The sequence below is a fragment of the Thermophilibacter sp. ET337 genome, from assembly GCF_024733715.1.
In the GTDB taxonomy this organism is placed as follows: Bacteria; Actinomycetota; Coriobacteriia; order Coriobacteriales; family Atopobiaceae; genus Thermophilibacter.
Map to the genome: position 1 here is coordinate 395509 of NZ_JANRHO010000001.1, position 94508 is coordinate 490016.

The window sequence follows — 94508 nt, forward strand, 5'->3', positions numbered from 1 at the left end:
CACCGCGCCCGGGTGCTCGGCGCGCAGCTCCAGGATGCGGTCCGGGTCGCACTTGAGCGAGAGCAGGTGGCGCCCCGCGTAGGGTGGCTTGGCGTCGGGCGAGGCAGTGAACTCGCAGGCGAACTGCCTGCCGCCCACCCAGTAGACCATCCAGCCCCACTTCTCGTGGAGGGCCTTGGTGGCGCCGGGGAGCGAGATAAGGCGGGCGTCTATGCACGAGAAATCCATGGCGTGCCTCCTTTGGATGAGCTCGCGACTATTCTTACACACGGTACTCTCTCATTCGTGTGTGATACAATTGCAATACACATTGGAGGTGAGAAGATGGCCGCGCACTCCACAGTAGCAAGGGAGCCAAGAACCGCCGTCTCACTGCGACTCCCGCCGGAGCTCGTGAGTGCGGTCGAACAGTTTGCTTCTGAGCACCACTTGAGCAAAACCGATGCGTTTCTCCATTTTCTGAACAAAGGCATGGAGTCCGAGAACAGCGAACAAGAGAATGCCACCCTCGCCCGCATAGAGCAGAAGGTATCCGAGACGCTTCGGTTAATCCAGGGACGACAAGGCATCACTAACGACAAGCAGCTCGTTGTCGATAAGATACGAGAGGTGTGTTCGCGCTTCCCCGCCATCGAGCGCGCCTACCTCTTCGGCTCGTTCGCACGAGGCACATACTCCGATAAAAGCGACATTGACATCCGACTTGACATCGGTACATCTCGCTCGTTCAACCTTCGTGACCTCGAGCACTTCTCCAAGCAGATCGAGCAGCTCACGGGCCGATCCGCCGACGTGGTGACTGCCAGAACGATAAAGAACACCGCGCTGCGGGAGGCCATCGAGCGAGATAAGGAGCTGATCTATGAGCGCAAAGCCGAACGATCTCGGTAGGATACAGGCTTACAAGCTACATTACCTGCAATAATATGCTACGTATTTCCAAGATCCTCGGAGGGACTTACTTGGCCAAGACCCTGTACCTCATCGGCGGCCCTATGGGCGTGGGCAAGACCGTCGTCTGCCGCGAGCTCAACCGGATGCTGCCCGCCTCCGTCATGCTCGACGGGGACTGGTGCTGGTGCGCCGACCCGTTCCAGGTGACCCCGGAGACCAAGCGCATGGTGCTCGACAACATCTGCCACCTGCTCGGCAACTTCCTGCGCTGCAGCACATACGAGAACGTCATCCTCTGCTGGGTCATGCACGAGCGCGCGATCATTGACGAGTTGCTCGGGAGGCTGCCTATCGAGGAGTGCGGCGCCAAGGTCCGGGCCGTCTCCCTGGTTGCCCGCGAGGACGAGCTACGCCGCCGCATCGAGGGGGACGTTCGCGCGGGCTTGCGCGACGCAGAGGCGGTGGCACGCTCGCTCTCCTATCTCCCGCGCTATCGCAACCTCGACACAGAGCTCATAGACACCACCGGTCTCACGCCGCATGAGGTCGCCGCGCGCATCGTCGCATCCAACGGATAAACGCTCATCTGGCGTTGTGTACACTCTCCGGCGATGTGCGCACTTCTCGCCAGCTCGTCTACCTGCGGTTTTGCCGAGAAGGACCTTGGGGACAGTGTACACAACGCCGGAGAGTGCGCACAACGCCGAAACGCACTGCTGGGTTGATCACGCGCACGCGTGGATCGCGTCGCGCAGGAACTGCGCGGCACCCGGGGCCACCTTCTCGTAGTAGGAGCGGAACCGCTCGTCGGAGACGTAGCCGTCGGCCAGGCCCTTGTGCGCCTCGGAGGTGTAGAGCCCGTCCGGCCAGTACATGCGCAGCCAGTGGCCGTGCATCGCCACGAGTCTGCGGGCCTCCGGACCGGCCGGGTCGCCAGCCTCCATCGCGCGTCGCAGCTGCTCGTTGATGGCAAGCGCCAGCTCCTCTGCCTGCAGGTGCGCTGCCTCGCCCATCGCCGCGTACTTCTCGTTGGCGGCGTCTACCACCTCGCTGCCGTAAGCGGCCCGGACCTCCGCACCGTAGGCCTCCTCGTTCTCGGCGACCTCGCGCCAGCGCTTGAGGTGCGGCAGCAGCGTGGCCATGAGCGAGACCGCCTCGTCCAGCGAGACGCCGAGGGCCTTGGCCTCCATCGGCGCCGTGGCCTCGATGAACTCGTCCATCGTCATGCCCTTGGCGGTGAAGTCTCCGTGGTCGTAGCAGAACTTGCAGAAGTCCGCGCTCTTGGAGCCGTCGGCCTCGGTGCCGTGCATCTCCTCGTCGGGGATGGGCATGCTGCAGCACTGGCAGTAGTAGCTCATGGGCATGTCAAAGAAGCGCTCGAGCGGCACGCCAAAGGTGACGCAGATGAGCTTGACCATGTCGATCCCGGGGGTCGTCTCGCCCTGCTCCCAGCGAGACACTGCCTGCCTCGTCACGTAGAGCCTGCGCGCCATCTCCTCCTGCGTGATGCCCGCCTCCCTGCGGATGGCGGCGATGACGTCCTTGATGGCCATGGGTTCCCTCCTTGCTCGGGTTTCTCGGTAGGGTCATTGTCACCGGGCGGGCGACGCCGCACAAGAAACAGCCCGTTGCGCGGCCGCGCGGCAGCTCTACGGCGACGCGTGAGGGTATGTACAGCCGCCCTTGAGGGTATGTACACGTTCCGACTCGACCGTCCTTCTCGCCTGAGGCTCTGAGCTGCGGGGATGCGAGAAGAGGTGAGAGGCCGGGTGTACATACCCTTACGCGGCGGTGTACATACCCTCACGTGCGCACAACGCCGGGCCCCGCGCCTGTGCTACGATGCACCCGACCCATCGGGTCTCTGACGAGGGCAGCCGTACCAGAATCGCAAAGACGGCGCATCACTGCAGCGCATAATCTGGGAGGTTGCCATGGATTGGGTCATCTTGGTCGTGTCTGGCGCGATGGAGGCCGTGTGGGCCCAAGCCCTCGACCGCTCCGAGGGCTTTACGCAGCCCGTCCCCACGATCGTGTTCATCGCCGCCCTCGCGGCGAGCATGCTCGGGCTGAGCCACGCCGTACGCACGATTCCGCTGGGCACCGCCTACGCCGTCTGGGTGGGCATCGGCGCCGCGCTCACGGTGGCATGGGGCGTCGCCTCCGGCGCGGAGTCGTTCTCGTGGCCAAAGGCGCTGCTGATCGCGGGCCTCGTGGCGTGCGTCGTCGGCCTCAAGCTGGTGGGGGAGACGCACTAGAGCCGCACGAACATGCGACGGGAATCGCTCGCCAGGCGCTGGAACCCAAAGTGGGCGTAGAAGCCCTCCGCACGCTCGTCAGCCGGATCGACAACAAGCGCCCGCGATGCAACGATGCGCGCGTTCTTTGAGTCAGGCGTCGTTGTCGCTGTTGCCAGAGCAAAACCCGCTCACGTCGTCATTTTCGAGAAGCGGGCGGATGCGACGAAACGCTAGTCCTCCCATGAGAACTCGCGATCGAGCAGCTCATGGGTGGCTGCGGGGACGGCAGAGTCAAGGGCGCTCGCAAAGCGCGCGTAGTCATCTGCAGAGAGGTACGTCACGCTCTCGTCGCTCACCTTCCTGCGGACCTCAAATGGAAAGCCGCCGCACTCGTTGAACATGTGGACGAAGACCTTGATGGCGGCGGATGGCGTCAGGCCCAGGGCAGCGGTGTTCCTGACGAAGGCCTCCTTCTCCTCAGCGCTCAGCTTGGTGTTGAGCGACGTCATTGTCGTTGCCATGGGATCTCCCTCAGTCGCTCAGAATCTGCCGTTTGGTTCATTTTTTACTACGTTAGACCACATTGTAGTCCTGTGACAGCAGCACGCGGGAGCACTCGCGAACGCAGAGCAGGTAGTACAGGGCGAGAAGAACGAGCGTGCCCAAAACCGAGCAGCCCGCGATGGCGAGAAACACCTCGTCGGGCACGCCGCGCGCGAGCTGGCGCACCAGCGTGAGGCCAAAGCAGTCGTGCGCCACGGCGAGCGCCGCGGGCAGCGCGAAGGCGACGCCCACCTGAGCCCGCACGGCGCCGCGTGCCTCCCGCGCGTCCGCCCCGAGCGCGGCAAGCGTGGCGTAGGCGCGCCTGCCGTCCGCGGCCTGGCTCACCTGCTGGAGCGCGATCACCGCCGCGGCGGCGACGAGGAACGCCTCCCCGTAGAAGATTCCCACGTAGCCGATGGGCGCGAGCGACGCCTCCGAGAGCGCGCCCGGGTCCGCGAGCCCCGCCGCGCGCTGCCCGACCGAGAACAGGAGCCCCGCGCAAATCATGCAGACCGCGCATGCCACGAGCACGCAGGTGCACGAGAGCGCCTGGCACCCCGTGGACACGTGCCCCTCCACCTGTCTCAGCGTGAAGGCGCGCAGCCCCTCCCAATAGCGGGCACTCCGGCGCATGCCGCTGGGGATGCCCGTCGCCACCAGGCGAAAGACGAGCGACGTCGCCACATAGGCGGCCCATCCCATCGGCAGGATCGCGAGCACGAAGAGCCCGGGCTGGAGCGCGCACGAGCCCCACACCACGGCGAGAAGGACCACGGCGAGCACCGCCTGCGCCCGCGTCACGCCGCGGCGCCCGGCGAGGGCGAGCCGCTCCGGGGCGCGGTCCCGCCCGAGGAGCTCCACGAGCGGACGGCGCAGCACGTCCACCACGGAGAGCATGACGGCGAGGCCCTCGATCCCGGCGAACCACGCGCAGGCGTCGAGCGCCGCCGCGGGCGAGAAGGACCAAGCGAGCCGCCACGGCACGCCAAAGACGAACGCCGCCACCGCGCCGAAGGCCGGCGAGGCGGCAAGGCCGAGCGCGAGCCCCGCCGCCAGCGCGACGAGCCCCACGATCGCGCCCTCCGCCGCGAGTATTGCCGCGAGCGCGGGCGCGCGCATGCCGAGCAGCGCGTACGTCCCGAACTCCCGCGAGCGACGTCGCACGATGAAGCGGGTCGCGCAGGCCACGAGCACGGCGAAGACCAACACCACGAAGACGGAGAAGGCGCCCGTGACGTCGCGCGCCTTGTGGATGACCTCGAGCTGCGGGCTCGTGAGCGGCATCGCCAGGAGATAGTCTCCCGAGGCGTTGAACGAGTAGAGCAGGCACGCGGCAAAAGCGAGCGTGACCAGGTAGACCGAGTAGTCGCGCGCGCAGCGAGAGACGTTGCCGAGCGCGACGCGCAGGATGGCGGGCATGTGCGCTCCTTCCGGGCGGCGTATGGACGGTGCGGTGCCATCGTCCTTCTCGGCGGCCTGGCGCGCCATGGCGCGGGCTTATGGGGCTCTAACGGTTTCGCAAGGTTTGGAGCCGGGGCGCTGAGGGGCGCTCAATGGGCGGTTCAATGAGGGCCCCTGGTGACTACCATTCGGACAATGACGCGACCATTCGGGCGTGAGGCGTTGCGTCGTGTGCCGATTGCCTGCGAAATTATATTCGTAGATACATTTTTGACTGCGGGGGGGGGGTCGTCTCATTCCCCGCGCGCGTGGGGAGGTCTCATGGGACGGACTTCGCGGGGCTTTGGCTGGTTTCTCGCGTGCCTGCTGGCGTGCGTCGTCGCGCTCGGCGCGGCGCCGGGAGTGGCGCGGGCGGAGGAGATTGCTTCGGGCCGGGTTGACGAGGAGGGCAAGCTTACCTGGACGCTCGACAATGCCGGCGAGCTCGTCATCGAGGGCCCGGGCCCGATGCCGGACTTCGGGTCTTCGGGAAGTGCTCTAGTAATCTCAACTCCGTGGTCAGTCTATTCACACGAGGTTACGAGCGTGACCGTCGGCGGCGGCGTGATCTCGGTGGGGGAGTATGCGTTTAACGGGATGTACAACCTCGTCAGCGCCGACCTCGAGGAGGGAGTGACGTCGATAGGGGAGGATGCATTCGATGGTTGCCGGTCGCTCACGTCCGTGGAACTGCCCTCGACGCTCGAGTCCATAGGCGTAGGTGCGTTCTCCGGCTGCCGAGTGGTACCACGATGCAGTGGACTGGGCGGTCACGAGCGGCGCGATCCTGGGCTACGGCGACGGGACCTTCGGGCCGGGCAACACCCTGACCCGCGCCGAGATGGCGACCATCCTCTGCCGCCTTGCCGGCGAGCCCGAGGCGGACCTCGAGGGGCTCCCGTCCGACGTGCCTGCCGGCGAGTGGTACGCCAACGGCGTCGCCTGGGCGCTCGCCGAGGGCGTCTTCAGCGGCAACGGCGACGGGTCCTTCTCGCCCTCCGGCGCCATCACCCGAGAGCAGGCCGCGTGCGTGCTCTACAACCGCGCCGCGGCCGCGGGCGAGGACGTCTCCGCCCGTGCCGACCTCTCGTCCTTCTCCGACGTCGGCGACCTCTCCGCCTGGGCCCGCGACGCCATGAGCTGGGCCGTCGCCGAGGGCGTCTTCGGCGGCGGCGCCACAGGCCTCGAGCCCGGCGCGCCCTGACCCGCTCCGAGGGCGCGGCCATCCTCTGGAACTGGGAGACCCGCGGGTAGGGGAACGTCAGCCAGGCACGACCCCCGGGGGCGCCGGGCCGACAGCGGCCCGGCGCCCCTCCTCTTGCGCGGCCCGCGCCTCATGGCCGCGCGTCCTTCTCGCCCCTGTTTCGCTTTCTCTGGCCAGGGCACGATTCTTCTCCGGGGCGTCGCGCTTTCCGGGGCCGTGGCACGCCGCCCAGGGCCGCGCGCCGCCGCCGGGCGGGATGCGCGCGTCCGCGTCGCGCCACGACTCGCGATTCCGCAACGTTTCCGGTGTCTGCGGGCCCTTCGTGGCGCTCGCGACCCGTCTGCCGCTGCGCCCGCCTGCCCTGGCCGCATTATTCGCAACGCCGCCTCGCGCCGCCGTGCCCTGGCCCCAAAACTCGCAACGCGTCTGCGCCGCCACCCGCAACCGGCTCCCGTCCCCTTCGCCTGCGGCGCTTAATCGTCCTCGCCCATCGCACGGACGCTCTTCTCGGCGCTTAACGATTGCCGCGCATCGCAGCGGCTCGCGGTCGAAGGGGGCCCGCCTCGCGCGATAGGCGGGAATCGTTAAGCGCGACGGCGCTCCCGTGCGCGACGCCCGCCGATCCGTAAGCAACCGCGCCCCGCTCCGCGCGATGCGCGGCAAAGACTAAGTGCCCTACGGCACATCCGCGCGATACGCGGGGATCCGTAAGCGGCCTCACCCCATCGACGCGCCCTCGCCGCCCCGCGCGTGGCAACCGGCAAGCGCCTTAGGAAAGGTTTAGCAATCGGTTCATGCGCGGTTATGGGGCCCGACCCTAGGCTTGGTCAAAACCACGTCAGGGGAGGCCCCATGAGCACGATGCGCATCGCGCCGAGAAGATACGTCAGTCGCAGGAGGGCGCGCCGCGTGCCGCTTGTTCTTGGAGTCGCCGGGGTGTTGGTGGTCGCGCTCGCCGTCATCACCTGGTTTGCGACGACCTCTGTGACAAGCGGGCCAGGACAGGCGGGAAATACGACGCCAGCCCACTCCACACCGCGCGCGGACTGGCGCGCCGGCGAGACCCCCTTCCTCTATCAGACCGACCCGCAGTGGGCGGACCATCCCTATGCCGGCGGCACCATCGAGAAGAACGGGTGCGGCCCCACGTGCCTCTCGATGGTCTACGTGGTGCTCACCGGGCGAGGCGACCTCGACCCCGCTGCCATGGCGGACTTTGCCGAGCGTGGGGGCTACGCGGTCGACGGGATGACGGCATGGGCCCTCATGACCGAGGGCGCGGCGGGGCTGGGGCTCGCGTCGGAGGAGCTGCCCGCCTCGCCGGGCTCCGTGCGCGAGGCGCTTCTCGCCGGCAGTCCCGTCATCTGCAGCGTGGGCCCGGGAGACTTCACCACCACGGGGCACTTCATCGTGCTGGCAGGCCTGACCGAGGACGGCGAGGTCGTCGTGCACGACCCCAACAGCGCCGAGCGCAGCGGGCGTGCCTGGGATCTCGAGCGCGTGCTCGGTCAGTGCCTGAACCTCTGGGCGTTCTCAGCGTGAGGTCGGCAGCTCCACGGTGAAGGTCGTGCGACCGTTCTCGCTCGCGGCGGAGATGGTGCCGCCGTGCAGCCGCACGATCTCGCGGGCGATCGCAAGGCCGAGGCCGGCGCCGCCGGTGGCGCTCCCGCGGGACTCGTCCAGCCGGAAGAAGCGGTCGAAGATCGCCCGGAGCTTGTGGGAGGGGATGGTCGCGCCCGTGTCGGAGACGGTGACGATGACGCGGCCCTCCTCCGTTGTCGCCTTGATCTCCACGGGCGTGCCCTCGTCGCTGTAGGCGATGGCGTTGCGCAGCAGGTTGCCAAAGACGCGCGCGAGCCGCGCGGCGTCTGCGGTGATCTCGAGCGGCTCGCCGGGCTCCTCGACGGTCCGGGCCGTGCCCGCCACCGTCACCTGCGCCACGTTGCCGTGGGCCGAGAGCGCCGGGTAGAACTCGTCGGCGAGCTGGACGAGGAGCCCGGCGAGGTCCACGGGCGCGAGCTCCAGCTCGATGTTGCTGAGGCTGTAGCGCGTGATGTCAAAGAACTCGTTCACCAGGCGCTCGAGCCGGCACGCCTTGTCGAGCGCGACGCCCGTGTAGCGGACGCGCTGCGCCTCGGGCATGTCCGGCACCTCGTCAAGCAGCGAAAGGTAGCCGATCACCGAGGTCAGCGGCGTCTTGAGGTCGTGCGCGAGGTAGGTCACGAGGTCGCTTCTGCGCGCGGACTCGTCGGCGAGCCGGCGCTCGCGCTCGGCGGCGGAGCGCTTGGCGTCGGCGGCGACGAGCGCGAGCTCCTCCCAGCCGGGCGGGAACGCCTCGTGGGCCTCGAGGTCGTGGGCGAGAAAGACGCGCATCAGCTCGGCGGCGCGGGTGCGCTCCTCTTGGCGGGCGCGTCGGGCGGAGAGGACGGAAGCCACCGCACAGCCCACGGCGAGAAGCACAATGCCGCAGATGCCGAGCTGCATAAAGAAGTACTTGATGCCAGTGACGTCCAGCACCATCTCCGGCCAGATGCCAAATTCGTTCAGGTTGTTGAGGTTCAGGATCTGAGGGGCCAGCCAGTCCATGAACGAGCCGTTCCAGGCCTTGTCCACAAAGCCGAAGACTGTGCTGAACGCCGCCGACGCAACCAGAATCGCGCCCGCCACCATCGCGACGGTCAAGATTATTGGCCGCGCCCCGCCGCTCTCCTCGCTAGTGCTCAATCTTGTACCCCAATCCCCAGACGGTCTTGATGTAGCGCGGGTCCTCGAAGGAGTCGCCCATCTTCTCGCGCAGGTGACGCACGTGCACGGTGATGGAGCCCGAGCCGCGCTCGTAGTACTCGTCGCCAAAGATGCGCTGGTAGAGCTCGCGGGCGGAGACGACCGCGCCGTCCGCCTCGAGCAGGATCCGAAGCAGGGAGAACTCCGTCGGCGTGAGGGCGAGCGGGCGCTCGTTGAGGGTCGCCTCGTGGGCCGGCACGTCGAGCACAAGGCCGCGACACGTGATGATGCCGTCGCGCTGACGCCCCTCGGTCGCGGCGGCGTTGTAGGTGGTATAGCGCCTGAGCTGCGCCTTCACGCGCGCCACGAGCTCAAGCGGCAGGAAGGGCTTGGTCACGTAGTCGTCCGCGCCCAGGGTGAGGCCGGCGATCTTGTCCGCCTGCTCCCCGCGGGCCGTGAGCATGATCACCGGATAGCTGTGGTGCCCGCGGATGGCTCGGCAGACCTCGAGGCCGCTTGCGCCGGGCAACATGACGTCGAGCACCGCGAGGTCTATCCGCGGCGCGGCGTCGTCCGTCACCCGCTCGATCGCCGCGGCGCCGTCCCCGAGCGCCTCCACCTCGAGACCCTCCGCCTCGAGGTAGATGCGCACGAGCTCGCAGATCTCCGGCTCGTCGTCCACCACCAGCACCCGTGCGCCCATGCGCCCTCCTCTCATGTCCGCCACAAGGATACGCGAGAGGCGAGCGGCGGTTCCTAAGGTTTGCTTAAGGGCGCACGGGAGTCGTGCTAGATTGTGGGGAGTCCCCGACGAGAAGGAGGCCCGCATGCCCGTCGTTCACACCTATTGCTCCGAGCCCATCTCCGATGCTGCCCGCGAGGCGCTGAAGGTTGCCTACGGCAAGGCCATCGAGGCCGTTCCCGGCAAGTCCGAGGCCTGGCTCATGTGCGTCTTCAACGACGAGACGCCGATCTACTTCGCCGGTGATGACTCCGAGCCCTCCGCCTACGTCGAGGTCGGCGTGTTCGCGCGCTCCGAGGTGCCCGCCTCCGCGTGGAAGCGCTTCACCGAGGAGGTCACGCCCGTCATCTCGCGTGAACTGGGCGTGGACCCCTCGCGCCTCTACATCCGCTACGACTCGACGGCCAACTTTGGCTGGAACGGTGCGAACTTCTGATGGGGGAGCCCGCGCTCGACGACGCCGCGCGCCTGGCGGCGTTTGACGCCTTCGCCGAAGACGTGCGCGCTGAGCTCGCGTCGACCAAGGCCCGCATGGACGAGCTCGCCACGGACGGCAAGGTGAAGACGGCGACCTATCGCCAGCTCTTCGCCGCGCGCATCACGCTCAAGGAGATCGACGCGCGCCTCACGGAGCGTGGGCTGTAGCCCCTGGGCCGCGGATTCGTCTGCAAAAGTCCGCTTCAGTCCATATTGCGGGGCCGCTCGAAACAAAACGCGCCTTCGATCCATGACATTTTGGGGGTCGCGAGGCCAGCCGGACGACGTTTTCCCAGTTGGCGCAAAATTGGCTTGGGCAGAATCGGCTCAGAGGCGCCGTTTTGCATGGATCGAAGCGAGGTTTTGTCTCGAGCGCGCCCGCAATATGGACTGAAGCTCAGTTTTGCAGCGGCCCGAGGCAGCGCTCGAGGCCCGCGGAGGACAGGCGGGCGCCGAGCGTGGCGCGTCGGCGCAGCTCGTCGTCGCCGAGCGGCAAGGATAGGCGCCCGGGCGCCCGCGACCCTACTCCGCGGGCGCGAACTGCGCCTCGTAGATCCTGCGGTAGCGTCCGCCCGCGGCGAGCAGCTCGTCGTGGGTGCCGCGCTCGGCGATCTTTCCGTCGGCGACCACGCAGATGAGGTCGGCGTCGCGCACGGTGGAGAGGCGGTGCGCCACCACAAAGCTCGTGCGCCCCTCCATGAGGCTCTCGAAGGCGCGCTGCACCAGCAGCTCCGTGCGCGTGTCGATGTTGGACGTGGCCTCGTCGAGGATCAGCATCGCCGGCCGCGCGAGCATGACGCGCGCGATGCACAGCAGCTGGCGCTGGCCCGCCGAGAGCGAGGCCGAACCGTCGAGCACCGTGTCGTAGCCCTGGGGCAGACGCATGATGAAGTCGTCCGCGTACGCCTCACGGCAGGCGGCGCGCACCTCCTCGAGGGTGGCGTCGGGCCTCCCCAAAGAGACGTTCTCGCGTACCGTCGCGCGGCGCACCCAGGTGTCCTGCAGGACCATGCCCCAGCTCGCGCGCAGGCTCTCGCGCGTCCATTCGCGCACGTCGCGCTCGTCCACGGAGACGCTGCCGCCGTTGACGTCGTAGAAGCGCATCAGCAGGTTGATGAGGGTGGTCTTGCCGCAGCCCGTCTCGCCCACGAGGGCGATCCTCATGCCCGGGCGCACGGCGAGGTCGACGTCGCGCAGCACCAGGTGGTCGGGGTCATAGCCAAAGGCGACGTGGTCAAAGGCAACCTCGCCGCGCGGCGCGTCGAGCACGGCTGCCCCCTCGGCGTCCGGCTCCTCGGCGGGCACGTCGAGCAGGGAAAAGAGTCGCCGCGCGCACGCGACGGAGTTCTGGAGCTCGGTCGCCACGCCCGAGATGTCGTTGAACGGCTTGGCGTACTGATCGGCGTAGCCCAGGAAGGCCGAGAGCCCGCCCACCGTGATGCCGCCGCCCATGGCGACGAACGCGCCAAAGATGCCGATGGCGGCGTAGACCAGCGCGTTCGCAAAGCGCGTGGTGGGGTTGACCAGGGACGAGAAGAACACCGCCTTGAAGCTCTCCTGCCCGAGCGCGGCGTCGGTCTCGGCGAAGCGCGCATGTACGCTGCCCTGCATCTCGAAGGTCTCCACGGCAGAGATGCCGCCGACCATCTCCTCGACGTAGGCGGTGAGCTCGCCGCGCAGGCGGGTCTGGCCCGAGAAGTGCTTGGCACTGTGCGTGGCGATGAAGCGCGCCGTGAAGATCGAGACGGGCGTGAGCAGCGCGACCACCGCGGCGATCGCGGGGTTGAGCGCGAACATGAAGACGAGCGTCACCACGATGGTGAGGACGCCCACCGGAAGCTGCTGGAACGCCATGAGCAGGCCGTTGCCGAGCATGTCGGCGTCGGTGACGATGCGGCTCGCGAGGTCGCCGTGTCCGTGCGCGTCGAGGTATGAGAGGGGAAGCTCCTGCAGGTGGTCGAAGGCACGGCGGCGCAGCCCCATCGTGGCGCCAAAGACGAGCCGGTTGGTGAGCGCGGTGAGCGCCCACTGGCTCGCCGCCGTCGCGCCGAGGGCCACGGCAATCCAGGCGAGCGTCTCGCGCAGGCCGGCAAAGTCCACCTGCCCCGGCCCCACCACGCAGTCGACGGCGCGCCCGGAGAGCACGGGCAGCGAGAGCGTCCCCACGACCACGGCCACCGTGAGCAGGGCCGCGCCAAGAAGCCGCGGCGCCTCCCCCGAGAAGAGCCCGACCACGCGACGCACCGTGCCGTCCGGCGCCTTCCTCGCGTTCTTCTCGCTCATCGCGCCACCTCCTCTGCGGTGAGCTGGGACTCGCAGATCTCCCGGTAGACCGGGCAGTCGCGCAGTAGCTCCTCGTGGGTGCCCAGGCCCGCCTGGCGCCCGCCGTCGAGCACGATGATCTGGTCGGCCTGGCGGACGGTGGTCACGCGCTGGGAGATCATGATGACGGCGGCGTCCGCGCAGTCGCGTCGGATGGCGCGGCGCAGCGCGGCGTCGGTGGCAAAGTCGAGCGCCGAGGAAGCGTCGTCAAGCACGAGCACGCCCGGGCGACGCGCGAGGGTGCGCGCGACGGCGAGGCGCTGGCGCTGGCCGCCCGAGAAGTTGCGGCCGAACTGCTCGACCTCTGCCTCGAGGCCGCCCTCCTTGCCGTCGACGACGCCTGCGGCCTGCGCGGTCTCGAGCGCGGCGCGCAGGTCCTTCTCGCCCGCGTCCGGGCCGCCCCAGCGCAGGTTGGAGGCGATGGTGCCCGAGAAGAGCGTCGCCCCCTGCTCCACGAGCGAGACCACGCGCCGCAGGCTCCTCCGCGTGAGCTCGCGGACGTCGGCGCCGCCCACGCGCACGACGCCCTCGGTGACGTCGTAGAAGCGCATGAGCAGGCTCGCGAGGGTGGACTTGCCCGAGCCCGTGCCGCCGATCACGCCGAGCGTCTGCCCGGGCATCAGCGAGAAGGTCACGTGGCTGAGCGCGTGGCCCGCGCCGCCGGGGTAGGTGAAGCTCACGTCGTCGAAGGCGACGGCGGGCTCGCCGGGGACGAGCGAGGCCTCGCGGGCGCCGTCGGCCATGGACGGGGTAGTCTCGAAGACCTCGTTCACGCGACGGGCGCAGGCGGAGGCGCGCGAGAGCAGCATGATGAGGTTGGTGAGCTTGAGCAGCTCCACGAGTGCCTGGCTCACGTAGCTCACGAGGGCCACGAGCTGGCCCTGCGTGAGGTGCCCGACGCTCACCTGGCCGCCGCCGATCCACAGCAGGGCGATGAGCCCGCAGTTGATGGCCGCGTAGGTGAGCGGGTTCACGAGGGCGGAGAGGTCGCCGGTCGAGACCTGGCGGGCGCGCACGGCGCCGGCGGCCTCGGCAAAGTCGACGCGCTCGCCGTCCTCGCGGCGGAAGGCGCGCAGCACGCGGGCACCCTCAAGGTTCTCGGAGACGCGCAGCTGCACCTCGTCGAGGCCGCGCTGGATCTGGCGGTAGCGCTCGGTCGTCACGCGCATGAAGCCCATGACGATGGCGCCGGACACGAGCACGGCGACGAGCAGCGCCGCGCCCTCCAGGCCGTCCACGAGAAACGCCGCGATGACGGTGCCAAAGGTCACGAAGGGGGAGCGCAGGATGAGCCTGAAAAACATGTTGAGGCCGTCCTGCACCTGCTGAGAGTCGTTGGTGATGCGCGTCACGAGGCTCGCACGGCCGATGCGCTCGACGTCCTCGCGCGAGAGGCTGAGCACGTGGCGGAAGAGGTCGTCGCGCATCGCGGTGCCAAAGGCCGAGGCCAGCTTGGAGCAGAAGTACTGCGCGGTCACCGAGATGACCCACGCGAAGACGCCCACGCCCACGAGCAGCGCGCCGTGCCCGAGCACGTAGCCGGCGTCGTGGCTGGCGATGCCGATGTCGATCACCTGCGCCATGACGAGGGGGACGAGAAGCTGCAGCAGCGCCTCGAGCCCCTTGAACAGCGGGGCGAGCACGCACTCGACGTAGTGCCCCGCGAGGTATCTCCTGAGCTTGAACATGTGGCCTCCGGTCGGGTTCGCAACCCTTCCATTCTAGCGTGGGCGAGCCGCACGTCCTTCTCGGTGTGTGGGTCGGTTGAGGTGCGGGAGACGGCTTGGCGAGAAGAACGTGCGGGTTCCGGACGGTCTCACGAGGAAATCCGTCCGGAACCCGCTCGTGACGTCAGGCGCGCCAAGCGGCGGGCAAGAATAGCGCGGCTACTCCGCCGCCAGCACCTTGCTCGGGATGATGGGCAGGTCGCGCACGTAGCGGCCCGTGGCGTGCGCGACGGCGCTCATGACCGCGGGCGAGGGCGTGTTGATGACGACCTCGCCGATGGACTTGGCGCCGAAGGGGCCGGTGGGCTCGAAGCTCGGCATGAACTCCACGCGCGGCTCGGGCACGTCCATGCGCGTGGGCAGTTTGTAGGTCATGAACGACCCCGTGCGCAGGTTGCCGCGGTCGTCGCGGCTCACGTCCTCGGTGAGCGCCATGCCGATGCCCTGGGCGATGCCGCCCTCGGCCTGCACGCGAGCGAGCGCCGGGTTGATGACGGTGCCGCAGTCCACGACGGCGGCGTAGTCGGTGACCGTGACCTTGCCCGTGGCCTTGTCGACCTCGACCTCGGCGATGCCGGCCATGTAGGGCGGCGGCGAGGTGGGCTGGGCGTTGGTGCCGTGGCCCTCGAGCATGCCGGGGTGCAGGCCAAAGCCGATGAGCTTGTTGGCCAGCGCGGCGACGGTCATCTCCTGCGCCGCGCCGTCCGCGCCCGCGCAGCGCACGGACTCGCCGTCGAACTCCACGTCGTCGACCGCGACGCCGAAGACGCGGGCCGCCTGCTCGCGGATCTGCCGGATGAGGTCCTCGGCCGCGCGCACGACGGCGCCGCCGGTGGTGTAGGTGCCCGAGGAGGCGTAGGCGCCGGTGTCGAAGGGGGAGGTGTCGGTGTCCACGCCCTTGGTGACGATGCGGTCCACGTCGCAGCCGAGCGCCTCGGCTGCCATCTGGGCGAGGATGGTGTCCGCGCCGGTGCCCACGTCGGTGGCGCCGATGGAGAGGACGTAGAAGCCGTCGTCCTCCAGGCGGATGTCGACGTTGGCGATGTCGACCATCGCGATGCCCGATCCCTGCATCGTGAGCGCCACGCCCAGGCCGCGCACGCGGTCGCCCAGGTCCTCGGAGAGGGCCCGGCCCTTCCAGCCCGTCATCTCCATCGCGCGCTCGAGGCACTCGTCGAGGCGGCAGCTGTAGAGGTGCTCGTCGTTGAGCTGCCAGAGGGTCTCGCCGGGCTTCACGAGGTTCTTGAGGCGCAGCTCGCACGGGTCCATGCCCAGCTCGTCTGCCAGCTCGTTGACCGCGGACTCCACGGCGAAGCAGCCTTGCGTGGCGCCGTAGCCGCGGTAGGCGCCGCCCGGAGTGGTGTTGGTGTAGGCCACGTCGTAGGTGAAGCGGCTCGCCGCGGCGTGGTTGTAGATGGGCAGCGCCTTGCCGCCCACGAGGGTGACCGTGGTGGTGCCGTGGTAGCCGTAGGCGCCGGCGTTGGAGAGCGCGTAGAGGTCGATGGCCTCGATCGTGCCGTCGCGTCGCGCGCCCACGCGCACCTTGAGGACCATCTCGTGGCGCGTGTTGGAGCAGCACATGGTCTCCTCGCGCGTGTAGGTGCACACGCACGGGCGGCCGGTCGCCATCGCGGCGAACGCGGCGAAGGGCTCGTTGCAGCCGCTCTGCTTGGCGCCAAAGCCTCCGCCCACGCGCGGCTTGATGACGCGCACCTGGTGCTTGGGGATGCCGAGGGCGCCTGCCACCTGGCGGCGGATGTGGAAGGGCACCTGCGTGGAGCTCACCACGGTGAGGCGCCCGAAGGCGTCGGTGTAGGCGAAGGAGCGGAACGTCTCCATCATGGCCTGCTGCGTTGCCTGCGTGCGGTAGGTGCGCTCGATGACCACGTCGGAGGCCGCGAAGGCGGCGTCGAGGTCACCGTGGACGCGCTGGCCGTGCGCCACGAGGTTGCGGCTCGGGTCGCCGGACTTGTCGCCGCCGGGGGCCCAGTCGCCCTCGTCATGGATGACGGTGGCGTTGTCCAGCGCCCGCTCCACGTCGAGCACGGCGGGCAGCTGCTCGTAGGTCACCTTGACCGCGCGCACGCCCGCCTCGGCCGCGGCCTCGTCCTCGGCGACGACCATGGCCACCTCGTCGCCCACGTAGCGCACGTGGCGATCGAGAAGGACGGTGTCGTAGGGGCTCGGCTCGGGGAAGCTCTGCCCGGCAAGGGTGAAGCGGTGGTGGGGCACGTCGTCCGGCCCAAAGACCGCGACGACGCCCGGCACCGCGAGCGCGGCGCTCTTGTCCACTCCCGTGACGAGCGCGTGGGCGTGCTTGGAGCGCACGAGCTTGACCACGAGGGCGCCCTCGGGCGCGAGGTCCGCCGTGTAGACGGGCGCGCCGGCCAGAAGCGCGCCGGAGTCCTTCTTCGCCACGGGGCGCGCGATCTGCGCGTGGGCCTCGCCCGACTCGGTGACGGGGTCGGCCGGCACCTCGCGCGGCGGCAGCGCGCCGGCGTTTTCGTGGCGCGCCAGGAAGCGGCGGATCGCGCGCATCTGGCTCGCGTAACCCGAGCAGCGGCAGAGGTTGCCGGAGAGGTAGCGGCGCACCTCCTCGTCGGAGGCGCTCGCGTGGGCGGCGTCGAGCGCGAGCACGGCCATCTCGAGGCCCGGCGCGCAGAAGCCGCACTGCTCGGCGCCCTCCTCGGCGAGGCACTGGGCCAGGAGCTCGCGGCGGCCGTCGCGCATGCCCTCGAGGGTGGTCACCTCGTGGCCGTCGGCGCGCGCCATCATGACGGAGCACGAGAGCACGGGCTCGCCGTCCATGAGCACGGTGCACAGGCCGCAGTTGGAGGTCTCGCAGGCGCACTTGACGGACTTGAAGCCGTGCCCGCGGCAGAAGTCAAAGAGGGTCATGTCCGGGCGGACGTCCTCGGTGAGGGTCGCGCCGTTGAGGGTGAGGGTGATCTCCATGGGCTTTACGCCTCCTTCTCGGCGCAGGGCTTGGCGGCCGCGGCGGCGACGGCGCGGCGGATGAGCGCGGGCGCCACCTGGCGGCGCCACTCGGCCGTCCCGCGCAGGTCGGAGCCGTAGTCCAGTCCCTCAGCGAGCTCGCACACGGCGTCGAGCTCGGCGGGGGAGAAGTCGCGGCGCAGCGGGATGCGCTCGCCGCCGGTGAGCAGCGTCGCCTTCTTGGGGCGCGCGCCCACGGTGACGTGCCAGGAGCCCTGCCAGCAGGCCGCCGCGGCGTTGAGCGAAGAGAAGTCCGTGGCGGCGTTGCGCACGGAGGCAAAGGCCGCCTGGTAGCGGTGCTTGCGCACGATCACGTGCGTGAGGAGGTCGTTTCTCGCCCCGCGCTCCGTGAAGGGGATGATTGGCATGACGCCCGCGCCCTCGAGCTCGACCTCGGCGTCGAGCGCGAGAAACGCCGTCACCACGTCCGAGAAGCCCATGCGCGCCCAGACCGAGCCTCCCACCGTGGCGAGGTTTCGGAACTGCGTGCCCACAACGTCGCGGACCGCCTCGGTGAAGATGCCGCAGGTGGAGGCCGCAAAGCGCTCGTGGCGCTCGAGCTGGCCAAGCGTCACCATCGCGCCGATGCGCCAGGCGTCGTCGGTCTCCTCGATCGTGTCGAGCCCGCAGCGGGAGAGGTCGATCCCGAGCGGCACGGTGCGGTCGGCGAGCCGCAGCCACATCATGCCGCCGATCACCGTGGCGAGGCGGTTCTCCTGCAAAAGCTCGTAGGCCTCGCGCGGGGTCTCGGGGCGGACGTACTTCTCGAACCTGAGCACGTGTCCTCCTCATGGGTTGTTGTGGGAACCCCCTCATGATACCGCAGGTGGGCGGCGTCTTCTGGGCGTCCGTTATGCTTTCGTCGCTATAACGCTCGACGTCCCCGGCGGCGAGCCGTCCGCGATGCGGGTAGAATGGGTGGCCGTTGTGCATCCTCGGGAGGGGGCGAGATGGGCGAGAAGATCGTGGAGGCGCGCGGCGTCTGCCACGCGTACGTGCCGGGTCGGCAGGACCTGCGCGGCGTCTCGCTCGACGTGGCCCCGGGCGAGCTCGTCGCCATCGTCGGCGAGAACGGCTCCGGCAAGACCACGCTGGCCCGCCACCTCAACGCCCTCATCGCGCTGCAGGCAGGCGCGCTCTCGGTCGCGGGGCTCGACGCGGCGGACCCGGAGGCGCTCTGGGAGCTGCGCCGCGCCTGCGGCATGGTGTTCCAGAACCCCGAGAACCAGTTCGTCTCGTCCGTGGTGGGCGAGGACGTGGCCTTTGGGCCCCTCAACTTTGGCATGAGCGAGAAGGACGCGCGCGCCGCGGCGGCAGCTGCCCTGGGGGCCGTGGGCCTTCCAGGCTTCGAGCGACGCGACGTGCACGCGCTCTCCGGCGGGCAGCAGCAGCGCGTGGCGCTCGCGGGGGTGCTCGCGAGCGGCCCCGAGGTGATCGTGCTCGACGAGGCCACCTCGATGATCGACCCCCAGGGGCGCGACGAGCTCGTCCGCGCGGTGCTGCGCGCCCGCGCCGAGCGCGGCGCCACCGTCATCTGGATCACGCACGACATGGAGCTCGCCGCCCGCGCCGACCGCGTCGTCGTGATGCGGGCGGGCGAGGTCGCCGCCGCGGGCGCCCCCGAGGACGTCCTCGTGGACGAGGCCCTGCTCGCGAGCGCCGGGCTCGAGCCGCCGATGCCGGCGCGCGTCTGGGCCGAGCTCGTCCGGCTGGGGGCGGCCTCCGGCCCCGCCCCCGTGACGGTGGAGGGGCTGGTGAGCGCCCTGTGCGCGTGACGCTCGAGGACATCTGCCTGTGCTACGAGGACGCCGCGGGGGAGCGGGTCCGCGCGCTCGACGGCGTCTCGCTCGAGCTCTCCGGCGGGGTGTGCGGGCTCATGGGGCAGACCGGGTCCGGCAAGACGACGCTGCTCGAGGTCATGGCCGGGGTGAGCGCGCCGGACGCGGGACGCGTGCTCGTCGACGGCCTCGACGCCGCCCGCGGCGCGGGCGCGCGGGCGCTCGCGGCGTCGGTGGGGCTCGTCTTTCAGCTGCCCGAGCGGCAGTTCTTCGAGCCCACCGTTACCGAGGAGCTCACCTTTGGCCTGCTCGCCCGCGGCATGGGCGCCGAGGAGGCGCGGGAGCGGGCGGCCCGCGCGCTCGCTCTCATGGGCCTTTCGATGGACGAGCTCGGCCGCCGCTCGCCGTTTGCCCTCTCCGGGGGCCAGCAGCGGCGCGTCGCCATCGCGTCGGTCCTCGCCGCGCGGCCGTCGCTGCTGCTGCTCGACGAGCCCACGGCCGGGCTCGACCCCCGCGCCTGCGACGCGTGCCTCGCGGCCGTGCGTTCCGCGGCCGCCGAGGGGGCGACGGTCGTGATGGCGAGCCATGACGCCAACGCCCTCGCCGAGGTCGCCGACCGCGTGGTGTGCCTCGAGGGCGGCCGGGTGACGCTCGACGGGCCGGCGCGCGAGCTGCTCGCCGACGCCGACCTGATGCGCGCGCACGGCCTCGAGCCGGCCTGCGCGGCCCGCGCGACCGCGGCGCTGCGCCGGGCGGGCGTCCCCGTGGAGGGCGCCCCGCTCACCGCCGAGGAGCTCGCGCGCGCCATCGCGCGGGGGAGGGGGCTTACGTGAGAGGCGTCGCCGGATACGTGTGGGCCGACTCGCCGCTGCACCGGGCGAGCGCCGCGGCAAAGCTCGCGGGGCTGGTCGCGTGCGTCGCGCTCGTCGTGCTCGCGACGACGCCGCTCGAGCTTGCCGTCGCCGCCGGCGGCGTGGCGGCCCTCGTCGCGCTCTCGCGCGTGGGGTGGCGTGCGGCGGCGCGCGCGGCCTGGGGGCTTCGGTGGTTCCTGCTCATGGTGCTCGCGCTCAACGCGCTGCTCTTCAGCGACGTCGACCCGATCTTCTCGCTGGGGCCGGCGCACCTCACCTGCGAGGGCCTCGCCCAGGGCGTGCGCATCGTGGTGCGCACGCTGCTCGTGATCGTCCTGGGAACGCTGCTCACGGCGACGACGCGCCCGCAGGAGCTCGTCGAGGGCGTGCGCCGGCTGCTGCGCCCGCTCGGGCGGATCGGCCTTCCCACGGAGGCCGCCGCGCTCGCCGTCGGCGTGACCGTCCAGTTTGTGCCCACGCTCCTGCGAGAGAGCCGCCAGCTCATGCGCGCGCAGGAGATACGTTGCGGCAACGTCGCTACTCGTGGTATTATGAGACGTGCCGTCAGTTATATACGCCTGCTCGTCCCCATCTTCGTGTCCGCCGTCCGCCGTGCCGACGAGCTCTCCGTCGCCATGGAGGCGCGCGGGTACCGACTGTCCTCGCCCCGGGCCTCCGCGGGCGGGAAGGAAAGGAAGTTGCGCCCATGAGTCAGGTCAAGAGGATCGTCATCGCAGCCGTCTGCGCGGCGCTGTGCATCGTGCTGCCGATGGCCTTTCACTCCATCCCCAACGCGGGCGCCACGTGGCTGCCCATGCACATCCCCGTGATGATCTCCGGGCTCGTTGCCGGGCCCGTCGCCGGCGCCGTCACCGGCGTGCTGGGCCCCGTGCTCTCCAGCCTGCTCACCGGCATGCCCGCCGCCCCCATGGTGGCGCCCATGACCTGCGAGCTTCTCACCTACGGCCTCGTGGCGGGGCTGCTCGCCAAGTTCGTGCGCACCGGCAACGTGACCGTCGACCTCTACGTCTCGCTCGTCGGCGCGATGCTCGCGGGCCGCGTGGTCAACGGCGTGCTGCGCGCGCTGATCTTCTCGCCCGGCGCCTACTCGCTCGAGGCCTGGGTCGCCGCGTCGTTTGTCACGAGCCTCGTGGGCATCGTGCTGCAGCTCGCCGTTGTGGTGCCGATCGTGGTCTCGCTCGAGCGCGCCGGCCTCGTCCCGCCCCGCTATCCCGAGAAGGACGCGTAGCCGCGCTCTTCTCGGCATCTTGCACGATGCCCGCACTCGATGAGGGCACTTCTCAAGTGCGGGCCGGCAGTCACTCGATGCACGCACTCGCGTGCAAACGCCGGGAGACCGAGCGCACTCATTCGCCCAGAGCCCAAAATCTGCCCGCACTCGATGCCCGCACTCCTTGAGTGCGGGCATCTCTTTGGAACGAGGCGAGAAGTGCGCGGGCGCCCCGGTCCTCTGACGCTACGCCGCGGCGACGCGCTCGAAGAAGGCGAGGGCGTTCTCGGCGCAGAGCTTGCGGGCCACGGTCTCGCCAAAGCGGAAGTCGAGAAGGGCCTGGAAGCTCGGCATCGTCTGGGCGCCGTTCAGAAACGCCGGCACGTCGCAGCCGTCGAAGTCAGAGCCCAGCGCGACGACGTCCTCGCCGCCGAGGTCGAGCCAGTGCTCCACGTGGGCGGCGACGTCGTCGAAGGTCACGGTCTCGGGCGCGCCGTCGTCGGCGAGGAAGCGGCAGCAGTAGTTGAGGCCCACCACGCCGCCGCAATCGCGGATCTCGCGGAACTGGTCGTCGGTGAGGTTGCGCGGGTGGCCGCAGACGGCGCGGGCGTTGGAGTGGCTCGCCGCGAAGGGACGGCGCGCGAGGCGGCAGACGTCCGCGAAGCCCTCGTCGTTGAGGTGGGAGACGTCGAGCGCCATGCCCGCGCGCTCCATCTCGGCGAGCGCGGAGGCGCCGATCGGGGAGAGCCCGGCGTGAGAGTCGTGCCCGCTCGCGAGTGGGCCCGCCGCGTTCCAGGTGAGCGAGGCCATGAGGACGCCGCGGCCGGCGAGCGCCGTCACGAGCCCGAGGTCGGCGGCGAACATCCGCGCGTTCTCGATCGTGCGCACGGCGACGAAGCGGCCGGAGGCGAGCGCGGGGCGGACGTCGGCGGCACTCCGCGCGAGGGTCACGGCGTCCGCGTTCTTCTCGGCCTGCGCCTCCGCGTGGGCGAAGACGTGGTCGCAGAAGCGGGCGGCCTGCTCGGGGGAGAGCTCGTCGGGCACGTAGCATGCCAGGCACTGTGCCCAGGGCGTGGCGCCGACGGCCTCGAGCGAGAGGTGGCAGCGGTTGCGCGCGAGCTCGCGGCAGGCGCCCGGGTCGGCCTCGTCGCCGGGGCCGTAGAAGTCCCGGCCGCCCGCGGCGCGCAGGTCGGCGGGAAGCGTCTGCCAGGCCAGGCGGTCTGCGGTGTCGCAGTGCAGGTCAAAGACGGGATAAGCCATGTGGTCCCCCTCGGTCGCGGTGTGCCGCCCAGTCTAGCACGCGCCGTTGTGCGCACTCCCCGGCGATGTGTACACCGGCCTCAAGGTTCTTCTCGGCAGATGCGCAGGTAGACGGGCTGCCGAGAAGTGCGCAGCGTCGAGAAGTGCGCACAACGCCGCGGTGCGCACAACGCCACAAGAAAGCGCCCGCCCCCCGGTCGGGGACGGGCGCGAAGCGAAGCCCTTCTTGGCAGGCCCTAGCGCTCGGCCTGCTCCTTGACCTTGCCGGCGAGCACGAAGCACGCGATCGCGAAGACGATCGAGACCACGTACAGGACGGTGTCGGCGCCCGCACCGTCCAGCGCCACGCCGAGCAGCATGCCCACCACCGCGAAGATCACGGCGATCAGGCTCATGGCGCGGAACGGGCCGATCTTACGCGGCGTGTTGGCGCCGCGGATGCCCGCGCCGGCGAAGATGAGGTAGAAGACGCCGGAGACGATGCCCCAGATGCCGAAGATGACGGCCCAGGCCTGCAGGCCAAAGTCGATGCCGCCCACGGTCACGACGTCGGAGGCGTCGAGCAGGCCCATGCCGGCCAGCGTGATGCCGCCGAAGATCAGGCAGGCGATGGCGTCGAGGACGTACAGAAGGCAGATGATCTTGAGGAGCTTGCGCTCTTTGGACATGGTTCCTCCTTATGAAGACATGGTCTGGTCAACTATACCGCGCGGCCGGGCGCTCGCCATCCCTATAATGAGGCGCACGACAATTCCTGAAGAGAGGCTGAGCATGACCAGGGTTGCACTCATCTTTGGAGGCGTCTCCACCGAGCACGACATCTCGTGCAAGTCCGCGGACAACGTCATCGCGGCGCTGGGGGATCGCTTTGACCTTGCCCTCATTGGCATCACGCGCGAGGGGCGGTGGCTGCGCTACTCCGGTGACCCCGCCGAGGTGACCGGCGCGTGGGAGGCGCACGACTGCGTGCCCGTCTCGCTGGTCCCGGGCGAGGGGCTCTTCGAGTTCTGCGCCGACGGGGCCGCCCGGCCGCTTCCGGTGGACGTGGCGCTGCCGGTCCTGCACGGTCAGGGCGGCGAGGACGGCACGGTCCAGGGCGCGCTCGAGGTCGCCGGCGTTCCGTACGTGGGCTGCGGCGTCATGGCGAGCGCCGTCTGCATGGACAAGGACGCGTCGCACCGCCTGGCCGCCTCCGCCGGAGTGCGCTCGCCTCGCTGCGAGGTGCTCTGGCGCGGCTGTTCCGACGAGGCGCGCGCCGCGGCGGCCGAGGCCTGCGGCGGCTTCCCCGTCTTTGTGAAGCCCGCGCGCGGCGGCTCCTCGATCGGCGTCTCGCGCGCCGCGGACGCGGCCGCCTATGCCGAGGCGCTCGACGCCGCCTTCGCCCTTGACGAGAAGGTCGCGGTGGAGGAGGCCATCACCGGCGTCGAGGTGGGCTGCGCCATCGTGGGCGACGCCGTGCGCGGCACGCGGATGGGCGAGCCGGACGAGATCGTCGTCTCGGGAGACGGCTTCTTCCGCATCCACCTCGAGAAGGACCCGGGCGCCAACACCGAGCTGCGCTGCCCGGCCCAGCTGCCCGCCGACGTCATGGACCGCGTGCGCGCCGCCGGCACGGCCGTCTACGAGGCGCTCGGTTGCGAGGGTCTGGCGCGCGTGGACCTCTTCGTCACGCCCGAGGGCGAGGTCGTCTTCAACGAGGTCAACTCCATGCCCGGCCTCACGTACTACTCCCGCTTCCCGCAGATGATGCGCGTCGCCGGTCGCGAGCTCGGTGACGTCCTCGCCGGGCTCATCGAGGACCGCCTGGCGCGCCGCTAGCGCCGCTCGGCCCCGCGGGAGCTCAACGCCGCGTTGAGCGCTGGCCGGCAGGCGCGGCGTCCAGCACAATGGAGAGTCGCATGCTTCGCGCGGCGCGGCTTCCGACAGCGCCCGAGAGAGGAGACCCCATGAGCCGACGTTCCCTCGCCACCCGCCGTCAGGCCGTCGTGGCCGCCGCCTCCTGCCTGAGCCTCGCGCTGGCGGGCTGCGCGGGCGAGACGACGACCCCTGACCCCGTCGAGCCCCCCGAGGCGACCGACCGCACGGAGCCCGAGACGGACGACGCGCCCGCGGACGACGCACAGGACGCGCCCGCGGAGGCCGACGAGGCGCAGGCCCTTCTCGGCTCCATGACGCTCGAGCAGAAGGTGGCGCAGCTCTTTGTGGTGCGGCCCGAGGCGCTCACGGGAGTGGGCGTGCAGACGGCGGCCGGCGATGCCACGCGCGCCGCGCTCGAGGAGCTGCCCGTCGGCGGCTTCTGCTACTTTGCCGCCAACCTCGTGGACGCCGACCAGACGCGCGAGATGCTCGCCAACACCGCGCGCTACGCCGAGGAAGCCAGCGGGGTGCCCCCGTTTCTGTGCGTGGACGAGGAGGGAGGCACGGTCTCGCGCGTGGGCGGCAACCCCGGCTTTGGCGTGGACAACGTGGGCGACATGTGCGACGTGGGCGCCACCGGCGACACTGAGTACGCGCGCGAGGTGGCCACCCACATCGCCACCTATCTCGACTACCTCGGCTTCAACGTGGACTTTGCGCCGGATGCCGACATCGCCAGCAACCCGGCCGGCACGATGGGCCGGCGCTCCTTCGGCGCCACCGCCGACGTCGTGGCCCCGATGGTCGCCGCGCAGGTGGAGGGCTTCGCCTCGGGCGGGGTGCTCTGCGCGGCGAAGCACTTCCCGGGCATCGGCGGCGCCGCGGGAGACTCGCACGACGGCCGCATCTACTCCGAGAGGACCCTCGACGAGCTGCGGGCGGAGGAGCTGCGGCCGTTCGAGGCGGCGATCGCGGCGGACGTGCCGTTCGTGATGGTGGGCCACCTCTCGCTGCCGAGCATCACCGGCGACGACGACCCCGCCACGCTCTCCCACGAGGTCGTGACCGACCTGCTGCGCGACGAGCTCGGCTACGAGGGGATCATCATCACCGACTCGATGGCGATGGGCGCGGCCCTGGAGTCGGTGTCGCTCGACCGGCTCGGCGTGGAGCCGCTTTTGGCGGGCGTGGACATGGTGCTCATGCCGGAGGACCTGCACGCCGCCTACCAGGGCGTCCTCGACGCCGTGGCCGCAGGCGAGCTCACTGAGGAGCGTATCGACGCCTCCGTGCTCCGCGTCCTGCGCACCAAGCTCGAGCGCCTGTAGCGGGCCGCCCCTCTCTTGGCCGCCCCGACGCTCGCCCCGTTACAGAAATCCGAGATTTCCTCCGCGCTCACGAGGGAAAGCGCTGCGGGAAGTCTCGGATTTCTGCTAGCGCCGTCGGACGATCGGTCGCACGTTTCGAAGGGGCTGCCAGAGGGCGAGGCGCGCCGCCCAACGTGGGTCCGCAGGGCGGCGCGCCGCAGTCGCGCGCGGGCTACTGGTCCCTCTTGACCCGCATGCAGCGCATGGCGTTCAGAATCGCGATGATCGCCACGCCCACGTCACCAAAGACCGCGAGCCACATGTTGGCCACGCCCACCGCCGCGAGCGCGAGGATTATGACCTTCACGCCGATGGCAAAGACGATGTTTTGCCATACGATGCGCATGGTCCGTCGCGCGACGCGCATGGCGAGGGCGATCTTGGAGGGGTGGTCGTCCATGAGGACCACGTCGGCCGCCTCGATGGCCGCGTCGGAGCCCATCGCGCCCATCGCGATGCCCACGTCGGCGCGCATGAGCACGGGCGCGTCGTTGATGCCGTCGCCCACGAAGGCGAGCCGGTGCCCCTCGGCCTCGTTCGCGAGCAGGCGCTCGACCTCGACGACCTTGTCCTCGGGCAGGAGCTGAGCGTGGACCTCGTCGAGTCCGAGGCGCCTGCCCACGGCCTGCGCCACGTCGCGCCGGTCGCCGGTGAGCATGACGCACCTCTTGACGCCGGTGGCGTGCAGGCTGGCGATGGCCTGGGCGGCGTCGTCTTTCACCACGTCGGCGATCACGATGTGACCGGCGTAGGAGCCGTCCACGCTCACGTGCAGGATCGTTCCGGTGAGGTCGCACTCGTGCCAGCGCGCCCCGTGCTCGGCCATGAGCTTGTCGTTGCCCACCATGACCACGTGCTCGTCCACGCGGGCGGTCACGCCGTGGCCGGACTCCTCGCGCACGTCGGCGATGCGCGACTGGTCGATCCTCCCGGAGTAGGCGGCGCGCACCGAGACGGCGATCGGGTGGTCAGAGAAGGCCTCGGCGTGGGCGGCGTAGGAGAGGACGTAGTCCGGGTCCACGCCGGCCTCGGGGTGGACGGCCACCACGTTGAAGGTGCCGGAGGTGAGCGTCCCGGTCTTGTCAAAGACCACGGTGTCCACCTTGGCGAGCATCTCGAGGTAGTTCGAGCCCTTCACGAGCACGCCGATCCTGGACGCGCCGCCGATGCCGCCGAAGAAGCTGAGCGGCACCGAGATCACGAGCGCGCACGGGCAGGAGACCACGAGGAAGGTGAGGCCGCGCATGACCCAGTCGGTCCAGGGGCCCATGCCCAGGAGTGGCGGGATCACGGCCAGCGCGAGGGCGGCGAAGACCACGATGGGGGTGTAGACGCGGGCGAAGCGCGTGATGAAGTTCTCGGTCCGCGCCTTCTTCTCGCTGGCGTTCTCCACGAGCTCGAGGATGCGGGAGACCGTGGACTCGCCGAAGGGCTTGGTGGTCCTCACGTGGAGCATGCCGGTCATGTTGATGCAGCCGGAGATGACGCTGGCGCCTGCCTCCACGTGGCGCGGGACCGACTCGCCGGTGAGCGCGGCGGTGTCGAGCTGGCTCACGCCCTCGACGACCACGCCGTCAATGGGCACGCGCTCGCCGGGCTTGACCACGATGACGTCTCCCACGGCAACCTCGTCGGGGTCGACCTCCACGAGCTCGCCCTCGCGCTCCACGTTGGCGTAGTCGGGGGCGATGTCCATCATCGCGGAGATGGACTTGCGGCTCTTGCCCACGGCGTAGCTCTGGAAGAGCTCGCCCACCTGGTAGAAGAGCATGACCGCGGCGCCCTCGGCCATGTGGGGGTCAGTGTCGGGGAAGAAGACCATGGCAAAGGCGCCGAGGGAGGCGACGGACATGAGGAAGGCCTCGTCGAAGGGGTCGCCGCGTCGGATGTTTCGCGCGGCCTCAAGCAGGGTCTTGTAGCCGGCGATGAGGTAGGGGACGAGGAAGAGCGCAAAGCTCGCGTAGACGTCGCCCGGCGTGCCGAAGACGCTTGCGAGAAGGCCCGTCTCCTCCAGGGTCATCACGACCGCGAAGATGGCGAGCGCGACGATGATGCGGTTGCGCCAACGGCGCTGCTTCTTGTTCACAACGACTCCTCTGTTAATTGGGGGCTGTCCCCAATTCACATAAACTATTCTGGTAATTGGGGACAGTCCCCAACTGACAGGTCTAGCGGACGATCTCGCAGTCGGGCTCGACGCGCGCGGAAAGGGCGACGACGCGGTCGAGCACCTCGTCGAAGCGCTCGTCCGCGGCGGCGAGCGTGAGCTTCTGGGTCATGAAGTTGACCGAGACGGCGTCGACGCCGTCGAGCTTGGCGAGCGCGTCCTGCAGCTTGCGGGCGCAGTTGGCGCAGTCGATCTCGTCGAGCTTGAATGACTTACGCATGGGTCCTCCTCCTTGCAGATGCTATTCGCAGATGTGGGACATGCCCTGGTTGAGCATGGTGTAGACGTGATCGTCCGCGAGCGAGTAGACGACGTTTCGGCCGTCGCGCTGGAACTTCACGAGCCGCGCCTGCTTGAGCGTGCGCAGCTGGTGGCTGACCGCGCTCTGGGTCGAGCCGGTCTGCTCGGCGATGTCCGCGACGCAGAGCTCGCGGCCCATGAGGGCGAAGAGGATCTTGATGCGCGTGGTGTCGCTGAAGACCTTGAAGAGGTCGGCAAGGTCGTAGAGCAGCTCTTCGTCCGGCATCTCGTCGGGCGTCTCTCCCACGGTGAGCTTTTCCGCCATGGTACTCCTTCCGTATGAACATCTGAGCATGCGCTCATAAGTTATCTTGAGACTGATTATATGAGCATATGTTCATATGTCAAGGAAGATTAGGGGATGCGTGCAAAATGGCGCTTCAGTCCATATCGGGCAGGGCTTGAAAACAAAACTGCGCTTCGATCCATGGAAAAATGGCCCAGAAGCGGAAGTAGCGACGGGGACGATTAACCATAAGCTAATAAAAGTAACCTAACCAAGCGCACGCCGATGACGGAGCCTTAAATTTCCATGGATTGAAGGGCGAAACTGTTCCAGCCTCCAAGGAAAAATGGCTCGAAGACCAAAACTGCAGGCCGCCAAGCCTTGAGGTCTCGCTACGCGAACTCGATCTCGCCGGTCGCGGCGTCCATGGACTTCACGACGGCGAGCGACTCCACCTGGTAGCCGCGGGAGCGCAGCTCGGCGCCGCCCGGCTGGAAGCCCTTTTCGATGGCGATGCCGATGCCCTCGACGATGACGCCGGCCTCGTCGCAGATCTCGAGCAGGCCGTTCATGGCGCAACCCATGGCCATGAAGTCGTCGATGATCAGCACGTGCTCGCCGGCGTTGAGGAAGCGCTTGGCAACGATGACCTGGTACTCGCGGCCCTTGGTGTAGCTCGTGATGTTGGTGCGGTACTGGTCGCCGTCCATGTTCTTCGACTCGGTCTTGCGCGCAAAGACCACGGGCACGCCGCCAAAGTGAGTGGCCGCCACGCACGCGATGCCGATGCCCGATGCCTCGATCGTGAGGATCTTGTCGATCCGCTTGCCCGCGAACAGACGTGCCCACTCGGCGCCCATGTGGTCGTAGAGGGCGACGTCGCACTGATGGTTGAGGAAGTTGTCGACCTTGAGGACGTTGCCCTCGCGCACGATACCGTCCCTGCGGATGCGGTCCTCAAGCTCCTTCATCGTGCGTGCCCCTCTCGCGTCGCGGTTTTGGCTTCAACCATTATGCACGCTCGGAAAGCATTGTGCGACGCTCGACGAAAAACTCGCGGGGCGGCGGGGGGGGGTCAGCGCGCCTTGCGTCCAAAGAACGGAAGGCGAGGGAGCCTCCCTCGAAACGGGCTCACGAAGTCCTCCTCGCCGATCTGCTCTGCCTTCTCGACCTCGGGCGGGACGGTCTGGACCACGCCGTTGGGGACGTCGGCGACGGGCATGTCGGTGATGTCGGGGACGACCGTCGCGACGGGGCGCTCCTCGCCGGCCTCGCGCGCGGCGGCCTCGGCCTTCTCCCGGTAGCGGACCATCATGTCGCGCTGGATCTCCACGACGCTCGGCGGTGCCCAGATGAGCGCGTTGGCGCCGGCCTCCATGGTCGCGGCGGCGCTCGCGTCGCCTCGACCGCCGCTCGCGATGATCGGCAGCGCCGGGAAGGCGGCGCGCAGCTCGCGGATGACCTCGGCGGTCCCGCGGCCGGCTGCCACGTTGACGATACGCGCGCCCGCCTGGATCTTCTCCGCGGCCTCGTTGTCAAAGCGCGTGATCGTGGCGATGACCGGGATGTCCACCGTCGAGACCACCTGCGCGACGGTCTCCGGCGAGGCGGGGGAGTTGAGCACCACGCCCGCGGCGCCCTGCATCTCCGAGACGGCGGCGAGCTCGGCGGCGCGCCGGCCCGTGGTGGTGCCGCCGCCCACGCCCACGAACAGCGGCGCCTCGGCCACGGTGAGCAGCGCCTGCGTGATGGCGGGCTGGGCGGTGAAGGGGTAGACGGCGAAGATGGCGTCGGCGTTGGAGTTGCGGATCGCCGCGACGTCGGTCGAGTAGAGCAGCGTGCGGATGCGCCGGCCAAAGAGGGTGAAGCCGGTGCAGGCCTCGTAGTTCTCGGGCACGCGCAGCGGTGCCTTGCGCAGGCGCCCCTCGATCGGCGTGGGGCCGTCGGCGGCGGGGACGAGGTCGTGGGCCGCGTGCCCAGCCTCGAAGATGCCGTGGACGAGGCTCTGACCGGAGGCCTGGTTCCTCTCGACGTGCTCGTTGCTCATGGGGCCTCCCGGGTCTCGCTGAACTTCAGACACTTTTTTGTTCCCCGCACGGGCGTCGCCTATTCACCGGCGAGAAGAACGTGACAACCTCGTCACGAGGCGCCGCGCTACTCCTGGGTCTCGAACTCCGCGGCGACCTCGCGCAGGAGCTCGCGGATCGGCAGGTGCTGCGGGCAGGCGCGCTCGCACGCCCCGCAGCCGACGCACTCCGAGGCGAGACCGTGGCCGTGCCCGGTGTGGACCGCCTTGTAGTAGAAGCCCGCGGAGTCCTCCCCGTAGGCGCGCTTGGCGTTGAGGCAGGAGAAGACGTCGGGGATGTTGATCTTCTTGGGGCAGCCGTCCACGCAGTAGCGGCATGCGGTGCACTCGATTGCGTTCTGCCCGCGCAGAATCTGCGTGACGCGGGCGACGGCCGCGCGCTCGGCCTCAGAGAGCGGCGCGAGCGGGGAGAACGTGGCGACGTTCTCGGCGATCATCTCGGGCGTGCCCATCCCGGAGAGCACCATCTCGACGCCCGGCAGCCCGGCGGCGAAGCGCAGCGCAAAGCTCGCGGGGGAGCCGTCGCCGACGGCGGCGAGCGCGGCGCGCGCCTCCTCGGGCAGGTTGACCAGACGGCCGCCCTTCACGGGCTCCATGACGATGATGGGCTTGCCGTGGGCAGCGGCCACCTCGCAGCACTCGCGGCTCTGTATGACGCCGTTCTCCCAGTCGAGGTAGTTGACCTGCAGCTGGACGAACTCGACGTCGGGGTGGTCGGTGAGGATGCGGTCGAGGAAGGCCGCGTTGCTGTGGAACGAGAAGCCCACGTGGCGCACGAGGCCCGCGTCGCGCGCGGCGAAGGCCTCGTCGTAGGCGTGCTCGCGCTGGTACTTCTCGTAGTTGCCCATGCCCTGGGAGTGCATGAGGTAGAAGTCGAAGTAGTCCACGCCGCAGGCGCGCAGCTGGTCCTCGATCAGCGGGCGGATGTCCTCGCGGCGCTCGAAGCCGTTGGGGGAGAGCTTGTCCGCGAGCAGGAACTCGGAGCGGTCGTGGCGGGAGGTGAGCGCCTGCGCGATCGCGGGCTCCGAGCCGCCGGAGTGGTAAGGGCGCGCGGTGTCGAAGTAGTTGAGGCCTCCGTCGAGGAAGGCGTCGACCATCTGCGAGAACGTGGCGACGTCGACGGTGCCGTCCTCGAGCTTGGGCAGGCGCATGCAGCCAAAGCCGAGCTTGCCGCGGGCGTCCTCGAAGGGCGCGACGTGCGTGGTCGTGGTGGTGCTCATGGGGTCCCCTCTCCCTCGGTCTTTGCTGGGGGACATTCTACGCCGCCCCGCCCCCTTGGGGTCGCTAGTACAGGTCGAGCGCGCTCTCGAGCTCCTCCACGAGGTCCTGCTCGTCGACGACCCACGCGCCGTCCACGAGCGCGAGGTCAAAGCCCGTGCTGTTGGGAGACTGGACCTCGGCGGCCGCGACCACCTCGTCAAAGACCGCACAGAGGTATGAGCGCTGCTCCTCGGTGGGCGTCGTCGCCCCCTCCTCGCCGTAGGAGCCCCAGAGGTCGTTGTCGTAGCGGTAGTCGCTCGTTGCGTCGTGGAAGGCCCAGACGATCTCGTTGGCGTCCGGGGCGCCGATCTTGGCGTAGGACGAGGCCGTCCCGTCGCTGTAGGCGTAGGAGTACTCGGGCTCAAACGTGATGCCGCCGAGCGCCCACGTCGCAAAGGCGTCGGTGTCGACGCCGAGCTCGTCGGCGGAGTATCCCATGAGGTCGTAGAGCTTGTCGTCCAGGTAGGAGGCCGCGACGTCGTGGAGCTGGCCGGACTCCGGCGTCGAGACGAGCGCCTCGAGCCGCGCCACGAGCGCCGCCGTGGCGGCTTCGTCGTCGGCGTCCTGCTCGGGGACGTAGGCGTCCCAGTCGACGTTGCCGGAGTCGGAGTCGTCGCCAAAGAGCGCCTCGCCCAGGCCCTCCACGGCCTCGCCGGCGTCCTCGACGGCGGCGCTCACAAAGCCCGCCGCGCAGCTCAGAAGCGACGACCCAAAGCTCACGACGATGACGAGAAGAACGATGGCGCGCGTCACGACCCGCCGGTCCTTCTCGGTTCTCGCGCCGACCTCTCCGGCCGGGGCCGTCGGGGCCGTGCGCGGGCGGCGTGCGCGGGGCCTCCCGGCCTTGCGCGGCCCGTCGATCGAGGGGGCGTCGTAGTCGTGGCCGCGCGTTGTGGGCGCCTGGTAGTCGTCCTCGGGCTTGTGCGGCGTGCCGTCGGGCTCGCCGTGCGGCGCGTACTCGACCTGCGAGTCCAGGTCCTCGTCCTCATCGAGCAGGACGGGCTCGCCGCCCGGGAGCTCGGGCTCGCCGGCGTTGAAGGGGTCCACCTGGGACTCGTCTGAGCGCGAGAAGCGAAATCTTGTCACGGCTGTCCCCTCCGTACGGCGAAAATGTTGGACTCAGTATATTGAACGCCACCTTGGTTGGGTATCCTGAGAGGACTAACGGGCGTTCTAGGGAGTGCCAATGGAGCTTATCGGTCTCGTTCTCGTGGTCCTTCTGGTGTTTCTCATCGTGGGGCTCGTGACCGGCAACCTCTTCTACGTGGTCAAGCAGCAGCACGCCGTGATCATCGAGCGGCTGGGCAAGTTCCACAAGATCGTGGGCGCGGGCTTCCACGTGAAGATCCCGTTCGTGGACCGCAAGGCGGCCACCGTCAGCCTGCGCACGATGAAAAACGGCTTTAACATCGACGTCAAGACCGAGGACAACGTCACCATCGGGCTTGAGATCTCGGCGCAGTACCACGTGAGCTACGAGCGCGGCGAGCGCCCGCAGGACTCCGGCGTGTACAAGAGCTACTACATGCTTCAGCAGCCCGTGGCGCAGATGCGCGACTTCATCACCGACGCGCTGCGCTCGTCGATCCCCGTCTACACGCTCGACGAGGTCTTTGCCAAGAAGGACGACATCGCCAAGGACGTCAACGCCACCGTCTCGGAGCAGATGGCGGCCTACGGCTTCACGCTGGTCTCGACGCTCATCACCAAGATCGCGCTGCCGGCCGAGGTCGAGGACTCCATGAACCAGATCAACGCCGCCCAGCGCACCAAGGCCGCCGCCCAGGACCTCGCCGAGGCCGACCGCATCCGCCGCGTGACCGAGGCCGTGGCCGAGGCCGAGGCCATGGAGAAGGCCGGCGAGGGCATCGCCAACCAGCGCAAGGCCATCGCCGCCGGCATCAAGGAGTCGCTCGAGACCATCCAGGAGACCGGCGTGGGCAATGACGAGGCCAACCAGCTCTTCATGTTCACGCAGTGGACCGAGATGATGGCCGAGTTCGCCAAGACGGGCAAGGCCTCCACGGTGGTGCTTCCGAGCGACTTCACGCAGACCGCGAGCATGTTCGAGCAGATGATCGCAGCCGGCGCGGCGGGGGAGGGCGCCAAGGTGCCGCCCGTGCCCCCTGCGGAGCGGTAGCCCGCCAACAGCGCGCGGGCTGCGGACGGTCCGGCCGAGAAGGGCGCCCGCAGCCGGCACGTCTTTTGACTGCGCGCGGGCCGCGGACGCCTCGAGCTCTCGAGACGCCCGCGGTCCGCACCCTCGTGTCCGGCTCGGGCCTTCCGGGGCCCCGGCGTCGACGCGCGCTCCCTACGCGCCCAGTATTGCCGCGGGCAGCTCGAGCAGGCTTCCCAGCACCGCCTCGCAGCGCTCGAGCAGCTCGGGCGTGGGCGTCGCCCACTCGGGCACGAGGTAGGTCGCCATGCCGGCCCCGACGGCTGCAAGCGCGCCGTTCACCGAGTCCTCGACCGCCGCGCACGTCGTGGGGTCGAGGCCCAGGCGCCGTGCCGACTCGAGGTAGATGTCGGGCGCGGGCTTGGCGTGCTCGATCTGGTCGCCAAAGGTCATGGACGAGAAGAACGGGGCCATCCCAAAGCGCTCCATGAGGGGCAGGGCGTGCTCGCGGGCGGTCGAGGTCGCGAGGGCGACGGCGATGCCGGCCTCGCTCACGGCGCGCAGGGCCTCGAGCGCGCCCGCGCAGGGCTCGAGCTGCTCGTCCTCGATCTCGAAGAAGAGGTCGCGCTGGTGGGCGAAGAGGCGCTCGGTGAGCGCGGGGTCGCCGAACTCGTCGTCGATCATCGCGCGGGCGTCGGGGAGGCTGCAGCCCACGAAGGCGTTCCAGATGCGCTCGGGAACCTCGAGGCCAAAGTCCGCGGCGGCCCGCCTCCATGCCGTCTGGCTCACGCGCTCGGTGTCGACGAGCGTGCCGTCCATGTCGAAGATGACAGCCTCGGGCAGGCGGGGCGTCTGGGGTGCGGTCATGTGGGGTCCCTCCGGTCGCGTGTCGTGTCCCGAGGGGGCATTGTATCCGGATTCGCGCCGGCAGCACACCCACAAGAACGCCGAGTAAGAGCTTTTGACCAAAACATGACGTCAGCGGGGCCTGTTTTGGCACAAAGCTCTTACTCGGCGCGCGGCCGGTCAGAAGCTGTCAATCGGAACTGTCAATCGGGGCCAGGCCCCGATTGACAGAAACCCTAGAGTGCGTCGGCGCGCAGGGCCTCCACGAGGTTCATGGCGTGCGTCTTTCTCAGCGCGTAGAGGACGCTTGCCGCGAGCACCCCCACGACCAGGGCAAACGCGAGCGCGAGGTGACCCCACGGCACCACGAGCGCAACGCCGCTCACAGAAAGCGACATGGCCTGCCAGAGGAACCACTCGACGATCAGGGCCAGCGCGCCCCCCAGCACGAGCCCCTTGAGCGCGTAGTCCGCGCACTCCACGAAGATCATCTTCCGGAACGACCGCTCTCCCATGCCGGCCGAGCGCAGCACCGCGAACTCGCGCGTGCGCAGCATCATGCCGGAGGCGATGGTGTTGAAGACGTTGGCCACCGCGATGAGCGCCAGGATCGCCGCAAAGCAGAAGAGGAAGACCTGCACGGTGAAGGACATGGCGCGCGCGTCGCGCAGCGTCGCGGCGAGGTTGGTGGAGCCGAGCACGTCGATGCCGCCGATCTGCTCAGCGGCGCCCTCCATCTGGCGCAGCGCCTCGGCGTCGTCGGCGCCCTCCTCGAGGCGCGCGAGCACGCTCACCCACGGCGTGTAGAGGCTCTGGACCATGGGGTCGAGCGCGACCCCCGACTCCCGCACGGCGCGCGCGGGCATCACCAGGGTGGGGAACTGGCTGGAGAGCTGGTCCGGGCTCAGGGGGAAGTCCTCGCCGAGGTCGGGTCCCACGACCGTCGCCGGCACGCTCGTCACGACGCGCGCCGCCTCCCTCAGCGGGACCTCGAGGTCGGAGGAGCTGTCCTCGGGGGCGTAGTAGACGACCGTGCCGTCCTCCCCCCATGCCAGGAGGGGCTTCTCGTAGCCCGCGCGCTCGTCGATCGCGAGCAGGTCGACCTCGCCCGTCGTCTGGGCGGGGAGCAGCTCGCTCTGGACGTAGCGCGAGCCGTCGCTCGCGTAGACCGTGCCGACCAGAAGGGCGCTGAGCTGCGACGGGTCGGCGGCGTCGGCCCCCAGGACGCCCCGCTCTGCGAGCGAGCGCCACGTGGCGTCGTCGACGAGGAAGACGTCGGCCGAGGCGTAGCCCTGCCCGTCGACGTTGCCGACCTCGCTCGCCGGGAGGTCGCCGCCCGCGGTCGACGCGCCGCCGAGTAGGCCCCCCGAGAGCCGGATCGCGGCGGAGAGGCTTCCGTAGTAGGCGGCGCCCTCGACGCCGTCGAGCTGCCCTATGCGGGCGAGCAAGTCGTCGGCCGCGGCGAGAGAGACTGATCCGCCCCGGTCCGCCCCGTCGCCCTTCTCCGGCTCGTCCTGGCGGTCCGCCACGGTGAGCTCGAGGTCGAACGACGTCGCGGAGCCCAGCTGGGTCGCGTCCGTCGCGCCGGTGAGCATGTCGTTCACGACGCCCGCCGTCACGAGCAGCGTGACGGAGACGGCGAGCGAGAGCACCGCGACGCGCGCCTTGCTGGAGGACACCAGCAGGGTGCGGCGGGCGAGGAAGGCGGGGACGCCCCCGAGCCGCGCCGCGAGGCCGCGCGGCCGCGAGCCGTCGGGGGAGAGGTCGTCTGCGGGGCGGGTCCGCCGGGCAAAGACGCGGCGCAGCCTCCTGCTCGGGCGGACGTCGGCCGACTGCCGGATGGCGTCCACGGCCGAGACGCGACTGGCGCGCACGGCGGGGACCATCGCGCTCACCACCAGCGTGAGCGAGGCGAGAAGGACAGTGAGCGCCACGCTCCACGGGCTCACGACGAGCGTCACCGCAGAGTCGGTGCCGACCATGCGCGCCCAGCCCTCGCCCGTTACGGCGAAGGCGACCGCGGCGCCCGCGATCCCGATGGCAACGCCGAGCGGGATGCCGACGGCCCCGAGCACGCCCGCCTCGACAAAGACCGTGCGCCTGAGCTGTCGCCTCGAGGCGCCGAGCGAGGAGAGCAGGCCGAACTGGCGCGTGCGCTCGGAGACGGAGATGGTGAAGGCGTTCGAGATGAGCGAGACCGCCGCGACCACGATCACCACGGCGAGGGTTGCGGCGAACATGGCGAGGGTGTCGAAGATCAGCCGGTCGCCGCCGAGCCCCTGGTAGGTGAGCAGGCCCCCGTTGAGGACCGACGCGCGATCTCCCCCGGCGGGACGCAGCCGCTCGACGAGTTCGTCGAGCTCCTCTCGGCTCGAGCACGAGGTGGAGAAGTACGCGTTGGTGCGCGGCAGGGCCGCCCCTCCGGTCTGGTCGGGGCTCACGTAGCCGATGTAGCCCGGGATGGTCCAGTCGGGCTCGACGAAGCCGACCACGGTGTAGGTGCGCGGCGCGCTGACGCCCTCGAGGGTCTCGGAGATCTGGCCCTGCCCCACGTCCGCGGTGCCGTCCGCGTCCGTCCCGTAGACGACTCTCCGGTACATGACGCCGCTCTCGGCGCCCACCTCGTCGTCCGAGCCGTCCTCGTAGCGCTGGACGCGCCGGCCAAGCGAGAGCGTGAGCTGGGAGCCGAGCTCGAGCGGACCGTCGGCGACCACGCCGGCGTCGATTCCTGGGAGCTCGGAGGCGCCGGGCGTGAGCTCGATGCCGCGCAGGTTCGAGGTGAGCGCGATCTCGCCGTCCTTCTCGGGAAGTCGGCCCGACGTGACGGAGGGGGCGAGGAGGACCTCGTAGGCGTCGTCGCCCATGGCGCGAGCGGTGCCGCCCTGCTCCACCGGGAGGCCCAGCACCGAGAGGTAGGTGCCGTTGCGCTCGGCGTCGCTCGCGGAGAAGGCGGCCGAGCCCAGGTCCCGCTGGGTCGCGAGGCGGTCGAGGAGGTCTCCGGCGACGTCGCGGAGGCTCTGGAGCTCGGCGTCGTCGGTCGCGGGGAACTTGACCTGCCAGACGCCGTCCGTCTCGCGGCTCTGGTTGGCGAGCCCCGCCTGCAGGCTCGTGACGCTCGCGAGCACGGCCATGAGCAGGCCGGTCGCAAGGGCGATGCCCACCACGGTCACGGCGGTGCGAACGCGGTTGGCCGCGAGCGAGCGCAACGTGAAGCGGGCGAACACGGATGATGAAAAGGGACTGTCCCTTTTCATCAGAGCACCTCCGAGCGCAGGGCCTCGACCACGCCGGTGGCGCCGCAGCGGCGCAGGGCGTACGTCACGCTCACGGCGATCACGACGAGCACCGCCGCCACGGAGAGTCCGATCTGCGGCCAGGGCAGCGCAAATTCGTAGGTGGAGTAGGAGAGCGCCATGGCCTCGTACAGCCCCACGTTGGCGACGAGCGCCAGCGCAAAGCCGAGCGCAAGGCCGCGCAGGGCGTAGCTTGTGCACTCGTAGGCGATCATGCGGCGGAAGGCGCGCCCGTACATGCCGATGGACCTGAGCACGGCGAACTCGCGGCGGCGCAGGATGAGGGCGTTGGCGAGCGTGTTGAAGACGTTGGTCACGGCGATGAGGCCGGTGATGGCGGCGAAGCAGTAGATGAAGGTGTTCACGGCGGTGGCCATGAGGCGCGACTGCAGCTTGCCCTCGGCGACGTTGGTGTAGGTGACGTCGAGCGCGGGGTGGTCCGCCGCGATCTTCTCGATCTCGTCCTGGGCGTCCGAGGCGCGCACGGCGTCGCCGTCCGTGGAGAGCGAGCAGCTCGCGCGCAGGTAGCCCATGGTGTCGGCGAGCTCGATGGCCGAGGCGGGCAGGACGAGCTGGAGGCTGCCGCTCAGGCTCACGCCCACGGGGGCGTGGTCGGCGAGCGCACCCACCTCGATCTGTTGCTCGCGGGCGACGGCCTGGTCGAGGGGCAGCGCCTGCTCGTTGCCGGAGTCATCGTAGTAGTAGGCCTCGGGCCGTCCGTCCGCGCCGTCGCGCAGACCGTCGGCGAAGCGCCCGTCGAGGTCGGCGAACTCGAGCGACGTCAGCGCGCCGCCGGCGGAGAGCGGGGCGAGGCGCGCGTAGGTCTCGTCGCCGCGGACGGTGTAGGCGTTCACCGCCACGGCGCGCGGGTGCGCCGGGTCGCAGAACTCGTCGCGCGAGAGGCCCAGCTCGTCGACGTAGGACGCCCAGCTGGCGTCGTCCAGGAACGCCACGTTGGCCTGGCCGTACCACGAGCCGTCCGCAAGGCGCGTCGGGCTGCCCTCGAGCCCCTCGGCGTCGTCCGCGACCATGCCCGCGGGGAGAAGGACCTCGGCGACGTAGCTCGTGAGGTAGCCGTTGGGGTGCGCCCCGTCGACGTCCTTGACCTCGTCATAGAAGCTGGCGAGCTCCTTCTGCATGCCGGGCCCGTCCACGCGGCCGTCGGCGAGCGCGAGCGTCTGGTCCGCCCCGGCGCCGGTGGCGTCGACGTAGAGCACGAGATCCTGGCCCGCCATGGTGTCGACGGAGGTCTCGGTGGCGTAGCCCATGACGTCGGCGATCGAGCCGGAGGTGACGAGCAGGGCCACGGAGACGGCGAGCGCGGCCACGGTGACGCGCCCCTTCGAGGAGCTGCGGGAGAGGTTGCGGTGCGCCACGAAGCCGGGGACGCCGAAGAGCCGCCCCGCGAGGCCGAGCGAGCGAACGGCGCCCGCGCCCTCGTGCCGTCCGGCGGGGAGGGCCGGACGGCGGGTCCTTCTCGCCCGGCGCCCGAGGTGCACGTCCTGCGTCTGGCGGATGGCGTCGACGGCGGAGACCCGGCTCGCGCGGATCGCGGGGACCCAGGCGCTCGCGAGCAGCGTGACGAGGCCGAGAAGGGCGGCGACGAGCAGGCCTGCGGGGCTCACCACCACGGTGGCCGCCGCCCCGCCGCCGGCGAGCGCCGCGAGGCCCTCGCCCACGAGGCCAAAGACCACGTAGCAGCCGGCGAGGCCGAGCACGAGGCCCGCGGGGATGCCCGCGGCGCCGATCACGAGCGCCTCCACGAGCACGGTGCGGCGGAGCTGCCGGCGGCTCGCGCCGAGGGAGGAGAGCAGTCCGAACTGACGGGTGCGCTCGGCCACGGAGATGGCGAAGCTGTTGTAGACGAGCGAGATGCCGGCCACGACCACCACGGCGGCGAGGATGCCCGCGATCTGGTAGAGCGTGTTCCAGATGGCGGTGTCCGGCGTGGCGCCCATCCAGCGGATGAGGGAGGTGTGCACGGAGGTGCCGTACTCGGCCTCGTTGGCGTTGGCGAGCCCGTTCGCCACGTCCGCGGCCTTGGCCGGGTCGGCGGTGCGGAAGACCGCGGAGGCCCAGGTGGCCGCGGAGTCGTCCGAGAGCGCGCCGGCGAGGGCGCTGCCGTCGTCGTAGACGTAGGCGCTGTTGCCCTGGAGCGCCATGGTGCTCGAGAAGCCGTAGGAGCGGTAGAAGCCCACGACGGTGACCTCGATGCTTCCGAGGTCGGCGGAGAAGGACTCGCGCTGCGTGGTCTCGACCACGTAGCTGCCGTTGACGGAGGTGGCCGTGTAGGTGCTTCCGTCGTCGAGGTTCTCCACGGTGCGTGTGCCGAGGTCCAGCGTGACGGTGCTGCCCAGCGTGATGGCGCCGCCGTCCGCGGTGGAGAGCCCGCAGGGGGCGAGCTCGACGTTCTGCAGGTAGTGGGGGAGGACGACCTCGCCCGCGGCCTCGGGCGCGCGGCCGGCCACGAGCTCGGGCGCCTGGAGGAGCGGCTCGTCGGCGTCGCTGCCGGTGCCGGCGGCCGGCCAGGTCTTGGCGTAGAGGTAGGGCCCGAAGAGGCTGCTGTTGTCCTCGCCGAGCGAGACGGTGCCCAGGTCGGTGACGGCGGTCCAGTCCGTGACCTCCGGGTCTTCCTCAAGCTGCTCGAGGCCCTGCTCGGTGATGCCGGCCGCCTCCGCGTACCACCAGCCCTCGTCGGCCGCGGTGCGCTCGACGAGCATGTTGGAGAGCGAGGCCACGCTCGTGAGCACGGCGGCGATGAGGGCCACCGAGAGCGCCACGCCCATGACCGAGACCACGGTCCGCACCCGGTTGGCCGCGAGCGAGCGCAGCGTGAACCGCACGAACACGGACCGCGCGGGCCCTCCCGCGCGCCGCGGCGCCAGGTTCTTCTCGCCCGGGTCGTGCCTGTGGGCGGCCATGTTAGCTCACCCTCGTGTCGGAGGCGATGCGGCCGTCCTCGAGCGCGATCACGCGGTCGGCCGTGAGCGCGATGTCCTCGTCGTGCGTGATCACGATGAGCGTCTGGCCGAGCTCGCGGTTGGACTTGCGCAGCAGGGCCATGATGTCGGCGGAGTTCTTGGAGTCGAGGTTGCCCGTGGGCTCGTCGGCGAGCACCACGGCCGGCGCGTTCATGAGCGCGCGCCCGATGGCCACGCGCTGCTGCTGGCCGCCGGAGAGCTGGTTGGGGAGGTGGTGCTCGCGCCCCTCGAGGCCGAGCACGTGGAGCATGTTGGCGAGGCGCTTCTCGTTGACCGCCCGACCGTCCATGAGTACGGGCAGGCACATGTTCTCCACCACGTCGAGCACCGGCACGAGGTTGTAGAACTGATACACCAGGCCCACCTCGCGCCGACGGAAGACCGCGAGCTGCTCGTCGGTGCGTTGGAAGACGTCCTCGCCGTTCAGGCGCACGGTGCCGGAGGTTGGCCGGTCCACGCCGCCGATCATGTGCAGCAGGGTCGACTTGCCGGAGCCCGAGCTGCCGATGATGGCCACGAACTCGCCCGCTGCCACCGTGAAGCTCACGTCGTCGAGCGCACGCACGGCCGTGTCGCCGCTGCCGTAGGTCTTGGTGAGGCGCTCAATCTGAAGGATGTCCATGCTGCCTCCTCGTTCTTTTCGTCAATTCTATGATGGGGGAGGCGGCCTGCGCGGCCGTGACGCGCGGGTGACTGATTCGTCACGCTGGACGCGTCGCCGCCGCGAGCCGAGTCGCGAGGGTATGTACAGTGGCCCCTTAGGGTATGTACACCCGCCGGTTTTTGGTTGGTTGCAAACGCGCAGGTAGATGAGCTGCCGAGAAGAACCCGTGCCTCGAAGCGGTGTACATACCCTCGTGGGGTGGTGTACACACCCTCTCGGGCCTGGACCGGCGGCCGGAGTCGGGCGAACCCGGAAGCCGCCCTACACCACGGCCTTGAAGAACACGACGTCGAAGCACGCGCCGCCGGTCGGGATGTTGCCCGCGCGGATGGTGCCGCCCTGGGCGGTGACGAGGCTCTTGGCGAGCGCAAGGCCAATCCCCACGCCCGTGGGGTCGACCTCGGAGCCTGCGCCGGCGGGCCGCGCGTCCCTCTCGCCCCCGCGATAGAAGCGCTCGAAGACATGCGGCAGGTCCTCCGGGGCGATGCCGGGCCCGGTGTCCTCCACGCGGAGTCGGAACGCAAGCGCGTCCTCCGCGCAGCTCACGCGCACCTCTCCGCCTGCCGGCGTGTGCTCGAGGCAGTTCTTGAGCACGTTCTCGAGCGCCTCGGCCGTCCACGAGAGGTCTCCCTCGAAGCCGGCGCCCGGCGCGGCGTCCACCGCCAGGCGCACGTCGGCGAGGTCGAAGGCCACGGCCAGCGGCTCGGCCGCGCGCGCGACGAGCTCGGCGCCGTCCACGTGCGCCCGCGCGAAGCTCACCACGCCCGCGTCGATGCGGGCGAGCTTGAGCAGGGAGGAGACGAGCCATTCCACACGGTCCTCGAGGCGCTCCATCGTCCGGAGCCGCTCGACCTGCTCCGCATGCGCGCCGTCGGCAACGAGCTCGCGCCGGGCGAGCGAGGTCATGAGCGCAAGCGAGGTCAGCGGGGTCTTGAGCTGGTGCGATATGTCGGCCAGGGCGTCGGCCAGGGCGTTCTTCTCGTGCTCGAGGTCCTCGTTGGCAAGGGCCAGGCGGTTGCACATCTTGTCGAGCTCCGAGGCCAGGATTGCGATCTCGCCCTCGCGCATGCGCTCGAAGCTCACGTCACGTGCGCCGTGCAGGATGTCGTCCACCTGCGCCGCCATGCGCGCGAGCGCCCGGTGGCGCGCTCGCGTGGCCGAGAGCCATATGAGAAGCAGGGCCGCCGCCGTGCCCGCGACGCACGCCGCGGCGCCGGACCCCGCGAGCCGCCACGCAAGGAGCGCACCCGCCGCGCCCATGACGAGGGACGCGACGAGCGGTCGCCTGACCTCACGGTTGCGCAAGAGCACGGCCGCCCCCTAGCCCTCGTCGCCCGCGCGATAGCCCAGGCCGCGCACCGTGACGATGAGCGAGGGCTCCGCGGGGTCGTCCTCGAGCTTGTCGCGCAGGCGCTTGATGTAGACCGAGAGCGTGTTCTCCTCAACGTAGGCGCCCGCGTCGTCCCAGAGGGCCTCGCGCATCATGTCGCGCGTGACCAGGCGTCCCGCGTTCTTGGCGAACAGAAGGAGCAGGCGGTACTCGAGGGCGGAGAGCACGACCTCGCGGCCGTCCTTCTCGACGTGCGCGCGGTCCGGGTCGATGGTGACGCGGCCCAGCCGCAGGACGGCGCGCTCGGGCCGAGCGCGGCGGATCGCCGCCTGGATGCGCGCCACGAGCTCGCGCGGGCGGAAGGGCTTGGCCACGTAGTCGTCGGCCCCCATCGAGAGGCCGGTCACGGTGTTGAGCTCGTCGTCGGCCGCGGTGAGAAAGATCACGGGAACGCTCGGGGTGACGGACTTGATGGCGTTGCACACCGCAAACCCGTTGCCCTGCGCGAGCGTCAGGTCCACGAGTGCGAGCGCGTATTCGGTCCCGTGCGCCGTGGCCAGGGCGACGGCTCCCGTCTGGGTGGGGGAGGAGTCGACGACAAAGCCCTCGTTGGCCAGAAGCTCCGAGAGGCCCTCCACGATCAGCGGGTCGTCCTCGGCGAGCAGTATGCGGAGCTGATGCATGGTCCTCCCTTCGTCGTGCCTTGAGTATAGGGGCCGAGACGGGTGCGGTCCCGTGACGCTTTCGTCACGCGGGCGCCCTCATGCGACGCGACACGCCTCTCGGGCGGGGCGGCGCAGGATGGCGCGCGCGGCCGCCTCGTCGGGGTACGCGCGGGAGAGGAGCTCGTGGAACCGTGCGTCGTGGCTCGGCTCCAGGAGGTGCGTGAGCTCGTGGGCCACGACGTAGTCGAGGCAGGTCGGCGGGAAGGCGGCAAGCCGCACGTTGACGCGGATGCGCCCGGTGCGCGGCGTGCACGACCCCCAGCGCGTCTTCATGTCGCGAAGCTGCCAGCCGCTCGCCCGAACGTCGAGCGCCGCCTCCATGCGCGCCGCGACCTCGGGCAGCCGTGCCGCAAGCTCGGCGCGGTAGAGCTCGTCGGGGGAGGAGCCTGTGGGAAGCGCCGCGAGCTCGCCCCAGAGCGGGATCAGCCCGTCGCACGGCTTCGCGTCGCGCTCCGTCCGGCGCGCGACGTGCTCGCGCAGCCACGTCTCGTGCTCGTCGAGGAAGCGCTGCGCCTCCGCGAGCGGGCAGCGCCAGGGGACGCTCAGATGCGCCGACCCGTCCGCGCGCACCCGCAGGTTGAGTCGTCGCACGCGCTTGCGCTCCACCTCGACGGGGATGCTGCCCGCCTGAAGCGTGTATGTCCTCCCGGCATTCATGCGGGCATTGTAGCGCGCCCTCCGGAATCGGGCCCCGTCGGGCCCGACGATCGCGCCGCGCGAGGGGGTGGGGTGCACTTTTGACGTTCAGTCCATATTGGAGCGACCGGCTCGACAAAATCTCGCTTCGATCCATGGTTTTCTGGGCCCGATGGCCGGCCAATGATCAATAAAATGTATGAAATTAACGGCCCACATTATGGACCGGCCTCGAGTCGGCTTAAGGACGCCCAAATCGCATGGATCGAAGCGAGGTTTTGTCGGAGCGTCGCCGACAAAATGGATCGAACGCGGATTTTGCATGGCCTGCGCGCGCCGTGCGTCCTCGGCGAGGCAGTTTAGGCCGTTTGGGACTGCCCCGGGGCCCGTTTGGGTACCATGTGATGGTTTATGGCCGTCTGGAGGACCCATGCTCGAGCTCAAGGACATCTGCAAGCGCTACGTGACGGACTCGTTCACCCAGGTTGCGCTCGACCACGTCTCCGTCGCCTTCCGCGACAACGAGTTCGTGGCCGTGCTCGGCCCCTCGGGCTCCGGCAAGACCACGATGCTCAACATCGTGGGCGGCCTCGATCACTTTGACGACGGCGACCTCGTCATCGACGGCATCTCCACCCGCGAGTACCGCGACCGGGACTGGGACACCTACCGCAACAACCGCATCGGCTTCGTGTTCCAGAGCTACAACCTCATCCCGCACCAGACGATCCTCGCCAACGTGGAGCTCGCGCTCACGCTCTCGGGCGTGGGCCGCGCCGAGCGCCGTCGCCGGGCCCTGGACGCCCTCGCGCGCGTGGGCCTCGCCGACCATGTGAACAAGCGCCCGAGTCAGCTCTCCGGCGGCCAGATGCAGCGCGTCGCCATCGCGCGCGCCCTGATCAACGACCCGGAGATCCTGCTCGCCGACGAGCCCACGGGCGCCCTCGACTCCGCCACCTCGGTCCAGGTCATGGACCTCCTCAAAGAGGTCGCCCAGGACCGGCTCGTCGTCATGGTCACGCACAACCCCGAGCTCGCGCGCCAGTACGCCACCCGCATCGTAGAGCTGCGCGACGGCCGCATCACCGCGGACTCCGACCCGCTCGACCCCGACGCGGTCCCGCGCCGCGAGGCCAAGCGGGCGCGCCGCACCTCTATGAGCTTCCTCACGGCGCTCGGGCTCTCGTTCAACAACCTCATGACCAAGAAGGGCCGCACCATCATGACGGCCTTCGCGGGCTCGATCGGTATCATCGGCATCGCGGCGATCCTCGCCCTCGCAAACGGCGTGAACGGCTACATCGCCAAGGTCGAGGAGGACACCCTCTCGAGCTACCCGCTCTCCATCTCCAAGCAGAGCATGGACCTCTCCGGCATGCTCACCGCAGACGGCGGCTCGGACGCGGAGAGCGCCGGCGATGACGACCCCGACCAGATCCCCGAGTTCATGATGCTCACGGACATGTTCGCCTCCGTGGGCTCCAACGACCTCTCCGGGCTCAAGTCCTACCTCGAGGCCAACCCCGACGACCTGGACGGCTACGTCAACGCCATCCAGTACGACTACGGGCTCACGCCGCTCGTCTTCGAGGCGGACACCTCCGACGGGCCGGTCCAGCTCAACCCCAACGCGCTCGGGTCGACGATGACCGGCGGCGCCTCTGGCACGGCCATGGCCGGCATGTCGACCGGCGGCATGTCCGTCTTCAACGAGATGATCGACGACCAGGAGCTCCTCGAGTCCCAGTACGACGTCGTCGCCGGCCGCTGGGCAACGCAGGCCGACGAGTGCGTGCTCGTGCTCACGCAGAGCGGGCGCATCTCGGACTACACGCTCTACGGCATCGGCGTGCTCGACCCCGCCGAGCTCACCCAGATGGTGACGACGGCCATGAGCGGCACGGCGGGGGAGACCGACATCGAGCACGAGGAGGTCGACTTCACCTACGACGACGCCCTCGCCCTCTCCTTCAAGGTGATCAGCCCCGCCGACGAGTACCGCGCCAACGCCGAGACCGGCGGCTGGACGGACATGTCCTCGGACGAGCAGTTCATGGTCGAGGTGGTGCAAAACGGTCTGGACCTGCACGTGGTGGGCGTCGTGCGTCCCAACGAGTCCTCCGACGCCAAGGCGCTCTCCGCTGGCATCGCCTACACCCACGGCCTCACCGAGGCCCTCATGGAGCGCGCGGCGGGCTCCGAGATCGTCCGGCAGCAGCTCGCCAACCCCGAGACCGACGTCTTCACCGGCAAGAGCTTTTCCACGCTCCAGGAGGAGGCCCGCAAGGGCGTGGACCTAGAGAGCCTCTTTACGGTGGACGAGCAGCGCCTGCGTTCGGCCTTCTCCTTCGACACGAGCGGGCTCTCGGCAGCCTTCGACCCCTCCGGCATCGACCTCTCAGGCATCTCCGTCGACCTCTCGAGCGTGGCGAGCTCGGTCGACGTGGAGTCGCTCGTCGCCGGCGCCCCCTCGCCGGACTTCTCCTCGATCCTCGAGGAGGCCCTGACCGACCCGCCGGTCACCCTCGAGCAGCTCGAGGAGGCCGCGCGCCTGGGCGGGGAGCTCACGGGCGGCTTCGTCCGGTGGTGGGGCGAGAACGCGGGTGCCCTCGACCCGAACGACCCTGCCTTCGTCCAGAGTGTCGTCGACCTGCTTGGCCAGTATCTCGAGACCGAGGAGGCGCAGGCGCTCCTCGCCCAGATCGACGCGGTGGCGGGCCAGCCGGTTCGCGAGCGCGTGGAGAAGATCGTGTCCGACTACGTGTCGGGCGAGCTGGCGCCCTACCTCCAGTCCTTCCTCCAGAGCATGTCCTCGCAGATAGGATCTGCCATCTCCGCACAGCTCCAGAGCTCGATCTCCCAGGTCATGGCGAGCTACGCGAGCCAGGTGGCGGGTGGCCTCTCGAGCCTGAGGGACGCCTTCTCCGTGGACGCCGAGACGCTCGCGTCCTCCATCCACTTCAACATGGACGCCGAGGACCTGGCCTCGCTCATGGAGAGCTACGCCAACGCGAGCCAGCTCACCTACGACAACAACCTTCAGACGCTCGGCTACGCCACGGAGGGCGACCCGGCCGCGATCCAGATCTATCCCCGGGACTTCGAGGCCAAGGAGCGCGTGCTCGACGTCATCGAGGCCTACAACGACGAGCAGCGCGCCGCGGGCAACGACGACGCGGTGATCACCTACACCGACTACATGGGCGTCATCATGGGCAGCGTGACCGACATCGTGAACATGATCTCGCTCGTGCTCATCGCCTTCGTGAGCATCTCGCTCGTGGTGAGCTCGATCATGATCGGCATCATCACCTACATCTCGGTGCTCGAGCGCAAGAAGGAGATCGGCATCCTGCGCGCGATCGGCGCCTCGAAGGGCAACGTCGCGAGCGTGTTCAACGCCGAGACCTTCATCGAGGGGCTCATCTCGGGCGTCTTTGCCATCGTCATCGTGGTGGCGGTCTCCGTGCCCGTGAACGCGTGGGTGCTCGCGGACTTTGACGTCGAGAACATCATGAGCCTGCCGTGGACGTCGGCGGCCGTGCTGGTGGTCATCTCCGTCGCGCTGACGCTCGTGGCCGGCCTCATCCCGTCGAGCGCCGCCAGCCGTCGCGACCCCGTCGAGGCCCTGCGCAGCGAGTAGCGCGCTGCGGCGCCGTGACAATTGGGACAGGTTGGATTGTCACAGGCTTTCGGCGTGACAATCCAACCTGTCCCAATTGTCACGCCGCCGCAGGACTATGCTAGAGAGGTCGCGGACGAGAGGAGCGCACATGCTGCAGCGGGACTACATCCTGGAGATCGTGGGGCAGTTCGTTGAGGGGGTGTCCGACGCCTTTCGGCGGGCCGTCTCCGGCGACGTCACGGGCGCCGCGGACGTCGAGCGTCAGATCGGCGAGCTGCTCGACCTCGACGCCTCGACGGCGCTCGCCCTCGCGCCCGACTCGCTCGTGACGATGATGCTGCTCTCGGGCATGGGCGACTCCGTCGCGAGCTACGTGTGCTACGCCCTCGAGCGCCTGTCCGGGCTCTATGAGCGCGAGGGCGACGAGGACCTCGCCGGCCTGCGCCGCATCCAGGCCCGCGCCGTGGCGGAGTCGTTCAGCTGCGACCCCGCGGACGTCCCCGCCGAGCTCGCCGCCCTCGACGCCGAGCTCTTCTCGTAGCGCGGGCCGCCCCCATGGGCCGGTTCTTCTTTCTGAGCGACCGCGGCAACGCCGCCAACGAGGACTTCGCGCGCGCCACGGAGCGCTACGGCGTCGTCATCGACGGGGCGTCGGGCCTCGCCGGCGAGCCGCTCTTCCAGGACCGCTTTTCCACCAACGCGCAGTGGCTCGCCCATGCGGTGGGCGAGCGCGTCTGCGAGGCCCTGGACGCCGGCGCGGACGGTCGCGCGTCGCTCGAGGGCGCCGTCGCCGCGGCCCGCGCGGAGCTCGAGCGCGCGCTCGGAGGGCCCGTGGCGGGCATGGACCCGCTCGCCGTCCCCTCCGCGACGCTCGCCCTGGCCGTGGCCGGCCCCGGGACCGTCGAGCTCTACGGGCTCGGGGACTCGCCGCTTCTCGCCCTCACGCGCGACGGGCGCCTGCTCGTCTCGACCGACGAGGAGCTCGAGGCGCTCGACGCCCGGGCCGTGGCGCTCATGTCCGAGCGCGACCCGTGGGGCCGGCTCTCGGGCCCCGAGCGACGGCGGCTCGTCGACGACGTCATCCGCGCCAACCGGCTCCTGCGCAACGTCGAGGGCGGCTACTGGTGTCTCGACCCCACGGGCGACGGCCTCGCGCACCTGCGCCGCCTCTCGCTCCCGCGCGACGAGCTGTCCGCGGTGGCGGGCCTCACCGACGGGCTCTGGCGCGCCTTCGACCTCTTCGGCGTCGCCGACGCGGCCGCCGAGCTCGGCTCGCTCACGCCGCGGCGCGCCCGCGCGGTGCTCGCGCGCCTTCGCGAGCTCGAGGCAGACGACCCTGACTACCGGCGCTTCCCCCGCCTCAAGCGCTCCGACGACGCGAGCATGTTCTGGCTCGGGCTCTGAGCGCGGCGCGGGCCCGGAGCCCGCGCGCGGGGCGCTCGGCTACAATCAAGGGTCCAGCGAAGACAACTTCGGGCGAGAAGTTCGGGCGAGAAGAACGGCGAGAAGGACGGGGGCTGCCATGCGCTACGCGAGCATCGCGCTCGACATACCCACGCGCGCGCTCGACGGGACCTTCTCCTATGCCGTGCCCGAGGCGCTCGCGCAGGACGTGGCCGTCGGGGCCACGGTGCTCGTGTCCTTCTCGCATCGCCTGGCCGTCGGCTACGTGATGGGGGTGTCGGAGGAGGCGCCCGAGGGCGTCGACCCCGGCAGGCTGCTCCCCGTCGAGCAGGTCCTCGCGCCGCCGGCCTTCGACGAGGCGTCGGCGCGCCTCGCGTCCTGGATGGCGGGGGAGTACGCCTGCCCGCTCTGCGAGGCGGTGCGCCCGTTTCTGGCGCCCGGTCAGAAGGTGCGCGTCACCCGCCCCTCCGAGGACGCCCCCTGGGAGCTCGTCTGCGAGCGCGCCGGCGCGGTCGACGCCCGCTGGGCGGCGCTGACGCCCTCCGCCAACGACTACGTCCCGCCCCGCACGGCGTCGCGCCAGCGCGCCGTGATCGAGGCGCTCCGGCAGGGGCCGCAGCGCGTCTCGGAGCTCTCGGCCACCATCCCGGGCGCCTCGAGCGCCGTCTCCGCCCTCGCGCGGCGCGGCGTCGTCGCCGTCGAGACCCGGCGCGTCCTGCGCGGCGGCGAGGGCACCACGCTCTCCTCGGCGCAGGCCCCCCGACCCGATCGCCTTACCGCGGGGCAGCTCGCCGCCCTCTCCGCCATCGACGAGGCCCGCGAGGCGGCCCGCGGCGACGTGGTGCTCGTGGACGGCGTCACCGGCTCGGGCAAGACCGAGGTCTACCTCGCCGCCATCGAGCGCGCCCTCGCCGCCGGCCGCGGAGCGCTGGTCTTGGTGCCGGAGATCTCGCTCACGGCGCAGACCGTGGGACGCTTCCGCAGCCGCTTCGGTGACGACGTGGCGGTGCTCCACTCGCGCCTCTCGGCCGGCGAGCGCTTCGACCAGTGGGACCTCGTGCGCGCCGGGCGCGCCCGCGTGGTCGTGGGCGCGCGCTCGGCGCTCTTCGCCCCGCTCGCCGACCCCGGCCTCATCATCATCGACGAGGAGCACGAGGGCTCCTACAAGCAGGACAAGTCCCCGCGCTACCACGCCCGCGAGGTCGCGGCGCGCATGGCAGCCGAGCGCGGCTGCGCGCTCGTGCTGGGGTCGGCCACCCCCTCGCTCGAGAGCCTGCGGCGCTGCCGGGAGGGGGTCTTTCGCGACGCGCGCTGGAGGCGCGTCGAGATGCCCGAGCGACCCGCCGGGGCGGCGCTTCCCAGGGTCACGGTCGTCGACATGGCCGAGCAGTTCCGCGGGGGCGGGCGGTCGATCTTCTCGGCCCCGCTCGCCGAGGCCCTCAGGGGCGTGGCGCGGCGCCGCGAGAAGGCGGTGCTCATGCTCAACCGCCGCGGCTTCGCGAACTTCCTCATGTGTCGCGAGTGCGGCTGCGTGCCCGAGTGCCCGCACTGCTCCACGGCGCTCACCTATCACGAGCGAACCCACGCCCTCGTCTGCCACACCTGCGGGCGCGCCTGGCCCGTCCGCGCCTTCCCCGACCCCTCCACGAGCTGCCCCAGCTGTGGCAGCCGCTATCTCGCCGCCTTTGGCGTGGGCACCCAGCGCGTCGAGGACGAGCTCGCGATGCTTCTGCCCGAGGGCGTCGAGATCATCCGCATGGACGCGGACACCACGCGAGAGAAGGGCGCCCACCAGCGGCTGCTCGAGCGCTTCGACGCCGCAGAGTGCGCCGTGCTCGTGGGCACGCAGATGATCGCCAAGGGGCTCGACTTCCCCGAGGTCACGCTCGTGGGCGTCGTCAACGCCGACACCATGCTCAAGCTGCCGGACTTCCGCGCCGCCGAGCGCACCTACGACCTGCTCGAGCAGGTGGCGGGGCGCGCTGGGCGCGGGGGGCGCCCGGGCGAGGTCATCGTGCAGACCTACTGGGCGACGCACCCCGCCATGCGGGCGGTGGCCGCCCACGACCGCGCCGTCTTCCTCGACGCCGAGCTCGCCGAGCGCGCCGAGGCCTCCTACCCGCCCTTCTCGCGCCTCTCCAACGTCGTGGTCTGGGGCCGCTCCGAGCGCGGCGTCCGCGCCGCGACCGACGAGCTCGCCCGCGCCGTGCGCGAGCGGCTGGGGGAGGCGCCCGGCTGGGAGGTCCTGGGCCCCGCGGACTGCGTGAAGGCCCGGGTGAAGGACCAGACGCGGCGCCACCTCATGGTCAAGGCGCCCGTCGACGCGGACCCCGGCGCGCTTCTCGGCGCGTGCGTGGGCTCGCTCGGGCGGCTTCGGGGTATTAACATTGCAGTGGACATCGACGCCTACGACATGCTGTAGGTAGACCCGGCCTGTGCCGGGAAGGAGGAACCATGAACGAGCTCAAGCAGATCGTGCTCTCGCCGGACCCGCGCCTGTCCCAGGAGTGCGCCCCGGTCGAGAAGATCGACGACGAGGTGCGCGCGCTCGCCAAGCGCATGCTCAAGATCATGTACGCCGCCGAGGGCTGCGGCCTGGCGGGTCCGCAGATCGGCGAGATGCGCCAGATCGTGGTCATCGACGTCGACTACGCCGGGCGCGGCAGCAAGAAGAACCCCTACGTGCTCATCAACCCCCGCGTCATCACGGCCGACGGCCCTGAGAAGGAGGGCTCCGAGGGGTGCCTGTCCTTCCCAGGCGTGAGCGTCAAGGTGAGCCGCCCGAGCCACGTGGTGGTGCAGGCGCTCGACCTCGACGGCGACCTCATGCAGTACGAGGCCGAGGGCGACCTCATGGCCGTGTGCCTGCAGCACGAGATCGACCACGTCCACGGCGTGACGATGTTCGACCACCTCACCCCGATGCGCCGCGCCGAGGCCGAGCGCGAGTACCAGGAGGCCCTCGCCTCCGGCGCCAAGCCGGGCGAGACCGAGGTCGCGGAGTAGGGGGCGCCCATGACGGACGAGAAGAGCGGGCGGGTCGCCGACGATCGCCGGCTGCGCGTGGTCTTCATGGGCACGCCCGACTTCGCGGTGCCCTCCCTCGAGGCGCTCGCCGCGGCGCACGACGTGACGCTCGCGCTCACGCGCCCCGACGCCGTGCGTGGCCGCGGCCGCGCGCTCGTGCCGTCGCCGGTGAAGGAGCGCGCCCTCGAGCTGGGGCTGCCCGTGCTTGAGACGTCGCGCGTGACGCCCGAGGTCATGGAGGCCCTGCGCGCCGCCGCTCCCGACGTGATCTGCGTGGCCGCCTACGGCTGCATCCTGCCCGACGAGGTACTCGGCCTCGCGCCCGCGGGCTGCGTGAACGTGCACGCGTCGCTGCTGCCGCGCTGGCGCGGGGCGGCGCCGATCCAGCGCTCGATCCTCGCCGGGGACGCCGAGACCGGCGTCTCCATCATGCGGATCGGCCACGGCGTGGACACGGGCGCCTTTTGCGCGCAGGCCTCCACTCCGGTGGGCGAGAAGAGCGCCGAGGAGCTCACTTCCGAGCTCGCGTGCATGGGCGCAGAGCTGCTCGTCGAGACGCTGCCCGCGGTGATGGACGGGACGGCGGAATGGGTCGAGCAGGACGAGGCGCTCGTGACGCACGCCGCCAAGATCGAGAAGTCCGAGCTCGCCCTCGACCCCGCGGACGCCGCGCGGGACAACGCCCTGCGCGTACAGGCGTCGGGAGACACCGCGCCGGCGCGCTGCGTCGTGGCTGGCCGCGGCGTGCGCGTCTGCGCCGCCCGCGCGACCGCGCCCGGCCCTGCCGCGGGCGAGGTCTCCGTCGCGCGCGGCCGCGTGCTGCTCGGCTGCGCCGACGGGGCGCTCGAGCTCGCTCGCGTCAAGCCTGACGGCAAGCGTGAGATGGACGCCTCCGCCTGGGCGGCTGGGCTTCGCGGCGACGGCATCCGCTGGGAGCGCGTCTAGATGGCGCGCGCCACGGCGGCAAGGAGCCTCGCGCTCTTCCTGCTGGGGGAGCGGAGGCGCCGCGACGCGCGCGCACGCGACCTGCTGCGCGGCTCGTCGGAGCTCGACGCGCTGGCGGAGCGCGACCGCGGCCTCGTGACGCGCCTCGTGCTCGGGGCCACCGCCGCCAGCGGCGCGCTCGACGCCGCGATCGACGCACACCTTCGCCGCGGCGCCCGTCTGGAGCCGCGCGTGCGCGACGCCCTGAGGCTCGCCGCCTTCGAGCTCCTGTACCTCGACGGCCGCGCCGACGTCTGCGTGAGCCAGGGCGTCGAGCTCGTGCGCGGCGTCGCGCCGCGCGCCGCCGGGCTCGCAAACGCCGTGCTGAGGCGGGTGGCGGAGGAGGACGCGCCTGCGCTGGGGGCCGCGCGCAGGCGCGTCTCAGAGGGGACCTTCGACGCCTCTGACCTCGCGCTCGTCGGTGCCCTGCCCGAGTGGCTCTGTTCGGCCGCGCTCGTCTCCCTCGGCCGCGACGGGGCCGCCGCCTGGGCGGCGGGCGCGCTCGAGCCCGTCGGCTCCTGGGTGGCCTCCAATCGCGCCCGTGCGGAAGCGGGGCAGTCCCCTCTTCGCGCGCTGCGGGAGGCGGGCTGCGACCCCGAGCCGGGGCCGCTGCCGGGATCGTTTCTGCTGGGCTCGCCGTCGCGCCTCGCGTCCTCCGGCCTCGTCGAGCGCGTGCGCGTCATCCCGTGCGACCTCGCCGCCCAGGAGGTCGCGCTCGCCGCGGCGCCCGCGCCCGGGAGCCGCGTCCTCGAGGTCGGGCAGGGGCGCGGCACCAAGACGTTGCTGCTCGAGGGCGCCGCCTGCGCCGCGGGCGGTCCGTGCGAGATCGTCGCCGTCGAGGTCGGCCCGCGCAAGTCGGAGCTCGCGGCGCGCCGCATGGAGGCGGCGGGCGTCGCCGGCCACGTGCGCTGCGTCTGCGCCGACGGCCGCGCGCTCGGAGACGAGCTGGGCCTCTTTGACCTCGTCTTTCTCGACGCGCCCTGCACCGGCACGGGCACGCTCGCGCGCCATCCCGAGATCGCGTGGTCGCTTTCGCCGGATGCCGCGCACGAGCTCGCCGCCCTGCAGCGCGAGCTTCTCGCATCCGCCGCGAGACGCGTGGCGCCGGGCGGGCGCCTGGTCTACGCGACCTGCTCGGTCCTCGCCGAGGAGGACGAGCGCGTGGTCGAGGCGCTTCTCGCCTGTCCCGCGGGGGAGGGCCTCGAGCTCGTGCGGGCCGGCAGGACGCCGCTGCGCCCCGGCTGCGACACGCACTTCCACGCCGAGCTCCGTCGCGTCAGCTAGCGCGCTGTCGTCAAGGGGGCTGCCGAGAGGGGCGCGCCCTCAGCCGGCGAGCCCCTCCCAGCCCTCAATCGCGGCGTCCGCCTCGCGGGCGAGCTCGCCCCAGGGCTGGCGCGGGTCCTCGCTGCGCACGGCGACGGCGCGCATCCCCGCCCGGTGCGCGGAGAGCGTGCCGGCCAGGATGTCCTCGAAGACCGCGCATCCCTCCGGGCGCGCCCCCAGCCTCCGGGCGGCCTCGAGGTAGATGTCGGGGTGGTCCTTGCCGCGCGCGACCTCGCGTCCGCAGACGACCTCGTCGAAGAGGTCGCACACGTCCACATGCCGCATCGCCCCCAGGACGTGCGGGTCGTTGGTGGTCGCCAGCGCGAGCGGGATCCCCGCCGCGCGCAGGGCGCGCAGGTAGCCCTCGGCCCCCGGGCGCAGGCGGACCTCGGTCTCGTAGAGCGCGGCGCCGAGGCGGTTCCACTCGTCGACGATGTCGGAGACCTCGTCCTTCAGGCGGTAGCGCTCCACGCACCACTGGGCGCCCGCGGCAAACCCGAGGGTCGCGAGCATGACCGAGGCGTCCTCGTCAAACTCGAGGCCGCGGGAGGAGAAGAAGATCTCGTCGACCCGACGCCACAGGTGCCAGGTCTCCGCGAGCGTCCCGTCGAAGTCAAAGATCGCGGCCGAGAAGGACGGCGGCCAGAGTCGCACGGTCGTCATGCCCCCATCACCGGTCCGGCTCCTCCTCGAGCGAGCGGTAGACGCCGTAGGTCACGTCGTCGCGCGCGACGGTGCACAGCGCCCTCACGAGGCTGCGCGCGACGCCGAAGAGCTCGGCGTCGGTGGCGGCGCGGGCGGCGTCGAGCAGCGTTGTCATGACCTCCTCCGTGGGCGCGAGCGGGATGCCCGCCGCGACGAGGACCGAGTCCGCCTGCTCGGGCGTGAGCTCGCCGCCGGCCGAGGCGCCCACGTGCCCGATGAGCGCGACGACGGCGAGCCCGGCGACGAGGGCGGGCGCGCCGAGGTGGCGGGTCGCGCGCTGGTAGCACGCCTGGGCCGCGAGCACGCGCCCGCGCTGCCACTGGAGCTGGGCCATCTGCAGATAGCCCACGCCCACCGACTCCGCGTCGTGGGCGAACGAGAGGAGCCGGGCGAGCTCCTGCTCGGCGCCGTCGAGGTCGCCCGCGGCCTCGAGGCACTGGGCGAGGTTGATCGTCGCCTGCGTGGAGACCGGGGACACCTCGCTCGCGCGCCGCGCGTGGGCGAGCGCGTCCTCGGCGCGGCCGCGCGCGAGGTCGCAGACGGCGGCGATCGTGTGCGCCTCGGGATAGGAGGCGGGGACGAGCGCGACGCGAGCGCCGGGCGGGGCGACGAGGCGGTTGTAGATGACGCGCTCGGCGTAGGAGCCAAAGGAGAGCCAGCGGGTCCCGTCCGCCCCGTCGAAGCTGCCGAGCCCGTCGACGGGCAGCAGCGCCTCCTCGGCGAGGCGTGCGGCGCCGTCGAGGTCGCGGGCGGCCAGGAGCTCGCGTGCGCGCCGCGTGCGGCGCGTGAGGTCGTCCCCCTCGACGAAGGCCTCCTCGATGGCGACGGGGTCGTCGGCGAGGGTCCCGGCGATCAGCGCGGTGACGCAGCGGTTGGCGGCGTCGACGACGTCGGCGCGCCCGGACGCGCGCGCGGCGCCGAGCAGCGCGCGGACGTTGGCCTCCGTGGAGCCCGAGAGCTCGCGGGAGAGCTCGCGCGCGACGGCGCGACGTGGCGTGGCTTCGTCGACGGCAAGCTCGCGCACCTGAGAGCACCCGAGCGCCGACGCCGCGGCGTCGGCGAGCCCGCGCTCCGAGAGCTCGGGCAGTTCGTGGCGGCTCGCGGGGCAGAGGAGTTCGTCATCGAGCGAGAAGCCCGGGGAGACGGGCGCCAGCGTGCGGTCACGCTCGTCGAGCGCGGCGCCCGCGTCGCGCAGCACGGCGAGAGGGTCGCGCACGTCGTCGAGGTCGAGCGACTCCACGAGGCCCCGCCCGAGGCGCGCCGAGTAGTAGCATGCGTGGCTCTTCGCGCCGTCGACGACGCCGGAGACCCAGACCTCGCGCAGCTGCGGGCACGCGGCGAGCGCATAGCCCGCGAGGAGCACGGCGAGACGGGCGTTGTAGTCGGTCGCGGCGCGACGGCGCATCTCGGAGGTGGCGGGCACGACGCCCAGGCCGTCGACGAAGGCGGTCTGCGGCCAGACGTCCGGGCTCACGAGGTCCACCTCGAACGCGGCGATCCCGAGGGCGACGTTGACCCGGAACCGCGCCGTGAGCCGGTGCGGGAGCCTGAGGGACTCGATACCCAGAGAGAGCGCCCGACGGACCTCCCACTCGCTCCGTGCGGGGGTCTCCGCCCGACCGGCGAGCTCGAGCGCCTGTGAGGTGATCGAGCGGGCGACGCGCTGCTCCACGCGGACGAGCTCCTCGATGGGAGCGTCGTTGACGTCGTCGATGACATGGCTCGCGAGCAGCGCGGCGTTGAGTGCGGCCTCGATGCGAAGGACCCGCGTCCGCGCGAGCTCCGGGACGCGCGGCTCGTCCACGCGCAGATAGAAGAGACCCGAGGCGCGCGGGCGCACGACGTGCATCGAGGGGAGGTCGACGTCGGTCTCGAGCAGTCCCGCCTCGACGAGCCTCGACGAGAGATGGACCTCGAGCGGGCTCGGTGGCAGCGTCTCGTCGCCGTCCGGCCGCGCGGACGCCTCGATGCGGGCGCGGACGTCGACGACGAAGCCGGCGAGAAGTGCCATCGGGTCGGGCGAGACCAGCAGCGTGTCAGAGAGCTCCTCGATGTCGAGCACGGTGGTGTTGCCGTCGCCCGCGCCCTCGGACGCGTCCGCGGCGGAGTCGACGGCGCCATCCTCGTCGTCGGTGCTCACGAGCGCCGCGAAGAGCCTGCCGAGCCTCCCGCGCTCGCCGTCGTTCGTCTCTGCCATGTCACCTCCCCTCGTCGGCCATCCCCTGCGGCACGCGGCTACTCGTCCTTCTCGGCCGGTCGCTTGCGACAGCCGTCGAGAATGCTGTTGCGGTGGCTGACGCGACGGATGAACAGGCCGCTTCTGAGCTTGGGCTCGAGCCAGGTCGACTTGGGGGGCATGAGGAGGCCGGCGTCGGAGACGGCCATGAGGTCGGCCATCGAGGTGGGGAAGAGCGTGAACGCCACGCCCCGCTCGCCCGCCCTGCGCTCGAGCTCGGCGGTGCCCTCGACGCCTCCCACGTAGTTCACGCGCGCGTCCTCGCGCGGGTCCCAGACGCCCAGGACGGGCCCGAGGACGCGGTCCTGGAGGATCGAGGCGTCGAGCGCGCCGGCCGGGTCGTCCGGGCGCTCGCCCACGTAGGCGAGCTCGCGCCACGCGCCGAAGGCGTACATCCCAAAGCGCCCGCGCTCGCCCGGCTCGAAGGGCTCCTCGCGCCGCGGGCCGACGAGCATCCCCGCGGCCTCGAGCGCCGCCACGAGGCCCGACTCGTCGAGGCCCGCCGTGTCGGCGACGACGCGATGATACGGCTCGACGGTGAGCTGGCTTGCGGGGAACAGGGCGCAGAGCAGGTAGTTGTATGCCTCCTCGCCCGAGTGCGCCTCGCCGCCCTCGGTGCGCATGCGGCGGCAGACGCGGGCGGCCGCCGCGGCGCGGTGGTGCCCGTCGACGATGTAGGCGCACGGCACGTAGGCAAACATCGCGCGGAAGCTCTCGACCGCGGCGGGCCGGGCGACGCGCCAGACCGTGTGGCGAACGCCCCGATCGTCGGTGAAGTCGTAGAGGGGGTCCGAGAGCTTGGCCGCCTCCACGAGCGCCTCCATGACGGGGTTGTCTCGGTAGGCGAGAAACACCGGGCCGGTCTGGCAGCCGGTTGCCTCGATGTGGCGGACGCGGTCGTCCTCCTTCTCGGGGCGAGTGAGCTCGTGGCGGCGGACGATGCCGTTGGCGTAGTCGTCGAGCGCGCAGGCCGCGACGATGCCGGTCTGCTCGCGACCGGCCCTCACGAGCCGGTAGAGGTAGTAGCAGGGCGTTCCGTCGCGCAGGAGCGTGCCGTCCGCCACGCGGGCGGCGAGCAGGTCGTGGGCGCGCCGGTAGACCTCGTCGGCGTACATGTCCTGCTCGGGCGGGAAGGTCGACTCGGGCCGCTCGACGGCGAGAAACGACGACGGGTGGGCGGCGACGAAGGCGCTCGCGGACCCGCGGTCAAAGACGTCGTAGGGAAGCGACGAGAACTCCGCCGCGGACTCGGGGCGCGGGCGGTAGCAGGTGATGGGCTCGGCGTGCATGGATCCTCCTCGCGGGTGACGATCGACCCATGATACCGCGAGCGTGTGTCGCTTGTGTTCCGACCGCCCGGCGGGCGCGCGGGCGGTCCCTCCCGGCGCCCGAGACGCCCCGCCCGCGCGGCGCGCCGGGAGCTGCCGGCGACAAGAACCCGGCGGTCGAGCGCGCCCCCGGGGCCGGGTCCGTGCTACGCTGGACCCGACGAGAGGAAGGGGGGCGCATGGCGCTCACGGGAGAGGACGTCACGGGCCGGCGGCTTGTGGTCTTTGACTTCGACGGCACGCTCGCCGACACGGTCGCGGGCATCTGCGCCACGGCGCGCACGGTCCTGAGGGCGCACGGCGTCCCGGAGCGCGAGCTCGAGCGCGTGCGACAGATCATCGGCCCGCCCTTCCCGCAGGCCTTCTCGCTCGTCTTCGGCCTCTCCGAGGACGAGGCGGCGCAGGTGACCGCCGAGTACCGCGCCATTTACCAGGACCTCGGCCTCAAGGGCTGGCCGCTCTACCCGGGCATGCGCGAGCTGCTCGAGGACCTGCGCGCATCGGGCCGCCGTCTCGCGGTGGCCTCCTCCAAGCGCGAGACGCTCGTGATCCGCGCGGTCGCGGACAACGGCATCTCGGATCTCTTTGACCTGGTGCTCGGCAAGACGAGCGACGAGCAGACGAGCAAGGCGCAGACCATCGCGCGCGTCGTCTCGGAGCTCGGCCTTCGAGCCTGCGACGCCGTCATGGTCGGCGACCGCCACCACGACGTCGACGCCGCGGCCGAGGTCGGCGTGGCCTGCGTGGGGGTCACCTACGGCGGGACCGCGGCGCCCGGCGAGCTCGAGGAGGCCGGGGCCTGCGCGGTGGCCGCCAGCGTCGACGAGCTGCGCCGCGTCCTTCTCGGCTGATCGCCGCCCCGCGCCCTGGTCGCGCCCGTCTCGCCCCGGGCGCCGCCGCCCACCGACGCCGGCGCGGCCTTCGCCTGTCGCCGAAATCACGCCTCAGCTAATGGGTAGAAGGGTCAGCATAGGGGGTGACGCGCCGGGCGTCTCCGGAACGAGAGAAAAGGAGCACACCATGTCTGAGTTCGATGTGACCGAGGGCCTGAAGAAGCTCTTCCTCGCGAGCGTGGGCGCCGTCGCCATGGGCGCCGAGAAGTCCCAGGAGGTCGTCGACGAGCTCGTCAAGAAGGGCGAGCTGACGGTCGAGCAGGGCAAGACGCTCAACCAGGAGCTCACCCGCAAGGCGCGCGAGGTCATCGACGGCACCGCCGAGAAGGCCCTGCGCTCCCGTCTCGAGGCCATGACGCCCGAGGAGCGCGCCGCCTACGCCGCCAAGGTGGCCGAGATCTCCGCCGACATCGACGCGCAGTCCGTGAAGGTCGACGTCGAGGAGAAGACCGAGGACGAGGCCGAGTAGGGGAGCCGCGTGACTGACGCACGACGGGACAGACGAGAGGACGACCGGGGTCGCGGCGAGAGCCCGGCCCCGCTTGACGTCGCGTGCGACGAGGGCGCAGCGGGCGCCGAGGAGGGCCAGGTCGCCGAGAAGGGACCCGAGGACGAGGAGGGCGAGGGCGCCGGGGAGGGACCCGAGGCCGGGGCCGCGTCCTTCTCGCCCGCCGAGACGCACTCCGGCGAGCCCCGTCGCTCTTGGGGACCGGTCATGGGGACCGAGCTGCCGCGCCGTCAGACGCCCACTACCGCCAAGTCGCCCGACGAGATCCTCGACGCCTGGTACGCCGCCGTGAAGAAGCGCGAGGGCCGTCGTGAGTCCGCCCAGACGATCGGCCTGCTTGGCGGCCGCTCGGCGGGCGCGGACGACTACGAGCTCTCGACCGCCTCCCGCCTCGCGCGCATCGGCGAGATGGTCAAGATAGTCCGCCGCTACGACATCTTCCACGGCCTCACGCCCGAGGGCCTGCGCAGCATGCTCGAGGAGCTGGGCCCCACCTTCGTCAAGGCCGGGCAGATCCTCTCCATGCGCTCCGAGATCCTCCCCGAGAGCTTCACGCGCGAGCTCGGCAAGCTCCGCACGAGCGTCGAGCCCATGGACCGCGAGACCGTGATCGAGGCCCTGCGCGCCGAGTACGAGACCCCGCTCGAGGACATCTTCGACGCCATCGACGACCGGCCGCTGGGCTCCGCCTCCGTGGCGCAGGTCCACAAGGCGCGCCTCGTGAGCGGCGAGCTCGTGGCCGTGAAGGTCCAGCGCCCGCACGTCAAGGAGATCATGGCGCAGGACATCTCGATCATCCGCTCGCTCGCGCGCTACGCGAGCCGCTTCATCGGGCAGGACCAGTTCATCGACCTGCAGTCCGTGGTCGACGAGCTCTGGCAGTCCTTCCGTGAGGAGACCGACTTCCTCGTCGAGGCGCGCAGCCTCGAGGAGTTCCGCCGCAACAACGCCGGCTGCTGCTTCATCGACTGCCCAAAGCCCTACCCGGCGCTGTGCACCCGCCACGTCGTGGTCATGGACTTCGTCGAGGGCATCCCCATCAACGACACCGCGCGCCTCGTGGCCGAGGGCTACGACCTCGCCGAGATCGGGACCAAGCTCGCGGACAACTACACGACGCAGATGCTCGACGATGGCTTCTTCCACGCCGACCCGCACCCCGGAAACCTCGTGATTCACGAGGGCAAGATCGTCTACATGGACCTCGGCATCATGGGGCGCCTCTCCGCGCACGACCGCCAGGCCGTGAGCGACATGGTGCTCGCGGTGGGCCGGCGCGACTCGCCCGCGCTCGCCGACGGGCTCATGCGCTTCTCGGTCTCCAGCGTGGCGGGCGTCGACCAGGCCCACCTGCTCGCGGACCTCGACGCCATCGTCGCCGACTACGGCACGGCCGACCTCTCCGAGCTCGACATCGGCGCCTTCATGAACGCGATCATCTCCATGGCGCAGAAAAACGGCATCGAGCTGCCGGGGTCGATCACCATGCTCGCGCGCTCGCTCGTGACGCTCGAGGGCGTGGTGCACCAGCTGCTGCCCAACGCTTCGATCGTGGAGATCATCCAGAGCCACCTCCGGGCGCACACCGCCGTCGACGAGCTCGCCGTCGACGAGCTCCAGCGCCTCGCGCGCGAGACCGTGGCCGCCACGCACGGCCTGCTCGGCGCCGCCGGGGAGCTCGGGCTTGCGATGCGCATGCTCACGCGCGGCCAGCTTCGCGTGAACCTCGACCTCGCCGGCACGGAGGACCCGCTCGAGGATATCTCGCGGATCGCCAACCGCCTCACGATGAGCGTCATCGTCGCCGGCCTGTTCATCGGCTCGTCGGTTGTCTACTACGCCCGCATCCAGCCGGTCATCTTTGGCATCCCCATCATCGGGTTCGTGGGGTACATGGTGGCGTTCGTGCTGTGCGTGCTCGTCGCCCACGACGTCCTGAGCGAGGGCAGGCGCCGCCGTCGGCGGTAGGGCGCAAGGGGCATCCTGCCGGGAGGGTGTGTACGCCGCGCCTCGAGGGTATGTACACCCCTCAGTCCTGCTCGTCCTTCTCGCTATGGCATCTACCAGCGCAAACGTAAGACGTCCGAACACGGATGGTGTACATACCCTCAGGGGCTCTGTACGCACCCCCCGATCTTCGGGCCTAGTAGCCCATCGCGGCGAGCGTCTCCTCGTCGTTGCCGAAGAAGTGGCCGACCTCGTGGATCACGGTGCGGCGGATCTCGTCGAGGAGCACGTCCTCTCCCTCCTCCGCAAAGCAGCGCTCGTGCGGCCCCTTGAAGATCGTGATGACGTCGGGAAGCTCGCCGGTGCCGTAGAAGCTGTCGCGCTCGGTGAGCGGGGAGCCGTCGTAGAGCCCGAGCAGCTCGTCGTCAGCGAAGGAGGCGTTCTCGTCGTCGGCACCCGCCGCCTGCTCCTCGCTCGGCTCGTCCTCCACGACAAAGATGACGTTGTCAAGCTCGTCGATAAACTCGTCGGGAATCGAGTCGATCGCGGCCTCGACCGCCGCCTCGAACTGCTCCTGCGTCATGCGTGCCTCCTCATGATCTGCCTGCACACACTGTAGCCGCTTGTTCAGTGCCGGTCGAGCCATGTGGGCGAACGGTGTGTTCCGCATGGCTTTCAGAATTGTGAGTTAGAAAGTAACAATTTGGGCAGAAGTTATGTAGGGGACGACAAGGACGTTGCCCCCATCGAGTGAGAGGAAACCCCACACATGGAGAACTACCATTCGGAGCGCGAGCACGTCGGCGACTTCGTGGACCGTTGGAACGAGGCCGTGAGCAGGACGCGCGGCCTCACGATCGCCCTGGGCGCGCTGCTTCTGCTCGCGGGCATCGCGAGCGTGCTCTCGCCGCTCAGCCTCTACGCCGTGATCCAGGCCGCCGTCTCGGCCGCCCTCATCGTGGGCGGCATCGGGGGAGTGGCCGCCTGGTCGAGGACGCCCGAGGTCTTTCGCAGCCCGGTGACCCTCGTCATGGGGATCTTGAACGCGCTGCTCGGCTTCATGCTCCTCACGCTGCCCTCCTACCTCACCGCCGGGACGCTCACGTTCCTGCTCGCGGTCCTGTTCGTCGCCGCCGGCGCCGAGCGCCTCGCGACCGCTTACCGCATGCATCGCTTTGGCGTGGAGGGCTGGGCCGTCAGCTTGGTGACCGGCATCGTCAACGCACTCGCCGGCGTGACCTTCCTGCTGCTGCCGCTCTTCTCGAGCCTCATGCTCGGCTACCTCATGGCGGGCTATCTCATCGTGGGCGGCGCGAGCCTTCTGGTCGAGGGCGCCGCCATGCACAGGCTCGAGGCCTAAGTTCTGTTTCCCGTCCCCATCCGACCCGTCGCGCGACCTTCCTGAGGACGCATCGGCAACGAAAGCGGCCCCGCCCCGTTCCCGTAGAGAAGTTTTGCGAAGCGCGCTTCTCGAGGGAACGGGGCGGGGCCGCCACCATACGGTGGGATAAGAGCGAGCTACTCGAGCTCGAAGGCTCCCGTGTAGAGCTGGTAGTACGTGCCGCGCTTGGCGATGAGCTCCTCGTGCGTGCCGCGCTCGATGATGCGACCGTGGTCGAGCACGATGATTACGTCGGAGTTGCGCACGGTGGAGAGCCGGTGGGCGATCACGAACGTGGTGCGCCCGGTCATGAGCGCGTCCATGCCGCGCTGGACGATGGCCTCGGTGCGCGTGTCGATGGAGGACGTTGCCTCGTCGAGCACCATGACCGGCGGGTCGGCCACCGCGGCGCGCGCGATGGAGAGCAGCTGCCGCTGGCCCTGGGAGAGGTTGGAGCCGTTGTCCGTGAGCATGGTGTCGTAGCCGTCCGGCAGGCGGGAGATGAAGTCGTCCGCCCCTGCGAGCCGTGCGGCGGCGCGGCACTCCTCGTCGGAGGCGTCGAGCCGGCCGTAGCGGATGTTGTCCATGACGGTGCCGGTGAAGAGGTTTACGTCCTGCAGGACCATGCCGAGCGAGTGGCGCAGGTGCGGCTTCTTGATCTTGTTGATGTTGATGCCGTCGTAGCGGATCTTGCCGTCCTCGATGTCGTAGAAGCGGTTGAGGAGGTTGGTGATCGTGGTCTTGCCCGCGCCCGTGGCGCCCACGAAGGCCACCTTCTGGCCCGGCTTGGCGTAGAGCGAGACGTCGTGCAGGACCGTGTGGCCCGGCTCGTAGGCAAAGTCAACGTCGAACAGGCGCACGTCGCCGGCGAGCGGCGTGTAGGTGACGGTGCCGTCGGCCTGGTGCGGGTGCTTCCAGGCCCACTGGCCGGCCCAGTGCTCGTCGCGCCGCTTGCACTCGTGGACGGTGCCGTCGCGGTCGATCGTGCAGGCCACGAGCTCCACGTAGCCCTCGTCCTGCTCCACCGGCTCGTCGATGAGCTCGAAGATGCGCTCCGCGCCCGCGAGGCCCATGACCACGGAGTTTACCTGGTTGGAGATCTGGCCGATCTGGTTGGCGAACTGCTTGGTCATGTTGAGGAAGGGTACGCCCACGGCGATGGTGAGCGCCGCGCCGGAGATCGAGGGGTTGGGGATGCCGATGACCAAAAACACGCCAATAGCCACGGCCACGATGACGTAGAGCAGGTTGCCGGAGTTCATGAGGATCGGCATGAGCGTGTTGGCGTAGGAGTTGGCCGTGCACGCGGCGTCCTGGTACTCGTCGTTGAGCTCGTCGAAGGCAGCCTCGATCTGGCGCTCGTGCGAGAAGACCTTGACGACCTTCTCGCCGTTCATGACCTCCTCGACCAGGCCCTCCACGGCCGCCACCGCGCGCTGCGTGCGCAGGAAGTTCTTCGCCGAGCGGCCGGCCAGCGTCTTGCCGAGAAGCGCCATGACGGCGGCTCCCGCCACCACGACGAGCGTGAGCGGCAGGCTGTACCAGAGCATGATGCAGCCCACGGAGCAGAGCATGAGCATCGTGAGGAACAGCTGCGGCAGCGACTGCGCGATCATCTGGCGCATGGCGTCGATGTCGTTGGTGTAGTAGCTCATGATGTCGCCGTGCTGGTGCGTGTCGAAGTAGCGGATGGGCAGGTCCTGCATGTGGTCGAACATGAGGCAGCGGAACTTCTTGAGCGAGCCCTGCGTGATGATGGCCATGCACTGCTGCCACACGGCGTTGCAGATGAGGCTCGCGAAGTAGAGCGCGGCGAGGATGGCGGCGTTCTCAAAGACCTGCGGCTGCGCCGTTGCCCAGTCGCCCGACTCCCAGGTCTGGCCCACCACGGTGAGGGCCCGCTCCATGAAGACGTTGGGCATGGCCTGGACGATGCACTGCACCAGGATGCAGCAGGCTACGGCCGGCAGCATCACGGGGTAGAAGGAGCGCAGCATCTTCAGGACGCGCAGGGCCGTCTTGCCCATGGATTTGGGAGCACGCCCGCGGTGCATGTTCCTACTCATCGGCGCTCACCTCCAGCTCTCCGAGCTCGCGCTCGTCGTGGCTCTGCTTGTTCTGCGAGAGATAGACCTCGCGGTAGATGGCGTTGCGGCGCAGCAGCTCCTCGTGGGTGCCGATGTCGTTGATGCGCCCAGAGTCCATGACCACGATGCGGTCCGCGTCCTCCACGCTCGAGGTGCGCTGTGCGATGATGATCTTGGTGGTCTCGGGCAGGTAGTTGCGGAAGCCCTCGCGGATGAGACGGTCGGTCTTGGTGTCCACCGCGCTCGTGGAGTCGTCGAGGATGAGGATCTTGGGCTTCTTGAGCAGGGCCCGCGCAATGCACAGGCGCTGCTTCTGGCCGCCGGAGACGTTGGTGCCGCCCTGCTCGATGTAGGTGTCGTACTTGTCCGGGAAGGTCTGGACGAACTCGTCGGCCTGGGCCAGGCGCGCCGCCTCGACGATCTCCTCGTCCGTGGCGTGCTCGTTGCCCCAGCGCAGGTTCTCGGCGATGGTGCCACTGAAGAGCACGTTTTTCTGCAGGACCATGGCCACCGCGTCGCGCAGGGTCTCGAGGTCGTAGTCGCGCACGTCGCGGCCGCCCACGCGCACTTGGCCCTCCGTGACGTCGTAGAGGCGCGGGATGAGCTGCACGAGCGAGGTCTTGGACGAGCCCGTGGAGCCGATGACGCCCACGACCTCGCCGCTCCTGATGTGCAGGTTGACGTCGCGCAGGGCCTCGCGGCTCTTGTCTCCGCTGTAGGAGAAGCCCACGTTGTCAAAGTCGATGGAGCCGTCGGCGACCTCGGTCACGGGGCTCTCGGGCTGGTCGATCGTGGTCTTTGCGTCGAGGACCTCGTAGATGCGGCGCGCGTTCTCCTCGCTCATGACCACCTGCGCGAAGATCATCGAGAGCATCATGAGCTGCATGAGCATCATGAAGCCGTAGGTGATCAGCGACGAGAACTGGCCCACGTCGAGCAGCTCGCCGCGCGTGGAGACGATGGCGTAGGAGCCCGCGTAGATCACGAAGACCATGACGGTGTAGACGCAGAAGTTCATGATCGGCGCGTTGAGGGCGAGGATGCGCTCGGCGTAGGTGAAGTCGTTCTGGACCTCGGTGGCGGCGCGGTCGTACTTCTGCTTCTCGTAGTCCTCGCGGACGTAGGACTTGACCACGCGGATGCCGGCGAGGTTCTCCTCGGCGCGCTCGTTCAGGGCGTCGTACTTGCGGAAGATGCGGCGGAAGACCGGCACGACCTTGCGGATCACGCCAAAGAGGGCGAGCGCCAGCACCGGGATGATCACCACGAACACGATGGCGAGCCACCCGGCCATGCTGTAGGCCGCGATGAACGCGAGCACGAGCATGAACGGGGAGCGGATGGCCGTGCGGATGAGCATCATGTAGGCCATCTGGACGTTCATGACGTCGGTCGTGATGCGCGTCACCAGCGACGAGCTCGAGAAGCGGTCGATGACGGCGAACGAGAAGGTCTGGATGTTGTAGAACATGTCCTTGCGGAGGTTCTTGGCAAAGCCCGTGGAGGCCTTGGCGCAGGTGAGGCCGGCCGCAGCGCCAAAGGCGAGGGAGATCAGGGCCATGATCGCGAGCACGGCGCCCGTCGAGACGATCTGGCCGAGGTCGGCGCCGGCCTTGATGGCGTCGATGAGGTCGGCCGTGAAGAGCGGGATCATGACCTCGAAGACCACCTCGCCGAGCACGAGCAGGGGAGTGACGACGGCCGCCCTCTTGTACTCGCGCACGCTCTGAACGAGCTTGCGGCCGACCGTGCCGTAGCCCACGTGCGCGGCGGTCTTCACGAACTCCTGGTCCAGGTCCGGCTTCTTGGGAAGCAGGCTCATCGCTCATCCCCCTTCTCGCTTCTCAGGCTCTTCTCGCCGCGCTCGAGCTCCTCCCAGCGCGCGGCGATCCGGTCGAGCGTCTCGGCGAGGCGCTCGCGCTCCTCGGGCTCGATGCAGTCGAAGGCGCGCTCCTCGAACTCCTTGCGCGTGCGCAGGACCTCGCGGGCGCGGTCGGCCCCCTCGGACGTGAGGGTGACCGTGAGCTGGCGGCGGTCCGTCTCGGAGCGCTTGCGGGTGACGAGCCCCTCGGCCTCGAGCTTGGCGATGACCTCGGAGAGCGAGGCGGAGGTGATGCACGAGGCCTCCTGGAGGTCGCGCTGCGTCATCTCGGACCCGTTGGCGAGAAGCTCGACGAGAATGTGCTGCTTGCCGTTTCGACCGCCCCAGTGGACGTGGAGGTAGTAGCCAAAGTACCCGAGGTTGCGCATGATGCGCAGCTCGGTGCCCTGGCGGGAGGTTCGCTCCTCCGTATCACGCACGGCAGCCTCCTTCCTGTGAAAAACTGCAGTTCACCCAATACTTTGGGACCTTGCCTGTCAGATGTCAAGGTACCATGCAATATCCTCAAGCCGTCGAGGATGGGGGTGCTAAGCGGGCCCTCGAAGCCTCAGTTTTCTTCACGACGCCCGAGGCCGGCGAGACAGACTGCCCGTCCCCGCTGGCACTTCTCGGCGTTGTGTACAACGTCTGGCGTTGTGTATACCGCCCCCGACGCTCTTCTCGAAAGAACCGCAGGTAGACGAACTGGCGAGAAGTGCGCACATCGGCGCCGAGTGTACACAACGCCGAGAAGTGCGCACAACGGAGCGCCCGGTGCTCAGAACGAGGCCGCCCGCCGACGTTCCGTAGAGAAGTTCCGCGAAGCGCACTTCTCGAAGGAACGTCGGCGGGCGGCCACCGATCGTTGGGGATGCCGGCTACTCGAGCTCGAAGGCTCCCGTGTAGAGCTGGTAGTAGGTCCCCTTCTTGGCGATCAGCTCGTCGTGGCTGCCGCGCTCGATGATGCGGCCGTGGTCGAGCACGATGATCGCGTCGGAGTTGCGCACGGTGGAGAGGCGGTGCGCGATGACGAACGTGGTGCGCCCGGTCATGAGCGCGTCCATGCCGCGCTGGACGATTTCCTCGGTGTGCGTGTCGATCGAGGAGGTGGCCTCGTCGAGGATCATGACGGGCGGGTCGGCGACGGCGCAGCGCGCGATAGAGAGCAGCTGGCGCTGGCCCTGCGAGAGGTTGGTGCCGTTGTCCGTGAGCATGGTGTTGTAGCCCTCGGGCAGGCGCTTGATGAAGCCGTCGGCACCCACGAGGCGCGCCGCGGCCATGCACTCTTCGTCGGTGGCGTCGAGGCGGCCGAAGCGGATGTTGTCCATGACGGTGCCCGTGAACAGGTTCACGTCCTGGAGCACGACGCCCAGGGAGCGACGCAGGTCGCTCTTCTTGATCTTGTTGATGTTGATCCCGTCGTAGCGGATCTTGCCGTCCTCGATGTCGTAGAAGCGGTTGATGAGGTTGGTGATCGTGGTCTTTCCGGCTCCCGTGGCACCCACGAAGGCCACCTTCTGGCCCGGCTTGGCCCAGACGCTCACGTCGTGCAGGACCGTGTGGCCCTTGCGGTAGGCAAAGTCCACGTCGAAGAGGCGCACGTCGCCGGCGAGCGGGGTGTAGGTGAGCGAGCCGTCGCCGTGCGGGTGGCGCCACGCCCACTGGCCGGCCCAGTTCTCGGAGCGGCGGTCGCACTCGGCGACGTTGCCGTCGCGGTCGATCGTGCAGGCCACGAGCTCGACGTAGCCCTCGTCCTGCTCGGCGGGCTCGTCCATGAGCTCGAAGAGGCGCTCGGCGCCCGCGAGGCCCATGACGACGGAGTTGATCTGCTGGGAGATCTGGCCGATCTGGCCGGCGAACTGCTTGGTCATGTTGAGGAAGGGCACCGTGACGGCGATGGAGAAGGGCAGGCCCGAGATGGAGAGGTTGGGCACGCCGGTCTCGATGAACACGCCGCCCGCGAGGGCCACGATGACATAGATCAGGTTGCCGAGGTTCATGAGGATGGGGCCGAGCGTGTTGGTGTACATGTTCGCGGCGCGGCTCGCCTCGAAGAGGCGGCGGTTGCGCACGTCGAAGTCCTCCTGCGCGGCGTCCTCGTGGCAGAAGACCTTGACGACGCGCTGGCCGTTCATGACCTCCTCGATGTGGCCCTCGACGATGCCGATCTCACGCTGCTGCGCCACGAAGTTGCGGGCGGAGCGCGAGCCCAGCACCTTGGTCATGTAGGCCATGAACAGCACGCCGGCAACGACGACGATCGCCATCCAGACGCTGTAGTAGATCATGACCGAGAAGACCGAGACCAGGGTGACCATGGTCAGCGTGATGTTGGGCAGCGACTGGCCGATCATCTGGCGCAGGGCGTCGATGTCGTTGGTGTAGTGGCTCATGATGTCGCCGCGCTGGTGCTGGTCGAAGTAGCTGATCGGCAGGTCCTGCATGTGGCCGAAGAGGCGCTCGCGGAACTTCTCGAGCGAGCCCTGGGTGATGACGGCCATGGCGCGCGTCCAAGTGAAGTTGAGGACGAGCGAGACCGCGTAGATGCCCACGAGGGTGAGCACGAGCGAGGTGACGCTGCCGGCGACGGCCTCCCAGTCGCCATCTCGCCAGGTGGCGGTCACGATCTCGAGGGTGCGCTGCATGAACGTGGCGGGAAGGGCCGAGAGCACGGCGGAGACCACGATGCAGACAATGACGAGCGGCAGCATCTTGGGATAGAACGAGAAGAGCATCTTGATGAGGCGGCCGAGGGTCTTGCCGCGTCCGGCGCCGCGGCGGCGGGGCTGGTCGGGAACCTGGCGGCCGGCGACGTTCTGGCGCTCAGGGGCGCGCTCGGGCTCGGTGGGCTGGTTGGAGCCGGTCACGTTCTTGAGGACGTTCTCGGCGGAGTTGTTGTTGGCTGCCATCAGGCCTCACCTCCCTTCTTTGCCGCGACGGGCGCGTCGGCGTCGGCGACGGGCTCGTCGTCCTTCTCGGCGCCAGACTCGGGAGCGGCCTCCTGGCTCGTGCGGTTCTGGGCGAGGTAGGTGTCGCGGTAGAACGGGCAGCTTTCCATGAGCTCGTCGTGGGTGCCCAGGCCCGCGATGTGGCCGTTGTCGAGCACGAGGATCCGGTCGGCGTCCTGCACCGAGCTCGTGCGCTGGGCAATGATGATCTTGGTGGCCTCGGGCAGGTAGGTCTTGAGGCCCTCGCGGATGAGCGCGTCGGTCTTGGTGTCGACGGCGGAGGTTGAGTCGTCGAGGATCAGCACCTTGGGGCGCTTGAGCAGGGCGCGCGCGATGCACAGGCGCTGCTTCTGGCCGCCGGAGACGTTGGTGCCGCCCTGCTCGATGTAGTAGTCGTACTTGTTGGGCAGCTGCTGGATGAACTCGTCGGCCTGGGCGAGCTTGCAGACCTCCACGAGCTCGTCGTAGGTGGCGTCCGGGTTGCCCCAGCGCAGGTTCTCCTTGATGGTGCCCGAGAAGAGCACGTTTTTCTGCAGCACCACGGCGACGTTGTTGCGCAGGTACTCGAGGTCGTAGTCGCGCACGTCGACGCCGCCCACCTTCACGGAGCCCTCGGTGACGTCGTAGAGGCGGCTGATGAGGTTCACGAGCGAGGTCTTGGCCGAGCCCGTGCCGCCCATGATGCCGATGGTCTCGCCGCTTCTGATGTGCAGGTCGATCTCGGCCAGGGCGCGGTGCTCGGCCTTCTCGGAGTACTTGAACGTCACGTGGTCGAAGTCGATCGAGCCGTCGTGCATCTCCTTCTCGGGGTGGGCGGGGTTCTTGATCGTGGGCTCGGTCATGAGGACCTCGCAGATGCGCTCGGCGCTCTCCTGGGCCATCGTGATCATGGCGAAGACCATGGAGACCATCATGAGCGCCATGAGGATCATGAAGCCGTAGGTGGTCAGCGCCGAGAGCTGGCCCACGTTGAGCAGGCTGCCCTGGCTCGAGATGATGAGGTAGCTGCCAAACTGCAGCGTGACGGCAAAGACGATGTACACGGCGAGGTTCATCATCGGCGTGTTGAGCGCGAGGATCTTCTCGGCGCGGGTGAAGTCGGCGCAGACGTCCTGGGCGGCGCGGCCGAACTTCTCCTTCTCATAGTCCTGGCGCACGTAGCTCTTGACGTCGCGCATGCCGGTGACGTTCTCCTCGATGGACTCGTTGAGGGCGTCGTACTTGTGGAAGACCGAGCGGAAGATCGGGTGCACGGTGCGCACGACCTTGTACAGGCCAAAGCCCAGGATCGGCACGATGATCACGAAGACCAGGGCGAGCGGGCCCGCCATGATGAAGGCCATGACGATGCCCGCGAGCAAAAGGAACGGGCAGCGGATGGCCGTGCGGATGACCATCATGTAGGCGAGCTGCACGTTGGTGATGTCCGTGGTGAGGCGGGTCACCAGCGAGCTCGACGAGAACTGGTCGATGTTGGCGAAGCTGAAGCGCTGCACCGCGGCAAAGACGTCGTGGCGCAGGTTCATCGCGAAGCCGCACGACGCCTGGCTGCACGTGACGCCGGCGCCGATGCCAAAGGCGAGCGACGCGAGCGCCATCAGCACGAGGACCCCCGCGTAGGGGAGCAGCTGGGGCAGGCTCGCGCCGGCCTGGATCGAGTTGATGAGCTGTGCGGTCACAAACGGGATCGCGACCTCCATGACGACCTCGCCCGACACGATGATCGGCGTGGCGATCGAGGGCGCCTTGAACTCGCGGAGGCTCTTGGTGAGCGTGCGGACGATCTCGCGTCCGCTGAGCCCGAGCTCCTTTGTCTTTCTGTGCATATGACTCCTTTCGACAACGGGTCATTGTGCGCCGGTTCGAGCGTGATTTCAAGGTACCGTGCGATTGATCTCACGGTACCGAACAAAATCATCATCAAGAGGGGGCCGGACAGAAATGTAAGCTCCCGGCGAACGGTGGTTTTGCCAGCTCGCAGCAGCCGGCGAACGGCGGCTTACAAACGGCTGCACAATTGTAAGGCGCTCTGTAAGCCACGTGTAAGCCACGGTCAGGCTCCCGTAATGGGTGGGCGGCGAGGTCCCGGCGGCGGGCGAGAAGAACCTAGGATGCAACCGAAACGGCACGGCCCCCGCGGGGGACGGGCCACATCCACGGGAAAGGATACGTTCATGTCCAAGTTCGATCTCTCGCGTCGTCAGTTCATCGGTGCCTTTGGCGCCACCGCCGCTCTCGCCGGCCTCGCCGCCTGCAACGGTTCCACCGAGCCCGCCGCCGAGGGCACCGAGGGCGAGGGCACCGAGGGCGCCGCGCTCGTCGGCTCCATCTCCTGCTCCGGCGCCACCTCCTTCCAGCCGCTCGTCGAGAAGGCCCGCGACGCCTTCCAGGACGCCAACCCCGACGTCTCCGTCGCCATCTCCGGCGGCGGCTCCGGCCAGGGCCTCTCCCAGGTCGCCGAGGGCTCCGTCCAGATCGGCCGCTCCGACGTCTTTGCCGAGGAGAAGCTCGAGGCCGACCAGCTCGAGGGCCTGGTCGACAACCAGGTCTGCATCGTGGGCATGGGCCCGATCGTGAACGCCGACGTCGACGTCACCGACCTCACCACCGACCAGCTCAAGGGCATCTTCCTCGGCGAGATCACCGATTGGTCCGAGGTGGGCGGCACCGCCGGCACCATCCAGGTCATCCAGCGCGAGGCCGGCTCCGGCACCCGCGCCACCTTCGAGGCCGCCGTCCTCGGCGGCGAGGTCGCCCCGGACAGCTTCCGCCCGGTCGCCGAGGTCGACTCCTCGGGCACCGTCGTGGAGCAGGTCGCCGCGACCTCCGGCTCCATCTCCTACGTTGCCTTCAACTACATGGAGAACGACGGCGTGAAGGCCCTCACCGTCGACGGCGTCGAGCCCACGCAGGAAAACGTCGAGTCCGGCGACTTCACCATCTGGGCGTACGAGCACATGTACACCCGCGAGGACGAGGACGAGTCCACCGCCGCCGTGACCAAGGCCTTCATCGAGTTCATGCTCTCCGACGACTTCGCGGCCACCGTCGTGGAGGAGGGCTTCATCCCCATGGCCGACATGAAGGTCAAGAAGGACGCCGACGGCAACATCACCGCCGCGTAGCCCGGCATCACCCTTCCCGCGGCGGCGTTCCCTGACGTGCTGGGGACGCCGCCGCCTCCTTGACGAGAAAGGCTCCTCCATATGGCAAACCTCATGCCCAAGCGGAGGCTCGAGAACATCGGACTGGGCATCACGGGCTTTTGCGTCGCGCTCGTGGCGCTCGTCGTCGTCACGCTGATCTTCATGGTGGCCCAGCAGGGTCTCACTACGTTCTTCGTGGACGGCCTCAACCCGACCGACTTCTTCTTCGGCCAGAACTGGATCCCCGAGCAGGAGCGCTACGGCGCGCTGCCCATGATCGTGGGCTCCTTCGCCGTCACGCTGCTCTCGACCGCCTTCGCGCTGCCCGTGGCCATCGGCTCGGCGATCTTCGTCGTCGAGGTCGCACCGTCGTTCGGTCGCCGCGTCTTCCAGCCGTTCATCGAGCTGCTCGTGGGCATCCCGTCGGTCGTCTACGGCGTCCTCGGCCTCTACGTGATCAACTCGCTCATCAAGGCGATCTTCGGAGACGCCGCGCCCACCGGCGCCGGCATCCTCTCCGGCTCGCTCGTGCTCGCGATCATGATCCTCCCCACGATCACCACGCTCTCGATGGACGCCCTGCGCGCGGTGCCCAACCAGTACCGCGAGGGCTCCTACGCCCTGGGCTGCACCCGTTGGCAGACCACCTGGCACGTGGTGCTCAAGAGCGCCCTGCCCTCGCTCATGACGGCCGTCATCCTGGGCATGACCCGCGCCTTCGGCGAGACCCTCGCCGTCCAGATGGTCATCGGCGGCGTCGAGCGCTCGATGCCCATGGGCCTTCTCGACCCCGCCTCCACGCTCACCGCGGCGCTCACGGCGGGCCTCTCCAACGCGGTCTCCGGCTCGGTCTACTACCACGCCCTGTGGTCGCTCGGCCTGATCTTGCTGGGCATGTCGCTCATCTTCATCCTGATCATCCACCTCATCGGCAGGAAGGGGGCGAAGGCCAATGGCTAGCGAGAAGAGCGGGCGCTCCGCCGCCCTCGACGCCCACGTGCGTCGCATCGACTCACAGGACAGGGTCGCCACCGGCGTCCTCGCCGTCATCGTGGGCCTGGTCATGCTCCTCGTCGTGGCCATCATCGCCTACATCCTGGTCCGCGGCGCGGGCCGCGCGCTCACGCCGGGCTTCCTCGCCAACCCCTACAACGACGAGGTCGTCCCCGGCATCCTCTACCAGCTGTGGGACTCCTTCTACATGCTGCTCGTCACGCTCGTCATCTCGGTGCCCATCTCGCTCGGCGCGGCCATCTTCCTCGTCGAGTACGCGCCGGACAACTGGGTCACCTCCGCGGCCAAGACGGCAATCGAGACCCTGTCCTCGCTCCCGTCGATCGTCGTGGGCATGTTCGGCTCGCTCTTCTTCGTGGTGACGCTCGGGTGGGGCATCTCGATTCTTGCCGGCGCGTGCGCGCTCACGATGTTCAACATCCCCATCCTGGTGCGCACCATCCAGCAGGCGCTCGAGGACGTTCCCCGCAGCCAGCGCGACGCCGCGCTCGCCATGGGCCTCACGCGCTGGGAGACCACGATCAACGTCCTGCTCCCCGCAGCCATGCCCGCGATCGTGACCGGAATCGTGCTCTCCGCGGGCCGCGTCTTCGGCGAGGCCGCCGCCCTGATCTTCACCGCGGGTTCGGCACCGGCGCGCCTCAACTTCACGTCGGTGAACTTCCTGAGCCCCACCAACCCGTTCAACATCTTCCGTCCGGCCTGCTCGCTCGCCGTCTACATCTGGCGACTCACCTCCGAGCCCACGGCCGGCTCCACGGAGATCGTCTGGGGCACGGCGACCGTCCTTCTCGTCTGCGTGCTCCTGTTCAACCTGCTTGCCCGCCTGCTCGGCAAGCTCCTCTCGAGGAGGCTGACTGCAGAATGACAGACGCCACCACCGTTCAGGCGACGCCCGCCGAGGGCTCCCTGCTTACCACTAAGGACGTGACGGTCACCTACGACCTCACCCACGAGGCGCTGCACCCTACGTCGCTCACCTTTGAGAAGGGACAGGTCACCGCCCTCATCGGCCCGTCGGGCTGCGGCAAGTCGACGTTCCTTCGCTGCCTCAACCTCATGAACCGCGAGATCCCCAAGTGCTCCGTCGGCGGGGAGATCATCTACCACGGGCACGACATCAACACGCCCAAGGAGAACCTCTTCGAGCTGCGCAAGTCCATCGGCATGGTCTTCCAGCAGCCCACGCCCTTCCGTAAGTCCATCCGCGAGAACATCCTGTTTGCCCCCAAGAAGCACGGTCGCGTGAGGACGCGCGAGGAGGAGGACGAGCTCGTGGAGACGTCGCTTCGGCAGGCGGCGCTCTGGGACGAGGTCAAGGACAAGCTCAGGCAGTCGGCCCACGCGCTCTCCGGCGGCCAGCAGCAGCGCCTGTGCATCGCGCGCACCCTCGCCATGAAGCCGGACGTGGTGCTCTTCGACGAGCCCTGCTCGGCGCTCGACCCCATCTCCACCTTCGCCATCGAGGAGACCATCCGCGACATCGCCTCGACGGGCATCTGCGAGATCATCGTCACGCACAACATGGAGCAGGCCACGCGCGTCTCCGACCGCACCGCCTTCTTCTACGTGGGCGACATGGTGGAGACGGGCACCACGCAGCAGATCTTCCGCGACCCGCACGACCAGCGCCTGGTCGACTATCTGACCGGCCGCTTCGGCTAAGAAGGGAGCGACAATGGACACCACGATCATCGATGACTCCCACCGCAGCATCGCTGAGGCCGAGACGGCCATCACCATCCGCGACTTCGACCTGTGGTACGGGGACTTCCAGGCACTCAAGAAGGTCAACCTCGAGATTCCCCGCAACCGCGCGACGGCCTTCATCGGCCCCTCCGGCTGCGGCAAGTCCACGCTGCTGCGCACGTTCAACCGCATGTGCGACTTCGTCGAGTCGGTGCGCACCGAGGGCACGATCGAGTTTGACGGCAAGGACATCTTCCAGATGGACGCCAACGCCCTGCGCGTCTACGTGGGCATGGTCTTCCAGCACCCCAACCCCTTCCCGATGAGCATCCGCGAGAACATCCTCTACGGGCCCAAGCGCATGCGCCGCATCTCCAAGTCCGAGGGCGATGAGATCTGCGAGCGCTGCCTCACCCGCGCGGCGCTCTGGGACGAGGTCAAAGACGACCTCGATAAGAGCGGACTCGGCCTTTCCGGCGGCCAGCAGCAGCGCCTCTGCATCGCGCGGGCGCTTGCCACCGACCCCGAGATCTTGCTCATGGACGAGCCCACCTCGGCGCTCGATCCCATCTCGACGAGCATGGTCGAGCAGCTCATGTGCGAGCTCGCCGAGGACCACACCGTGGTCGTCGTCACCCACAACATGCAGCAGGCCACGCGCGTGGCCGACAAGACCGCCTTCTTCTACCTGGGCGAGCTCATTGAGGAGGGCCCCACCCGCGAGCTCTTTGGCAACCCCAGGCAGCAGCGCACCCAAGAGTACCTTTCCGGGAGGTTCAGCTAATGGTCATCAGCACCCGCACCAAGTTCACCGACCAGCTCAACGAGGTCGAGGAGTACATCAAGCGCTTTGGCGAGAAGACCGTGGCCGACATCCGTGCGGCGGGCCTCGCCGCCCAGGGCGACAAGGGCGCCGCCGAGGGCGTCATGGACGGGCGCAAGGTGGAGGACCGCCTGCGCTCGGCCATCGAGAACACCTGCCTCGACATCATGCTGCTCCAGCAGCCGCTCATCGGCGTCGACCTGCGCTTCGTCTCTGGCGCCTTCCGCATGGTGAGCGACCTCTCGCACATCGACTCGATGACGCGCGACGCCGTGTTTCTCACCGAGGAGATCCCGGCGAAGGCGTCGAAGAAGATCGAGGCCGAGATCACGCAGATGAGCGAGGGCGCGGCCAATATGGTCCAGAAGGCCGTCGACGCCTTCTGCGCCTCCGACGTGGAGGCCGCCCAGCAGGTCATGGAGGCAGACGCCGCCGTGAACCAGCTCTACGTGACGGTCGAGGAGAAGCTCGTCTCCCTCATCCGCGACGGCAAGTCCTCCGCCCAGTACCTGCCGGAGCTCCTCATGGTCGCCAAGTACTTCGAGCGCATGGGCGACCTCGCCAAGCGCATCGCCGCCTGGGCCATCTTCCGCGTGACCGGCGAGCACACCGTCGCCGAGAAGGAGAGCCAGCGGCAGGCTCCGTCCGCGGAGTAGGGTAAAGTAGGGATAGTTTCGGGCGTCGGGAGGAAACAGCGGTGGTCTACTACGTGGAGGACGACAAGAACATCCGTGAGCTGACGGTCTATGCCCTCGGCCAGGGAGGCATCGAGGCGCGCGGCTGCGCCGACGACGCCGAGTTCCGTCGCGCCTGTGTGGAGCGCACGCCCGACGCCGTCCTTCTCGACATCATGCTGCCGGACGCCGACGGGCTCGAGATCCTCGCCCGCCTGCGCCGCACCCCGGGGCTCTCTCACGTCCCCGTGATGATGCTCACCGCCAAGGACACCGAGCTCGACACCGTGAAGGCCCTCGACTCCGGGGCCGATGACTACCTCTCCAAGCCCTTTGGCATGATGGAGATGGTGAGCCGCACGCGCGCGCTGCTGCGTCGCTCCGGGCGCGAGGCGGCCGTGCAGGACAAGCCCGCCTCCCTGGTCTCCGGCGACGTGACCCTGTGGCCCGAGCGCCGCGAGGTCACCGTCGGGGACCGGGAGGTCCAGCTCACGATGCGCGAGTTCGACCTGCTGGAGTTTCTCATGCGCTCCCCGGGCGTGGTCTTCTCGCGCGAGACGCTGCTCCAGCGGGTCTGGGGCTGGGACTTCGACGGCGGCTCGCGCACTGTGGACGTGCACGTGCAGCAGATCCGCGCCAAGCTCGGCGACGCGTCCGACCTAATCGAGACCGTTCGCGGCGTCGGATACCGCGTGCGCGACTAGGCGTGTGTGACAATTCGGGCTGTGACAATTCAACCTGTCCTAATTGTCACAGCCCGAATTGTCACACCGAGGGAGGGCAGATGACCAGGCAGCCAGGGGGCAAGGGATCGCTCTCGCACAGGATGTTCGTGGCGCTCGTCACGGCGTGCGCCGCCGTGGCCGTCGTGGTCACCGCGGCGGCCTCGCTGCTCTATCAGTCTGCCTTCCTCGCCGACGAGCACGAGCAGCTCGCCGCCGAGTGCCGGACCCTGGCTTCGCTGCTCGACCAGACCGACGACGACGCGGCCGTCCTCTCGGCGCTCGAGCTCGGCGACATCCGCGCGACGCTCATCGACCCCGACGGCTCGGTCACCTTTGACTCTCAGGCGCAGGCCGTCGGCCTCGAGAACCACGGCGACCGCCCCGAGGTGATCTCCGCCTTCGAGACCGGCTCGGGCGCCGCCGAGCGCGCGAGCGACACCGTGGGCTACACGAGCCTCTACGAGGCAGCGCGGCTCGAGTCCGGCCAGGTCATGCGCCTATCCGTCGACCGGGCCGGGGTACTGGCCTTCCTCTTCCAGGACCTCGTCCTTCTCGCCCTGCTCGCCGTGGTCCTCGTGGCCGCGAGCTGGGTGGTGTCGCGACGGCTCTCGCAGCGCTTCGTGCGCCCCATCCTCGAGATCGACCCGTCCTCCGGCGACGGCGTGGCGCCCTACGTGGAGCTCGACCCCCTCGTCACGCGTCTGAACGAGCAGCACGAGGAGCTCCTGCACCGCATGCGGGCGGTCCAGGACGCCGCCGACCTGCGCCGTGAGTTCACGGCCAACGTGACCCACGAGCTCAAGACGCCCATCGCCTCCATCCAGATGGCGGCAGAGCTCATCCGTGACGGCATCGCCAAGAAGAAGGACGTGCCCGAGTTCGCCGGGCGCATCTACGACGACGCGCACCGCCTCTCGGAGCTGGTGAGCGACATCCTCACCCTCTCCAAGCTCGACGACTCCGAGCGCAACGGCGACCAGGAGCTCTTTGGCTCCTCGGAGCCCGTCGACCTGCTCTCCGTCGCCCGTGACGTCGTGGACCGCCTCGGCCCCAAGGCGCGCAGGGCGGGCGTCTCCGTGAGCGTGGGCGGCGTCTCCTCTCCCGTGCGCGGCAACGCGCGCCTGCTCGACGAGCTCGTGACCAACCTCTGCGACAACGCCATCCGCTACAACCGCGTGGACGGCAAGGTCTACGTCTGGGCGCTGCCGGTGGACGGCCGCCCGGCGCTGCGCGTGAGCGACACGGGCATCGGCATCCCCGCCGAGGCCCAGCCCAAGGTCTTCGAGCGCTTCTATCGCGTGGACAAGGGTAGGAGCCGCGACATGGGCGGGACCGGCCTGGGGCTTGCCATCGTCAAGCACGCCGCCGCCTATCACGGCGCCGAGATCAAGCTCGAGAGCGAGGTCGGCAAGGGGACCACGATCACCGTGCTGTTCCCGCCGGCGGCGTGAGCGCCCGGCGCGCCCTTCTCGAGTAATCCTGTCAGCTTCCGGCCCCTCGTGCGTATCGTAGGTAGAGACGACGATGGGAGGAGGGGACATGCGCGCGAAGAAGCGGGCCGTTCGGCTGGTCAACGACTACGCCGACCTCATCTTGCGCCTCTCCTACACCTACCTTGGCTCGAAGGCCGACGCAGAGGACGTCTGCCAGGAGGTCCTCCTCAGGCTGCTGGGCCGCGCCGAGGCCTTCGAGGGCCCCGAGCACGAGCGCGCCTGGGTGGTGCGCGTCACCGCCAACCGCTGCAAGGACCTGCTGCGCCGCCGCGCCTCGCGGCCGACCGTCGCGCTCGACGAGGTGGCGGAGCCCGCCGCTCCCGAGACCGTCGACGCCCGCGTGCTCCTCGCGCTCGTCCTTCGCGCCGTCATGCGCCTCCCGCTCGAGTACCGCGAGGCCATCTTCCTGCGCTATTACGAGAACTATTCCGTTCGTGACATCGCCCGGGTGTGCGGCTGCAGCGAGGACGCGGCCGCCGCGCGCCTGAGCCGCGGCCGCGCAAAGCTGAAGGTGCTGCTCAAGGAGGTTGGTTACGATGAAGAAGACCTTTGACGCGTATCGGGAGGGCCTCGACGCCCTGTCCTTCTCGCCGGGCGAGAAAAACGAGCTGGCCAAGGGGCTGGTTGCCGCGGCCTCGCCGCGCCGGCGCCCCTGGGCCGCGCGCGCCGCGGCGGCGGCCGGCATCGTGTTTGTTCTGGGGGCGGGCGCGGTCACCGCTTATGCCACGGGCGCGCTCGGGGCTGCTGCCGAGTTTCTCCAGGACGTCTTTGGGATGCGGGAGGAGCAGGTCGAGGACGTTTCCCGCATGGCCGGCGTCGCCGGCTCGTCGGCGAACGACGGCGGGGTCACGGTCTCCGTCTCCGCCGTGATCGGCGACGACACGTTCTACGCCGTCGTCTACACCCTCGAGCCGGAGGACCCCGCGCTCTTCGACGACGTCGAGCGCTTCGAGGATGGCAAGGTCGGTCTGGCGCTGGGGCCTGAGGGGTCGTTCTTCCCGCTCGTCTCCGACAGCGATTCCGGCGGCATGAGCTCCTACTTCTACGACGCCGACCCCGAGGACCCCGCCCTGCAGCTCGTGCAGCTGTGTTGGGCCCAGACGGAGGGAGGGCTCGCCGGCCAGACGGCCCACGTGACCCTGCATGACCTCTATGGGTGGGGCGACGAGGGCCGCTCGGCCGAGCCGATCGCCGCGGGGACCTGGGAGCTCGACGTGCCCCTCGAGTACGAGGACACCTCCGTGGAGCTGGCGAGCGGGCTCGAGACCACCTACAACGGCTGCGACGTGACGATCGAGCGGCTGACGCTCTCCGCGATCGGCGTCCACGTCGAGTACACGCTCTCGGGCGAGCCGCTCGAGACCAGCCGGCAGGGCTGGGAGCTCAGCATTCCGGTTGTGGTCACGCTCGAGGACGGCCCCTCCATCGATGCCACGTGGTCCGGCGGCGCCGGCGAGACGCTCGAGGCGGGCGGGACGGCTCGGATGTCCAAGGGCATGGGCTTCGACCGGATCATCGACGTCGAGGACGTCGCGAGCGTGCGCGTGGGCGACCTCTGGATCGAGCCGGGCGCGTAGGCGGCTTCGGAGCGCCCCTTCTGCGCGGCGGTTCCGGCGACTCGGGGCCGCCGCTCTTCGCGCTCGCCGGGCTGCGCACGCGTTGGCGTCGTGTACACGACCTGGCGTTGTGCGCACTTCTCGGCAGCTCGTCTACCTGCGAGTTTGCCGAGAAGGACTTATCGGGCGGTGTACACGACGCCGGAAAGTGCGCACAACGCCGAGGAGCGCAGGGCGCCGAGAAGAACGTGCCGTGCTACAGCTCCAGCTCCCAGAGGTTGGACCAGCCGGGCAGCGGCAGCCCCGGGTATGGGAGCCAGATCGGGCGGTGGCGCGTGAGGCCGCGGCTCGCGTAGAGCGCGTTGGCGGGCACGTTGGCGACGTTCGTGTTGAGGCGCACCACCTTGGCGCCGAGCTCGCGAGCGGCGAGGGTGCCGGCGGCGATGAGGGCGTCGGCGACGTGGCGCCCGCGCGCGGCGGGGTCCACGGCCAGCAGGTGCCAGCCGGCGACGTCCCTCTTTGCGTGCCGCCTCCAGCCGGGCCCGCCGAGGCCGGAGCCGTGGCCGGGTGCGCGACCGTTGCCCATGGCGGCGTCATGGTTCACCGCCACCGCGCCGAGCAGGGCGGCGTCATCGGCGGGCATGCCGTTTCGGACCGAGCTCGCCTCGAACGCGCCCCAGTACGCGCCGGCCGCCAGGAGCTCGCGCGCCATGCCGACAGGCGGCCAGACGTCCTGGACCCAGCCGGACGTCCCGGGCTCGGCGTCCACGCGGCGGTAGAGCTCGTCGAGCTTCTCGGCCCAGAGGCCCGAGACGGGGATGCGGCAGAAGGCGAGGTCGGCGGGGGGCTCGACGGCCCGCACCTCGTGGCACTCGTCGTTTCTCGCCACGCAGGCGAAAAGCTCGCGCGCCACGGCGGCGGGCGCCATCTTGGGCAGGTTGTGGTCGATGCCGGGCTCCACGACCTTGACGGCGCCGGGGATCGCGGCGACGATGCGGCCTGTCTCCTCGGGCAAGATCTCGTCGAACTCGCCGACCATCACGGTGACGGGACAGTCGATGCCCGCGAGCGAGGCGGCGTCGATCTGCGGGTTTTCAACCATGAGCTGCAGCAGCTCGGCGATGCGGGCGGACTCGGCGGGGGAGGGGACGGGCGTGCCGTCCTCGAGCTCGGCTCCCTCGTGGCCCTCCTTCGCCCAGCGGCGGTTCTCCGCGGCGGCGAAGGCCATCCAGTCGGTGTCCTCCTTCGGCAGGCCCGCGGGCGTGAGGTTGGCGCCGAGGGCGGTGAGGGATAGGACGTGCGCGCCCCAGTCGCGCGCGAGCAGAAGTCCCAGGATGCCCCCGTCGGAGAAGCCGAGCACGTGGACCTGCGGCACGCCCAGCCGCGCGCAGACCTCGATGGCGTCGTCGGCCATGAGCTCGTAGGTGAGCGGGGCCGTGCCGCGCGTGGAGGCGCCCTGCGAGCGGGAGTCCACCGCGATGACGGAGCGCCCGCTCGCGCACACGGCGTCGATCACGGGACCAAAGATGCCGTGCTCCTCGCCGTTTCCGTGCAGCATGAGCACGGGCGGCACGCAGAGGTCGATGCCGAAGGGCGTCCCCGGCGCGTCCGTCACGCCCTCGGGCGCATACGTCCAGGCGACGATGGTCGCCCCGTCCGGCATGGGACATTCCACGCGCGCCACGAGCGGGACGGTCGGCAGCGCGTACGGACGCGGTACGTGCACGGGCGGCGGCGTGACCAACATGTAAGTCCCTTCGATGGAAAAGGTCGATCCGGTGCGGGCGGGGCGAGAAGGTCCGCCGCGAGTTCTTGCCGCGCCCTTTGCGGCAAGCTGTCTGAGCGCCGGACCTTCTCGCCCCGCCCCTCTCGCTACTTGGGGCGAACCTGCGACGGGTGCTTCTCGAAGAAGTCGAAGCGCGGGGGCAGGGGGACGATCTGGTGCTGCTCGGGTGTCTCGCCACAGGCGGCGGCCAGATCGGCCGGGCCGTCGAAGGCGTGTTCCCAGGAGAAGAAGAGCTCGGGCGAGAAGCCCATGTGCTCGCAGATCTTCTCGCACCCAAAGGGTACGGCCGGATGCATGAGCAGCGCGGTCGCGCGCAGCGCCACGAAGGCGTCGGCGAGCGCGGCCTCGTAGGCGGCGTCGTCGCCCTTGGCGGCCTTGGAGGCGTCGTCCCAGCGCTTGTTGGCGGCGCGGGCGTACTCCTCGGCGACGCCGAGCGCACCATGGGCGTCGAACTCGTAGGCGCGACGCTCGAAGGCGAGGATGGCGTCGCGCGCGGCCTCGACGGCCTCGGCGGCGGGGGCGACGGCGGGCAGGTGCGCGTCGCAGACGTTGGCGGCGCCGTAGAAGCAGCTGCGCGCCAGGCGGTTGAAGATGTTGGTCAGGAAGGCGCTCTCCTTGAGGGCGGGGTCGACCACGCGCGGGTCGTCGCGGACGAGCACGTCCTCGCCTGTGGCCTTGTCCTTGTGGGAGACCGAGGTGTCAAAGGCCTTGGGGTTGAAGGAGACGGCCTTCTGGTCGAGGCCCAGGGAGAGCCAGTGCGCGCGCAGCTGCTCGGGCGTGTAGGCGTCCAGAAGCTCCGCGGCCATCGGCGGGGCGATCTTGCCGGAGCTCGAGGCCTTCTTGTTCATGAACAGGATGTGGTAGTTGGCCACGGGGACGTCCTGCGTGAGGCCCCAGTCGAGCGCCTCCCAGAGGGCGGGCTGCGCCACGCAGTAGAAGTAGATGTTGTCCTGGCCGATGAACTGGTAGACGCGGGCGTCCTCGGAGCACCACCAGTCGTGCCAGTCACGGCTGGAGTAGCGGCCCTCCGGCGCGAGCCCGAGCGCCGTCTGCGTGAAGGAGATCGGCGCCCAGAGGCTCTCGGGCCACACCCACACGGTGAGGCCGGAGCTGCCCTCGAGGTCGGGGGCGGGCACGCCCCAGTCGATGTTGCCGGTGATGCGCAGCGGCAGCAGGCACTTGCCGGTGCGGAAGCGCACGCCGGCGGCGTCGAGCTTCTCGCGGGCCTCGTCGCGCTCCTCCCACCCGGCGAAGGTGAGCGAGAACGACTGCTGGCCCTTCTCGGCCTCGGCGAGCGTGTGCGCGGGAAGATCGGCGGCGACGGCGTCGTACGCCTCGCGGAACTTGGTCTGGACGTAGATGACGGGATCGACGAGGCTCTCGCGAACGGTCTTGGTGACGACGGCGCGGACCTGCGGGTCGAGGTCCCACTCGTCCATCAGGCGCTCCAGCTCCTCGCGGAAGGCGGGCAGGTCGAAGTACCAGTTGTCGACCGGGCGCAGCTCGGGCGTGGTGCCGGTGAGCTGCGAGACGGGGGCGATGAGCTCCTCGGGGTCAAACTGGTGGCCGAGGTCGCACTCGTCGGCGTAGGCCTTCTCGGACTTGCAGCCGCGCACGGGGCAGCGGCCCTGGACCTGGCGGCCGTTGAGGAAGGTTCCGGCCTCGACGTCATAGAACTGGCGCGTGGTGCGGCGGTGCAGGTAGCCGCGCTCGTGAAGGCGGCGGATCAGCTCGTCGGTCAGGCGGGCGTGGGCGTCGCGCGCGGGCTCGAGGCCCGATCCCGCGAAGAGGTCGAGCGAGATGCCGTAGGCGTCGAGGGCCGCCTTCTGCGCGTCGTGGTTGACGCGGACGTAGTCCTCGATCGTCCCGGTGTAGCCCTCGTTCTCGACCTTCTTGCGGAAGCCCTCGGCGATGGGGGAGCCGTAGCAGTCGGTGCCGGAGACGAAGAGCACGTTCTCTGCCCCGATGCGGTCGCGCAGGAACCGCGCGAAGAAGTCGGCGGGGACGAAGACGCCGCCGATGTGGCCAAAGTGCAGGTTCTTGTTACCGTAGGGCATGCCGCCGGTGATGACGGCGCGGCGGGGGAAGCTCGGGCGGGTGTCGGGCATGTGCGCTCCTTCGAGGACGGTTTCAGCGCCCCTATTCTCGCACTTCTTGGCGGGGGCGCAAAATGCGACGGACGGGGACGTCGAGTGGGGCCGCGTTGGCAGTTTTGGCGCCAAGTGCACGTTGCGCCAGAAGTCCCGCCAAAAACTGCGCGAGATTCTCAGCAAAAGCCCAGATGGCCGAGCATCGAGAAGGGGTCGCCGCGGCGTCTCCGAGCGCAGGGAGCACACTTCGCGGAAATAGTGCCAACAGGGCGGCGCCCGGCGTCCCCGGATGGCGATTGGCTAAGATGGTGCCATGGAGACTGTCGAGACCCTTGACATACTCACCGACCCAGACCTGCAGCGACGGGTGCTGCGTCTGTCGCTCGCCTGCGCGGGCGTGACGGCGGCGGTCGTCGCGCTCGTCTTTGTGCTCGGCTTGGGCGAGGGGGTCGGCGTGTGGTGGTGGGTCGCGCTCGCGTTGGGCATCCTCGTGCCGCTGCCCGTCCACGAGCTCGTCCACGGCGCCGCCTTCAAACTGCTGTGCCCGGGCTGCCGCGTCTCCTTTGGCCTCAAGGAAAGCTTCCTCTACACCAAGACCGATGGGGCGACCGCGCGGCGCTGGCGCATGGTCGTCGTGCTGCTCGCCCCGGCCGTGCTCGTGACCGCCGGCGTCGCCGCGCTTGCCGTGACCGCGGGGTGCCCCGCGCTCGCGGCCCTCCTCGCCGGCCTGCACCTCGCCGGCTGCGCGGGGGACCTCACGATGGCCGCCGCCGCGCTTCGCGAGCCCCGCTGCACGCACGCGCGCGACACCGAGACCGGCCTCGACCTGCTCTGCGATCGCAAGGAGGGCCTCCGATGACCCCGCTTCTGCTCCATGCGTGCTGCGGGCCGTGCTCGCTCGAGCCGGTGCGCCTGCTGCGCGCCGAGGGCTTCGAGCCCACGATCTGCTGGACCAACCCCAACATCCAGCCCGTCTCCGAGTGGCGGCGCCGCCTCGACACGCTGCGGGCCTGGGCCGACGAGGTCGCCCACGTGGAGGTTATCGTGGCCGGCGACGACCGCGCCGCCTGGGAGCGCGCCGCCGCGCCGGCCGGCTTCGACCGCGAGCGACGCTGTCGCGCCTGCTATGCCCTGCGCCTCGAGGAGGCGTGCCGCGTCGCGCGCGAGCGGGGCTTCGATCACGTCTCCACGACCCTCGTCGTGTCCCCGTACCAGCTCTTCGACGCCTGCGGGGAGATACTCGCCGCGATCGCCCCGCGCCATGGCCTCACGCCCGTGTGGCGCGACTTCCGCCCGTACTACCCCGAGGCCACGCGCGAGTCCCGCGAGCTGGGGATGTACCGTCAGAACTACTGCGGCTGCCGGTTCTCTGCCGCCGAGGCCGCCATCGAGCGCCACGAGGCGCGCGACGCCCGCAAGGCCGCCAGGGCCGCCGCGCGAGCGACCTCGGCGTAGGCCCCCGCCCGCCTCCTGTTGTAAGGATTTGGCAAGCGCGACCGCCCGGCCTTCTCGTCCCCGTTGGGTTGGGCTACCGTGGTGGGGCCCGCAAACCCCCTCGAGGCGAGAAGGACGGTGTTGAACATGATCGAGTGCCTGCTTACCGGATCCGACGGAACCATCGAGAGGGTGGAGGCCCCGTGTCCGGGGTGCTGGGTCAACGTCGTCGCCCCCACCGAGGGCGAGCGCTCCTGGCTCGAGAGCGAGCTCGGCGTGCTGCCCGAGTTCGTCCTCTCCGCCCTCGACGAGGAGGAGACCTCCCGCGTCGACTACGACGAGGACGCCCGCCAGATCTTCGTCATCGTGGACTACCCCGTGGTCGACGAGGAGGGCGGCGCCGTGCGCGCCTCGCTGCCCCTGCAGTACGACACCATGCCGCTCACGCTCGTCTTCCTTCCCGAGAAGAGCCTCTTCGTCACCATCAGCATCCATGAGAACGAGGTCGTCTCGGACCTGCGCGGCGGCCGCGTCCGCGGCGTCGACACGCGCTACCGCACGCGCTTCCTGCTGCAGGCGCTGCTGCACATCAGCCAGCTCTACCTCGTCTACCTGCGACGCATCGATCGCCTCTCGTCCAACACCGAGGCCCGCCTGCACGCCTCGGTCAGAAACGAGGAGCTCATCCAGATGCTCAACCTCGAGAAGTCGCTCGTGTACTTCTCGACCTCGCTCAAGTCCGACGAGGTGACGCTCAACAAGATCGCGCAGGGCCGCATCATCCCGCTCTACGAGGACGACCAGGACCTGCTCGAGGACGTGCTCGTCGAGGTGCACCAGGCCATCGAGATGGCCAACATCTACTCCAACACGCTTTCCGGCACGATGGACGCCTTCGCGAGCATCATCTCCAACAACCTCAACATCGTGATGAAGGTCCTCTCCGTCATCACGATCGTCATGGCGATCCCCAACATCGTCTTCGGCTTCTACGGCATGAACGTGGAGCTGCCCTTCGACGGCGTCCCCCTCTTCGACAACTGGGCCTTCCCACTGCTTTTGGCCGCGATCGGCTGCCTGGTGGCGGCCCTGATCTTCAAGCGCAAGGGCCTCTGGCACTAGGGGGAGGGCCCTCGGTGCGCCCGTGCCCGACGAGAAGGTCCGGCGCTCAGACAGTCCTCGCCGCAAAGAGCGCGGCTGCGGAACTCGCGGCGGACCTTCTCGTCGGGCACTGCCGTAGGCCGGCCGCCGCGTCTCCCAACGGGCGACTTCGCGCAGCGAGCGAGCGTAGCGAGCGCTGAGCCCGTGGGAGGCGCGGCGGCCGGCCGGTGGGGCCGGTCCGGGAGTGCTATCGTAGAGCGCTGGAAAACCGCCGAAAGGACACTCATGCGCACCGATGACTTTGACTACCCGCTGCCCGACGAGCTCATCGCCCAGGCCCCGGCCGAGCCGCGCGACTCGTGCCGGCTGCTCGTGCTCAACCGCGAGGACGGCTCCGTCGAGCACCGGCGCTTCTCGGACGTCATCGACTATCTCGAGCCGGGGGATCTGCTCGTGGCCAACCGGACGCGCGTCATGCCGGCGCGGCTCGTGGGTCGCAAGCGCGGGACGGGAGGTGTCTGCGAGACGCTGCTGCTCAAGCGTCGCGAGGACGTCGACCCCCTCGGAGGCGTCTGGGAGTGCCTCGTCAACCCCGGAAAGAGGCTGCGCCAGCCCGGCACCGTGATCGAGTACCGGGCGGGCGGCCTTCACGCTCCCGAGTCCGCCCCGGTCGTGCTCACCGGCGAGATCGTCGACTTCGTGGAGGGCAGCAAGGGAGGTCGCCTCGTGCGCTTTGCCCCGGTGGGGGAGGGCGCAGACGGTGCGCCCCGCACGCTCGACGAGGCCATCCACGCGGCGGGCCACGTTCCGCTGCCGCCCTACATCACCCAGTACGAGGGAGACCCCGAGAAGTACCAGACGGTCTACGCCATGGCCGAGGAGCACTCGGCGGCGGCTCCCACGGCCGGGCTCCACTTCACGCCCGAGCTCATCGAGCGAATCCGCGAGAAGGGCGTGGGCTGGGCCACGGTCGAGCTCGAGGTGGGCATCGACACCTTCCGGCTGGTCACCGAGGACGACCCTGCCAACCACGTCATGCACACCGAGCGCTACCACGTGCCCCAGGAGGTCGTCGACGCCGTGCGCGCGACCAAGGCGGCGGGGCGTCGCGTGATCGCGGTGGGCACCACGTCCGTGCGCTCGCTCGAGAGCGCCTGGGAGCAGGGCGCGGCGCCGAGCGAGCCACCCGTGGCGGCCCGTCGCTTCGAGTCCGCGGTCGGCTCCGGCGACATCGTGGCGCGTGAGAACGCGACCACCAACCTCTTCCTCATGCCCGGGTCGGACTTTCACGTGGTGGACGCCATGATCACGAACTTCCACGTGCCGCGCTCGACGCTCATGATGCTCGTCTCGGCCTTTGCCACGCGCGACCAGATCATGGCCGCCTACCACGAGGCGATCGAGGAGCGCTACCGCTTCCTCTCCTTCGGCGACGCCATGCTCATCGTGTAGGGGGGCGGCAGCCCCCCGCGCCGCCCGCTCGCGCGCGCCCGTGACTAGCGCGTGACGATGAGGGCCACGATCGCCACGATCACCACGACCACGGCGACGGCCGCCGCCAGAAGCACAAGCCTTGAGCCGCGCGTGCTCGTGCGCAGGCTCCGCTCGCCCTCGGCCAGCTCGTCGACGACGCCCTGCTGGGCCTCGATCTCGGCGCGCTGCGCGGCGACGCTCGCCCTCAGGCGCTTCGTCTCTTCGGGGGTCGCGTGGACCTCCTCGGCCTCGTCGAGCAGCGCCTGCGCCTCGTCGTGGCGCTCGGCGGCCTCGTCGTGGGCCGCCTTGGCCTCCTCGGCCTCCTTGCGCAGGGAGGAGATCTGGTCCTCGAGGTCCTCCTCGGCGTCGCGCGCCCTGGCGAGGCGCTCCTCGTAGTCCTGCTTGCGGTTCTCGTACTCCCGACGGGCGGCGTCAGCCTCGCGCTGCGCCTCCTCGAGGGACTTCTTCTGCGTCCAGAGGTGGGTCTGGGCCGCGTCGACGGCGGACTGGGCGTCGCGCGTCACGACGGAGACCTCGGCGCGGGCCGCCTCGACGTGCGCGAGCTCGGTGGTGACGTCGTCCTGCAGCTGCTTGACGGCGCCGGCGGCGGCGTGCCCGTCGCGTGCCTTGCGCAGCTCCTCCTCGACCTTGCGCAGGCGCGCCTGGGACGAGTCTATGGCGCGGTTGGCAGAGGAGATGCTCTGCTCACGGCGCTCCGCGGCGTCCTTGGCCTGGCCCTCGGCGGTGCGGACCGCGCGCTTAGCCTCGGAGACGCCACGCGAGGCCTCCTCGGAGCGGCCGCGGGCCGTCTCGGCGAGGCGCTTGTAGGGCCTCAACTCCTCCTCGTTGTTCTCCCGTAGCTGCTCGAGCTGCTCCTCGAGGGAGGCGGCCCGCTGCTCGGCGCGCTCGACGAGCTCTCGCTGGCGCGAGATCTCCGCCTTCGCCTCGGCGACGGCGGCGCCCTGCTCCTCGACGATCTGCTCGTAGGTCGCCGCGACCTCGTCGCGGCGCTCGAGCGCGGCCTCGTCGGCCTCGAGCGCCTCGGTCATCTCGCGCAGCCTCGCGCGTGCGGAGGAGTGCCGGCGCGCGGCGGCACGGACGTCGCGCACGGCGTTGACCCCCTCCCGCAGCCGGGACGCCGCGCTCTGGGCCGCCCCGCGGGCGGCGACGAGGGCGTCGTCGGCCGTGCTCGAGGGGCTCTTCTCCTGCGGCTCCTCCGGAGCGCTCTGGCGATCTTCCATGGTGAACCCCTCTCCGCCGGGCGTCTTTTCCTCCCGGCTCGCAGCCTTGTCCCTATTGTGCCCCATCTACCGCGCACCCCGCCAAATCAATCCGTTCAGCCCATCACTTTGTAACCTTGGCAGACAACGTCAGCCAAACGATGGTTCGTTTGCTAATATGTGTCCTGTGTTTTCGGGGGTATCACAGATAGTCCCCCTTAGTTGGGAAATCTGGAAAGGGAGTTCACAGCATGGTTTCTAAGCAGACGAGCATCATCAACGCCACCGGTCTTCACGCGCGTCCCGCGTCCGTCTTCGTGACCGAGGCCAAGAAGTATCAGTGCAACGTCACCATCAAGAACGTTGACAAGGACTCCGCTCCCGTCAACGCCAAGTCCATCATGATGATCCTGGCCGCCGGCCTCGGCACCGGCACCAAGGTCGAGGTCGCCTGCGACGGCACTGACGAGCAGGAGGCCCTGGACGCCCTCATCGCCCTCATCGACTCCGGTTTCGGCGAGTAGGCGCAACCAAAACCACATCGGTTCGGCCCGGCGTCCCTGCGGCGTCGGGCCGTTTTGTGTAGGATGGGGTGCCGTGCTTTCGACTACGGTCGGCTGGCGAGAAGGACGTGAGGTCCGCCGCGAGCTCCGCGGCCGCGTCCCTTGCGGCGAGGACTGTCCGAGCGCCGGACCTCACGTCCTTCTCGCCAGCCGACCTCCCATGAGCGGAGACAACATGGACCAGACCCTCTTCACCTACGACATCCTCGCCGAGGACCCCGGCACCCACGCGCGCACGGGCGTCCTGCACACCCCGCACGGCGACGTCCCCACGCCGATCTTCATGCCGGTGGGCACCAAGGCCACGGTGAAGGGCCTGCTCCCCTCCACGCTCGAGCAGATCGGCACCAAGATCTTGCTCGCCAACACCTATCACCTCTCCATGCGCCCCGGCGCCGACCTCGTGGCCGAGATGGGCGGCCTGCACGACTTCATGGGATGGCACGGCCCGATCCTCACCGATTCGGGCGGCTTCCAGGTCTTCAGCCACGAGGAGTTCTTCAAGCTCTCCCGCGACGGCGTGCGCTTCCGCGCCGTGGACTACGACGGCCGCTGGGTCACGTGGACGCCCGAGGAGAACATGGCGATCGCGCAGAAGCTCGGCGCGGACATCGTGATGCAGCTCGACCAGTGCGTGGGATATCCGGCCCCGCGCAGCAAGGTGGAGCGCTCCGTCGAGCTCTCGAGCCTGTGGGCCGACCGCTGCTACGCCGCTCACACGCGCCCAAACCAGGCGCTCTTTGGCATCGTCCAGGGCGGCATGCACCTGGACCTTCGCCTGAGGAGCCTGCGCCACCTCGAGGAGTCGGGCGACTATCCCGGCTACGGCATCGGCGGGTACTCGGTGGGGGAGGACCACGACACGATGTTCGAGTCCCTCGCGCCGCTCGTCTCCGAGCACATGCCCCGAGATAAGCCCCGCTACCTCATGGGCGTGGGCAACCCCACGACGCTCGTGCGCGGCATCGCCTGCGGCGTGGACATGTTCGACTGCGTCCTGCCCACGCGCACGGCGCGCACGGGCTCGGCGTTCTCGAGCGAGGGCAGGCTCAACTTCCGCCACGCGCGCTTCGCCCACGACCACGGCCCGCTCGACCCGGCGTGCTCCTGCCCCACGTGCACGGGCGGCTTCAGCCGCGCCTATCTCCACCACCTCGTGCGCCAGAAGGAGATGCTGGGGTCGATCCTCATCTCGCAGCACAACATCTTCTTCCTGCTCGACCTCATGCGTCGCGCCCGCGAGGCCATCTCCGCGGGGACCTACGCCTCGTTTCTCTCGGACTGGATGGACTCGCCGGCGGCGCAAGACTGGTAGCGCCCGCGCCGCCGCCGGGCCCGGGGCGGGCGGCGCTTCTCGCATGGGGTATCATGAAGGCGATCAACACGGCGCCTAGCGCCCCTCGAAGAAGAGGCAACATCATGAGAACAACGTTGCGAGAAGAGCGCGCGGCCGCGTGCCGCGCGGGAAGTGACCGCTAGATGGCGCGTCTTTTGGGCGGCGGCCGCTGGGCGGTGCTGCCGCATGACGCCGAGGCGGAGCGCAGGCTCGCCGGCGAGCTCGGCGTCCCGGCTGTCGTCGCGCGCGTGCTCGCCGCCCGGGGCATCGTCGACCCCCGCGCGGCGCGGGCGTTTCTTGAGCCCTCGCTCGAGCGCGACTGGGCCGACCCCCTGTGCATCCCCGGCATGGCGCAGGTCGTCGAGCGCGTGGGCCGCGCCCTCGACGCTCACGAGACCATCGCCGTCTTTGGCGACTTCGACGTCGACGGCATGACCTCGACCTGCCTGCTCACGCTCGCGCTGCGCCGCCTCGGGGCGAAGGTCCACCCCTTCATCCCCCGGCGCCTCGGCGAGGGCTACGGGCTCTCCCGCGAGGCGCTCGCGCGCGTCCGCGCCGCCTGCGACCCCGACCTGGTGGTGACCGTCGACAACGGCATCGCCGCCGCCGAGGAGGTCGCCTGGCTCACCGCCGAGGGGGTCGACGTCGTGGTGACCGACCACCACGAACCCTCCGACCTCGTCCCCGAGGGCGTTCCCGTGACCGACCCCAAGCTCTCGGCCGACTGCCCGTCGCGCGAGCTCGCGGGCGTGGGCGTGGCCCTCAAGCTTGTCTGCGAGCTCGGCGGCCGCCGCGGCATGCCCGACCTGTGGCTCGACTACCTCGACGTCGCGGCGCTCGGGACCCTCTCCGACATGATGCAGCTGACGGGCGAGAACCGCGCGCTCGTGGCCGAGGGCATCGCCTGCATGCGCCGCTCCGCCCGCCCCGGGCTCGCGGCGCTTGCCGCGACGGCGGGGCTCGACCTTGCGACCGTCGGCGCCGACTCGCTGCCCTTCTCGCTGATCCCGCGCCTCAACGCCGCGGGACGCATGGACTCCACGGACGTGGCGCTCGAGCTCCTGCTCACCGACGACGTCTCGGACGCCACGATCCTCGCCGGCCGCCTCGAGGCCATCAACGCCGAGCGCCGCGAGACCGAGGCCGCGCTCGCCGAGGCCGCGCTCGCCGAGGCCGAGCGCACCCACCGCGACGGCGACCGCGTGGTGGTCGTGGGCGGACGGGGCTGGCACGAGGGGGTCAAGGGCATCGTCGCCTCGAGGCTCGTGAGCCGCTACCACGTCCCCGCCATCGTGTTCACCATCGCCGAGGACGGCGTCGCCCGCGGCTCGGGCCGCTCGGTGGGCTCGGTCGACCTCTTTCACGCCGTCGAGCAGTGCTCGGACGTCCTCGTGCGCTTTGGCGGCCATGCCGGCGCGGTGGGCGTGACCTGCGAGGCGGCGCGTCTCGACGAGTTCCGCTCTCGCCTCGGCGCCGTGCTCGACGCCCTCCCGGACGAGCAGTTCGTCGACGTGGGCGAGGTCGCCGCCTTCTGCGAGCTTGGCGAGCTCACCGTGGAGTCGCTCGACGCCCTCGAGATGCTGCAGCCCTTTGGCCAGGGCAACAAGAAGCCTCTGCTCGCGGCCCGCGGCGTGGGCATGCGCGGGAGGGCGCTCGTGGGCTCTGACGGGGCGCACCTGCGCTTCACGGCGACCGACGCCACGGGCTCCGTCGCGGCCATCATGTTCCGCGTGCCCGACCCGGAGCGGGCCGTCTCCTGGGAGGGCTCGTGCGACCTCGTCTTCGAGGCGGTGAACGAGACCTGGCAGGGAAGGACCAAGCCCAAGCTCATGGTCCGCGACATCATC

At 69.8% G+C, this 94508-nt stretch carries 80 protein-coding genes and 1 pseudogene (1 of these 81 running past the window's edge); 43 read left to right on the plus strand and 38 right to left on the minus strand.

Going from position 1 to position 94508, the window contains the following annotated elements; all coding sequences use genetic code 11:
• Window positions 1-228, minus strand: the 5' portion of a protein-coding gene (locus NW198_RS01790; RefSeq protein ID WP_258339775.1) for an MmcQ/YjbR family DNA-binding protein. Its footprint begins 156 nt before the window's first position; only the first 228 of its 384 coding nucleotides appear in the window; it begins with the start codon at window positions 226-228; its stop codon lies off the left edge, out of view.
• Window positions 229-324: 96 nt separating this feature from the next.
• Between NW198_RS01790 and NW198_RS01795 the strand changes: the two genes are divergently transcribed.
• A complete protein-coding gene (locus NW198_RS01795; RefSeq protein ID WP_258339776.1) occupies window positions 325-891 on the plus strand; it encodes a nucleotidyltransferase family protein in 567 nt (188 codons plus the stop codon).
• 71 nt (window positions 892-962) lie between these two features.
• On the plus strand, window positions 963-1472 hold the full coding sequence (locus NW198_RS01800; RefSeq protein WP_087313169.1) for an AAA family ATPase: 510 nt from the start codon (window positions 963-965) through the stop codon (window positions 1470-1472).
• Between the two features lie 147 nt (window positions 1473-1619).
• On the opposite strand, the gene NW198_RS01805 is transcribed toward NW198_RS01800, so the two are convergent.
• Complete coding sequence (locus NW198_RS01805; RefSeq protein WP_258339777.1) at window positions 1620-2447, minus strand: TipAS antibiotic-recognition domain-containing protein; 828 nt, start codon at window positions 2445-2447, stop codon at window positions 1620-1622.
• 381 nt (window positions 2448-2828) lie between these two features.
• On the opposite strand from NW198_RS01805, the gene NW198_RS01810 reads away from it, so the two are divergent.
• A complete protein-coding gene (locus tag NW198_RS01810) occupies window positions 2829-3152 on the plus strand; it encodes a multidrug efflux SMR transporter (RefSeq protein WP_087313167.1) in 324 nt (107 codons plus the stop codon).
• Window positions 3153-3364: 212 nt separating this feature from the next.
• On the opposite strand, the gene NW198_RS01815 is transcribed toward NW198_RS01810, so the two are convergent.
• Entirely contained in the window at window positions 3365-3655 is a 291-nt protein-coding gene (locus NW198_RS01815) for a type II toxin-antitoxin system RelB/DinJ family antitoxin (protein ID WP_143786101.1), read from the minus strand.
• Between the two features lie 52 nt (window positions 3656-3707).
• Window positions 3708-5096 carry an FtsX-like permease family protein gene (locus tag NW198_RS01820; protein WP_258339778.1) on the minus strand — a complete coding sequence of 463 codons (1389 nt, stop codon included), beginning with the start codon at window positions 5094-5096 and terminating at the stop codon, window positions 3708-3710.
• 489 nt (window positions 5097-5585) lie between these two features.
• Between NW198_RS01820 and NW198_RS09645 the strand changes: the two are divergent.
• The 3 genes and pseudogenes from NW198_RS09645 to NW198_RS01830 form a co-directional block, all read left to right on the plus strand.
• Window positions 5586-5798 (plus strand): annotated as a pseudogene (locus NW198_RS09645) (leucine-rich repeat protein); the annotation flags it as partial.
• 40 nt (window positions 5799-5838) lie between these two features.
• The gene (locus tag NW198_RS01825) at window positions 5839-6321 is read left to right on the plus strand and encodes an S-layer homology domain-containing protein (RefSeq protein WP_258339779.1); all 483 of its coding nucleotides are present in this window, start codon (window positions 5839-5841) and stop codon (window positions 6319-6321) included.
• An 852-nt stretch (window positions 6322-7173) separates the two neighbouring features.
• Complete coding sequence (locus tag NW198_RS01830; RefSeq protein ID WP_258339780.1) at window positions 7174-7863, plus strand: C39 family peptidase; 690 nt, start codon at window positions 7174-7176, stop codon at window positions 7861-7863.
• On the opposite strand, the gene NW198_RS01835 is transcribed toward NW198_RS01830, so the two are convergent.
• On the minus strand, window positions 7855-9045 hold the full coding sequence (locus tag NW198_RS01835; protein ID WP_258339781.1) for a cell wall metabolism sensor histidine kinase WalK: 1191 nt from the start codon (window positions 9043-9045) through the stop codon (window positions 7855-7857). The two genes, NW198_RS01830 and NW198_RS01835, sit on opposite strands and share 9 nt — an antisense overlap.
• On the minus strand, window positions 9035-9748 hold the full coding sequence (locus tag NW198_RS01840; RefSeq protein ID WP_087316823.1) for a response regulator transcription factor: 714 nt from the start codon (window positions 9746-9748) through the stop codon (window positions 9035-9037). The genes NW198_RS01835 and NW198_RS01840 overlap by 11 nt, the downstream gene beginning before the upstream one ends.
• Window positions 9749-9872: 124 nt before the next feature.
• On the opposite strand from NW198_RS01840, the gene NW198_RS01845 reads away from it, so the two are divergent.
• Window positions 9873-10223 carry a hypothetical protein gene (locus tag NW198_RS01845; protein WP_087316821.1) on the plus strand — a complete coding sequence of 117 codons (351 nt, stop codon included), beginning with the start codon at window positions 9873-9875 and terminating at the stop codon, window positions 10221-10223.
• The gene (locus NW198_RS01850; RefSeq protein ID WP_087316819.1) at window positions 10223-10432 is read left to right on the plus strand and encodes a hypothetical protein; all 210 of its coding nucleotides are present in this window, start codon (window positions 10223-10225) and stop codon (window positions 10430-10432) included. Before NW198_RS01845 ends, NW198_RS01850 begins: the two co-directional genes overlap by 1 nt.
• 354 nt (window positions 10433-10786) lie before the next feature.
• Here NW198_RS01850 and NW198_RS01855 read toward each other — a convergent pair whose 3' ends face one another.
• The 4 genes from NW198_RS01855 to NW198_RS01870 all read right to left on the minus strand — a co-directional run bounded on the left by NW198_RS01855 (window position 10787) and on the right by NW198_RS01870 (window position 18086).
• Entirely contained in the window at window positions 10787-12547 is a 1761-nt protein-coding gene (locus tag NW198_RS01855) for an ABC transporter ATP-binding protein (RefSeq protein ID WP_258339782.1), read from the minus strand.
• Window positions 12544-14274, minus strand: a complete 1731-nt coding sequence (locus tag NW198_RS01860) for an ABC transporter ATP-binding protein (protein WP_258339783.1) — start codon at window positions 14272-14274, stop codon at window positions 12544-12546. The genes NW198_RS01855 and NW198_RS01860 overlap by 4 nt, the downstream gene beginning before the upstream one ends.
• A gap of 198 nt (window positions 14275-14472) precedes the next feature.
• Window positions 14473-17268 (minus strand): molybdopterin cofactor-binding domain-containing protein, encoded by a 2796-nt coding sequence (locus tag NW198_RS01865; RefSeq protein ID WP_258339784.1) that lies wholly within the window; start codon window positions 17266-17268, stop codon window positions 14473-14475.
• A 5-nt stretch (window positions 17269-17273) separates the two neighbouring features.
• Window positions 17274-18086 (minus strand): xanthine dehydrogenase family protein subunit M, encoded by an 813-nt coding sequence (locus NW198_RS01870; RefSeq protein ID WP_087316814.1) that lies wholly within the window; start codon window positions 18084-18086, stop codon window positions 17274-17276.
• A 171-nt stretch (window positions 18087-18257) separates the two neighbouring features.
• On the opposite strand from NW198_RS01870, the gene NW198_RS01875 reads away from it, so the two are divergent.
• From NW198_RS01875 to NW198_RS01890, 4 genes are read left to right on the plus strand one after another with little or no spacing between them, the layout of a single operon-like run.
• On the plus strand, window positions 18258-19082 hold the full coding sequence (locus NW198_RS01875) for an ATP-binding cassette domain-containing protein (protein WP_258339785.1): 825 nt from the start codon (window positions 18258-18260) through the stop codon (window positions 19080-19082).
• Window positions 19073-19918: an energy-coupling factor ABC transporter ATP-binding protein gene (locus tag NW198_RS01880; protein WP_258339786.1), complete on the plus strand. Its 846-nt coding sequence runs from the start codon at window positions 19073-19075 to the stop codon at window positions 19916-19918. The genes NW198_RS01875 and NW198_RS01880 overlap by 10 nt, the downstream gene beginning before the upstream one ends.
• Window positions 19915-20646 (plus strand): energy-coupling factor transporter transmembrane protein EcfT, encoded by a 732-nt coding sequence (locus NW198_RS01885; RefSeq protein ID WP_258339787.1) that lies wholly within the window; start codon window positions 19915-19917, stop codon window positions 20644-20646. The genes NW198_RS01880 and NW198_RS01885 overlap by 4 nt, the downstream gene beginning before the upstream one ends.
• Entirely contained in the window at window positions 20643-21185 is a 543-nt protein-coding gene (locus NW198_RS01890; protein WP_087316807.1) for an ECF transporter S component, read from the plus strand. The genes NW198_RS01885 and NW198_RS01890 overlap by 4 nt, the downstream gene beginning before the upstream one ends.
• Window positions 21186-21413: 228 nt before the next feature.
• Here NW198_RS01890 and NW198_RS01895 read toward each other — a convergent pair whose 3' ends face one another.
• Window positions 21414-22427 (minus strand): dipeptidase, encoded by a 1014-nt coding sequence (locus NW198_RS01895; protein ID WP_258339788.1) that lies wholly within the window; start codon window positions 22425-22427, stop codon window positions 21414-21416.
• Window positions 22428-22663: 236 nt separating this feature from the next.
• The gene (locus NW198_RS01900) at window positions 22664-23095 is read right to left on the minus strand and encodes a hypothetical protein (RefSeq protein ID WP_258339789.1); all 432 of its coding nucleotides are present in this window, start codon (window positions 23093-23095) and stop codon (window positions 22664-22666) included.
• A gap of 103 nt (window positions 23096-23198) precedes the next feature.
• Here NW198_RS01900 and NW198_RS01905 point away from each other — a divergent pair, with 103 nt between their 5' ends.
• Together NW198_RS01905 and NW198_RS01910 are read left to right on the plus strand one after the other, a co-directional pair.
• Complete coding sequence (locus NW198_RS01905) at window positions 23199-24245, plus strand: D-alanine--D-alanine ligase family protein (RefSeq protein WP_258339790.1); 1047 nt, start codon at window positions 23199-23201, stop codon at window positions 24243-24245.
• A 128-nt stretch (window positions 24246-24373) separates the two neighbouring features.
• Window positions 24374-25612 carry a glycoside hydrolase family 3 protein gene (locus NW198_RS01910; RefSeq protein ID WP_258339791.1) on the plus strand — a complete coding sequence of 413 codons (1239 nt, stop codon included), beginning with the start codon at window positions 24374-24376 and terminating at the stop codon, window positions 25610-25612.
• 211 nt (window positions 25613-25823) lie between these two features.
• Here NW198_RS01910 and NW198_RS01915 read toward each other — a convergent pair whose 3' ends face one another.
• The 7 genes from NW198_RS01915 to NW198_RS01945 all read right to left on the minus strand — a co-directional run bounded on the left by NW198_RS01915 (window position 25824) and on the right by NW198_RS01945 (window position 32776).
• On the minus strand, window positions 25824-27737 hold the full coding sequence (locus NW198_RS01915) for a heavy metal translocating P-type ATPase (RefSeq protein WP_258339792.1): 1914 nt from the start codon (window positions 27735-27737) through the stop codon (window positions 25824-25826).
• 82 nt (window positions 27738-27819) lie between these two features.
• Window positions 27820-28038 carry a cation transporter gene (locus NW198_RS01920; protein ID WP_258339793.1) on the minus strand — a complete coding sequence of 73 codons (219 nt, stop codon included), beginning with the start codon at window positions 28036-28038 and terminating at the stop codon, window positions 27820-27822.
• A gap of 21 nt (window positions 28039-28059) precedes the next feature.
• Entirely contained in the window at window positions 28060-28383 is a 324-nt protein-coding gene (locus tag NW198_RS01925; protein WP_087217656.1) for a helix-turn-helix transcriptional regulator, read from the minus strand.
• 353 nt (window positions 28384-28736) lie between these two features.
• Entirely contained in the window at window positions 28737-29315 is a 579-nt protein-coding gene (locus tag NW198_RS01930) for a xanthine phosphoribosyltransferase (protein WP_258339794.1), read from the minus strand.
• Window positions 29316-29419: 104 nt separating this feature from the next.
• Window positions 29420-30391 (minus strand): hypothetical protein, encoded by a 972-nt coding sequence (locus NW198_RS01935; RefSeq protein WP_258339795.1) that lies wholly within the window; start codon window positions 30389-30391, stop codon window positions 29420-29422.
• A gap of 107 nt (window positions 30392-30498) precedes the next feature.
• The gene (locus NW198_RS01940; RefSeq protein WP_258339796.1) at window positions 30499-31650 is read right to left on the minus strand and encodes an aldo/keto reductase; all 1152 of its coding nucleotides are present in this window, start codon (window positions 31648-31650) and stop codon (window positions 30499-30501) included.
• 64 nt (window positions 31651-31714) lie between these two features.
• Complete coding sequence (locus NW198_RS01945) at window positions 31715-32776, minus strand: hypothetical protein (RefSeq protein WP_258339797.1); 1062 nt, start codon at window positions 32774-32776, stop codon at window positions 31715-31717.
• A 100-nt stretch (window positions 32777-32876) separates the two neighbouring features.
• Between NW198_RS01945 and NW198_RS01950 the strand changes: the two genes are divergently transcribed.
• On the plus strand, window positions 32877-33830 hold the full coding sequence (locus tag NW198_RS01950; RefSeq protein WP_258339798.1) for an SPFH domain-containing protein: 954 nt from the start codon (window positions 32877-32879) through the stop codon (window positions 33828-33830).
• Between the two features lie 171 nt (window positions 33831-34001).
• On the opposite strand, the gene NW198_RS01955 is transcribed toward NW198_RS01950, so the two are convergent.
• The 7 genes from NW198_RS01955 to NW198_RS01985 all read right to left on the minus strand — a co-directional run bounded on the left by NW198_RS01955 (window position 34002) and on the right by NW198_RS01985 (window position 44302).
• Window positions 34002-34673 (minus strand): HAD family phosphatase, encoded by a 672-nt coding sequence (locus NW198_RS01955; RefSeq protein ID WP_258339799.1) that lies wholly within the window; start codon window positions 34671-34673, stop codon window positions 34002-34004.
• Window positions 34674-34888: 215 nt separating this feature from the next.
• Window positions 34889-37906, minus strand: coding sequence for an ABC transporter permease (locus tag NW198_RS01960; RefSeq protein WP_258339800.1), 3018 nt, complete (start codon window positions 37904-37906; stop codon window positions 34889-34891).
• Complete coding sequence (locus NW198_RS01965; RefSeq protein WP_258339801.1) at window positions 37906-40866, minus strand: ABC transporter permease; 2961 nt, start codon at window positions 40864-40866, stop codon at window positions 37906-37908. Before NW198_RS01965 ends, NW198_RS01960 begins: the two co-directional genes overlap by 1 nt.
• Before the next feature lies 1 nt (window position 40867).
• Window positions 40868-41548 (minus strand): ABC transporter ATP-binding protein, encoded by a 681-nt coding sequence (locus NW198_RS01970; RefSeq protein WP_258339802.1) that lies wholly within the window; start codon window positions 41546-41548, stop codon window positions 40868-40870.
• A 303-nt stretch (window positions 41549-41851) separates the two neighbouring features.
• Window positions 41852-42901, minus strand: a complete 1050-nt coding sequence (locus NW198_RS01975; protein WP_258339804.1) for a sensor histidine kinase KdpD — start codon at window positions 42899-42901, stop codon at window positions 41852-41854.
• A gap of 9 nt (window positions 42902-42910) precedes the next feature.
• On the minus strand, window positions 42911-43603 hold the full coding sequence (locus tag NW198_RS01980; protein WP_087316525.1) for a response regulator transcription factor: 693 nt from the start codon (window positions 43601-43603) through the stop codon (window positions 42911-42913).
• 78 nt (window positions 43604-43681) lie between these two features.
• Window positions 43682-44302 carry a M48 family metallopeptidase gene (locus NW198_RS01985; protein WP_258339805.1) on the minus strand — a complete coding sequence of 207 codons (621 nt, stop codon included), beginning with the start codon at window positions 44300-44302 and terminating at the stop codon, window positions 43682-43684.
• Between the two features lie 409 nt (window positions 44303-44711).
• Between NW198_RS01985 and NW198_RS01990 the strand changes: the two genes are divergently transcribed.
• The 7 genes from NW198_RS01990 to NW198_RS02020 all read left to right on the plus strand — a co-directional run bounded on the left by NW198_RS01990 (window position 44712) and on the right by NW198_RS02020 (window position 54605).
• Window positions 44712-47924 carry an ABC transporter ATP-binding protein/permease gene (locus NW198_RS01990; protein ID WP_258339806.1) on the plus strand — a complete coding sequence of 1071 codons (3213 nt, stop codon included), beginning with the start codon at window positions 44712-44714 and terminating at the stop codon, window positions 47922-47924.
• Window positions 47925-48054: 130 nt separating this feature from the next.
• A complete protein-coding gene (locus NW198_RS01995) occupies window positions 48055-48447 on the plus strand; it encodes a hypothetical protein (RefSeq protein ID WP_087316519.1) in 393 nt (130 codons plus the stop codon).
• A 14-nt stretch (window positions 48448-48461) separates the two neighbouring features.
• Window positions 48462-49310, plus strand: coding sequence for a protein phosphatase 2C domain-containing protein (locus NW198_RS02000; RefSeq protein ID WP_087316517.1), 849 nt, complete (start codon window positions 48462-48464; stop codon window positions 49308-49310).
• 118 nt (window positions 49311-49428) lie between these two features.
• Complete coding sequence (priA, locus tag NW198_RS02005; RefSeq protein WP_258339807.1) at window positions 49429-51732, plus strand: primosomal protein N'; 2304 nt, start codon at window positions 49429-49431, stop codon at window positions 51730-51732.
• Between the two features lie 32 nt (window positions 51733-51764).
• Complete coding sequence (gene def / locus NW198_RS02010; RefSeq protein WP_258339808.1) at window positions 51765-52316, plus strand: peptide deformylase; 552 nt, start codon at window positions 51765-51767, stop codon at window positions 52314-52316.
• Between the two features lie 51 nt (window positions 52317-52367).
• Window positions 52368-53282, plus strand: coding sequence for a methionyl-tRNA formyltransferase (gene fmt / locus NW198_RS02015; protein ID WP_258339837.1), 915 nt, complete (start codon window positions 52368-52370; stop codon window positions 53280-53282).
• On the plus strand, window positions 53283-54605 hold the full coding sequence (locus NW198_RS02020) for an RsmB/NOP family class I SAM-dependent RNA methyltransferase (protein WP_258339809.1): 1323 nt from the start codon (window positions 53283-53285) through the stop codon (window positions 54603-54605).
• A 39-nt stretch (window positions 54606-54644) separates the two neighbouring features.
• On the opposite strand, the gene NW198_RS02025 is transcribed toward NW198_RS02020, so the two are convergent.
• The 3 genes from NW198_RS02025 to NW198_RS02035 are packed head-to-tail and all read right to left on the minus strand — an operon-like array spanning window position 54645 to window position 58874.
• Window positions 54645-55307, minus strand: a complete 663-nt coding sequence (locus tag NW198_RS02025) for an HAD family phosphatase (RefSeq protein WP_258339810.1) — start codon at window positions 55305-55307, stop codon at window positions 54645-54647.
• A gap of 7 nt (window positions 55308-55314) precedes the next feature.
• A complete protein-coding gene (locus tag NW198_RS02030; protein ID WP_258339811.1) occupies window positions 55315-57546 on the minus strand; it encodes a tetratricopeptide repeat protein in 2232 nt (743 codons plus the stop codon).
• 38 nt (window positions 57547-57584) lie between these two features.
• Entirely contained in the window at window positions 57585-58874 is a 1290-nt protein-coding gene (locus NW198_RS02035) for a DUF1015 domain-containing protein (RefSeq protein ID WP_258339812.1), read from the minus strand.
• A gap of 218 nt (window positions 58875-59092) precedes the next feature.
• On the opposite strand from NW198_RS02035, the gene NW198_RS02040 reads away from it, so the two are divergent.
• From NW198_RS02040 to NW198_RS02050, 3 genes are all read left to right on the plus strand, one after another.
• Entirely contained in the window at window positions 59093-59764 is a 672-nt protein-coding gene (locus tag NW198_RS02040; RefSeq protein WP_258339813.1) for an HAD family hydrolase, read from the plus strand.
• A 169-nt stretch (window positions 59765-59933) separates the two neighbouring features.
• On the plus strand, window positions 59934-60275 hold the full coding sequence (locus tag NW198_RS02045) for a hypothetical protein (RefSeq protein ID WP_087316502.1): 342 nt from the start codon (window positions 59934-59936) through the stop codon (window positions 60273-60275).
• 9 nt (window positions 60276-60284) lie between these two features.
• On the plus strand, window positions 60285-62282 hold the full coding sequence (locus tag NW198_RS02050; protein ID WP_258339814.1) for an AarF/ABC1/UbiB kinase family protein: 1998 nt from the start codon (window positions 60285-60287) through the stop codon (window positions 62280-62282).
• Between the two features lie 175 nt (window positions 62283-62457).
• Here NW198_RS02050 and NW198_RS02055 read toward each other — a convergent pair whose 3' ends face one another.
• Window positions 62458-62844, minus strand: a complete 387-nt coding sequence (locus NW198_RS02055) for a metallopeptidase family protein (RefSeq protein WP_239386827.1) — start codon at window positions 62842-62844, stop codon at window positions 62458-62460.
• Between the two features lie 186 nt (window positions 62845-63030).
• On the opposite strand from NW198_RS02055, the gene NW198_RS02060 reads away from it, so the two are divergent.
• Window positions 63031-63621 (plus strand): HdeD family acid-resistance protein, encoded by a 591-nt coding sequence (locus NW198_RS02060; RefSeq protein WP_087316498.1) that lies wholly within the window; start codon window positions 63031-63033, stop codon window positions 63619-63621.
• A gap of 158 nt (window positions 63622-63779) precedes the next feature.
• On the opposite strand, the gene NW198_RS02065 is transcribed toward NW198_RS02060, so the two are convergent.
• From NW198_RS02065 to NW198_RS02085, 5 genes are all read right to left on the minus strand, one after another.
• Entirely contained in the window at window positions 63780-65708 is a 1929-nt protein-coding gene (locus tag NW198_RS02065; RefSeq protein ID WP_087316496.1) for an ABC transporter ATP-binding protein, read from the minus strand.
• Window positions 65701-67551: an ABC transporter ATP-binding protein gene (locus NW198_RS02070; protein ID WP_087316494.1), complete on the minus strand. Its 1851-nt coding sequence runs from the start codon at window positions 67549-67551 to the stop codon at window positions 65701-65703. Before NW198_RS02070 ends, NW198_RS02065 begins: the two co-directional genes overlap by 8 nt.
• A complete protein-coding gene (locus NW198_RS02075) occupies window positions 67548-68030 on the minus strand; it encodes a MarR family winged helix-turn-helix transcriptional regulator (RefSeq protein ID WP_239386825.1) in 483 nt (160 codons plus the stop codon). The genes NW198_RS02070 and NW198_RS02075 overlap by 4 nt, the downstream gene beginning before the upstream one ends.
• A 438-nt stretch (window positions 68031-68468) precedes the next feature.
• The gene (locus tag NW198_RS02080; protein ID WP_375378024.1) at window positions 68469-70325 is read right to left on the minus strand and encodes an ABC transporter ATP-binding protein; all 1857 of its coding nucleotides are present in this window, start codon (window positions 70323-70325) and stop codon (window positions 68469-68471) included.
• A gap of 173 nt (window positions 70326-70498) precedes the next feature.
• The gene (locus NW198_RS02085; protein WP_258339815.1) at window positions 70499-72364 is read right to left on the minus strand and encodes an ABC transporter ATP-binding protein; all 1866 of its coding nucleotides are present in this window, start codon (window positions 72362-72364) and stop codon (window positions 70499-70501) included.
• Window positions 72365-72712: 348 nt separating this feature from the next.
• On the opposite strand from NW198_RS02085, the gene NW198_RS02090 reads away from it, so the two are divergent.
• The 10 genes from NW198_RS02090 to NW198_RS02135 all read left to right on the plus strand — a co-directional run bounded on the left by NW198_RS02090 (window position 72713) and on the right by NW198_RS02135 (window position 81679).
• Window positions 72713-73663, plus strand: coding sequence for a phosphate ABC transporter substrate-binding protein (locus NW198_RS02090; protein ID WP_087316490.1), 951 nt, complete (start codon window positions 72713-72715; stop codon window positions 73661-73663).
• Window positions 73664-73744: 81 nt separating this feature from the next.
• Window positions 73745-74644: a phosphate ABC transporter permease subunit PstC gene (pstC, locus tag NW198_RS02095; protein ID WP_258339816.1), complete on the plus strand. Its 900-nt coding sequence runs from the start codon at window positions 73745-73747 to the stop codon at window positions 74642-74644.
• A complete protein-coding gene (gene pstA / locus NW198_RS02100) occupies window positions 74637-75566 on the plus strand; it encodes a phosphate ABC transporter permease PstA (RefSeq protein WP_258339817.1) in 930 nt (309 codons plus the stop codon). Before pstC ends, pstA begins: the two co-directional genes overlap by 8 nt.
• Entirely contained in the window at window positions 75563-76363 is an 801-nt protein-coding gene (locus tag NW198_RS02105; protein ID WP_258339818.1) for a phosphate ABC transporter ATP-binding protein, read from the plus strand. Before pstA ends, NW198_RS02105 begins: the two co-directional genes overlap by 4 nt.
• Window positions 76364-76376: 13 nt before the next feature.
• Entirely contained in the window at window positions 76377-77171 is a 795-nt protein-coding gene (gene pstB, locus NW198_RS02110; RefSeq protein ID WP_087316482.1) for a phosphate ABC transporter ATP-binding protein PstB, read from the plus strand.
• Window positions 77171-77866, plus strand: a complete 696-nt coding sequence (locus NW198_RS02115; RefSeq protein ID WP_258339819.1) for a PhoU domain-containing protein — start codon at window positions 77171-77173, stop codon at window positions 77864-77866. The genes pstB and NW198_RS02115 overlap by 1 nt, the downstream gene beginning before the upstream one ends.
• A gap of 41 nt (window positions 77867-77907) precedes the next feature.
• Window positions 77908-78588, plus strand: coding sequence for a response regulator transcription factor (locus NW198_RS02120; protein ID WP_087316478.1), 681 nt, complete (start codon window positions 77908-77910; stop codon window positions 78586-78588).
• Between the two features lie 80 nt (window positions 78589-78668).
• A complete protein-coding gene (locus NW198_RS02125; RefSeq protein WP_143786167.1) occupies window positions 78669-80060 on the plus strand; it encodes an ATP-binding protein in 1392 nt (463 codons plus the stop codon).
• A gap of 88 nt (window positions 80061-80148) precedes the next feature.
• Window positions 80149-80655: an RNA polymerase sigma factor gene (locus NW198_RS02130; protein ID WP_258339820.1), complete on the plus strand. Its 507-nt coding sequence runs from the start codon at window positions 80149-80151 to the stop codon at window positions 80653-80655.
• Window positions 80639-81679, plus strand: a complete 1041-nt coding sequence (locus tag NW198_RS02135; protein WP_258339821.1) for a DUF4179 domain-containing protein — start codon at window positions 80639-80641, stop codon at window positions 81677-81679. The genes NW198_RS02130 and NW198_RS02135 overlap by 17 nt, the downstream gene beginning before the upstream one ends.
• 235 nt (window positions 81680-81914) lie before the next feature.
• Here NW198_RS02135 and NW198_RS02140 read toward each other — a convergent pair whose 3' ends face one another.
• Together NW198_RS02140 and NW198_RS02145 are read right to left on the minus strand one after the other, a co-directional pair.
• Window positions 81915-83405, minus strand: coding sequence for a bifunctional alpha/beta hydrolase/GNAT family N-acetyltransferase (locus NW198_RS02140; protein WP_258339823.1), 1491 nt, complete (start codon window positions 83403-83405; stop codon window positions 81915-81917).
• Window positions 83406-83530: 125 nt separating this feature from the next.
• Window positions 83531-85552, minus strand: a complete 2022-nt coding sequence (locus NW198_RS02145) for a class I tRNA ligase family protein (RefSeq protein WP_258339824.1) — start codon at window positions 85550-85552, stop codon at window positions 83531-83533.
• A gap of 295 nt (window positions 85553-85847) precedes the next feature.
• Between NW198_RS02145 and NW198_RS02150 the strand changes: the two genes are divergently transcribed.
• The 4 genes from NW198_RS02150 (at window position 85848) to queA (ending at window position 89521) form a co-directional block, all read left to right on the plus strand.
• The gene (locus NW198_RS02150; protein WP_258339825.1) at window positions 85848-86393 is read left to right on the plus strand and encodes a DUF3267 domain-containing protein; all 546 of its coding nucleotides are present in this window, start codon (window positions 85848-85850) and stop codon (window positions 86391-86393) included.
• A complete protein-coding gene (locus tag NW198_RS02155) occupies window positions 86390-86989 on the plus strand; it encodes an epoxyqueuosine reductase QueH (RefSeq protein WP_258339826.1) in 600 nt (199 codons plus the stop codon). Before NW198_RS02150 ends, NW198_RS02155 begins: the two co-directional genes overlap by 4 nt.
• Before the next feature lie 126 nt (window positions 86990-87115).
• Window positions 87116-88090, plus strand: a complete 975-nt coding sequence (locus NW198_RS02160; protein WP_087316466.1) for a magnesium transporter CorA family protein — start codon at window positions 87116-87118, stop codon at window positions 88088-88090.
• 264 nt (window positions 88091-88354) lie between these two features.
• Window positions 88355-89521, plus strand: a complete 1167-nt coding sequence (gene queA, locus NW198_RS02165; RefSeq protein WP_087316464.1) for a tRNA preQ1(34) S-adenosylmethionine ribosyltransferase-isomerase QueA — start codon at window positions 88355-88357, stop codon at window positions 89519-89521.
• 44 nt (window positions 89522-89565) lie between these two features.
• Here queA and NW198_RS02170 read toward each other — a convergent pair whose 3' ends face one another.
• On the minus strand, window positions 89566-90783 hold the full coding sequence (locus tag NW198_RS02170) for a hypothetical protein (RefSeq protein WP_258339827.1): 1218 nt from the start codon (window positions 90781-90783) through the stop codon (window positions 89566-89568).
• A 230-nt stretch (window positions 90784-91013) separates the two neighbouring features.
• Between NW198_RS02170 and NW198_RS02175 the strand changes: the two genes are divergently transcribed.
• The 3 genes from NW198_RS02175 to recJ all read left to right on the plus strand — a co-directional run.
• Window positions 91014-91286, plus strand: a complete 273-nt coding sequence (locus NW198_RS02175; protein WP_087316461.1) for an HPr family phosphocarrier protein — start codon at window positions 91014-91016, stop codon at window positions 91284-91286.
• Window positions 91287-91500: 214 nt separating this feature from the next.
• On the plus strand, window positions 91501-92640 hold the full coding sequence (gene tgt / locus NW198_RS02180) for a tRNA guanosine(34) transglycosylase Tgt (protein ID WP_087316459.1): 1140 nt from the start codon (window positions 91501-91503) through the stop codon (window positions 92638-92640).
• Window positions 92641-92804: 164 nt separating this feature from the next.
• The coding region (gene recJ, locus NW198_RS02185; protein ID WP_258339828.1) for a single-stranded-DNA-specific exonuclease RecJ at window positions 92805-94508 on the plus strand (1704 nt) is incomplete at its 3' end.

What these genes read in the sequence shown, in the direction of transcription:
- NW198_RS02170 (WP_258339827.1), bottom strand. Translation starts at nt 90,783, where the DNA reads ATGGAAGATCGCCAGAGCGCTCCGGAGGAGCCGCAGGAGAAGAGCCCC.
- tgt (WP_087316459.1), top strand. Translation starts at nt 91,501, where the DNA reads ATGGACCAGACCCTCTTCACCTACGACATCCTCGCCGAGGACCCCGGC.
- NW198_RS02080 (WP_375378024.1), bottom strand. Translation starts at nt 70,325, where the DNA reads ATGCTCTTCTCGTTCTATCCCAAGATGCTGCCGCTCGTCATTGTCTGC.
- NW198_RS02175 (WP_087316461.1), top strand. Translation starts at nt 91,014, where the DNA reads ATGGTTTCTAAGCAGACGAGCATCATCAACGCCACCGGTCTTCACGCG.
- NW198_RS01985 (WP_258339805.1), bottom strand. Translation starts at nt 44,302, where the DNA reads ATGAATGCCGGGAGGACATACACGCTTCAGGCGGGCAGCATCCCCGTC.
- NW198_RS01955 (WP_258339799.1), bottom strand. Translation starts at nt 34,673, where the DNA reads ATGACCGCACCCCAGACGCCCCGCCTGCCCGAGGCTGTCATCTTCGAC.
- NW198_RS02135 (WP_258339821.1), top strand. Translation starts at nt 80,639, where the DNA reads ATGAAGAAGACCTTTGACGCGTATCGGGAGGGCCTCGACGCCCTGTCC.
- NW198_RS01995 (WP_087316519.1), top strand. Translation starts at nt 48,055, where the DNA reads ATGCTGCAGCGGGACTACATCCTGGAGATCGTGGGGCAGTTCGTTGAG.
- NW198_RS02045 (WP_087316502.1), top strand. Translation starts at nt 59,934, where the DNA reads ATGTCTGAGTTCGATGTGACCGAGGGCCTGAAGAAGCTCTTCCTCGCG.
- NW198_RS01950 (WP_258339798.1), top strand. Translation starts at nt 32,877, where the DNA reads ATGGAGCTTATCGGTCTCGTTCTCGTGGTCCTTCTGGTGTTTCTCATC.
- NW198_RS02125 (WP_143786167.1), top strand. Translation starts at nt 78,669, where the DNA reads ATGACCAGGCAGCCAGGGGGCAAGGGATCGCTCTCGCACAGGATGTTC.
- NW198_RS01900 (WP_258339789.1), bottom strand. Translation starts at nt 23,095, where the DNA reads ATGTCCAAAGAGCGCAAGCTCCTCAAGATCATCTGCCTTCTGTACGTC.
- NW198_RS02035 (WP_258339812.1), bottom strand. Translation starts at nt 58,874, where the DNA reads ATGCACGCCGAGCCCATCACCTGCTACCGCCCGCGCCCCGAGTCCGCG.
- NW198_RS01905 (WP_258339790.1), top strand. Translation starts at nt 23,199, where the DNA reads ATGACCAGGGTTGCACTCATCTTTGGAGGCGTCTCCACCGAGCACGAC.
- NW198_RS02025 (WP_258339810.1), bottom strand. Translation starts at nt 55,307, where the DNA reads ATGACGACCGTGCGACTCTGGCCGCCGTCCTTCTCGGCCGCGATCTTT.
- NW198_RS02105 (WP_258339818.1), top strand. Translation starts at nt 75,563, where the DNA reads ATGACAGACGCCACCACCGTTCAGGCGACGCCCGCCGAGGGCTCCCTG.
- NW198_RS01970 (WP_258339802.1), bottom strand. Translation starts at nt 41,548, where the DNA reads ATGGACATCCTTCAGATTGAGCGCCTCACCAAGACCTACGGCAGCGGC.
- NW198_RS01960 (WP_258339800.1), bottom strand. Translation starts at nt 37,906, where the DNA reads ATGAAAAGGGACAGTCCCTTTTCATCATCCGTGTTCGCCCGCTTCACG.
- NW198_RS02070 (WP_087316494.1), bottom strand. Translation starts at nt 67,551, where the DNA reads ATGAGCCTGCTTCCCAAGAAGCCGGACCTGGACCAGGAGTTCGTGAAG.
- NW198_RS02150 (WP_258339825.1), top strand. Translation starts at nt 85,848, where the DNA reads ATGGAGACTGTCGAGACCCTTGACATACTCACCGACCCAGACCTGCAG.
- NW198_RS01935 (WP_258339795.1), bottom strand. Translation starts at nt 30,391, where the DNA reads ATGAGCAACGAGCACGTCGAGAGGAACCAGGCCTCCGGTCAGAGCCTC.
- NW198_RS02060 (WP_087316498.1), top strand. Translation starts at nt 63,031, where the DNA reads ATGGAGAACTACCATTCGGAGCGCGAGCACGTCGGCGACTTCGTGGAC.
- NW198_RS02040 (WP_258339813.1), top strand. Translation starts at nt 59,093, where the DNA reads ATGGCGCTCACGGGAGAGGACGTCACGGGCCGGCGGCTTGTGGTCTTT.
- NW198_RS02160 (WP_087316466.1), top strand. Translation starts at nt 87,116, where the DNA reads ATGATCGAGTGCCTGCTTACCGGATCCGACGGAACCATCGAGAGGGTG.
- NW198_RS02130 (WP_258339820.1), top strand. Translation starts at nt 80,149, where the DNA reads ATGCGCGCGAAGAAGCGGGCCGTTCGGCTGGTCAACGACTACGCCGAC.
- NW198_RS01860 (WP_258339783.1), bottom strand. Translation starts at nt 14,274, where the DNA reads ATGTTCAAGCTCAGGAGATACCTCGCGGGGCACTACGTCGAGTGCGTG.
- NW198_RS01815 (WP_143786101.1), bottom strand. Translation starts at nt 3,655, where the DNA reads ATGGCAACGACAATGACGTCGCTCAACACCAAGCTGAGCGCTGAGGAG.
- NW198_RS02065 (WP_087316496.1), bottom strand. Translation starts at nt 65,708, where the DNA reads ATGAGTAGGAACATGCACCGCGGGCGTGCTCCCAAATCCATGGGCAAG.
- NW198_RS01895 (WP_258339788.1), bottom strand. Translation starts at nt 22,427, where the DNA reads ATGGCTTATCCCGTCTTTGACCTGCACTGCGACACCGCAGACCGCCTG.
- NW198_RS02140 (WP_258339823.1), bottom strand. Translation starts at nt 83,405, where the DNA reads ATGTTGGTCACGCCGCCGCCCGTGCACGTACCGCGTCCGTACGCGCTG.
- NW198_RS01845 (WP_087316821.1), top strand. Translation starts at nt 9,873, where the DNA reads ATGCCCGTCGTTCACACCTATTGCTCCGAGCCCATCTCCGATGCTGCC.
- pstA (WP_258339817.1), top strand. Translation starts at nt 74,637, where the DNA reads ATGGCTAGCGAGAAGAGCGGGCGCTCCGCCGCCCTCGACGCCCACGTG.
- NW198_RS01855 (WP_258339782.1), bottom strand. Translation starts at nt 12,547, where the DNA reads ATGAGCGAGAAGAACGCGAGGAAGGCGCCGGACGGCACGGTGCGTCGC.
- NW198_RS02090 (WP_087316490.1), top strand. Translation starts at nt 72,713, where the DNA reads ATGTCCAAGTTCGATCTCTCGCGTCGTCAGTTCATCGGTGCCTTTGGC.
- NW198_RS01820 (WP_258339778.1), bottom strand. Translation starts at nt 5,096, where the DNA reads ATGCCCGCCATCCTGCGCGTCGCGCTCGGCAACGTCTCTCGCTGCGCG.
- NW198_RS01810 (WP_087313167.1), top strand. Translation starts at nt 2,829, where the DNA reads ATGGATTGGGTCATCTTGGTCGTGTCTGGCGCGATGGAGGCCGTGTGG.
- NW198_RS01930 (WP_258339794.1), bottom strand. Translation starts at nt 29,315, where the DNA reads ATGAAGGAGCTTGAGGACCGCATCCGCAGGGACGGTATCGTGCGCGAG.
- NW198_RS01805 (WP_258339777.1), bottom strand. Translation starts at nt 2,447, where the DNA reads ATGGCCATCAAGGACGTCATCGCCGCCATCCGCAGGGAGGCGGGCATC.
- priA (WP_258339807.1), top strand. Translation starts at nt 49,429, where the DNA reads ATGCGCTACGCGAGCATCGCGCTCGACATACCCACGCGCGCGCTCGAC.
- NW198_RS01890 (WP_087316807.1), top strand. Translation starts at nt 20,643, where the DNA reads ATGAGTCAGGTCAAGAGGATCGTCATCGCAGCCGTCTGCGCGGCGCTG.
- NW198_RS01865 (WP_258339784.1), bottom strand. Translation starts at nt 17,268, where the DNA reads ATGGAGATCACCCTCACCCTCAACGGCGCGACCCTCACCGAGGACGTC.
- NW198_RS01830 (WP_258339780.1), top strand. Translation starts at nt 7,174, where the DNA reads ATGAGCACGATGCGCATCGCGCCGAGAAGATACGTCAGTCGCAGGAGG.
- NW198_RS02115 (WP_258339819.1), top strand. Translation starts at nt 77,171, where the DNA reads ATGGTCATCAGCACCCGCACCAAGTTCACCGACCAGCTCAACGAGGTC.
- NW198_RS02055 (WP_239386827.1), bottom strand. Translation starts at nt 62,844, where the DNA reads ATGACGCAGGAGCAGTTCGAGGCGGCGGTCGAGGCCGCGATCGACTCG.
- NW198_RS01875 (WP_258339785.1), top strand. Translation starts at nt 18,258, where the DNA reads ATGGGCGAGAAGATCGTGGAGGCGCGCGGCGTCTGCCACGCGTACGTG.
- NW198_RS01940 (WP_258339796.1), bottom strand. Translation starts at nt 31,650, where the DNA reads ATGAGCACCACCACGACCACGCACGTCGCGCCCTTCGAGGACGCCCGC.
- queA (WP_087316464.1), top strand. Translation starts at nt 88,355, where the DNA reads ATGCGCACCGATGACTTTGACTACCCGCTGCCCGACGAGCTCATCGCC.
- pstB (WP_087316482.1), top strand. Translation starts at nt 76,377, where the DNA reads ATGGACACCACGATCATCGATGACTCCCACCGCAGCATCGCTGAGGCC.
- NW198_RS01990 (WP_258339806.1), top strand. Translation starts at nt 44,712, where the DNA reads ATGCTCGAGCTCAAGGACATCTGCAAGCGCTACGTGACGGACTCGTTC.
- NW198_RS01980 (WP_087316525.1), bottom strand. Translation starts at nt 43,603, where the DNA reads ATGCATCAGCTCCGCATACTGCTCGCCGAGGACGACCCGCTGATCGTG.
- NW198_RS02155 (WP_258339826.1), top strand. Translation starts at nt 86,390, where the DNA reads ATGACCCCGCTTCTGCTCCATGCGTGCTGCGGGCCGTGCTCGCTCGAG.
- NW198_RS01910 (WP_258339791.1), top strand. Translation starts at nt 24,374, where the DNA reads ATGAGCCGACGTTCCCTCGCCACCCGCCGTCAGGCCGTCGTGGCCGCC.
- NW198_RS01850 (WP_087316819.1), top strand. Translation starts at nt 10,223, where the DNA reads ATGGGGGAGCCCGCGCTCGACGACGCCGCGCGCCTGGCGGCGTTTGAC.
- NW198_RS02020 (WP_258339809.1), top strand. Translation starts at nt 53,283, where the DNA reads ATGGCGCGCGCCACGGCGGCAAGGAGCCTCGCGCTCTTCCTGCTGGGG.
- NW198_RS02000 (WP_087316517.1), top strand. Translation starts at nt 48,462, where the DNA reads ATGGGCCGGTTCTTCTTTCTGAGCGACCGCGGCAACGCCGCCAACGAG.
- NW198_RS02145 (WP_258339824.1), bottom strand. Translation starts at nt 85,552, where the DNA reads ATGCCCGACACCCGCCCGAGCTTCCCCCGCCGCGCCGTCATCACCGGC.
- pstC (WP_258339816.1), top strand. Translation starts at nt 73,745, where the DNA reads ATGGCAAACCTCATGCCCAAGCGGAGGCTCGAGAACATCGGACTGGGC.
- NW198_RS01925 (WP_087217656.1), bottom strand. Translation starts at nt 28,383, where the DNA reads ATGGCGGAAAAGCTCACCGTGGGAGAGACGCCCGACGAGATGCCGGAC.
- NW198_RS01795 (WP_258339776.1), top strand. Translation starts at nt 325, where the DNA reads ATGGCCGCGCACTCCACAGTAGCAAGGGAGCCAAGAACCGCCGTCTCA.
- NW198_RS01965 (WP_258339801.1), bottom strand. Translation starts at nt 40,866, where the DNA reads ATGGCCGCCCACAGGCACGACCCGGGCGAGAAGAACCTGGCGCCGCGG.
- def (WP_258339808.1), top strand. Translation starts at nt 51,765, where the DNA reads ATGAACGAGCTCAAGCAGATCGTGCTCTCGCCGGACCCGCGCCTGTCC.
- NW198_RS01920 (WP_258339793.1), bottom strand. Translation starts at nt 28,038, where the DNA reads ATGCGTAAGTCATTCAAGCTCGACGAGATCGACTGCGCCAACTGCGCC.
- NW198_RS01840 (WP_087316823.1), bottom strand. Translation starts at nt 9,748, where the DNA reads ATGGGCGCACGGGTGCTGGTGGTGGACGACGAGCCGGAGATCTGCGAG.
- NW198_RS02030 (WP_258339811.1), bottom strand. Translation starts at nt 57,546, where the DNA reads ATGGCAGAGACGAACGACGGCGAGCGCGGGAGGCTCGGCAGGCTCTTC.
- NW198_RS02085 (WP_258339815.1), bottom strand. Translation starts at nt 72,364, where the DNA reads ATGCACAGAAAGACAAAGGAGCTCGGGCTCAGCGGACGCGAGATCGTC.